The 112,193-nt window shown below is 68.8% G+C and carries 106 protein-coding genes and 1 tRNA gene (2 of these 107 only partly in view); 67 read left to right on the plus strand and 40 right to left on the minus strand.

The genetic code is table 11. From position 1 onward, the window contains the following. The 6 genes from LQ772_RS02250 to LQ772_RS02275 all read right to left on the minus strand — a co-directional run. Positions 1-949, minus strand: partial view of an RNA polymerase factor sigma-54 gene (locus tag LQ772_RS02250; protein ID WP_231323602.1) — the 5' portion only. 491 nt of this gene lie to the left of the window's left edge; the window shows 949 of its 1,440 coding nt (coding positions 1-949); the start codon lies at positions 947-949; its stop codon lies beyond the left edge, outside the window. A 100-nt stretch (positions 950-1,049) separates the two neighbouring features. Beyond that, a complete protein-coding gene (gene lptB, locus LQ772_RS02255) occupies positions 1,050-1,769 on the minus strand; it encodes an LPS export ABC transporter ATP-binding protein (RefSeq protein ID WP_231323604.1) in 720 nt (239 codons plus the stop codon). 3 nt (positions 1,770-1,772) lie between these two features. Next, on the minus strand, positions 1,773-2,372 hold the full coding sequence (gene lptA / locus LQ772_RS02260) for a lipopolysaccharide transport periplasmic protein LptA (protein ID WP_338029236.1): 600 nt from the start codon (positions 2,370-2,372) through the stop codon (positions 1,773-1,775). Continuing rightward, positions 2,338-2,940, minus strand: a complete 603-nt coding sequence (lptC, locus tag LQ772_RS02265; protein WP_231325858.1) for an LPS export ABC transporter periplasmic protein LptC — start codon at positions 2,938-2,940, stop codon at positions 2,338-2,340. Before lptC ends, lptA begins: the two co-directional genes overlap by 35 nt. Continuing rightward, on the minus strand, positions 2,931-3,482 hold the full coding sequence (locus LQ772_RS02270; protein WP_231323608.1) for a KdsC family phosphatase: 552 nt from the start codon (positions 3,480-3,482) through the stop codon (positions 2,931-2,933). Before LQ772_RS02270 ends, lptC begins: the two co-directional genes overlap by 10 nt. Before the next feature lie 67 nt (positions 3,483-3,549). Then, positions 3,550-4,491, minus strand: coding sequence for a KpsF/GutQ family sugar-phosphate isomerase (locus tag LQ772_RS02275; RefSeq protein WP_231325860.1), 942 nt, complete (start codon positions 4,489-4,491; stop codon positions 3,550-3,552). A 222-nt stretch (positions 4,492-4,713) separates the two neighbouring features. Here LQ772_RS02275 and LQ772_RS02280 point away from each other — a divergent pair, with 222 nt between their 5' ends. Both LQ772_RS02280 and murA read left to right on the plus strand, forming a co-directional pair. Continuing rightward, positions 4,714-4,953 carry a BolA family protein gene (locus tag LQ772_RS02280; RefSeq protein ID WP_231323610.1) on the plus strand — a complete coding sequence of 80 codons (240 nt, stop codon included), beginning with the start codon at positions 4,714-4,716 and terminating at the stop codon, positions 4,951-4,953. A gap of 41 nt (positions 4,954-4,994) precedes the next feature. Continuing rightward, positions 4,995-6,254, plus strand: a complete 1,260-nt coding sequence (gene murA / locus LQ772_RS02285) for a UDP-N-acetylglucosamine 1-carboxyvinyltransferase (protein ID WP_231323612.1) — start codon at positions 4,995-4,997, stop codon at positions 6,252-6,254. 356 nt (positions 6,255-6,610) lie between these two features. On the opposite strand, the gene LQ772_RS02290 is transcribed toward murA, so the two are convergent. The 3 genes from LQ772_RS02290 to purM all read right to left on the minus strand — a co-directional run bounded on the left by LQ772_RS02290 (position 6,611) and on the right by purM (position 9,164). Further along, the gene (locus LQ772_RS02290; protein WP_231323614.1) at positions 6,611-7,312 is read right to left on the minus strand and encodes a DUF3108 domain-containing protein; all 702 of its coding nucleotides are present in this window, start codon (positions 7,310-7,312) and stop codon (positions 6,611-6,613) included. A 37-nt stretch (positions 7,313-7,349) separates the two neighbouring features. Then, positions 7,350-8,015 carry a phosphoribosylglycinamide formyltransferase gene (gene purN, locus LQ772_RS02295; RefSeq protein WP_231323616.1) on the minus strand — a complete coding sequence of 222 codons (666 nt, stop codon included), beginning with the start codon at positions 8,013-8,015 and terminating at the stop codon, positions 7,350-7,352. A 105-nt stretch (positions 8,016-8,120) separates the two neighbouring features. After that, positions 8,121-9,164, minus strand: a complete 1,044-nt coding sequence (purM, locus tag LQ772_RS02300; protein WP_231323618.1) for a phosphoribosylformylglycinamidine cyclo-ligase — start codon at positions 9,162-9,164, stop codon at positions 8,121-8,123. Positions 9,165-9,359: 195 nt separating this feature from the next. Between purM and LQ772_RS02305 the strand changes: the two genes are divergently transcribed. The 3 genes from LQ772_RS02305 (at position 9,360) to hda (ending at position 12,355) form a co-directional block, all read left to right on the plus strand. Next, positions 9,360-10,349 carry a DUF2066 domain-containing protein gene (locus tag LQ772_RS02305; protein ID WP_231323620.1) on the plus strand — a complete coding sequence of 330 codons (990 nt, stop codon included), beginning with the start codon at positions 9,360-9,362 and terminating at the stop codon, positions 10,347-10,349. 126 nt (positions 10,350-10,475) lie between these two features. Beyond that, a complete protein-coding gene (locus tag LQ772_RS02310) occupies positions 10,476-11,654 on the plus strand; it encodes an AI-2E family transporter (RefSeq protein WP_231323622.1) in 1,179 nt (392 codons plus the stop codon). Further along, the gene (hda, locus tag LQ772_RS02315; RefSeq protein WP_231323624.1) at positions 11,651-12,355 is read left to right on the plus strand and encodes a DnaA regulatory inactivator Hda; all 705 of its coding nucleotides are present in this window, start codon (positions 11,651-11,653) and stop codon (positions 12,353-12,355) included. The genes LQ772_RS02310 and hda overlap by 4 nt, the downstream gene beginning before the upstream one ends. A gap of 336 nt (positions 12,356-12,691) precedes the next feature. On the opposite strand, the gene LQ772_RS02320 is transcribed toward hda, so the two are convergent. Together LQ772_RS02320 and LQ772_RS02325 are read right to left on the minus strand one after the other, a co-directional pair. Continuing rightward, positions 12,692-12,883, minus strand: a complete 192-nt coding sequence (locus LQ772_RS02320) for a hypothetical protein (protein ID WP_231323626.1) — start codon at positions 12,881-12,883, stop codon at positions 12,692-12,694. Positions 12,884-13,334: 451 nt separating this feature from the next. Further along, on the minus strand, positions 13,335-14,138 hold the full coding sequence (locus LQ772_RS02325) for an inositol monophosphatase family protein (RefSeq protein ID WP_231323628.1): 804 nt from the start codon (positions 14,136-14,138) through the stop codon (positions 13,335-13,337). Positions 14,139-14,250: 112 nt separating this feature from the next. Between LQ772_RS02325 and LQ772_RS02330 the strand changes: the two genes are divergently transcribed. Next, positions 14,251-15,009: an RNA methyltransferase gene (locus LQ772_RS02330; RefSeq protein ID WP_231323630.1), complete on the plus strand. Its 759-nt coding sequence runs from the start codon at positions 14,251-14,253 to the stop codon at positions 15,007-15,009. Positions 15,010-15,038: 29 nt separating this feature from the next. Here the strand turns inward: LQ772_RS02330 and LQ772_RS02335 are convergent, their stop codons facing one another. Both LQ772_RS02335 and oxyR read right to left on the minus strand, forming a co-directional pair. After that, positions 15,039-15,638 carry a hypothetical protein gene (locus tag LQ772_RS02335; RefSeq protein WP_231323632.1) on the minus strand — a complete coding sequence of 200 codons (600 nt, stop codon included), beginning with the start codon at positions 15,636-15,638 and terminating at the stop codon, positions 15,039-15,041. Positions 15,639-15,660: 22 nt separating this feature from the next. Beyond that, positions 15,661-16,608 (minus strand): DNA-binding transcriptional regulator OxyR, encoded by a 948-nt coding sequence (gene oxyR / locus LQ772_RS02340; RefSeq protein WP_231323634.1) that lies wholly within the window; start codon positions 16,606-16,608, stop codon positions 15,661-15,663. A 158-nt stretch (positions 16,609-16,766) separates the two neighbouring features. Here oxyR and LQ772_RS02345 point away from each other — a divergent pair, with 158 nt between their 5' ends. The 5 genes from LQ772_RS02345 to prmC all read left to right on the plus strand — a co-directional run bounded on the left by LQ772_RS02345 (position 16,767) and on the right by prmC (position 25,903). Then, positions 16,767-17,306 (plus strand): peroxiredoxin, encoded by a 540-nt coding sequence (locus LQ772_RS02345; protein WP_231323636.1) that lies wholly within the window; start codon positions 16,767-16,769, stop codon positions 17,304-17,306. A gap of 126 nt (positions 17,307-17,432) precedes the next feature. Then, positions 17,433-17,972 carry a carboxymuconolactone decarboxylase family protein gene (locus LQ772_RS02350; RefSeq protein WP_231323638.1) on the plus strand — a complete coding sequence of 180 codons (540 nt, stop codon included), beginning with the start codon at positions 17,433-17,435 and terminating at the stop codon, positions 17,970-17,972. Between the two features lie 187 nt (positions 17,973-18,159). Continuing rightward, the gene (locus LQ772_RS02355; RefSeq protein ID WP_231323640.1) at positions 18,160-20,841 is read left to right on the plus strand and encodes a M1 family metallopeptidase; all 2,682 of its coding nucleotides are present in this window, start codon (positions 18,160-18,162) and stop codon (positions 20,839-20,841) included. 204 nt (positions 20,842-21,045) lie between these two features. Then, complete coding sequence (locus LQ772_RS02360) at positions 21,046-25,080, plus strand: hypothetical protein (RefSeq protein WP_231323641.1); 4,035 nt, start codon at positions 21,046-21,048, stop codon at positions 25,078-25,080. After that, the gene (gene prmC, locus LQ772_RS02365) at positions 25,073-25,903 is read left to right on the plus strand and encodes a peptide chain release factor N(5)-glutamine methyltransferase (RefSeq protein WP_231323643.1); all 831 of its coding nucleotides are present in this window, start codon (positions 25,073-25,075) and stop codon (positions 25,901-25,903) included. Before LQ772_RS02360 ends, prmC begins: the two co-directional genes overlap by 8 nt. A 79-nt stretch (positions 25,904-25,982) precedes the next feature. Here the strand turns inward: prmC and dxs are convergent, their stop codons facing one another. Continuing rightward, entirely contained in the window at positions 25,983-27,872 is a 1,890-nt protein-coding gene (dxs, locus tag LQ772_RS02370) for a 1-deoxy-D-xylulose-5-phosphate synthase (RefSeq protein WP_231323645.1), read from the minus strand. Positions 27,873-27,998: 126 nt separating this feature from the next. On the opposite strand from dxs, the gene LQ772_RS02375 reads away from it, so the two are divergent. Continuing rightward, positions 27,999-28,526, plus strand: a complete 528-nt coding sequence (locus LQ772_RS02375) for a low affinity iron permease family protein (protein ID WP_231323647.1) — start codon at positions 27,999-28,001, stop codon at positions 28,524-28,526. On the opposite strand, the gene LQ772_RS02380 is transcribed toward LQ772_RS02375, so the two are convergent. After that, positions 28,523-29,119, minus strand: a complete 597-nt coding sequence (locus tag LQ772_RS02380) for an HNH endonuclease (protein WP_231323649.1) — start codon at positions 29,117-29,119, stop codon at positions 28,523-28,525. The two genes, LQ772_RS02375 and LQ772_RS02380, sit on opposite strands and share 4 nt — an antisense overlap. 252 nt (positions 29,120-29,371) lie before the next feature. Between LQ772_RS02380 and LQ772_RS02385 the strand changes: the two genes are divergently transcribed. From LQ772_RS02385 to LQ772_RS02405, 5 genes are all read left to right on the plus strand, one after another. After that, positions 29,372-30,115, plus strand: a complete 744-nt coding sequence (locus LQ772_RS02385; protein WP_231323652.1) for a SapC family protein — start codon at positions 29,372-29,374, stop codon at positions 30,113-30,115. A gap of 75 nt (positions 30,116-30,190) precedes the next feature. After that, positions 30,191-31,603, plus strand: a complete 1,413-nt coding sequence (locus LQ772_RS02390) for a TolC family protein (RefSeq protein WP_231323654.1) — start codon at positions 30,191-30,193, stop codon at positions 31,601-31,603. Continuing rightward, complete coding sequence (locus tag LQ772_RS02395; RefSeq protein WP_231323656.1) at positions 31,600-32,511, plus strand: efflux RND transporter periplasmic adaptor subunit; 912 nt, start codon at positions 31,600-31,602, stop codon at positions 32,509-32,511. Before LQ772_RS02390 ends, LQ772_RS02395 begins: the two co-directional genes overlap by 4 nt. A gap of 4 nt (positions 32,512-32,515) precedes the next feature. Next, the gene (locus LQ772_RS02400) at positions 32,516-35,602 is read left to right on the plus strand and encodes an efflux RND transporter permease subunit (protein ID WP_231323658.1); all 3,087 of its coding nucleotides are present in this window, start codon (positions 32,516-32,518) and stop codon (positions 35,600-35,602) included. A gap of 104 nt (positions 35,603-35,706) precedes the next feature. Further along, a complete protein-coding gene (locus LQ772_RS02405; protein WP_231323660.1) occupies positions 35,707-36,054 on the plus strand; it encodes a GFA family protein in 348 nt (115 codons plus the stop codon). Here the strand turns inward: LQ772_RS02405 and LQ772_RS02410 are convergent. Together LQ772_RS02410 and LQ772_RS02415 are read right to left on the minus strand one after the other, a co-directional pair. Beyond that, entirely contained in the window at positions 36,051-36,290 is a 240-nt protein-coding gene (locus LQ772_RS02410; RefSeq protein WP_231323661.1) for a hypothetical protein, read from the minus strand. The two genes, LQ772_RS02405 and LQ772_RS02410, sit on opposite strands and share 4 nt — an antisense overlap. A gap of 72 nt (positions 36,291-36,362) precedes the next feature. Beyond that, positions 36,363-36,836, minus strand: a complete 474-nt coding sequence (locus tag LQ772_RS02415) for a GNAT family N-acetyltransferase (RefSeq protein WP_231323663.1) — start codon at positions 36,834-36,836, stop codon at positions 36,363-36,365. A gap of 127 nt (positions 36,837-36,963) precedes the next feature. On the opposite strand from LQ772_RS02415, the gene LQ772_RS02420 reads away from it, so the two are divergent. Further along, complete coding sequence (locus LQ772_RS02420; protein WP_231323665.1) at positions 36,964-37,473, plus strand: RidA family protein; 510 nt, start codon at positions 36,964-36,966, stop codon at positions 37,471-37,473. A 65-nt stretch (positions 37,474-37,538) separates the two neighbouring features. Further along, complete coding sequence (locus tag LQ772_RS02425; RefSeq protein ID WP_231323667.1) at positions 37,539-38,144, plus strand: HAD family hydrolase; 606 nt, start codon at positions 37,539-37,541, stop codon at positions 38,142-38,144. A gap of 60 nt (positions 38,145-38,204) precedes the next feature. Here LQ772_RS02425 and LQ772_RS02430 read toward each other — a convergent pair whose 3' ends face one another. The 4 genes from LQ772_RS02430 to LQ772_RS02445 all read right to left on the minus strand — a co-directional run bounded on the left by LQ772_RS02430 (position 38,205) and on the right by LQ772_RS02445 (position 44,205). Continuing rightward, positions 38,205-40,160, minus strand: a complete 1,956-nt coding sequence (locus LQ772_RS02430) for a CocE/NonD family hydrolase (RefSeq protein WP_231323669.1) — start codon at positions 40,158-40,160, stop codon at positions 38,205-38,207. Positions 40,161-40,504: 344 nt separating this feature from the next. Continuing rightward, a complete protein-coding gene (gene otsA / locus LQ772_RS02435; RefSeq protein WP_231323670.1) occupies positions 40,505-41,890 on the minus strand; it encodes an alpha,alpha-trehalose-phosphate synthase (UDP-forming) in 1,386 nt (461 codons plus the stop codon). A 69-nt stretch (positions 41,891-41,959) separates the two neighbouring features. Continuing rightward, complete coding sequence (gene otsB / locus LQ772_RS02440; RefSeq protein WP_231323672.1) at positions 41,960-42,814, minus strand: trehalose-phosphatase; 855 nt, start codon at positions 42,812-42,814, stop codon at positions 41,960-41,962. A 68-nt stretch (positions 42,815-42,882) separates the two neighbouring features. Beyond that, a complete protein-coding gene (locus tag LQ772_RS02445; RefSeq protein ID WP_231323674.1) occupies positions 42,883-44,205 on the minus strand; it encodes a hemolysin family protein in 1,323 nt (440 codons plus the stop codon). A 165-nt stretch (positions 44,206-44,370) separates the two neighbouring features. Here LQ772_RS02445 and LQ772_RS02450 point away from each other — a divergent pair, with 165 nt between their 5' ends. Beyond that, complete coding sequence (locus LQ772_RS02450) at positions 44,371-45,000, plus strand: DUF47 domain-containing protein (protein ID WP_231323676.1); 630 nt, start codon at positions 44,371-44,373, stop codon at positions 44,998-45,000. 10 nt (positions 45,001-45,010) lie between these two features. Continuing rightward, positions 45,011-46,132 (plus strand): inorganic phosphate transporter, encoded by a 1,122-nt coding sequence (locus LQ772_RS02455; protein WP_231323678.1) that lies wholly within the window; start codon positions 45,011-45,013, stop codon positions 46,130-46,132. Positions 46,133-46,228: 96 nt separating this feature from the next. Here LQ772_RS02455 and LQ772_RS02460 read toward each other — a convergent pair whose 3' ends face one another. Continuing rightward, complete coding sequence (locus LQ772_RS02460) at positions 46,229-46,633, minus strand: hypothetical protein (RefSeq protein WP_231323679.1); 405 nt, start codon at positions 46,631-46,633, stop codon at positions 46,229-46,231. A 64-nt stretch (positions 46,634-46,697) separates the two neighbouring features. Between LQ772_RS02460 and LQ772_RS02465 the strand changes: the two genes are divergently transcribed. The 4 genes from LQ772_RS02465 (at position 46,698) to LQ772_RS02480 (ending at position 51,530) form a co-directional block, all read left to right on the plus strand. Continuing rightward, positions 46,698-47,036, plus strand: a complete 339-nt coding sequence (locus LQ772_RS02465) for an MGMT family protein (protein ID WP_231323681.1) — start codon at positions 46,698-46,700, stop codon at positions 47,034-47,036. A gap of 150 nt (positions 47,037-47,186) precedes the next feature. Further along, positions 47,187-49,001, plus strand: a complete 1,815-nt coding sequence (gene recQ, locus LQ772_RS02470) for a DNA helicase RecQ (protein ID WP_231323683.1) — start codon at positions 47,187-47,189, stop codon at positions 48,999-49,001. 289 nt (positions 49,002-49,290) lie between these two features. Beyond that, on the plus strand, positions 49,291-49,815 hold the full coding sequence (locus LQ772_RS02475; RefSeq protein WP_231323685.1) for an FHA domain-containing protein: 525 nt from the start codon (positions 49,291-49,293) through the stop codon (positions 49,813-49,815). Then, a complete protein-coding gene (locus tag LQ772_RS02480) occupies positions 49,800-51,530 on the plus strand; it encodes a protein kinase domain-containing protein (protein ID WP_231323687.1) in 1,731 nt (576 codons plus the stop codon). Before LQ772_RS02475 ends, LQ772_RS02480 begins: the two co-directional genes overlap by 16 nt. Positions 51,531-51,586: 56 nt before the next feature. Here LQ772_RS02480 and LQ772_RS02485 read toward each other — a convergent pair whose 3' ends face one another. The 4 genes from LQ772_RS02485 to LQ772_RS02500 all read right to left on the minus strand — a co-directional run bounded on the left by LQ772_RS02485 (position 51,587) and on the right by LQ772_RS02500 (position 55,551). Beyond that, positions 51,587-52,519 (minus strand): LysM peptidoglycan-binding domain-containing protein, encoded by a 933-nt coding sequence (locus LQ772_RS02485; RefSeq protein WP_231323689.1) that lies wholly within the window; start codon positions 52,517-52,519, stop codon positions 51,587-51,589. 8 nt (positions 52,520-52,527) lie between these two features. Beyond that, entirely contained in the window at positions 52,528-53,376 is an 849-nt protein-coding gene (locus tag LQ772_RS02490; RefSeq protein WP_231323691.1) for a PP2C family protein-serine/threonine phosphatase, read from the minus strand. A 201-nt stretch (positions 53,377-53,577) separates the two neighbouring features. Next, positions 53,578-54,000, minus strand: coding sequence for a DNA polymerase III subunit chi (locus tag LQ772_RS02495; RefSeq protein WP_231323693.1), 423 nt, complete (start codon positions 53,998-54,000; stop codon positions 53,578-53,580). Positions 54,001-54,057: 57 nt separating this feature from the next. After that, entirely contained in the window at positions 54,058-55,551 is a 1,494-nt protein-coding gene (locus tag LQ772_RS02500; protein WP_231323695.1) for a leucyl aminopeptidase, read from the minus strand. 91 nt (positions 55,552-55,642) lie between these two features. On the opposite strand from LQ772_RS02500, the gene lptF reads away from it, so the two are divergent. The 4 genes from lptF to LQ772_RS02520 all read left to right on the plus strand — a co-directional run bounded on the left by lptF (position 55,643) and on the right by LQ772_RS02520 (position 59,084). Continuing rightward, positions 55,643-56,755, plus strand: coding sequence for an LPS export ABC transporter permease LptF (lptF, locus tag LQ772_RS02505; RefSeq protein ID WP_231323697.1), 1,113 nt, complete (start codon positions 55,643-55,645; stop codon positions 56,753-56,755). Next, positions 56,755-57,852 (plus strand): LPS export ABC transporter permease LptG, encoded by a 1,098-nt coding sequence (lptG, locus tag LQ772_RS02510; protein WP_425600820.1) that lies wholly within the window; start codon positions 56,755-56,757, stop codon positions 57,850-57,852. Before lptF ends, lptG begins: the two co-directional genes overlap by 1 nt. A 99-nt stretch (positions 57,853-57,951) precedes the next feature. After that, positions 57,952-58,419, plus strand: coding sequence for an OsmC family protein (locus LQ772_RS02515; protein WP_231323701.1), 468 nt, complete (start codon positions 57,952-57,954; stop codon positions 58,417-58,419). After that, the gene (locus tag LQ772_RS02520) at positions 58,416-59,084 is read left to right on the plus strand and encodes an HAD family hydrolase (protein ID WP_231323703.1); all 669 of its coding nucleotides are present in this window, start codon (positions 58,416-58,418) and stop codon (positions 59,082-59,084) included. The genes LQ772_RS02515 and LQ772_RS02520 overlap by 4 nt, the downstream gene beginning before the upstream one ends. A 43-nt stretch (positions 59,085-59,127) precedes the next feature. Here LQ772_RS02520 and LQ772_RS02525 read toward each other — a convergent pair whose 3' ends face one another. Genes LQ772_RS02525 through LQ772_RS02535 form a run of 3 tightly spaced genes read right to left on the minus strand, consistent with a single transcriptional unit; the run spans position 59,128 to position 62,163 of the window. After that, positions 59,128-59,835 carry a TVP38/TMEM64 family protein gene (locus LQ772_RS02525; protein WP_231323705.1) on the minus strand — a complete coding sequence of 236 codons (708 nt, stop codon included), beginning with the start codon at positions 59,833-59,835 and terminating at the stop codon, positions 59,128-59,130. Then, positions 59,832-60,392, minus strand: coding sequence for a nucleoside deaminase (locus LQ772_RS02530; protein ID WP_231325862.1), 561 nt, complete (start codon positions 60,390-60,392; stop codon positions 59,832-59,834). Before LQ772_RS02530 ends, LQ772_RS02525 begins: the two co-directional genes overlap by 4 nt. A 4-nt stretch (positions 60,393-60,396) precedes the next feature. Continuing rightward, positions 60,397-62,163, minus strand: coding sequence for a glutamine--tRNA ligase/YqeY domain fusion protein (locus tag LQ772_RS02535; protein WP_231323707.1), 1,767 nt, complete (start codon positions 62,161-62,163; stop codon positions 60,397-60,399). Between the two features lie 138 nt (positions 62,164-62,301). Between LQ772_RS02535 and LQ772_RS02540 the strand changes: the two genes are divergently transcribed. The 4 genes from LQ772_RS02540 to LQ772_RS02555 are packed head-to-tail and all read left to right on the plus strand — an operon-like array spanning position 62,302 to position 65,019. Beyond that, a complete protein-coding gene (locus tag LQ772_RS02540; RefSeq protein ID WP_231323709.1) occupies positions 62,302-63,225 on the plus strand; it encodes a 2OG-Fe(II) oxygenase in 924 nt (307 codons plus the stop codon). A 53-nt stretch (positions 63,226-63,278) separates the two neighbouring features. Next, entirely contained in the window at positions 63,279-63,554 is a 276-nt protein-coding gene (locus LQ772_RS02545) for a putative signal transducing protein (protein ID WP_231323711.1), read from the plus strand. Next, entirely contained in the window at positions 63,551-64,462 is a 912-nt protein-coding gene (locus tag LQ772_RS02550) for a DMT family transporter (protein ID WP_231323713.1), read from the plus strand. The genes LQ772_RS02545 and LQ772_RS02550 overlap by 4 nt, the downstream gene beginning before the upstream one ends. 38 nt (positions 64,463-64,500) lie before the next feature. Continuing rightward, positions 64,501-65,019, plus strand: coding sequence for an adenine phosphoribosyltransferase (locus LQ772_RS02555; RefSeq protein WP_231323715.1), 519 nt, complete (start codon positions 64,501-64,503; stop codon positions 65,017-65,019). Here LQ772_RS02555 and LQ772_RS02560 read toward each other — a convergent pair. Then, positions 64,988-65,743 (minus strand): lysophospholipid acyltransferase family protein, encoded by a 756-nt coding sequence (locus tag LQ772_RS02560; RefSeq protein ID WP_231323717.1) that lies wholly within the window; start codon positions 65,741-65,743, stop codon positions 64,988-64,990. The genes LQ772_RS02555 and LQ772_RS02560 overlap by 32 nt on opposite strands. A 173-nt stretch (positions 65,744-65,916) precedes the next feature. Here LQ772_RS02560 and clpB point away from each other — a divergent pair, with 173 nt between their 5' ends. After that, complete coding sequence (clpB, locus tag LQ772_RS02565; RefSeq protein WP_231323719.1) at positions 65,917-68,508, plus strand: ATP-dependent chaperone ClpB; 2,592 nt, start codon at positions 65,917-65,919, stop codon at positions 68,506-68,508. A gap of 50 nt (positions 68,509-68,558) precedes the next feature. Here the strand turns inward: clpB and LQ772_RS02570 are convergent, their stop codons facing one another. Next, the gene (locus tag LQ772_RS02570; protein WP_231323721.1) at positions 68,559-70,979 is read right to left on the minus strand and encodes a TonB-dependent receptor plug domain-containing protein; all 2,421 of its coding nucleotides are present in this window, start codon (positions 70,977-70,979) and stop codon (positions 68,559-68,561) included. A 245-nt stretch (positions 70,980-71,224) separates the two neighbouring features. Between LQ772_RS02570 and LQ772_RS02575 the strand changes: the two genes are divergently transcribed. The 20 genes from LQ772_RS02575 (at position 71,225) to LQ772_RS02670 (ending at position 88,623) form a co-directional block, all read left to right on the plus strand. Continuing rightward, positions 71,225-71,512 carry an FmdB family zinc ribbon protein gene (locus LQ772_RS02575; protein ID WP_231323723.1) on the plus strand — a complete coding sequence of 96 codons (288 nt, stop codon included), beginning with the start codon at positions 71,225-71,227 and terminating at the stop codon, positions 71,510-71,512. A 100-nt stretch (positions 71,513-71,612) separates the two neighbouring features. Beyond that, positions 71,613-73,367, plus strand: coding sequence for an aspartate--tRNA ligase (gene aspS, locus LQ772_RS02580; RefSeq protein ID WP_231323725.1), 1,755 nt, complete (start codon positions 71,613-71,615; stop codon positions 73,365-73,367). Positions 73,368-73,456: 89 nt separating this feature from the next. Beyond that, a complete protein-coding gene (locus tag LQ772_RS02585) occupies positions 73,457-74,083 on the plus strand; it encodes an alpha/beta fold hydrolase (protein WP_231323727.1) in 627 nt (208 codons plus the stop codon). A 103-nt stretch (positions 74,084-74,186) separates the two neighbouring features. Next, a complete protein-coding gene (locus LQ772_RS02590; protein WP_231323729.1) occupies positions 74,187-74,909 on the plus strand; it encodes a YebC/PmpR family DNA-binding transcriptional regulator in 723 nt (240 codons plus the stop codon). A gap of 60 nt (positions 74,910-74,969) precedes the next feature. Continuing rightward, positions 74,970-75,512, plus strand: a complete 543-nt coding sequence (gene ruvC, locus LQ772_RS02595) for a crossover junction endodeoxyribonuclease RuvC (RefSeq protein ID WP_231323731.1) — start codon at positions 74,970-74,972, stop codon at positions 75,510-75,512. After that, entirely contained in the window at positions 75,509-76,108 is a 600-nt protein-coding gene (ruvA, locus tag LQ772_RS02600) for a Holliday junction branch migration protein RuvA (RefSeq protein WP_231323733.1), read from the plus strand. The genes ruvC and ruvA overlap by 4 nt, the downstream gene beginning before the upstream one ends. Positions 76,109-76,132: 24 nt before the next feature. Then, positions 76,133-78,055 (plus strand): potassium transporter Kup, encoded by a 1,923-nt coding sequence (locus LQ772_RS02605; protein ID WP_231323735.1) that lies wholly within the window; start codon positions 76,133-76,135, stop codon positions 78,053-78,055. 103 nt (positions 78,056-78,158) lie between these two features. Next, positions 78,159-79,202 carry a Holliday junction branch migration DNA helicase RuvB gene (ruvB, locus tag LQ772_RS02610; protein WP_231323737.1) on the plus strand — a complete coding sequence of 348 codons (1,044 nt, stop codon included), beginning with the start codon at positions 78,159-78,161 and terminating at the stop codon, positions 79,200-79,202. A 93-nt stretch (positions 79,203-79,295) separates the two neighbouring features. After that, complete coding sequence (gene ybgC, locus LQ772_RS02615; protein WP_231323739.1) at positions 79,296-79,706, plus strand: tol-pal system-associated acyl-CoA thioesterase; 411 nt, start codon at positions 79,296-79,298, stop codon at positions 79,704-79,706. 46 nt (positions 79,707-79,752) lie between these two features. Then, entirely contained in the window at positions 79,753-80,439 is a 687-nt protein-coding gene (gene tolQ, locus LQ772_RS02620; protein WP_231323741.1) for a protein TolQ, read from the plus strand. A gap of 19 nt (positions 80,440-80,458) precedes the next feature. Continuing rightward, the gene (tolR, locus tag LQ772_RS02625; protein WP_231325863.1) at positions 80,459-80,908 is read left to right on the plus strand and encodes a protein TolR; all 450 of its coding nucleotides are present in this window, start codon (positions 80,459-80,461) and stop codon (positions 80,906-80,908) included. Beyond that, complete coding sequence (tolA, locus tag LQ772_RS02630; RefSeq protein ID WP_231323742.1) at positions 80,895-81,836, plus strand: cell envelope integrity protein TolA; 942 nt, start codon at positions 80,895-80,897, stop codon at positions 81,834-81,836. The genes tolR and tolA overlap by 14 nt, the downstream gene beginning before the upstream one ends. A gap of 7 nt (positions 81,837-81,843) precedes the next feature. Then, a complete protein-coding gene (gene tolB, locus LQ772_RS02635; protein WP_231323744.1) occupies positions 81,844-83,160 on the plus strand; it encodes a Tol-Pal system beta propeller repeat protein TolB in 1,317 nt (438 codons plus the stop codon). Between the two features lie 257 nt (positions 83,161-83,417). Continuing rightward, complete coding sequence (pal, locus tag LQ772_RS02640; RefSeq protein ID WP_231323746.1) at positions 83,418-83,924, plus strand: peptidoglycan-associated lipoprotein Pal; 507 nt, start codon at positions 83,418-83,420, stop codon at positions 83,922-83,924. 104 nt (positions 83,925-84,028) lie between these two features. Continuing rightward, positions 84,029-84,784, plus strand: a complete 756-nt coding sequence (gene ybgF, locus LQ772_RS02645) for a tol-pal system protein YbgF (protein ID WP_486606322.1) — start codon at positions 84,029-84,031, stop codon at positions 84,782-84,784. A gap of 10 nt (positions 84,785-84,794) precedes the next feature. Further along, positions 84,795-85,478 carry a 7-carboxy-7-deazaguanine synthase QueE gene (gene queE / locus LQ772_RS02650; protein ID WP_231323750.1) on the plus strand — a complete coding sequence of 228 codons (684 nt, stop codon included), beginning with the start codon at positions 84,795-84,797 and terminating at the stop codon, positions 85,476-85,478. Between the two features lie 106 nt (positions 85,479-85,584). Next, positions 85,585-86,265, plus strand: a complete 681-nt coding sequence (gene queC / locus LQ772_RS02655) for a 7-cyano-7-deazaguanine synthase QueC (protein ID WP_231323752.1) — start codon at positions 85,585-85,587, stop codon at positions 86,263-86,265. Positions 86,266-86,406: 141 nt separating this feature from the next. Further along, positions 86,407-86,482 (plus strand) — tRNA-Lys (locus LQ772_RS02660). A gap of 96 nt (positions 86,483-86,578) precedes the next feature. Next, a complete protein-coding gene (ltaE, locus tag LQ772_RS02665) occupies positions 86,579-87,607 on the plus strand; it encodes a low-specificity L-threonine aldolase (protein ID WP_231323754.1) in 1,029 nt (342 codons plus the stop codon). Between the two features lie 5 nt (positions 87,608-87,612). Then, positions 87,613-88,623, plus strand: a complete 1,011-nt coding sequence (locus LQ772_RS02670) for a glycoside hydrolase family 43 protein (RefSeq protein ID WP_231323757.1) — start codon at positions 87,613-87,615, stop codon at positions 88,621-88,623. On the opposite strand, the gene LQ772_RS02675 is transcribed toward LQ772_RS02670, so the two are convergent. From LQ772_RS02675 to LQ772_RS02685, 3 genes are all read right to left on the minus strand, one after another. Then, entirely contained in the window at positions 88,608-89,885 is a 1,278-nt protein-coding gene (locus tag LQ772_RS02675) for a polyhydroxyalkanoate depolymerase (protein WP_231323758.1), read from the minus strand. The two genes, LQ772_RS02670 and LQ772_RS02675, sit on opposite strands and share 16 nt — an antisense overlap. Before the next feature lie 164 nt (positions 89,886-90,049). Continuing rightward, the gene (locus LQ772_RS02680) at positions 90,050-90,796 is read right to left on the minus strand and encodes a class I SAM-dependent methyltransferase (RefSeq protein WP_231323760.1); all 747 of its coding nucleotides are present in this window, start codon (positions 90,794-90,796) and stop codon (positions 90,050-90,052) included. Positions 90,797-90,866: 70 nt separating this feature from the next. Further along, positions 90,867-91,367: an RDD family protein gene (locus LQ772_RS02685; RefSeq protein WP_231323762.1), complete on the minus strand. Its 501-nt coding sequence runs from the start codon at positions 91,365-91,367 to the stop codon at positions 90,867-90,869. 46 nt (positions 91,368-91,413) lie between these two features. On the opposite strand from LQ772_RS02685, the gene xerD reads away from it, so the two are divergent. The 6 genes from xerD to LQ772_RS02715 all read left to right on the plus strand — a co-directional run bounded on the left by xerD (position 91,414) and on the right by LQ772_RS02715 (position 100,333). Next, positions 91,414-92,325, plus strand: a complete 912-nt coding sequence (xerD, locus tag LQ772_RS02690; protein ID WP_231323764.1) for a site-specific tyrosine recombinase XerD — start codon at positions 91,414-91,416, stop codon at positions 92,323-92,325. A 154-nt stretch (positions 92,326-92,479) separates the two neighbouring features. Further along, the gene (locus tag LQ772_RS02695) at positions 92,480-93,253 is read left to right on the plus strand and encodes a disulfide isomerase DsbC N-terminal domain-containing protein (protein WP_231323766.1); all 774 of its coding nucleotides are present in this window, start codon (positions 92,480-92,482) and stop codon (positions 93,251-93,253) included. A 161-nt stretch (positions 93,254-93,414) separates the two neighbouring features. Continuing rightward, positions 93,415-97,275 carry a phosphoribosylformylglycinamidine synthase gene (purL, locus tag LQ772_RS02700; RefSeq protein WP_231323768.1) on the plus strand — a complete coding sequence of 1,287 codons (3,861 nt, stop codon included), beginning with the start codon at positions 93,415-93,417 and terminating at the stop codon, positions 97,273-97,275. Between the two features lie 25 nt (positions 97,276-97,300). After that, positions 97,301-97,987: a hypothetical protein gene (locus tag LQ772_RS02705; protein ID WP_231323769.1), complete on the plus strand. Its 687-nt coding sequence runs from the start codon at positions 97,301-97,303 to the stop codon at positions 97,985-97,987. A 498-nt stretch (positions 97,988-98,485) separates the two neighbouring features. Next, on the plus strand, positions 98,486-99,349 hold the full coding sequence (locus LQ772_RS02710; RefSeq protein ID WP_231325865.1) for a glycosyltransferase family 2 protein: 864 nt from the start codon (positions 98,486-98,488) through the stop codon (positions 99,347-99,349). A gap of 87 nt (positions 99,350-99,436) precedes the next feature. Next, on the plus strand, positions 99,437-100,333 hold the full coding sequence (locus LQ772_RS02715) for a DMT family transporter (protein WP_231323771.1): 897 nt from the start codon (positions 99,437-99,439) through the stop codon (positions 100,331-100,333). Positions 100,334-100,415: 82 nt separating this feature from the next. On the opposite strand, the gene LQ772_RS02720 is transcribed toward LQ772_RS02715, so the two are convergent. Further along, entirely contained in the window at positions 100,416-100,610 is a 195-nt protein-coding gene (locus LQ772_RS02720; protein ID WP_231323773.1) for a YbdD/YjiX family protein, read from the minus strand. Continuing rightward, positions 100,607-102,691: a carbon starvation CstA family protein gene (locus tag LQ772_RS02725; RefSeq protein ID WP_231323774.1), complete on the minus strand. Its 2,085-nt coding sequence runs from the start codon at positions 102,689-102,691 to the stop codon at positions 100,607-100,609. The genes LQ772_RS02720 and LQ772_RS02725 overlap by 4 nt, the downstream gene beginning before the upstream one ends. Before the next feature lie 279 nt (positions 102,692-102,970). On the opposite strand from LQ772_RS02725, the gene LQ772_RS02730 reads away from it, so the two are divergent. From LQ772_RS02730 to LQ772_RS02760, 7 genes are all read left to right on the plus strand, one after another. Continuing rightward, entirely contained in the window at positions 102,971-103,744 is a 774-nt protein-coding gene (locus tag LQ772_RS02730; RefSeq protein ID WP_231323776.1) for a DUF4197 domain-containing protein, read from the plus strand. A gap of 106 nt (positions 103,745-103,850) precedes the next feature. Beyond that, positions 103,851-104,387, plus strand: coding sequence for a peptide deformylase (gene def / locus LQ772_RS02735; protein ID WP_231323778.1), 537 nt, complete (start codon positions 103,851-103,853; stop codon positions 104,385-104,387). Positions 104,388-104,437: 50 nt separating this feature from the next. Continuing rightward, positions 104,438-105,598, plus strand: a complete 1,161-nt coding sequence (locus tag LQ772_RS02740) for an erythromycin esterase family protein (RefSeq protein ID WP_231323780.1) — start codon at positions 104,438-104,440, stop codon at positions 105,596-105,598. Between the two features lie 69 nt (positions 105,599-105,667). Next, a complete protein-coding gene (locus LQ772_RS02745; protein ID WP_231323782.1) occupies positions 105,668-106,420 on the plus strand; it encodes a queuosine precursor transporter in 753 nt (250 codons plus the stop codon). Next, positions 106,413-107,576, plus strand: a complete 1,164-nt coding sequence (locus tag LQ772_RS02750; protein ID WP_231323784.1) for an acyltransferase family protein — start codon at positions 106,413-106,415, stop codon at positions 107,574-107,576. The genes LQ772_RS02745 and LQ772_RS02750 overlap by 8 nt, the downstream gene beginning before the upstream one ends. Before the next feature lie 67 nt (positions 107,577-107,643). After that, positions 107,644-107,925, plus strand: a complete 282-nt coding sequence (locus tag LQ772_RS02755) for a hypothetical protein (RefSeq protein WP_231323786.1) — start codon at positions 107,644-107,646, stop codon at positions 107,923-107,925. An 80-nt stretch (positions 107,926-108,005) separates the two neighbouring features. Next, positions 108,006-108,611 carry a flavodoxin family protein gene (locus LQ772_RS02760; protein WP_231323788.1) on the plus strand — a complete coding sequence of 202 codons (606 nt, stop codon included), beginning with the start codon at positions 108,006-108,008 and terminating at the stop codon, positions 108,609-108,611. A 240-nt stretch (positions 108,612-108,851) separates the two neighbouring features. Here the strand turns inward: LQ772_RS02760 and LQ772_RS02765 are convergent, their stop codons facing one another. The 4 genes from LQ772_RS02765 to LQ772_RS02780 all read right to left on the minus strand — a co-directional run. After that, entirely contained in the window at positions 108,852-109,217 is a 366-nt protein-coding gene (locus LQ772_RS02765) for a hypothetical protein (RefSeq protein WP_231323790.1), read from the minus strand. A gap of 62 nt (positions 109,218-109,279) precedes the next feature. After that, a complete protein-coding gene (locus LQ772_RS02770; protein WP_231323792.1) occupies positions 109,280-109,513 on the minus strand; it encodes a hypothetical protein in 234 nt (77 codons plus the stop codon). A 249-nt stretch (positions 109,514-109,762) separates the two neighbouring features. Next, positions 109,763-110,089 carry a nucleoside triphosphate pyrophosphohydrolase family protein gene (locus LQ772_RS02775; RefSeq protein WP_231323794.1) on the minus strand — a complete coding sequence of 109 codons (327 nt, stop codon included), beginning with the start codon at positions 110,087-110,089 and terminating at the stop codon, positions 109,763-109,765. 291 nt (positions 110,090-110,380) lie between these two features. After that, a protein-coding gene (locus LQ772_RS02780; protein ID WP_231323796.1) for a xanthine dehydrogenase family protein molybdopterin-binding subunit crosses the window boundary here: on the minus strand, positions 110,381-112,193 show its 3' portion. It continues 440 nt past the right edge of the window; 1,813 of the gene's 2,253 nt are visible here — the last part of the coding sequence; the start codon falls outside the window, past its right edge; the stop codon is at positions 110,381-110,383.

The raw sequence follows: 112,193 nt of genomic DNA on the forward strand, positions 1-112,193 counted from the left end.
CCTCGCCGCGCGCCTGCGCGATCAGGCTGCAGTAGTGCTGGTTGAGGCCCAGCCGCGGCTGGCAGTCGGGATTGAGGCTGACCTTCCAGCGGTTGCCTTCCTTGTAGGCGTAGACGTCCGGCGCCACGTACTCGACCGGCGTCGCGTCCAGCGCGGCGCCGGGACGCGGGTCCAGGCTGCGGATCAGCAGCGCCGCGGCTGCGACGTCTTCCTCGCTCGCGCGCAGCTTGCGCGCGAGCTTGGCGACGTCGTTGCGTGCGAGCAGTTCGAGCTCGCCGGCGACGATCTGCAGAGCGAGCCCGCGATGCGGCGTATCGGCATCGAACTGCTCCAGCTGCACGCGCAGGCAGTCGCGCAGGTCCAGACTGGCGATCCCGGTGGGATCGAAACGCTGCAACTGGCGACGCACCGTCTCGATTTCATCGATCGTCGCGTCGAGGTCCGCCGGCAGCGCGGCGAGCACGCCTTCGATGCCTTCGGCAAGGTAGCCGTCGGCGTTGAGCGCATCGATGATGACCGTCGCGATCAGCCGCTGGCGCGTGTTGAACGGCGAGAGGTTCAACTGCCACAGCAGGTGTTCCTGCAGGGTCTCGGGCGCGGCGTTCTGCGGTTCGAAATCCTCATCGCCGCGGCTGCCGGAGGGCGCGCTGCTGCCGAGCGAGAAATCGATCGGCGCCTCGGCTGGCGTGTCGGCTTCGCCCCAGTCCGCGACGTCGTCCGCGTTGTGGTCGACGGTCGGCGCTTCGGCCGGGGCGGCGGAGAAACTCTCTTCCTCGGTTTCGCCCGGCGCCGATTCCTCCTCGAACTCCAGCAGCGGGTTGCCCTCGGCGATCTGGCGCAGTTCCGCTTCCAGCTCCAGCTGCGACAGCTGCAACAGCCGGATCGCCTGCTGCAACTGCGGCGTCAGGGTGAGCTGTTGGTTGAGTCGGAACTGGAGCCCGGGTTTCATGCCAGCCGTTGCGGAGAGACTTGCGGTCATCCTACCCCGGTGGGTGTGACGCGACCATAGCGATGGCAGGCTCCGACGGGCCGTGCGTCACATCACCGCTTCAGAGCTTGAATTCGCGTCCCAGGTACACCTCGCGCACCTTTTCGTCGGCGAGGATGTGCGCTGGCGTGCCGCGCGAGAGCACCTCGCCGTCGTTCAGGATGTAGGCGCGATCGCAGATGCCCAGCGTCTCGCGCACGTTGTGGTCGGTGATCAGGACGCCGATGCCGCGTTCCTTCAGGTGCCGCACGATGCGCTGGATTTCGCCCACCGAAATCGGGTCGACGCCGGCGAACGGCTCGTCCAGCAACATGTAGCGCGGCTGCGCGGCCAGCGCGCGGGCGATCTCCACGCGGCGGCGCTCGCCACCGGAGAGGCTGATGCCTTTCTGGCCGGCGATATGGGCGATCTTGAGCTCGTCCATCAGCCCTTCGAGCTGTTCGTTGCGCTGGCGGGCGGTGAGGCCCTCGCGCAGCTCCAGCACGGCCATGATGTTGTCAGCCACCGACAGCCGGCGGAATACCGAGGCTTCCTGCGGCAGGTAACCGATGCCCAGTCGTGCGCGCGAGTGCATGGGCAGGCCGGTGATGTCCTGGCGGTCCAGCCGGATGGTGCCGCCGTCGGCTTCGACCAGGCCCACCACCATGTAGAAGCAGGTGGTCTTGCCCGCGCCGTTGGGGCCGAGCAGGCCGACCACTTCACCCTGGCGGATCGAAAAACCGAAATCGCGCACGACCTGGCGCGAGCGGTAGCGTTTCTGCAGGCCTTCGGCAGCGAGCATCGGTCAGGGCTGCCCGCTGCTGGTGGCGGGCGCGGGTGCACTGGTGGCCGGTGCCGGTGCCGGTGCCGCGGCAGGCGCGGCGGTTCCCGACTTGGGCTGGGGCTTGAAGATCATGTGCACGCGACCGTCGCCGCCGCTGTCGCCGGTCATTTCGCTGGTCTGCGTGTTGTACGTGAGTCGATCGCCGTGCGCCTCGCCGCGGCCCTGCTGGGTGATCGAGGCATGGCCCTGCAGCACGGCGTAGTCCTTGGCCACCTTGTAGTCGATGGTGGCCGCGTCGCCCTGCATCAGGTTGCCGTTGTCGTCCAGCTGCTGGAGGTGCGCAGGACTGCCGGTCAGCACCACGCTGTCGATCTCGGCGTTGGCGTCGAAGTGCACCTTGGCCAGGTCGCCGGTGGCTTTCAGCGAACCTTGGGTGATCACCACGTTGCCCTTGAGCGTGGTGGTGCTGTTGGGCTTGCGGAAGCCATCGAAGTGCGAGGCCTGCACGTCCATCGGCTGGTCGCGGTCGGTGCGCTTGGCCTGCACCGGTGCCAGCACCGTCAGGCCCAGCAGGACCAACGCCGCGCTAGCGCGCATGCTGGCGGGGCGGGAACGTGGCATGGACGTCATCGAGCAGCTCCAGGTGTTTGTCGTTGAGGTCGGCACGCATGCCGACGCCGTGGATTCTAGTGCCGCCCTGCACCAGCTGCGCCGGGGCGGCGGTCTCGAGGCGGTTCTGCTTGGGCCAGGCGGTGACTTCGGCGGTGTCGATCGTGGTCCTTGGCGTATCGTCGAACGCCGCACGTTCCAGATGCACCGGGCCCTGCAGTTTGAGCAGGCTCCCTTCGTTGTTGACCCAGCCGTACAGCGAGTGGCCGAGCCAGTCGGGCACGGCCGGCTGATTGGAAGGCAGGCGGAACTCGGGCGCGTTGATATAAAGCGACTGGTCGCCCTCGCGCCGCTCCAGCTGCGGCGCCTGGATCAGGAAACTGGGCAGGCCGTCGGTGCCGTACTGGGTCAGCTTGAAGTCGGTCAGCGTGTAGCCCGAGCGCGGCGGACCGACGAACTCGTTGACCTTCGGTGGCGGTCCGATCCACCACAACAGCAGTTGGGCCGTGCCGGCCAGCAGCGCGACCACGACGATGGCCGCCGCGAGGCGACGGTCGCGCAACCACTCCCTCACCGCCAGCGCTCCTTCTCGTTGCCGGCCTTGCCCTGGGCATGCAGGATCAGGTCGCAGACCTCGCGCGCGCCACCCTGTCCACCGGCGCGGCTGGTGGTCCACTGCGCCTGCTCGATCACCCACGGGTGGGCGTTGGCCACGGCCACGGCGAGTCCGGCGATGCGCATGGCGGGCAGGTCGGGAAGGTCGTCGCCGACGAAAGCGACCTGCTCGGGCGCGAGCTTCAGCGCGTCGAGCAATTCCAGCAGGCAGACGCGCTTGTCGCCCTGGCCCTGGTAGACGTGGGCGATGCCCAGCTCCTCGGCGCGCAGTGCCACCGGATGGCTGATCCGCGCGCTGATGATCGCCACCTGCACGCCGTGCACCTGCAGGCGCTTCAAGCCCAGGCCGTCCTGCACGAAGAACACCTTGGTCTCGCGACCATCCTCGCCGTAGTACAGCCGCCCATCGGTCAGCGTGCCGTCCACGTCGAAGACCGCAAGCCGGATACCGGCGGCGCGGGCGATGAGGTCAGGAGGAAGGTTGGTGAGGTAGGAAGAAGTGGGCACGGTTCGGAACTGTGGTGGGTAACGTCAAAAGGGACCTTGCCTGATTTGTCCGGTTTGTCTGGACGAATCAGACGACCCTTGCGCGAAGCAGGTCGTGGATATTCAGCGCGCCGACCACGTGCTGCTGCTCGTCCACCACCAGCAACGCATGGATCTGATGCTTCTCCATCAGCTGCGCCGCTTCGATGGCGAGCTTGTCGGAGGTGATCGTCTTCGGGCCGCGTGTCATCAGCGCCTGGACGCTCGCGCCGCGAAGGTTCACGTCTTCGTCGTCGAGCGCGCGTCGCAGGTCGCCGTCGGTGAACACGCCGAGCAGGCGGCGCTCGGCGTCGACTACTGCGGTCATGCCCAGGTGCTTGCGGGTCATTTCCATCAGCGCCTCGGTGAGGCTCGCATCCGGTGCGATCATCGGGATGCCTTCGCCGGTGTGCATGATGTCGCTGATGTGCAGCAGCAGTCGGCGGCCGAGACTGCCGGCCGGATGCGAGCGGGCGAAATCCTCGGCGGTGAAACCGCGCGCCTCGAGCAGCGCGATCGCCAGTGCATCGCCCATCACCAGCGCCGCGGTGGTACTGGCGGTGGGGGCCAGGCCAAGCGGGCAGGCTTCGCTGGAAATACTGGCGTCGAGGTGTACGTCCGCCTGGTGTGCAAGCGAAGACTTCGGGTTGCCGGTCATGGCGATCAGCGGGATGCCCTGGCGCTTGATCACCGGCAGGATGAACAGGAGTTCATCGGTCTCGCCGGAATTGGACAGTGCCAGCACGACGTCGTCGGGCTGGATCATCCCCAGGTCGCCGTGGCTGGCCTCGCCCGGATGCACGAAGAACGAGGGCGTACCGGTGGAGGCCAGGGTGGCGGCGATCTTGCGCCCGATGTGGCCGGACTTGCCCATGCCAGTGACCACTAGGCGCCCGCGGCAGGCCAGGATCAGCCGGCAGGCCTCCACGAAGCTGGCGTCCACCCGCGGTTCGAGCGCGCGGATCGCGGCCGCCTCGGTGGCGATGACCATGCGCCCGCTGCGGGCGATGGCGTCCGGGTCCAGCTTGGCGACGGGCGGGGCGATGCGTGCGTTCATGGGGTCTCTGCTGGGGTGGCCGGCGGCCTTCGGCATTTCTGTGCCACGGGATTTCCATTACCATGGCATATCCGCATTTTAGCGTCATATGGCCGCGCACTGGATTCATCAAGCCTGGTGAATCCGCGCCCCGCGCGCCGACGATGGACCCCTCCGATGGACCCTGCCCGCATCCAGGCACTGATCGAAACCGGCCTGCCCGGCGCGAATGCGCAGGTGAGCGGTGACGACGGCGTGCATTTCGAAGCCACCGTGGTGGCCAGCCAGTTCGCCGGCAAGCTGCCGCTGGCGCGCCACCGCATGGTTTACGCCACGCTGGGCGAGCTGATGGGCGGCGCGATCCATGCGCTGGCGCTGAAGACGTTGACTCCCGAGGAAGCCGCGGCGCGCCGCTAAAGGCAGCGCTTCGCTTCGCTCACTCCAAGCTAAGGACCCTCATGGCCAAGATCCTGATCAGCGGCGGCGAGCCGCTCCATGGCGAAGTCGCCATTTCCGGCGCGAAGAACGCCGTGTTGCCGATCCTCGCCGCCTGCCTGCTGGCGGACGGCCCGGTGACGATCTCCAACGTGCCCCACCTGCACGACGTGACCACCTTCATCGAGCTGCTAGGCCGCATGGGCGTCAACCTGGTGCTCGACGACCGCATGAAGATGCACGTCGACCCGCGCACCATCGAAAGCCACATCGCGCCGTACGACCTGGTGCGCACGATGCGCGCCTCGATCCTGGTGCTGGGCCCGCTGGTGGCACGCTTCGGCGAGGCGGAAGTCTCGCTGCCCGGCGGTTGCGCGATCGGCTCGCGTCCGGTCGACCAGCACATCCGCGGGCTGCAGGCGCTGGGCGCCGAAGTGACCGTGGAAAACGGCTACATCCGCGCCCGCGCCAAACGCCTGAAGGGCGCGCGCATCGCGATGGACATGGTGACCGTCACCGGCACCGAGAACATCCTGATGGCCGCCACGCTGGCCGACGGCACCACGATCATCGAGAACGCCGCGCAGGAACCGGAGGTGGTTGACCTCGCCAACTGTCTGGTGGCGATGGGCGCGCGCATCGAGGGCATCGGCACCGCGACCCTGGTGATCCATGGCGTCGAGCGCCTCGAGGGCGCCGAGTACGAAGTGCTGCCCGACCGCATCGAGACTGGCACCTTCCTGGTCGGCGCTGCAATGACCGGCGGCAAGGTGCGCGCCCGCGGCGCCAGGGCCGGCACGATGGACGCGGTGCTGGCCAAGCTGGAGGAGGCCGGCGCGCACATCTGCACCGGTCCGGACTGGATCGAACTGGACATGGGCGGCCGCCGCCCGAAGGCGGTCAACATCGTCACCGCCCCGTACCCGGCATTCCCGACCGACATGCAGGCACAGTTCACTGCGCTCAACTGCGTGGCCGAGGGCGTGGGCGTGATCACCGAGACGGTGTTCGAGAACCGCTTCATGCACGCGCAGGAGCTCAAGCGCCTGGGTGCGGACATCCGGCTGGAAGGCAACACCGCGATCATCCAGGGCGTGGATCACATGAGCGGTGCGCCGATCATGGCGACCGATCTGCGCGCCTCCGCCTGCCTGGTGCTGGCAGGGCTGGTGGCGCATGGCGATACGACGGTCGACCGCGTGTACCACATCGATCGCGGGTACGAGAACATCGAGGAGAAGCTCGGCGTACTCGGCGCGAAGATCCGCCGTTTGCCGAGCTGAGTTTCCGTTTCAGGCCACCAGCCGGGCAAGCGGCACGATTTGGAGGTGGGCTGGCGCCTACCTGCGAAGGGCCATGGCTCCCGAACCCTCCAACCCTGGCACGTAGGGGGCTGTGCGCGGCGCGCACACAAGCCCGCACTCCCCCTGGCCTCGGCGCCCGAGCATCCGCGGCAAAGCGGCGGCAGTTCCTCCACCTCATCGGTTCGGCAAACCATTTCTTTCGAGCGCCGCCAGGCGACTGAAAGCCCGCCGCGGGAGCCAAGCTGCGGGAGAAACCTGCAAGAGCGACCGCGCTGGCGCTCCCGCGCCCAGCTCCGCGAACCCGGTCCCTCTCTCCGGTGCGAGGGAAGCGAGTGCTACCGGAAACTCACCAGCTCCATCGTCAGGTTGCCGCCATCCTTCTGCGACAGCTTCACCGGCAACGGGTACCGCCCCGGCGCATACCAGGCGCTGAAGCCGCGGTCGGCGTCCGTGCGATCCACCCGCACGGCGTCGAAACTGCCGGCCGGCACGGTCACCTTCTCCTTGCCGGTGACCTTGAACCGCTGCGTCTGGACTTCCTGCTTCACCGCCACCGGCAGCGCGATCTGCTTCTGTCCGTCGCGCAGCGCCAGGCCGATCGCCAGCGCGGTGGTGTTGCGCTCGACCATGCCGGGCTGCGTCGGATAGGTGATCGCACCCTTGCCTTCGTCCACCGTGACCTGGCGCTTGCCCCAGTCCACCGTGACGTGGCGTTGCTTGGACTTGATCGCCGCATCGAGGCGGTAGTCGTAGCTCAGTGCCTCGGGCACGTCGCCCTTCCAGCGGAAATGCGAAACCTCGTCCAGGTTCGCGCCGAGCAGGGCGGCCAGGCCGGAGGTGCCGCGCAGGTGCTTGCTGTAGGCCCATTGCCCGTTGCCAAGCGGCTTGAGGCTCACGGTGGCGTCGCCCATCGGCGAGCCGTCGCGCAGCACGCGGTAGGTGGCGGTGAAGGCCTTGGGCGGGGCGGCGAGGGCGAGTCCGCTGGCGCTGGCCAGCAGCAGGGCGCCGGCGAGGCGCAGGAGGTGGCGGAAAGTCATGTGGCCCAGTGTGCCCGCCGCTCGCTGAACATCGGATTCAGGCCGGCGCGAGCCCGCGTTCGGTAAGCCGCAGCGGCACGGTGAGTGGCGCGCCGTCCAGCGAGGGGCCATCGTCGCGCCAGGCCAGGCGGCCTTCGGCGATCAACCTCACTACCGCCGGCAACAGACGGTGTTCCAGCGGCAGCAGGCGTTGCGCGAGGCGGTGTTCGTCTTCGTTCGACTCGATCCGCAACACCGCCTGCGCCACCACCGGGCCGCCATCGAGTTCGGCGGTGACGAAATGCACGCTGGCGCCATGTTCCAGGTCGCCGGCTTCCAGCGCACGCCGGTGCGTGTGCAGGCCGCGGTATCTGGGCAGCAGCGAAGGATGGATGTTGAGCATGCGGCCGGCCCAGGGCGCGATCGCCTCGCCATCGAGGATGCGCATGAAACCCGCCAGCACGACCAGCTCGGCACCGCTGGCAGCGAGCCGGCCGAAGAGGTCCAGGTCGAATGCGCGGCGATCCGGATAAGCCTTCGGGTCGAGCACCAGCGTGGGGATGCCCGCCTCTTCGGCCAGCCGCAAAGCGCCGGCGGTGGACTTGTCGCTCGCCACCAGCACGAACTCGGCGGCCAGCTCACCGCGCTCGCGCGCGGCGAGCAAGGCGGCGAGGTTGCTGCCGCGTCCGGAGGCGAGGACGGCGATGCGGAGAGGATGGGGCATGTTTGTCTCTGCCGTTCGCCCTGGGCGTCGAGCGCGGCGCCAGATCGGACCGCTTTTCGACTTCGACGCTGCGCGCCTGCGCTCGGGGCGAACGGTTTTCCTGTTTCAGCCGATGTGGACGCGCTCGTCGCCCTGCGCCTTCACGACCTCGCCGATCACGCGGCTGGCCAGGCCATGCTTCGCCAGCAGCGAGGCCGCGCCATCGACCGCATCGCGCGGGAGGATCACCGTGAAGCCCACGCCGCAGTTGAACGTGCGCCACATCTCCTCGCGCGCGACCTTGCCTTCGCGCATCAGCCAGTCGAACACTGGCGGCAGCACGATCGCGTTCGCGTCGAGCGCCAGGCCCAGGCCGTCGGGCACCACGCGGATGATGTTCTCCTTCAAGCCGCCGCCTGTGATGTGCGCCATGCCGTGCACCGGCTGGCTTTTCAGCAGTTCCAGCATCGGCTTGACGTAGATCGTGGTCGGCGCCATCAGCGCGTCGGCGAGCTTCACGCCACCGAGATCGAGCTCGAGCCCGCCGTTGTCGGGCGTGGCACCCGCGCGCTCGACGATCTTGCGGACCAGCGAATAGCCGTTCGAATGCGGGCCCGAGGACGCCACGCCGAGGATCACGTCCCCGGCCGCGATCGCCTCGCCCGAGAGCAGTTGCGACTTCTCGACCGCGCCGACCGTAAAGCCGGCCAGGTCGTATTCGCCCGGCGGATACATGTCCGGCATTTCGGCCGTCTCGCCACCGATCAGTGCGCAGCCGGCGAGCTCGCAACCCCTGGCGATGCCGCCCACCACCGCGACGGTGGTCTCGACGTCCAGCTTGCCCGTGGCGAAGTAGTCCAGGAAGAACAGCGGCTCGGCACCCTGCACCAGCACGTCGTTGACGCACATGCCGACCAGGTCGATGCCGATGGTGTCGTGGCGGCCCAGCTGCTGGGCGAGCTTGAGCTTGGTGCCCACGCCGTCGGTGCCGGAGACGAGCACTGGTTCCTTGTAGCGGCCGGCCAGGTCGAACAGGCCGCCGAAACCGCCCAGCCCGCCCATCACCTCGGGGCGGAAGGTGCGCTTGACCAGCGGCTTGATGCGTTCGACCACGGCATTGCCCGCGTCGATATCGACGCCGGCGGCGCGGTAGGTGAGGGCGTCGGACATGGCGGAGGAGGCCTGGAGGAAAGCGCGCAATTCTACCAGCACGCTCCCGCGGGCGCGGTTCGTCCTCGGTGCGAAAGTCGCGGGCGGTGGAAAAGGCTGGCTTCGCGGTCTTGCGCCAGGCCGCGCCGATGGACGCTGCGGGCGGGATTGGGCAGACTCCCGTGTTATCCGAGCTTCCACGGACGAGCCTTGCCGATGCGCCTGCCACGCCTGCTTTCCGCCTTCCTCCTGCTGGGTTTCCTCGCGCCGGCGGCGTGGGCGCAGGTGCCAGCACCCGTGCCGGTCTCGCCGTACGCGGTGGTGGTGCCGGTCACCGACACCAGCGAGGCGCAGCGTGACACGGCCTTCGCCACTGCGCTCGCGCAGGTGCTCGAACGCGTCGCCGGCGGTCAGGACCTGCGCAGCAAGCCCGGCTACGACGACGCGCTGAAGGGCGCGCCGGGGCTGGTGCAGCAGTTCCAGTACCAGCGCGCGGGCAGCGGCATCGTGCTGCAGGTGAACTTCGACCCCGGCGCCGTGCGCCGGCTGATCACGCAGATCGGCGTGCCGGCCGCAGGCGTGAAGCCACCCGTGCTGGTGCTGGTGCATGGCAGCGACGGCAGCCTGCTCGGTCAGGATGCGCTGGGAGCGCTGGCGCAGGCCGCCGCGGCGCGCGGCTACCAGTTGGCCTACCCGGACCCGTCGCACGTGCCCGATGCGTCGGCCGTGGCGAACGCCGACCCGACCGCGCTGGCGATGATCACCCAGCGCTACCACACCGGCCTGATCCTGGTCGGCAACCTGAAGGGTGGCAGCGCGGACTGGACCCTGGTGGCCGGGGGCAAGCCGCTGCCGTGGAGCGGCCAGGGGGTCAGCGCCGACGCGCTGCTCACCGACGGCGGCAACGGCATGGCCGATCGCCTGGGCAAGCAGCTCAACGTGATCGGCGCGGGCATCAGCAGCGGCAAGCTGTGGGTAAGCAAGGTCGACTCGGCGCAGGCCTACGCCAACCTGCTGGCGATGCTGCGCGCCGATCCGTCGGTGCGCGAGGTGAACACGCTCGCCGCCGACAACGACGGCTTCCTGCTGGGCATCAAGGCAAGCATGCCGCCGGCCGTGCTGGCCGCCAGTTTGGCCGCGGGCGGGCGGGTGATCCAGGGCACGCCGCACGCAGGGGCGGACGCCAGCCTGCAATGGCTGCATTGAAACAACGCCCCGTGCAGGAATCCGCTTTCGGGCGATGCCCTTTCCGTACATCGAGAAGAGCATCGCCCGCAAGCGGATTCCCACAGTGGGAGGAAACGCCGTGCATCGCTTGAACGAGGCCCCTCCGTGACCCACGACATTTCCCGTCGCTGGCAACTGCTCGCGATCGTGCTGGTGATCGGCTTCCTGATATGGCTGCTGGCACCGGTGCTGATGCCTTTCGCGGTGGCCGGCATGCTGGCCTACCTCGGTGACCCGCTGGCCGACCGGCTCGAACGGCTGGGCATGAATCGCACCTGGGCGGTCAGCATCGTGTTCTTCGTGTTGATCCTGCTGCTGGTGGGCGCGCTGCTGCTCCTGGTGCCGCTGATTTCCGACCAGATCGAGAATCTCGTCCACAACCTGCCGGGCTACGTGGACTGGGTCCAGAACACCGCGCTGCCGTGGCTGCAACGCAAACTCAGCCTCGATCCGGATGCGTTCGACACCAGCCGGCTGATGGCGGCGATCCGCGCGCACATCGGCTCGATCGGCGCAGTGGCGACCACCGTGCTCGGTACCGTCTCGCGCTCCAGTCTCGGGGCGGTGATGTGGCTGACCAACGTGGTGTTGGTCCCGGTGGTCGCGTTCTACCTGTTGCGCGACTGGGATCGGTTGATCGCCTACATCGACAGCGTGCTGCCGCGTTCGGTGCAGCCGACCGTGGCGCACCTGGCACGCGAATCGGATGCGGTGCTGGGTGCTTTCGTGCGCGGCCAGCTGCTGGTGATGCTGGGGCTGGGCATTTTCTACGGCGGGGCGTTGACCCTGGTCGGCCTGTCGGTCGGCCCGCTGATCGGCATGGTCGCCGGCCTGCTCAGCTTCGTGCCCTACCTCGGCTTCATGGTCGGTTTCGGCGCGGCGATCGTCGCCGCGCTGGTGCAGTACGGCGACTGGGCCCACCCGTTGATGGTCTGCGGCGTGTTCATCGTCGGCCAGCTGCTGGAAGGCTACGTGCTCGTGCCCAAGCTGGTCGGCGACAAGATCGGCCTGCATCCGGTGGCGGTGATCTTTGCCGTTCTTGCCGGCGGCTACCTGTTCGGCTTCCTCGGCGTGCTGCTGGCGCTGCCGGCCGCTTCGGTGATCATGGTGCTGTTGCGCTACCTGCTCGAGCGCTACCGCATGAGCGAGCTGTACAGGCAGGCAGGTCCCGACGATCCGGTGATCGCCGAGGTCGACGTCACGGTGAGCGGCCCCGGCGGTACGGACGAGGGCGCAGCCACGGTGCCGGTGCACCGCGGGCCTGCGGACGACGGCGCGCCATGATCCCGCAACTTCCGCTCGCCTTGCGCTGGCCGCGCCGGCAGCGTTTCGAGCACTTCCACGCTGGCGCCAACGCCGCCGCGGTGGCAGCAGTCCAGAGGGTGGCCGAAACGCCGGGGGCGCCCTGGGTTTATCTGCACGGCCCGGCCGGCAGCGGACGCAGCCATCTGTTGGTGGCCGCCTGCCAGGCCGCCAGTGCGGCGGGCCGGCGCGTGCAATACCTGCCGCTCTCGGCGATGCATGAACACATCGGCGCGCTGCGCGGAGTGGGCAGCAGCGAACTGCTGGCCATCGACGATCTCGGTGTGCTCGCCGGCGAGCGCGCCGCCGAACACGCGTTGTTCGACCTGTACAACCAGGTGCGCGCAGAGGGTGGGGCGATGCTGTTTGCCGCCGATGCACCACCGGCGCAATTGGGCATCGACCTGCCCGACCTTCGCTCGCGCCTGGGCGCGTGCACGCAGTTCGCGCTCAAGGCACTCGACGACGCCGAGCGACGCGCCGTGCTCCGCGAGCAGGCCGCCGCGCGCGGCATCGGCCTGGACGAGGCCGTGCTGGACTGGCTGTTCACCCGCTACGCACGTGACCTGACCGCTCTGCTGGACCTCCTGGACCGGCTCGACCAGGCCTCGCTCGCCGCCAAGCGGCGCATCACCGTGCCGTTCCTGCGCGAATTCCTGCGCGAAGACCGCGGGCACGCGTAGTCGGCGCTGCGGCCGCACGGTGACGTAAGCCCGCCATGCACGGCCAAGGCGGGCGCGCCCGTTTGTGACGGGCGAGGTCTAGATCCGGTGGTGCTCGGCTCGCATGCCTTCCGCGATCAACTCGCGAACGCTTACCACCCTTGCGTCCGAGCTTCGAGTCACCTTCGGGTCCGAGCTGTTGCTTGCGGGTCTCGCCGCCCTTGTGGTCGCCCTTCTGACCAGCTTGGCACCGTCATGCCGCCCCGGCGTGATAACTGTCGACGACCTGATTGCCTTGATTCTGCCGCTTTTGCGAGCCCATTTCGGATACTCCTCACATAACCCGCGGGCATGCCCTCAATGCGGGCGCTGTTCGCTTTGGCGTGCTTCGACCTCGCGGCCGCGGTTGATCAGTTCGCGCACGCGCAGGCCACCCTTGCGGCCCGCCTCGCGCACGCTGAGCTTGCCGCGCGTGGCGTCGGCCGGGTCCTGGGCGGGGTGGTGGGTCTTGCTGCTGGCTTGACTCTCTGGGGACGATTGCCGGCTCATGGTTATCTCCGTTGATATCCGATCGTCGTTGGCAGGACGCTGCTGGTTTTTCCGGCACCCGGAAAGAACGGCAGGTCCGGCGGTCAGAAGCTTCGGCCATCGGCACGCGGCACGATGGCGACGGACGCTTCCCCGCCCGCAGGGGCTCGCGATGCGTCGAGGGCCCTTCGGACGAACAGGGGCGTTGCAATGCGGATGCCAGCGCGCAGTGCGCCGACTACCGGCAACCCTTGCATTCGCGCGGCTGGAAAAAGCGCTCCGGCTGGAAAGATCTACAGCAACGCCCGGCTGCCGCGAAGGCAGGCGAGGACTCGCTTGCGTGCCCTGTAGGAGCGACCCGCGCAGGACTGCCGGCGCCCGGCAGCATGCGGTGCGCGCTTGCAGGGCGATGTTTGCGCGCGCAAAAAAAGAGCGCCACGTGGGCGCCCTTTTGTCCAGCGGCGATGCGTGCTCAGGCCTTGAGCAGTACCGGCGTCGCCTGTGCACCGATGGCGTCGGTCATCGCCTTGGCGATGTTGAGGTTGCCGGCGATCAGGTTGCCGCTGGCGGGCATGCCGTCGCGTCCGGCGAAATCGCCGTAGCGACCGCCCGCCTCGTGCACGAGCAGCACGCCGGCGGCCATGTCCCAGGGCTTGAGGCCGATCTCGAAATAGCCGTCGTAGCGTGCGGCGGCGGTATAGGCCAGGTCCAGCGCGGCGGAGCCGGAACGGCGGATGTCTTCGGCCTGGCCGAGCAGGGCGCGGGTCATGGCCAGTTGCGCATCGAGGTGTTCGCGCTGGCGGTAGGGGAAGCCGGTGGCGATCATCGCGCCGCCCAGGTTCTCGCGCTTGCCTACGCGGATGCGCCGGTCGTTGAGGTAGGCGCCATCGCCCTTGCTGGCCGTGAACAACTCGTCGCGCAGCGGATCGAACACCACCCCGTAGACCGGCACGCCCTTCTCGAGCAGCGCGATCGAGACGGAAAAATGCGGGATGCCGCGCAGGTAGTTGTGCGTGCCGTCGAGCGGATCGATCACCCAGGTGTGCTGGCTCTTGCCGGTGGCGCCGCTTTCCTCGGCGAGGATGGCGTGATCCGGGTAGGCGCGCCGCAGTTCCTTGACGATCTCGGCCTCGGCCAGGCGATCGACTTCCGAAGCGAAGTCCATGCGCTGCTTCTCGACCACGTGCAGGCCGTCGATGCGGTTCATGTAGCGCAGGATCACGTTGCCTGCGGCGCGCGCGGCACGTGCCGCGATGGTGACGGCGGGTCTTGGCATGGCTTCGGCTTTGGGAAAAGAGCGGAAATGCGGCCGGCGATTCTAGCAGAGCCGGCGTGGCGGTGCCCCGGGGCGGCTATCCTTGGCGACCCCGCCTGACTTTTTCGCCGCCATGACCGACCACGCCGATCTCGCCCGCCTGTTCCGTTTCGTGCTGGTACGCACCTCGCACCCGGGCAATATCGGCAGCGCGGCGCGGGCGATCCGCACGATGGGCTTCGCCCGGCTGGACCTGGTGTCGCCGGCCGAGTTTCCCAGTCGCGAGGCAGACGCGCTGGCGGCCAATGCGGTGCAGGTGCTGGCCGAGGCGGGCGTGCACGATGCGCTGGTCGACGGCCTGGCGGGCGTGACTTTCGCGCTGGGCCTGTCGGCACGCCGGCGCGGCGTGAACCTGCCGGAGCTGACCCCGCGCGAGGGCGCCGCGCAGGCACTCGCGGCCGCGGCCCGCGGCGAACAGGTGGCGCTGGTCTTCGGCAACGAGCGCACGGGGCTGGAGAACGAGGAACTGGCGCGCTGCCACGCGATGGTGCGCATCCCCAGCGTGGAGGACTACAGCTCGCTCAACCTGGCTCAGGCAGTGCAGGTGATGGCTTATGAGCAGCGCCTGGCGATGCTGGGCGCCACGCCAGTGGCCGCGCCGCCGGAACACGACGAGCCGCCAGCCGACGCGGCGCGGATGGAGCGCTTCTTCGAACATCTGGGACAGACCCTGGACGACATCGAGTTCCACAAGGGACGCGAACCGACCACGATCATGTTGCGCCTGCGTCGGTTGTTCCAGCGCGCACAACCGGACGAGCGCGAGTTGCGCATCCTGCACGGCGTGCTGGCCGATGCGCAGCGCATGGCCTCGCTCGCCAAGCGCTCGTAGGAGCGCACCGGTCCGCTCCTACAGGGAAATCACGGCGCGACCGGCTCCAGTTCCTCCACGTACACCAGCTCGCAGGCGCCGTCGCCGGTGTCCTCGCGCGTGAGCGAACTGCGCCAGTGCCAGCCGTCCGGCCGGCTGGCGTCGACCAGGAAACCCTCCAGGTGCACCAGCTCGCCCGGGCGGACGTGCTTCATCGCGTAGCGCACGCCATCGTCGGCCGGGATGAGGTGCATGTTGGTCGCGGACGTTTCGATCTCGCGGCGCGGGATCGGGAACTCCCGCACGTGCCAGTAGAAGAACCGGCTGGACTGGCTGATATCGATCCCGGCCAGCACCGCGCTGTCGGACATCCGTCCCCAACCCAGCGCCAGGTCCGTCGGGGCGAGCGAGGCGCCGGCGTCCCAGCGGTAATCCTCACGGGAGAGCACGCGCGCGGTCAGTGCGATGTGGGCGCGCGTGCGCAACGTGGTGTCGCCCTGCCGGAGCAGGGTGCCATCTTCCAAATCGACCTGTTCGGGCGCCTGCGCGGCCAGCACCCCCGGCGGCGGGTGCAGCGGACGCTGCTGCCACCAGCCGAGCGCACCCCAGCCCAGCAGCACGGCCAATCCCAGCCACCCCAGTCGCCGCATCGGTATCCCCCTTTGGAAGCGCTCAGGCGCGCTTGCGCCGCGTGTTTTTGACGGGCTCGGCCAGTTCCGGTTTGAGCAGTTCGGCCGGCAGGTCGCGCACCACTTCGGCAAAACGCTTGAGGAAGGGTCCGAGCGAAGAACTCTTGCGCCAGACCAGCGCGATGCGGCGGCTGGGCGCGTGGCCGGCGAATTCCAGCAACTTCACGTTCTCGGTGCGCGCCACCGGCGGCTTGATCGCCAGCGTCGGCAGCAGGGTGATGCCCACGTTCGCGGCCACCATCTGCCGCAGCGTTTCCAGGCTGGTGGCGCGGAAGCCTACCTTCTCGCCGGCGCCGGCCAGCTGGCACAGCTCCAGTGCCTGGTCGCGCAGGCAGTGGCCGTCCTCCAGCAGCAGCAGGCTCTCGTCCTCCAGGTCCGCCAGCTTCAGGCGCGCCTTGCGATGGGCCAGCGGATGGTCGTCGGGTACCGCCAGCACGAACGGTTCCTCGAACAGGAACTCCGTGTGCAGGCTTTCCTCGTGGATCGGAAGGGCGAGGATGCCAACGTCCAGCGAACCCTCCCGCAACATGCGGATGACTTGTTCGGTCTTCTCCTCGATCAGCAGCAGTTCCAGCCGCGGAAAGCGCTGGCGCACCGCCGGCACCAGGTGCGGCAGCAGGTAGGGTCCCAGCGTGGGGAATACGCCCAGGCGCAGCCTGCCTGCCTCCGGGTCGCGCGTGCGCTGGGCGATCGCGCGGATCTCGTCGACCTCGGCCAGCACGCCGCGGGCGCGGCGGGCGATCTCGCGGCCGGTCTCGGTGAGCAGCACCTTGCGCGGCGTGCGCTCGACCAGTGCGACGCCGAGCTCGTCCTCCAGCTTCTTGATCTGCGTGGAGAGGGTCGGCTGGCTGACGAAGCTCGCCTCCGCGGCGCGCCCGAAATGGCGGTGCTCGGCCAGCGACACCAGGTAGGCGAGGTCGCGCAGGTTCATGGCTTGATCCGATAGGTCATGCCTATGAGTGTGATGGCAACAATCAATTTGAACAATGCCCGGGCGGTGCGTAACCTTGCCCTCATGACGCGCCATCCACGGCGCCCATGATGCTCTCACCGATCGCTCTAACCCTCAGTACTTCAAGGAGAAGCTCCATGCTCACCATCGGCGACAAGTTCCCCCAGTTCAGCGTCCCGGCCACCGTCTCGATCGAGAACCTGGAGAAGGCGTTCAGCACGATCGACAACAACACCTACAAGGGCAAGTGGCTGTGCGTGTTCTTCTACCCGAAGGACTTCACTTTCGTCTGCCCGACCGAGATCAAGGGCTTTTCCGACGTCAACCAGCAGTTCGCCGACCGTGACTGCCAGGTGCTGGCCGCCAGCACCGATTCGGAGTTCGTGCACCTGGCGTGGCGCAAGGACCACAAGGACCTGCGCGACCTCAAGTTCCCGATGCTCGCCGACATCAAGAAGGACCTCAGCAATGCGCTGGGCATCCTGACCGCCGACGGCGTGGCGCAGCGTGCGACTTTCCTGGTCGATCCGGACGGCATCATCCGCTTCGTTTACGTGACCGACGGCTCGGTCGGCCGCAACCCGCAGGAAGTGCTGCGCGTGCTCGACGCGCTGCAGACCGACGAGCTGTGCCCGTGCAACTGGCACCAGGGCGAAGACACCCTCAAGGTCGCCTGATCGCCTCTCGCTTGCAGTAACCGCGCGTCCGGATCCCTCCCCTCCCCCACGGACGCGCGGACTCCCCAGCCGGCGGCGAAGCCCGCTTCGCCGCCGGTCTTTTTTTGACTTCAAGAAGGTGTCCCCATGAGTCTTGCCGACCTCAAGAGCCAGCTCCCCGACTACGCCAAGGACCTGCGCCTGAACCTCGATTCGGTGCTGAGCGAGGGCGGTGCGCCGGGGCTGACCCAGAAACAGATCATGGTGGTCGCGCTCGCCGCGGCGATCGCCTCGCGCTACAAGCCGCTGACCCAGGCGGTGGCCGAGGAAGCCGCGCAGCACGCCAGTGCCGAGGAGCTCAACGGCGCCCGCGTGGCCGCGTCCATCATGGGCATGAACACGATCTACTACCGCTTCGTGCACCTGGTCAGCGAGCCCGAATACGGCACGCTGCGCGCGGGGCTGCGCATGAACGCGATGATGAATCCCGGCGGCACCAAGATCGACTTCGAGCTGGCCTCGCTCGCCGTGGCCGCGGTCAACGGCTGCGGCATGTGCGTGGACTCGCACGAGAAGACCCTGCGCAAGCACGGGCTGTCGGCGCAGCCGATCCAGAGCGCGATCCGCATCGCGGCGGTGGTGCACGCAGTGGCCGTGGCGCTTGAGCAGGCCGACGTCGCCGGCTGAGCGACCACCACGGAGGAACGGCGAAGCCCGGCCAGCGATGGCCGGGCTTTGTTTTTGCGCGCGCTGCCGACCGGGTCGACGCTTTCACGTCGCGTCGAACCCCGGCCATGCCTTTTGGCACTGTGTCACAAGTCATGCCCGGCCTAGCTTCGGGAGCTTGCCTTCACAGTCCCTGGGGAAAACCACCATGCGTCGACTCGTCAAACCGCTCGTGCTCACCGCGATGGCCGCCTGTTGCGGCGCCGCCTTCGCCGCCACCGCCGACCAGGTGCCGCACGGCAAGCTGCCGCGCTGGGCCGTGCCCGAATCCTATGCGCTCTCCTTCAAGGTCGATCCGCGCCAGCAGGATTTCTCCGGCACCACGCGCATCAAGGTCGAGCTCAAGCAGGCCTCCAACCACGTCTGGTTGCATGGCAATGCACTGAAGGTCTCCAAGGTCAGCGTGACCGACGCCGGCGGCAAGGTGCATGCGGCCAAGTACGTCGAGGCGGCGCCGAAGGAAGGCGTCGTCCGCGTCGACTTCGGCGATACGCTCAAGCCGCAGGAGCTGACCCTGAGCTTCGAGTACACCGCGCCGCTCAACCAGCAGCTGCAGGGCCTCTACAAGGTCAGCCACGAGGGCGTGCCCTATGCGATGACGCAGATGGAGCCCATCAGCGCACGCTATGCCTTCCCCGGTTTCGACGAGCCCGACTTCAAGACCCCGTTCGACATCAGCCTGACCATCCCCAACGACGAGAAGGCGGTTGCCAACACCAAGCAGATCAAGGAAGTCCCGGCCGGAAGCGGCTGGAAGACGCTGACCTTCTCCACCACCAAGCCGCTGCCGACCTACCTGGTCGCCTTCGGTGTCGGTCCGTGGGACATCGTCGCCGGCCCGGACATCTCGCCGGACGCCTATCGCGCCACCCCGCTGCAGCTGCGCGGCATCGCCGCCAAGGGCGAGGGCCACCGCATGCAGCACGTGCTCTCGGAGACGCCAAGCATCATCCACACGCTGGAGGACTACTACGGCTTCGGCTACCCGTGGGACAAGCTCGACCTGCTCGCCGCGCCGGACTTCGCCGCCGGCGCGATGGAGAACGCCGGGCTGGTGACTTTCCGCGACTGGCTGCTGCTGCTCGATCCGGACTCCCCGGCGCAGTACGTACGCGGCTCGTTCAACGTCAACGCACACGAACTGGCCCACCAGTGGACCGGCGACACCGTCACCACCGCCTGGTGGAACGACATCTGGCTCAACGAGGCCTTCGCCACCTGGATGCAGCAGAAGGTGACGATGAAGGTGCATCCGCAGTACCGCGCGGACCTCGACCGCGTGCGCGGCGCCCAGTACGCGATGGATAACGACAGCCTGGTCACCGCGCGCAAGATCCGCCAGCCGATCACCGGCAACGGCGACATCGAAACCGCGTTCGACTCGATCACCTACCAGAAGGGCGCCAGCGTGCTCGGCATGTTCGAGGGCTACGTCGGCGAGAAGACCTTCCAGCAAGGCATGCGCCAGTACATCCAGGACCACAAGTTCGGCAACGCCACGGCGGACGACCTGGTCGACTCGATCGCCAAGGCGGCCGACAAGGGCGAGGACTTCAAGCAGGCCTTCAAGAGCTTCCTCAACCAGCCCGGCGTGCCCTACGTGCAGACCCAGCTGATGCAGAAGGACGGCCAGACCGTGCTCAAGCTCAGCCAGAGCCGCTACCTGCCGGTCGGCAGCAAGGGCAACGCCAGCCACGTGTGGGGCGTGCCGGTGTGCGTGCGCTACGGCACCGCCGACGGCAGCAAGGTCAACTGCGAGTTGCTGGAGAAGGCCACCGGCACGATCGCGCTGCCGGGCGCCAGCGCCAACCCGTGGGTGATGCCCAATGCCAACGCCAGCGGCTATTACCGCTTCGGCATGGACAAGGCCGACCTGGCGCGGCTGGGCGACCAGGTCAGCCACCTGACCGACGGCGAGCAGCTCGCCTATGCCGACGCGGCCGACGCCAGCTTCCACCACGGCGACATCAACGCCGGCGACCTGCTGGCCGCGCTCAAGCCGCTCACTGCCTCGCGCGTGCGCGCCGTGGCGACCGCGCCGATCGCCAGCTTCGAATGGATCAACCGCTACCTGGCCGGGACCGATGCGCAGCGCAACGCCCTCCACGCCTGGGCCACGTCCGCCTACCTGCCGCGCATGGAACTGCTGGGCTACCACCGCAAGCCCGGCGAGGCGGACGATGATTCCCTGCTGCGCAGCACGCTGGCCGGTTTCCTGGCGCTGGACGTGAAGCTGCCGAAGGTGCGTGCCGAACTGCTCAAGCAGGGAGAGGCAGCGCTCAAGCGCAAGGCCGACGGCCGCCTCAGCCTCGATGCGGCCGATCCGGACCTGCTCGACGCCGCGCTCGCGGTGGCGGTGCAGGAGCATGGCAAGAGCGCGGTCGATGCGCTGATCGCCGAACTGCCCAAGACCTCCGATCCCGCCCAGCGCAACGCCATGCTGGCCGGCCTGAGCGCGGTCGAGGATCCGGCATTGGCCGAACAGGTACGCAACTTCGCGCTGGACAAGCGGGTCAAGGTCGGCGAGATGGCCGCCCTGCTGCGCGGCAGCCGCGAGACCCGTGCCCAGCGTGATGCCATGTGGAAGTGGGCGGTCGCCAACTACGACCGCATCGTCGAGCGCACCGGCAGCTTCGCCGGCGGCCGCCTGCCGGGCCTGATGGGTGGTGGCGGTTGCTCGCAGGAGGAAGCGAACCGCCTGCAGGCATTCTTCAAGACCCGCGCCAAGGACGTCACCGGCGCCGAGCGTGGCCTGGCGCAGACGACCGAGGACACCTTGTTGTGCACCGCGCTGAAGGCCAAGCAGGATCCGCAGGCGATCCTGCACTGAGGCGGCGATCCAAGCTGAAACAGAACGCCGGGCCGTAACGCCCGGCGTTTTTTTTGAGCCCTTGCGCTCACTCCAGCCCTCTGAGCGGAGGGAGAGGCAGCCATCGGGTGCGTCGTCTCACTCCTGCAGGGGCGCCGACTCGCCTGGGCCTTCCACGTTCCCCCTAAACTGTCCCGCGCCCGCCGGGCGACAGGGAGACCAGGCATGCGTGCTCGATCAGGATGGTTGTTGCTCATGGGCCTGCTGGCGGCCGCACCGGCCGCCGCGCAGCAGGTGCCGCCTCCACTGCGCGACTGGCAGGACTGGGTGCTGCACGAGGTGCCGGCGCATGCCTGCCCGCGGTTGACGCACATGCCCGGCGAGGGCGTGGCCTGGCAATGCGTCTGGCCGGGACGACTGGCGCTGGCGGCCGGCGCGAGCGGGGGGCAGTTCACCCTCGAAGCCCATGCCGATGCACCGGCGTGGATCGCCCTGCCGGGCGATGCGCGCCACTGGCCGGAACAGGTACGGCTGGACGGCCAGCCGGCCGTGGTGCTGGAGCGCGACGACCAGCCGATGGTGCGAGTACCACCCGGGGACCACCGTCTGCAGGGACTGTTGCCCTGGTCGGCACGGCCGGCGCGCCTGCAGGTGCCGGCGTCGATCGGCCTGGTCGATCTCACCCTGGACGGCGAGCCGGTTGCACGCCTGCAGCGCGATGGCGACCAGCTGACCCTGGGCGAGGCGGCCGCGGCCCAGCGCGTGGCCGACGCGTTGTCGCTGCGTGTCGATCGCCGCCTGGCCGACGGGCTGCCGGCGACACTGGAAACCCGCCTGAGCTTCGACGTCACCGGCAGCGCCCGTGAACTGATACTCGGGCCGGCGCTGCCAGAAGGGTTCGTCGCCACCGCGCTGGACGGAGAGCTGCCTGCGCGCTTGGAGAGCGACGGCCGACTCCGCGTGCAACTTAAGCCCGGTCGCTGGACGGTTACCCTCGATGCCCGCGCCAGCGCGCCACTCGCGCGTGTCGCGACCAGCCTGCCGCCCGCGCCATGGCCCCGGCAGGAGATCTGGAGCTACGCCGACGATCCCGACCTGCGCGGCAGCCATGCCGAAGGCCAGGCCACCGACGCGGCGCAGGCCGGTGTGCCGGACGACTGGCGCGAGCTCCCCGCCTTCGTGATGGACGGCCAGTCCACGCTCACCGTGCAGCCGGGCGAGCGCGGAGCAGGGCGGCACGATCGCCTGCGCCTGTCGCGCCGCCTGTGGCTGGACTTCGACGGCAAGGGCCTGGCCGTGGACGATCAGTTGCAAGGCGAACTGCATCGCCAGCGACTGGAAGTCGGCGCGCCCTGGCAACTGCAGCGCGCCGAGCAGGATGGCGAGCCGCTTCTGGTCAGCCGTGGCAAGGACGGCCGCAGCGGCGTGGAGGTTCGCAGCGAACAGCTCAATCTGGGCGCCGGGTTGCGGGTGCCCGCGAGCGGTGCCTTGCCGGTGACCGGCTGGAACGTCCCGCTGGAGCGCATCGACGCGACACTGCAACTGCCGCCGGGCTATCGCCTGCTCGGCGCGCCCGGCGCGGACAGTTCGCCCGATTCATGGGTGGCCCGATGGAGCCTGCTGGACGTGTTCGGCGTGGCGCTGATCGCCCTGCTGGCAGGGCGCCTGCTGGGCTGGCCATGGGCCCTGCTGGCGGCCGGCTTCCTTGCGCTGGCGCAGCACGAACCGGGCGCGCCGCGCTGGACGCTGGCGTTGCTGCTGGCGCTGGCACTGCTGCTGCGCGCGCTGCCAGAGGGCCGCTTGCGCCGCACTGCCAACCTCATCGCGCTGGCCTCGTTCGCACTCGCCGCGCTGTGGACGCTGGCGTTCGCGGTCGCTCAACTGCAGTACGCGTTGCACCCGCAATTGCAGACATCCGGCCGCACCACCGAAATGCGCTACGTCCGCTACGTCCCCGCGCCCAACGAGGAAAACGTGCAGCCACCACCCAAGATGGTGTCGCAGACCGTGCCGCCAGGATTGCCGCTGCCGCCGCCGTCGGCGCCGGCAGTAGACGAAGCGGTGTCCGGCAGCGCCGTCAGCGGGGCACGGCTTGCACCGGACATGACGGGTTACAACCATAACCTGACCCAGGCCGGCAACGGCACGCCCGACTGGCGCATTGGGAGCAGTTATCGTCTCGGCTGGTCCGGCCCGGTCATGCCGCAGCAGACCATGCACTTGGTGATCGCCCCGGCCTGGCTGGTGAGCCTGCTGCGTGTGCTGATGGTGGCGCTGCTGGCCGCGTTGCTTGCGCGCGTGCTCCCCTCTCTGCTCGCGCCCTGGCGCGGGCGCTGGCAAGGCGGGCGGGGCGCAATGTCGGCCGCGTTGCTGGCGCTGGCATTGCTGCCTTGGCACCTCCACGCCCAGGCGCTGCCGAGCCAGCCTTTGCTCGACCAACTGCGCCAGCGTCTGGTCGAGGCGCCGGCCTGCTCGCCCGCCTGCGCGAACCTGCCGCAGGCGCACGCGGTGCTTGCCGGCGACGCGCTGGAACTCACCCTGCAGGCACACGCAGGCGCCGCGGTCGCGTTGCCGCTGCCGGCCACGACGCTGCCGCTGGTCGCGGTGACGGTCGACGGGCGCCCGGCCGTGCTGGCGCGTCGCGACGACGACCAGCTCTGGCTGCGGCTGGATCCAGGCGTGCACGATCTGGCCTTGCGCTACCGGCTCGACGGCATCGACAGCGCGCGTCTGCGTTTCGCCCTGGCGCCCCAGCGTGTCACGCTGCAGATGGACGGCTGGACGGCCGACGGACTGGATACCGATCATCTGCTTGGCGACAGCCTGGCCTTCGACCGCCAGCGGGTCGCCGCCGGGGGCACGGCCGAGGCACCCGCGCAGGACTTTCCGCCCTACGTGCGGCTGACCCGCCATCTCGTGATCGGCAACGAGTGGACGGTGCAGAACGAGGTCGAACGCATCGCGCCGCAGGCCGGCGGCTTCAGCATCGCCCTGCCGCTCCTTCCGGGCGAGCACCCGCTGGATACCGACGCGCCGGTGCGCGGCGGGCGCATCCAGCTCGCCTTCAACGCAGGCACGGACAGCGTCGAATGGACCAGCCGCCTGGACCGCGCGGCCCGACTGCAGCTGACCGCGCCGGCGCTGGCCGAACGCGCCGAAGTGTGGGAGATCGATGCCGCACCGATATGGCATGTCGACGCCAGTGGCGTGCCGGCGAGCGGCGGCGACGTGCCGCGCTTCCAGCCGCTGCCTGGCGAGCGACTCACGCTGGCACTCAGCCAACCGGCCGCCGTCGCGGGAGGCACCCTGGCGTTCGACCGGGTGGAATCGAGCAGCACCATTGGCGAGCGGGCCACCGAGACCACCCTGCAATTGCAGGCGCGCAGCACCCGTGGTGGCGAGCACGCGCTGGGCCTGCCGGTGGGTGCCGAGTTGTTGCAAGCCAGCCGCGACGGCGAGCGCCTGCCGCTCGCCGTGCGCAACGGCGCGCTGTCGCTGCCCTTGCTGCCGGGCACACACCGTTACGAGCTGCGGCTGCGCGAATCGGTCGGCACGGCCATGCGCACCCGCTCGCCGGCCATCGCCTTGCACGCACCGGCGGCCAACCTCGATACCTTCCTGCAACTGCCGCAGGACCGTTGGGTGCTGTGGACCTGGGGCCCGGGCGCCGGCCCCGCGGTGTTGTACTGGGCGCAGCTGATCGTGCTGCTGGCCGCAGCCTGGCTGCTCTCGCGTTACGCGCCCACGCCGCTGCGCTTCCGCCACTGGCTGCTGCTGGGCCTGGGTTTCTCCGCCTTCGCCTGGAGCGCGTACGCGGTGGTGGTGGTCTGGCTGATTCTGCTCGGCCTGCGCGCGCGCGCCGCGGTCGCCTCCTGGCGCGCCGGCCCGTTCGATCTGATGCAGGTGGGCCTGGCGCTGCTCACCGCGCTTGCGCTCGGCGTGCTGGTGGCCGCGGTGCCGGGCGGCCTGCTGGGACAGCCGGACATGCACGTCGCCGGCATGGGTTCCAGCGCGCTGCAACTGCACTGGTTCGTCGATCGGACCACCGACGCGCTGCCGCGGGCGGGCGTCTTCAGCCTGCCGCTGTGGACCTACAAACTGGCCATGCTGGCCTGGGCGCTGTGGCTGGCCAATGCGCTGATCGGCTGGCTGCGTTGGGGCTTCGACGCCTGGTCCCGCGGCGGCTACTGGCGTCGCGACAAGCCAAAACCCGCCATCCCGCCGCAACTGCCCACCGCGGAGGTGCCGCCGGATGCCTGAGGTGCGCCAACTGCTGGCCGAAGCCACCACACGCCTGGGCGACCGCGCCGAGGCAGCCATCCTGCTCGCGCACGCGCTGGGCAAACCGCGCAGCTGGCTGCTTGCGCATGCCGACGATCCGGCCGACAGGGCGGGTGCCGCGGCCTTCGCCGCACTTGTGGAACGTCGCGCCGCCGGTGAACCGGTGGCCTATCTCACCGGCCACCGCGGTTTCTGGACGCTGGACCTGGAAGTGACGCCCGCCACGCTGATCCCGCGACCGGAGACCGAGTTGCTGGTCGAACTGGCGCTGGCGAAGCTCCCGCGGGAGGGAGCGCCGCGCGTCGCCGACCTGGGCACCGGCAGCGGCGCCATCGCCCTGGCGATCGCACGCGAGTGTCCGCACACGCGCGTGCTCGCCACCGACGCCAGCGCCGCCGCATTGGCGGTGGCGCGACGCAACGCCGAAGCCAACCGCATCCGCAATGTCGGCTTTGCCCAAGGCGACTGGTTCGCCGCGCTTGGCGACGAGCGGTTCGATCTGATCGTGTCCAACCCGCCCTACATCGCGGCGGACGATCCCCACCTGGAGCGGGGCGACCTGCGTTTCGAGCCGGGTAGCGCGCTGGCCTCGGGAAGCGACGGCCTAGACGACATCCGGCGCATCGTGGCTGGCGCCCGCTCGCACCTGGCGGGTGACGGATGGCTGTTGTTCGAGCACGGCTGGGACCAGGGCACGGCCGTGCGCGGGCTGCTCGATGCGGCAGGCTATCGTGACGTGTTCACGGCGCAGGATCTGGAGCAGCGTGATCGGGTGAGCGGCGGCAGTTTGGATGGTTCCTGATGGGGAGCCAGCGGGCGCGCACGGGATGCGTTCCTACGGATTGGCGCGCATGCAGGAGCGCACCCTGGGTGCGCCTTCATCAACCCGCGCTGGCCGCGACGCTCGCAAGCTGCGGGAACCGTGCTCGTATCGCGTTGCGAATGCCAGGCAAATCCAGCCCGGCCATCGAGAGCACTTCCTCGCGGCTGCCGTGCTCCAGATAGACGTCCGGAAGGCCAAGATGCAATAGCGGCTTGACGATCCCGTGGGCGGCCAGGCACTCGGCCACGCCCGAGCCCGCGCCACCGGCGATCGCATTGTCCTCGAGCGTGACGAAGGCATCGTGGGTCTTCGCCAGCTCCAGGATCATCGCCTCGTCCAGCGGCTTGACGAAGCGCATGTTGACCAGCGTCGCATCCAGCTCCGCCGCCACTACCGCGGCCGGCGCCAGCATCGCACCGAAGGAGAGGATGGCCAGGTTGCGGCCACGCCGGCGCAGCTCGGCCTTGCCGATCGGCAGCGTGTCCAGCTCCTTGCGCACGGCGGCGCCGGGGCCGGTGCCGCGCGGGTAACGGATCGCCGCCGGGCCGTCGTACTCGAAGCCGGTGCTGAGCATCATGCGGCACTCGTTCTCGTCCGAGGGCGCCATGATCACCATGTTCGGCAGGCAGCGCAGGAACGAAAGATCGAAGCTGCCCGAATGCGTGGCGCCGTCCGGGCCGACGACGCCGGCGCGGTCGATGGCGAAGGTGACGTCCAAGTTCTGCAGTGCCACGTCGTGGATCGCCTGGTCATAGGCGCGCTGCAGGAAGGTCGAGTAGATCGCCACCACCGGCTTGGCGCCTTCGCAGGCCATGCCGGCGGCCAGCGTCACCGCGTGCTGCTCGGCGATCGCCACGTCGAAGTAGCGTTCGGGATATTCCTTGGAGAAGCGCACCAGGCCGGAGCCTTCGCGCATCGCCGGCGTGATTCCGAGCAGCCGCTCGTCATGGGCGGCCATGTCGCACAGCCAGTCGCCGAAGACGTCGGTATAGCTCGGCTTGGCCGGCGCGTTCTTCTTCACCACGCCGGCAACCGGGTCGAAGGGGCCGACCGCGTGGTATTCGATCTGCGCCTGCTCGGCCGGGGCGTAGCCCTTGCCCTTGGTGGTGATCACGTGCAGCAGCTGCGGCCCGGGCAGGTTCTTGACCGTGCGCAGCGCACGCAGCAGGGCCGGGATGTCGTGGCCGTCGATCGGGCCGGTGTAATGGAAGCCCAGTTCCTCGAACAGGGTCGAGGGCAGGAACATGCCCTTGGCATGCTCCTCCCAGTTCTTGAAGAAGCGGCCGAAGAACGACTGCCGCGGGATCGCCTTCTTGGCCCGCTCGCGCACGGCGTTGAGCCGACGGCTGGCCATGGCGCGCGCCATCATCTTGGTCATCGCGCCGACGTTCTCGCTGATCGACATGCCGTTGTCGTTGAGCACGACCAGCATGTTCGGCTCCACGTCACCGCCATGGTTGAGCGCCTCGAACGCCATGCCGGCGGTCATCGCGCCATCGCCGATCACCGCCACCACCTTGCGGTCGTCGCCCTTGCGCTGCGCGGCGATGGCCATGCCCAGCGCGGCCGAGATCGAAGTGGAAGAGTGGCCGACGCCGAAGGTGTCGTACTCGCTTTCCTCGCGGCGAGGGAACGGCGCCAGGCCATCCTTTTTCTTGATCGTGGTGATCCGGTCGCGCCGGCCGGTCAGGATCTTGTGCGGATAGCACTGGTGGCCCACGTCCCACACCAGGCGGTCGCGCGGGGTGTCGAACACGTGGTGCAGCGCGACGGTGAGCTCGACCACGCCCAGACCGGCGCCGAAATGGCCGCCGGAGCTGGCGACCGATTCGATCAGGTACTGGCGCAGCTCGTCGGCGACGTCGGGCAGTTCGGCATCGGGCACGCGGCGCAGGTCGTCCGGCGCCTCGATGTGGGCCAGGTGGGGATAGCGGGATGGGTCGATCATCCGCATATTGTTGGCCCAGCCGCAGGGCGGGGCAAGGGCGGCGACGTGAACGAAACCGGGCGCCGTGCACACGGGGCACACGAAACCGCTCGCAAGCTGGATGCGACCACGGCCAGAGATGCCTCCATGTCCAAGCTATCGCAGGCCTTCCGCAGCTTCGCCGAAGCGACCGCCCGTTATTCGGGCAAGCCCGCCGCCTTCCTGATCGCTGCCGCGGTCATCGTCGTGTGGGCAATTACCGGCCCGATGTTCAGTTTCAACGACACCTGGCAACTGGTGATCAACACGGGTACGACCATCATCACTTTCCTGATGGTGTTCCTGATCCAGAACAGCCAGAACCGCGACAGCGCCGCCCTGCAGATCAAGCTGGACGAGCTGATTCGCGCCACGCGGGCCCGCAACAGCCTGCTCGACGTGGACAACCTGGACGAGGAAGCGCTCGAGCGCATTCGGGAGAGCTACCGCAAGCTCGCCCATAACAAGGAAGAGGAGGCACGCCAGGCGAAACGGGCTGGCCACCGCGTCCGCGCCGAGGACGAGTCGGACGAGGCCTGCGAGGAGATCCGGGAGATCGAGCGCGAGCTGGCCAAGGCCAGTGCGGATCAGGCGGACGCGGACGAAGATTCGGACGGAAAGACGAAACCCGCCTAGCCCATCGCCCGCCGCCGGTCGCGCGGCAGATGGTTGACCAGGAATTCCATCTGGTCGGCCAGGATGTTGCGGTTGGACAGGATCAGGTGCTCCACCCAGCTGGGCCGGTAGGGCACGGCCAGCAGCGGCATGTGGGCCTGCTGTGGGGTGCGGTTGGCTTTCCTCAAATTGCAGTTGAGGCACGCGCTGACCACGTTCTCCCATTCGTCCTTGCCGCCGTGCGAGACCGGCTCGACGTGGTCGCGGGTCAGTTCGCCGCGGGAGAATTGATTGCCGCAATACAGGCAAAGGTGGCGGTCGCGGGCGAACAGCGCGGTATTGGTCAGCGCTGGCGCCGGATCGATCGCGTGGTCGCGGCAATGGCCGGTGCTGGCGATGATCGGATGCAGGTCCAGCCTGCTGCGCTCGCCGCGGGCGCGGTTGTGGCCGCCGTGCACGGTCAGGCAGGGGTCGCCCAGCGTCCAGGCGACCGCTTCGCGCACGTAGAGGCAAACGGCGTCCTGCCAGCTGATCCAGTCCAGGATCCGGCCGGCGGCGTCCAGCGACAGCACCCGGGTCGCGTTGAGGTCCCGGCGTGGCACTTCCATCAGCATGCGGGTTCCTTCAGCCAGTTCATGAGATTCGGCGGAGGTGGTGCAGCGATGCGCTCGTGTTTCGAGCATAGCCCAATTTCGCCGCTTCGCGCGCGGTAAGCATTTGACGCGCTTGGCAGATCGCTGTCACTGGAGGCCATTCGCCCGGGCGCGTGGCCGCTGATATAGTCACGGATTCGCGACCCGACGCCGGGTTTGGGAGGGGGAGCCATCGGTGGCGACCCCGGCACGGCGGGGCAGAGGTAAGAAGACGTGGCTGAAGTACTTTTCTACGAGCGCCCGGTGCCGCTCAACCGCAACCAGCACAAGGACCTGCGCCTGAAGAGCATCCCCGGCGTGAAGTTCGCCGCCGCGGCGCACTCGGTGCCGCTGACGGCCGCGGAGTTCCCGATCGCCGCGCGCGACGTGCCGATCCTGTTCGCTGGCCAGAGCATCGAGGATGCCGGCCCGATGGCGCTGCTGGGCCTGCGCCAGAACGAGAACCTGCTGGTGGACGAGAACGGCAAGTGGGCGCAGGGCGTGTACGTGCCGGCCTTCGTGCGCCGCTACCCGTTCATCCTGGCCGAGAAGCCGGCGGGCGCCGAGGGTGAGGACTTCACCGTCTTCCTCGACGAGTCCTACGAGGGTTTTGGCAGCGACGAGGGCGAGCGCCTGTTCAAGGAAGACGGCACCGACAGCGAAATGCTGGCCAACGCCGTCGGGTTCCTGGGCGAGTTCCAGCAACACGTGACGCGCACCCACGCGTTCATGGAACAGCTGCGCAAGCACGACCTGCTCGAGCCGCGCAACATCCGCCTGGAGAAGGACGGCAACGCGATCAACCTCAACGGCCTGTTCGTGGTCAACGAGGAAAAGCTGCGCCAGCTCGACGAGAAGACCGCGCACGAGTTCCTCAAGGAAGGCGTGATGGGCTGGATCTACGCGCACCTGCTGTCGCTGCCCAACATCGACCGCCTGGTGCAGCGCCTGGACCAGCGCGAGCGGGCGAAGGCCTGACGTCGGACCGGCGCCGTGGCCGCCCTGCCGGGCGGCCTTAGAGAGCGCTAAGCACGTTCTGCAAGGATGGCGCCCATGCGCCATCCTTTTTTTTGCCTGGCCGCCGGCGCCGCGATGGCGACCATGTTGGCCGGCTGTGCCACTTACCGCCCCGCGCCGGTCGACCCGGCCGAGGCGCGTGCGCAGTGGCAGGCGCGCCGGCTGGATGATCCGGCCCTCGCCGCGCAGTTGCGTCCGTGGCTGCCGGCGCGCGATCACGGGCGGTGGCCGCCCGCGCGTTACGGCCGCGCCGAACTGGTACTGGCGGCCTTCGCGCTCAACCCGGACGTCGCCGAGGCGCGCGCTCACCTGGCCGAGGCCAGCGCAGCGGTGACGACGGCGGCGGCGCGCGCCAACCCGACGTTGGGTCTGGCGCTGGAACGCTACACGCAGGCGCAGGCCGGCAGCGCGCCCTGGTTGTGGGGCCTGAGCACGGATTTCCTGCTTGATGGCGGCCTGCGCCGGCGCCTGCGCGTGCAACTGGCCAACCAGGGCGTGCGCGGCGCGCGGCTGGATTACGCAGGCAAGCTGTGGAGCGTGCGCAGCGCCGTGCGCGACGCACTGGAACAGCAATGGATCGCCCGTCGCCAGGAGACCCTGGCCTCCCGCACGGTGGCCGCCGCCACTGCGCTGGAGCTGGCCGCGCGCCAACGCGTGGCATGGGGCGAGGATGCGCCGCAGGTCGACCTGCAGGCCGTGCAGACGCTGGCCCGGGCGCGCAGTGATGAGGCTGCCGCCATCCAGCGCGCCGCCAGCGCACAGGCGCAACTGGCGCGTGCGATCGGCGTGCCGGTCGCGGCGCTGCAGGGGGTCGACCTGCGCTGGGACGATTTCGACCGGCCCGCCGCGCCGTCGCCTGCCCAGTTGGACACACTTGCCGACCACGCCCTGCTGGCGCGCAGCGACCTGGAGCGTGCGCTGGTGGACTACGCCGATCGCGAGAGCGAACTGCACCAGCAGGTTCACGCGCAGTACCCGCAGCTCTCGCTCGGTCCGGGCTATACCTACGACCACGGCATCCGCAAGCTCACCTTCAACGCCAGCCTCAGCCTGCCTGTGTTCAACCAGAACCAGGGGCCGATCGCCGAGGCGCGCGCGCGACGTGAAGCGGCCGCGGCCCACGTACGCGCGGTGCAGGCCGATATCGCCAGCGCCATCGACGCGGCGCGCTCGCGGCTTGCCGCGGCGCTGCCGGCGCTGTCGGCCGCGCGCGCGGGAGAGCAGGCCGCCGTGCGGGCACGCGAACAGGCCGAACACGCATTCAAGCTCGGTGCCATCGACCGCGCCGCCCTGCTGGACGCACGCCTGGCCGCGCTTGCGATGGGCCAGTCGACGCTCACCGCGCTCGACGCCGCCTGGCAGGCCGAGGCGGCGCTGGAAGCTGCGCTGCGCGCTCCCCTCGATCCGACCGAGGCCGCGTTGCGGCCCGCCGCGGGAGATCACTCATGAAATTCCTCGCATCGATTGCCCTTGCGCTGGCCATGCTTGCCACCCGCGCCATGGCCACCGAACTGGACGCCGCGTCCCAGGCGCGGCTCGGCCTTCGGCTGGCCACGCTGGCCGAGGGCCAGATGCCGCCGACCACGCGCGCGGTCGCCGATGTGCTCGATCCGGTGCCGCTGGCCAAGGCCATCGATGAGCTCGAGGCGGCGCAGGCGGCGGCGCAGGCTTCGCATGCGGAGCTGTTGCGCACGCAGGCGTTGCTTGCCGCCGCGGGCAACGCCTCGCGCAAGGCCCTGGAGGCCGCACGGGCGCAGGCGACGGCCGACCAGGCCCGACTGCGCGAGGCGCGCGTGGCACTGCGCAGCGCATGGGGTGACGATCTCGCGGACATGGCGTCCGCACGCCGCGACCGCCTGCTCGACGCCCTCGTGCGTGGCCGCCAGGTGCTGCTCAAGGCCGAGCCGCTGGGCCGTCCCGACGGAACCCTGAAGGTGCAGGCCGCCACGCTGCAGCTGCCGCACGGCGCCGACGTTTCCGCGCAGGTGCTCGGCCGCCTGCCACGCAGCAGCTCGGGGCTGGCCGCCGGATGGCTGCTGCAGGCCGAAGCCGGCCCGCTGGTGCCCGGCATGGTGCTGACCGTGAACCTGCACGGCGAGGGCAAGCCCGTGCGCGGCGTGCTGCTGCCGCGAGCGGCGATCGTGCGCTGGAACGGGCTGGACTGGGCCTACGTCGCCACCGGGACCACGCGCTTCGAACGCCGCGCGGTGCACCCACGGGCGATGACCGCGGCTGGCTGGCTGGTCGGTTCGCCGTTCATGCCGGGCGAGCGCGTGGTGGTGCAGGGTGCCGAGGCGCTGGTCGCGGTCGATGCCGCGCCGGTGCAGGGCAGCGCCGCCGACGCCTCGGACGACTGACGGCGTGCTCGTCGCCATCGTCCGCAGCGCGTTGCGCGCCGCCGGCTGGGTGGTGTTGCTGGCCGCGCTGGTGCTGGCGCTGGGCGTGCAGCGGCTCATCGAGGCCCGCTACGACGTGTTTCCCGATTTCGTGCCGGCACAGGCCACCGTGCAGGTGGAGGCGCCTGGCTTCACCGCGCTGCAGGTCGAGCAGCGCGTCACCCAGCCGATCGAGAACGCGGTCAACGGAACCACGGCCGTCGACGTGGTGCGTTCGCAGTCGATCCAGGGCCTGGCGGTGATCGACGTGGTGTTCAAGGAAGGCAGCGATCCATTCCGCGATCGCCAGCTGCTGGCCGAGCGGGTCGGCGAGGCGGCCGCCAGCCTGCCGGCCGGCGTCGATACGCCTTCGTTGAGCCCGATGACGTCCTCGACCATGGACCTGCTCAAGATCGGCCTGGTCAGCGACCGGCTCGATCCGCTGGCCTTGCGCGATCTTGCCGACTGGACGGTCAAGCCGCGCCTGCTTGCGGTGCCGGGCGTGGCCGACGCGATCGTGTTCGGCGGCGGCGTGCGCGAATGGGAGGTGCGGGTGTATCCGGACCGCCTGGCCGCCTACGGCCTCACCCTTGAAGACGTGCGCGCGGCAGCCTCCTCCGCCAGCGGCGTGCGCGGCGCCGGCTACATGGACACGCCCAACCAGCGTGTGGTGCTCGAAGCCGATGGCGGCCTCAGCGACCCGGCGCAACTGGGCCGCACCGTGGTGACCCGCCATGCCGGGCGCAACATCACGCTGGCGGATGTGGCCAGCGTCGGCGTGGGCGCCGCGCCGGCGTTCGGCGACGCGCGCATCGACGCGCGGCCGGGCATCCTCATCGCGATGACCAGCCAGTACGGCAGCAACACGCTGGAAGTCACCCGCGCGGTCGAGAAGGCGCTGGACGATCTCAAGCCCATGCTCGCCGGCCAGGGCGTCACGCTGGTGCCGGCGCTGCACCGCCCGGCGACCTTCGTCGAGGTTGCGCTGGCCAACATGCGCGATGCGCTGGCCTTAGGCGCCGCGCTGGTGTTGCTGGTGCTGGTGCTGTTCCTGAAGGACTGGCGCACGGCGCTGATTTCCTTCGTCAGCATCCCGTTGTCGCTGGCGCTGGCCGTGCTCGCGCTGCGCTGGTTCGGCTGGACGATCAACACGATGACGCTGGGCGGCCTGGCGGTGGCGCTGGGCGTGGTGGTGGACGACGCGATCATCGACGTGGAGAACATCGACCGGCGCCTGCGCACGGCGGGGGGCACGGCACCACGCATCGATACGGTCATGGCCGCCTCGCTGGAAGTGCGCCGGCCGGTGGTGCTGGCCACTGTGGTGGTCGGGCTGGTGTTCGTGCCGATCCTGTTGCTGCCGGGCCTGCAGGGGAGTTTCTTCGCGCCATTGGCCGGCGCGTTCCTGCTGGCCACCTTCGCTTCGCTGCTGGTGGCGCTGACGGTGACGCCGGCGCTGTGTTTGTGGCTGCTGCGCCCGGGCCGACGCCATCGCGAGCCGCGCTGGCTCAAGCGCATCAAACTCGCCCAGCACCGCCTGCTCGAACGCGCGCTGCCGCACGGCGGCGCGCTGCTGGCGGCCGCGCTGGTCGTCGGTGCGCTGGCGGTGGCGGCGTTGCCGTTCTTCGGCGCCTCGCTGCTGCCCGAGTTCCGCGAAGGGCATTTCGTGTTGCAGCTGACCGGCCCCTCGGGCGCCTCGCTGGCGGAGATGGACCGCATCGGCGAGCGGATCAGCCGCGGCGTGCTGACGATCCCCGGCGTGGCCAGCGTGTCGCTGCAGATGGGCCGCGCCGAAGCGGTGCAGGACACCTGGCCGCCCAACCGCGGCGAGCTGCATGTGGAGTTGAAGCCGGGTCTGGCGGCGGACGCGCAGGTGCGCATCGAGAACGCGCTGCGCAAATTGCTGGACGGCTATCCCGGCCTGAACTCGGAGGTGGTGACCTTCCTCGGTGACCGCATCAGCGAATCGCTCTCGGGCGAAACGGCGCCGGTCACGCTGAGCCTCTACGGCCCGGACCTCGATCGCCTCGACGCGCTGGCGGCGCGGGCGCAGTCCATCGTAAAGGCCGTTCCCGGCGCCGGCAGCGTGCGGCTGGCCGAATCGGCCGACGTGCCGACCCTGCGTATCGCGCCCGACCCGGACCGGCTGTCCGCACGCGGCCTGCGCATGACCGACGTGCTGGACGCCGTGGCCGCCGCGCACCAGGGCGTGGTCGTTGGCGAGGTCTACCGCGGCGTCCAGCCGGTCGCGATCCGGTTGACCCTCGACAACACAGCCGTGCGCGACCCGGAGGCCGTCGGCGCGTTGCTGCTGCCGGCCGCCGACGGCCAGAGCGTGCCGCTGTCCGAGGTCGCCACGGTCGACCTGGTCAAGGGTCGCGCCAGCGTGCAGCACGAGGGCGGCCGGCGTCGGCTCGTGCTGGCGGTGACGCCGGCCACGTCCGACGTGGTCGGCTTCGTGGCTCAGGCGCGCGCAGAGCTGGACCGGCAACTGACGCTGCCGGCCGGCTATTACGTCGAGTTCGGCGGCGCCGCCGAAGGCGCGGTGGCCGCGCGGCACGCGTTGCTGCTGCACAGCGCGCTCGCGGGCGCGGCGATCATCGCGCTGTTGCTGCTCTCCTTCCCCGACCGGCGCAGCGTGGCGCTGATTTTGGCCAACGTGCCGTTCGCGCTGGTCGGCGGCGTGATCGCCGCGGCGCTGGCTGGCGGCGTGCTGTCGATCGGCGCGCTGGTCGGCTTCGTCACGCTGTTCGGCATCGCCGCGCGCAACACGATCCTGCTGATCGCCCACTACGAGCACCTGGTCGCCGTCGAAGGCGCGCACTGGAACCGCTACACGGTGCTGCGGGGAGCGCGCGAGCGGTTGACGCCGATCCTGATGACCGCGCTGGTCACCGCGCTGGGCCTGCTGCCGCTGGCGCTGGGCAGCGGCGAGCCCGGGCGCGAGGTGGAGGGACCGATGGCGATCGTGATCCTGGGTGGCCTGCTCACGTCCACCGTGCTCAACCTGCTCGTCATGCCGGCGCTTGCCGGCCGCTACCTGCGGCCTGCCACCCCGTCCGATCGCGCGTAGGTGGGCTTTTGCCACCGTGGGACATCCATGGTGGGCCGAAGCCCACCTACGGGCGCGCGCGTGGCGTGCTCCAATACGCTTCGGCCACGGATACAGGATCGACCATGCGCTACCACGGCAGCTGCCATTGCGGCCGCGTCGCCTTCGACGTCGAGGGCGAGCTTGACCAGGTGATCGACTGCAACTGCTCGCACTGCAGCCGCAAGGGCTACCTGCTCTGGTTCGTGCCGCGTGGCCAGCTTGAGCTGGCCACGCCGGAAGCCGACATGGCGACCTACACTTTCAACAAACATGCCATCGAGCACCGCTTCTGCCCGCAATGCGGTTGTGCGCCGCTGGCGTTCGGCACCGCGCCGGATGGCCAGTCGATGGCCGCGATCAACGCGCGCTGCCTGGAAGGACTGGACCTGGCTGCACTCAAGCGCGTGCCGGTGGACGGACGCAGCTTCTAGCGCGTCCTGCCGATCGCCCCGCGATCGCGCGCCCTCGTGGCGGGGGGCGACGTGCGCCCGCCGTCGATCACCTGATGGCGCTTTTGCTCCCGCGCCCGACGAAGCTCGTTGGTGTAATGGAAGGCCAGCAGCCGGGCGCGTACCTCCGGCGGTGCATACAGCAACTCGCAGTCGGCCCGCAGCGGGCCGCTGGCGAGCATGCCGGCGAGGGCAAGGAACAGGAACGGTCGTGGCATGGCGTGGCTCCGCGGTGCGGGCGGCCATCCTCCGGCCGCGCCCTGGTGGCGGCCATCCGCGTCTTGCGCTCGTTACTGGACCGGCTTGACCATCCGCAGCAGGTCGACGCCGTAGCCGGCGGCCTCGTAGATCGCGCGTGCCCGCTCGTTGCCCGGGAAAACCGCCAGGGTGATCAGCGCACAGCGGTGTTCGCGGGCCCACGCCTCGGCGTGGGTCATCAGCGCCTTGCCCACGCCGCGGCCTTCATGGGCGGGCGCCACCGCCACGTTGTTGATGTGGCAGTTGGTGCGGCCGGTAAAGAAGTCCTGCGTCTTCTGCAGTTCGATGAAACCGACCACGGTGCCGTCGCCGTCTTCGGCGATGAAGAGGAAGTCGTTGGCGGTGCCGTCCTCGAGGTGGCGCAGCAAGTCCTTGCGGATGCCCTCGATGCACGTGTGCCGTTTGCGCCAGGGCGGGAGGGGAAACTCCACGAAACGCGGGACCAACCCGAGGATGAAGTCGTCGTCGTCCTCGGCCAGGCGGATCAGGAAATTCGAATCGCTCATGCGGCGGTCGTTCGGTTGGCAACGATGGAGCGGTTCTACCACCGAGCAGGCGCGGCGGGGAAGTCCCGCCGCGCATCTTGCCGGGCTTTGCTACGGTGCAAGCATCTTCCTCCCAGAAGGAATACCGATGAACGGACGTCCATCCGCGCCCCGCGCCTCGCGCAGGCCACTTACCCTGCTGGGCTGCATGGGGCTGGTCCTCGCCGCTGCCGTGCAGGCCCAGGACACACCGCAGGCCATCAACCCGCCGGAGCTGCCGCCAGCGCACGGCTATTCGCACGTCGTGGTCGCGCCGCCGGGGCGGATGGTGTCGATTTCCGGCCAGGTCGCGATGGACCGCGAGGGCAGGGTGGTCGGCGAAGGCGATTTCCGTGCCCAGTGCGTGCAGGTGTTCGAAAACCTGCGCATCGCGCTGAGGAGTGCGGGGCTGGACTTCAAGGACGTGGTGCGCACCGACATGTATGTCACCGACCTTGCGCACCTGGACGTGTTGCGCGATGTGCGGGCGCGTTACCTGCCCGCCGACGCGCCGGCCACCAGCACGCTGGTGAAGGTCGACGCATTGTTCCGGCCCGAACTGATGATCGAGGTAGCCGCCGAGGCGGTCCAGCCGTCCGGGCGAAAACCGCGACGCTGATCCGTATCGCCCAGGCTGCCCGTGCAGCAGCGCTAGAATCCGCCGACGCAAAAAAGGACTGATGCGTGGCGAACCTTGCGCTGTTCGACTTCGACGGAACGATCACCACCCGCGAGACCATGGCGGCCTTCATGTATCGCGCCGTACCGGCGCGCCGGCAGGCGTGGGGAAGGCTGCTGCTGGCTCCCTGGGTCGCCGGCTACAAGTGTGGCGTGGTCTCGGGCGTGGCGGTGCGCGCCGCCGTGGTGCGAGTCGGCTTCGCCGGCGTGGCGCTCGCGAGCGTACAGGCCCACGGCGCGGCGTTTGCCGACGAGGCACTTCCGCCGCTGCTGCGGCCGGAAGCGATGGCGCGCGTCCATTGGCACCAGCGGCAGGGCGACACCGTGGTGGTGGTTTCCGGCGGGCTGGACGTCTATCTCGCGCCCTGGTGCCGCCGGCACGGCCTGGCGCTGGTCTGCTCCACGCTGGAACATCGCGATGGGCGCTTCACCGGCCGATACCTGGGCGCACAGTGCGTGAACGAGGAAAAGGCCCGGCGGGTACGCGCCCATTACGACCTGGCGAGGTTCGGGCACATCTATGCCTATGGCGACACGCACGAGGATCTTGCGTTGCTGGATCTCGCGCACCACCGCTTCTATCGCGGCCAGGAACAGTTGGCGCACGCCTGAGCGATCGCCGTACGGCTCCCACCCGAATCCTTCCCCCGCGTGGCGGGGGAAGGACCCGCGTCAGCGGCTCACGACCGGCAGCGCGATGAAACTGGCCCTGCCCGGCGCGTGGTACACGCGCTGGGTTGCCTTCACGTAATCGGCCGCCTTCGCCTTGAAGATGTTCGCCACGTAGGTCTGCGGGTTTCGGTCATACAGCGGAAACCAGCTCGACTGCACCTGCACCATCAGCCGGTGGCCGGGCAGGAAGACGTGGTTGGCGTTGGGCAGGCTGAAGCGGTAGTCCAGCGGCTGGTTGCTGGCCAGCGGCGCCGGCTTGTCGAAGCCGGTGCGGTAGCGGCCGCGGAAGATGTCCATCGCCACCGCCAGCTGGTAGCCGCCCATCTGCGGCTGCTCGGCGACCTGGTCGGGATAGACGTCGATCAGCTTGACCACCCAGTCGCTGTCGGTGCCGCTGGTGGAGGCGACCAGATGGACCTCGGGCGCGCCGGCGATGGTCAGCGGCGCGGTCAGTGGCTCGGAGACGTAGGTCAGCACGTCGGTGCGGCCGGATGCCTCGCGCTGGTCGTCCACCAGCCACTCCTGCCAGGTCTGGCCATTGTCGTACCCGACCGGCTGGATCGGGCGGGCACGGAACGGCACCGGATGCGCCGGGTCGGACATGTACTCGTCATAGGCGGCGCCTTGGCCCGGCGCGTCGAAGCCCAGCGCATGGTCCGGCTCCAGATACAGTGCGCGGCTCGTGGTGGCGCAACCCTTGGCGCACGCCAGCGGCCAGTGGTCCAGGCGCTGCCAGCGGTTGGTGCCGGTCTGGAAGGCGGTGACCGGCGCGATGTCGGCCCCGGGCGCGCCGTCCTTCAGGTATTGCGCCAGGAACGGCCGCAGGATCTGCTCGCGGAAGTATTTCGCGGTGTCGCTGCCGAAGCGGATCGCGCCCAGCGCGCTGCCCTCGTCGATCTGCTGCCCGTGGTACCACGGCCCCATCACCAGCCTGACCATGGCGCCGCCGGTGTCCTTGGGCTTGATCGCGCGGTACACCGCCGTTGCGCCGTAGATGTCCTCCTGGTCCCACAGGCCGTGCACCAGCATCACCGGGACCTTCAACGGCTGCTTCGCCAACAGCTTGTCGACCGCTTGGTCGGACCAGAACGCGTCATAGGCGGGGTGCGCCACGATCTTGTTCCAGAAGCCCAGCTGGCCCATGCCGTACGCCTCGCCCATCGCGCCGGCCGAACCGTAGTGCATGAACAGGTCGTATTCGTCGTGGAAATTGGTCCACCAGCGGATGGCGTTGTCCCGGCTGGCTTCCTGCTCGTAGATGTAGGACATGTTCTGCTGGCGGAAGGCGCCGTTGTGGAACCAGTCGTCGCCCATCCAGCCGTCGACCATCGGATTCATCGGCACCGACACCTTGAGCGCCGGGTGCGGGTCGATCAGCGCCATCAGCGGCTCGAAGCCGTCGTAGGAGATGCCCAGCGTGCCGACCTTGCCGTTGGACTCGGGGACGTTCTTCACCAGCCAGTCGATGGTGTCCCAGGTGTCGGTGGCGTCGTCCACGGGCGTCGGATTGAGCGTCCCGTGGACCGGGCGGTTCATCACGAAGTCGCCCTCGGAGCCGTACTTGCCGCGCACGTCCTGCACCACGCGGATGTAACCGTCCTCGACGATCACGTCGGTGGCGTTGTCGTAGCCCTGGAGCATCGGCGCCAGGTGGCCGCTCATGGTGTGGCTGGTCAGCGCATCGGCATCGTAGGGCGTGCGGGTGAGCAGGATGCCGGCGTGCTTTGCGCCCTTCGGCACCAGGATCACGGTGTGCAGCTTCACGCCGTCGCGCATCGGGATCATCACTTCGCGCCGCTCGTAGTCGAAGCCCGCGGTGGCGGGCGTGAAATGCGCTGGCGTTTCGCTGGGATAGTTCGGGTAAGCCGACTGCGGCGCGTTGGCGGCGGGCAGGGCGGCGCTGGCGGCGAACAGCAGGGCCAGCAGGATCGGTCGGACGACGAGGCGTGACTTCATGGCGGGCTTCCCTGGGGCAACCGGGCTAGCGTAATCGGATCGGGGGCGGGTGTGCGGGCGGGTCGCACAACTCGGGGCGGGGCGCTTGGGAGATGTGGCGCCCAGGGCGAACGGACTTCTTGTTCGGCGCGCGTGCCAAAAGCCGCCCGCGCTGGGCTGGCTGTCCGGGAGCACCTGGCCGCTCCCGGACAGCCGTTCGTGCATGGCGCAGGGCAAGTGCCGACGTGGAAGCGCCTGCGGCAAAGCATCCAGCCCCCCCTCTCCGCCCGGGAGGGGTGCCGGCCGGCCTGCGAGGGCCCGGTTGAGCGGTTGCCAAAGTGCAGCGGGAGCGCAAGCCCGCCCGATCAACTCGTCAACGCATGCAGGAAGGCAATGCGCCACGCGGTCAGGTCATGCCGCTGCAGCACGTCCATCATCGACCGCCACCGCGCGATCCGCTCGCGCAGGGGCATCGCCAGCGCACGCTCCAGCGCATCGGCCACCTCGACCGTATCGGCAGGATTGACCAGCAGCGCCTCGGTCAGCTCCTGGGCTGCACCGGCGAAGCGCGACAGCACCAGCACGCCCGGATTCTTCGGATCCTGGCTGGCCACGTATTCCTTGGCGACCAGATTCATGCCGTCGCGTAACGGCGTGACCAGGCCCACCCGCGCCACGCGGTAGTAGCCGGCCAGCAGGCTGTGCGGAAAGGACTGGTTGACGTAGCGGATCGGTACCCACTCGGGCGTGGCGAACTTGCCGTTGATGTGGCCGGCCATGCGCTCGAGCTCGCGACGGATCAGGCGGTATTCGGGCACCGCGCCGCGCGAGGGTGGGGCGATCTGCAGCAGGGTGACGTGGCTGTGCAGCGCGGGCGAGCGCTCGAGCACGTGGGCCAGGGCTTCGAAGCGCTGCGCCAGGCCCTTGGAGTAGTCCAGCCGGTCGACGCCGATGACCAGGTCGCGCCCGTCCAGGCTCTGCTTGAACTCGCGCACCGCGTCTTCGCCCATCGCCTTGCGCGCCACGTCGGCCACCTCGGCGGTATCGATGCTGATCGGGAACACGCCGGCGCGGAACAGGCGACCATTGGCCGCGCGCAGCCGGCCGCCCGGGCGCATCGCGCCGCCGACCTCGTGTAGGAAGTAATCCTCCAGCGCGCGCAGGTCGCGCGCGGTGTGCAGGCCGACCAGGTCGTAGCTGGCGAGCGTTTCGAGCAGCTCGCGGTGCTTGGGCAGCGCGATCAGCAGCGCGGCTGCCGGCAGCGGCGTGTGCAGGAAGAATCCGATGCGGTTGCGCACGCCGCGCTCGCGCAGCATCGCGGCCAGCGGGATCAGGTGGTAGTCGTGCACCCATATGATGTCGTCCGGCTCGAGCAGCTTGACCAGCTCGTCGGCGAAGATCGCATTGACCCGAAGATAGCCTTCCAGATGGCTGCGCTGGTAATCGACCAGGTCGGGCCGGTAGTGGAACAACGGCCACAGCGTGCGATTGGCGAAGCCGGCGTAGAAGTCGTCGTGGTCGGCGCGCGAGAGGTCGATGGTGACGTACTCGATCGCGCCGTCGCTGAGCCGGTGCAGTTCCTCGGCGGTATGCGTGGCGAGCTTGCCGCTCCAGCCGAACCACAGTCCACCGCGCTCCTGCAGCGCCGCGCGCATGGCCGAGGCGAGGCCGCCGGTGGCCGTCTGCTTTGGCATGGCGACGCGGTTGGAGACCACCACCAGCCGGCCGGGCTTCTTGCCGGTGCGCGTCATCGTGCGCCACCGGTGCGCGCGCGGGCGGTCCGCGGCGCGGTGGTACGACAGGCGCCGGTCAGGTCCAGCTCAAGGCTGGCGGTCGGGTGGTTGTCCTCCGCCGTTGTCGGCATCGATCGGTACTCCCTGTGCAAGGTCTTGTCCGTGGCCGGGTGCGTCCCGCACCCGCTCCAGCCAAGCCTGGACGGCGGCCGGGCTAGGCAGCGTGAACCGGGCATGGCTGGGCTCGCGTTCCCCGACCCGCACGCTCATGCCGCCAGCGCGGTTGACCGCGTCGAAAGCGTGCTCGTCGGTCAGGTCATCGCCCAGGTACACAGGGGTGCGGCCGGCGAACGGCGGCTGCTGCATCAGCTCGTCCACGGCACGGCCCTTGTCCATTCCGGTCGGCTTGAACTCCATCACCAGGTTGCCCGGCTGCAATTCGTAACCGGGCAGGTCGGCGGCGACCGCCTCGGCCGCCGCGCGCAGGGCCGGCAGGCGGTCCGGATCGCGCCGGCAGTGCAGCGCCATCGCGTGCTGCTTGTCTTCCAGTTGCACGCCATCGAGCCGATCGGCCAATGCCTGCACCGCGGCGCGCATGCGCGCCTGGTCGGCCGGATCGGCGGCGAGCTCGCGGTGGCGACCGTCGCCGTAGCGCAGCTCGTAGCCGTGAAGGCCGGCAAGCGCCCAGGCCGGCGTGTCGAACAGCCGGTCCAGATCTTTCACGCCGCGCCCGCTGACAAGCGCCAGCGCGCCATCGAGCCGGTCGTGCAGCGCCTGCAGGAGCGCGCGCAGTCGGGGGGAAACGAATACCGCGGCCGGATCGTCGGCGAATTCCAGCAGGCAACCGTCCACGTCGAGGAACAGGGCCCAGCGCTGGCCCGGCCGGGGCAACGGTGGCGCCGGCAGGGACGGGCTCACGCTGGCGGACTTGGACGAAGACATCGGTCCGAGACTAGCAAAGGGGAACGTGAAAGGCCGAACGGGGCCGACGCCGTTGCAGGTTCGGCCAGCTACTGCTCGTCGTCGGCCGCCTCGATGCGCGGGGCCGGCGTCACCAGCAGCTTGTCGATACGCGCACCATCGAGGTCGACCACCTCGAAGCGGATACCGCGCCAGGCGAAGACCTCGCCCACCTGCGGGATGTGTCCCAGCGCGGTCATCACCATGCCGGCGGCGGTACGGAACTCGTGCTCCTCTTCGCCGGGCAGGCGCTCGACGTGGAGCAGTTCACGCAGGTCCTCGGTGGAGAGCGAGCCGTCGACGAGCCAGCTGCCATCCTCGCGCGGCACGATCGGCGGGTGCTCTTCGTTGCCGCCGTGGCCGAGCTGGCTGGCGCCGACGACCGCCGCGAGCAGGTCGTTGAGCGTGACCAGACCCTCGATGTCGCCATACTCGTCCACCACCAGCGCCATCGGGGTTTCGGCGTCGCGGAACTCCTCCAGCAGGTCCATCGCGCGCGCCGTGGCCGGCACGTACAACGGCTTGGCCAGTTGGCGGAAAAGTTCCGGCGTGTCACCGGTCATGCCGCCGATCAGGCTCTTGACCTCCAGCACGCCGACCACGTCGCTCTCGTCGCCCTGGTACACCGGGTAGCGCGAGTAGGGCGTCTCGCGCATCACCGCGGTGTTCTCTTCGCTCGAGGCCGTCTGGTCCAGCCAAGCGATACGCATGCGCGGGGTCATCACGCTGTCGACGGTGCGGTCGCCCAGGCGCAGCACGCGATTGACCATGTTGTGCTCATCCGCGTCGAGCACGCCCTGCTCGGCGCTCTCGGCGACCAGCAGGCGGATTTCCTCTTCGGTGACCCGTCCCTGGCCCTGCCGGCGCACGCCGAACAGGCGCAGCAGAAAGCCGCTGGAAACGTTGACCAGCCACACGAACGGCGCGGTGATGCGCGCCAGGATCAGCATCGGCACCGCGACCACGCTGGAGATGCGCTCGGGTGCCGACAGCGCCAGCCGCTTGGGCAGCAGTTCGCCGATCACCACCTGGATGTAGGAGATCACCACAAAGCTCAGTACGACGCCCAGGATGTGCGCGTAGGGCGTCAGCCAGTCGGCCGGGGTGCCCCGCAACGAGGTTGACAGGTGCTCGCCCAGCCGGTCACCGGCCAGGGCGCCGGTGACCAGCATCACCAGCGTGATGCCCACCTGCACGGTCGAGAGGAAATGCTCCGGCGCCTCGGCGTGGCGCAGCGCCACGCGGGCACGGCCGCTGCCTTGGGCCATCTGCTTGAGGCGGCTCTTGCGCGAGGCGATCAGCGCCATTTCCGACAAGGCGAAGAAGCCGTTGAAGACCGACAGAAGGATGACGAGCGCGATATCGGTCAGCATCGCGGCGGGTGACTTCGGGGTCGCATGGGTGCGCAGTGTACGGGATGCCCGGCAAGCTCGCAGTGGGGCGTGCATGGCCGGTGAAGGCCCGCGTCAGCCGTTGCCGCGGTGGCTCCTGTAACATGTCGCCTGTTTGACCCCTCACTCCGGCTTCCAGGCACGCGCATGTTTTCATTGCAGACGATTTTCGGTAAGGGCGACAAGTTCTACGGCCTGCTCGAGCAGAGCGCCGAGGCGGCGCATGGCAGCGCCAAGGCACTGCACCAGATGCTCGCCCACAAGGAGCGCGCGCCGGTCATGGCCGATTTCGCCGGTGCCCGCGCCCGCGAAAAGGCGCTCGCCGCGCAGATCAGCGAGGCGTTGGTCAACACCTTCGTCACCGCGCTGGATCGTGAAGACATCGAGGCCCTGAACTCGGCGCTGTACAAGATTCCCAAGACGGTGGAGAAATTCGCCGAGCGCTACTCCATCGTGGCCGAGCGCGTGGCGGACGTGGATTTCGCCCAACGCGCCTGCGTGCTGGAGGAGTCCACTGCGGTGGTCAGCGAGATGATCGGCGAGTTGCGCCGCGGCCTGCACATCGACCCGGTGAGGAAACTGCAGGATCGCCTGCAGGCGCTGGAATCGGAGGGCGATCGCATGCTGCTGGCGCCCTACCGCTCGCTCTACGTCGAGGGCAGCGATGCGATGAAGGCGATGCTCGCCAAGGACCTGTTCGAGCTGATCGAAAAGGCGATCGACAAGTGCCGCGACGTCGGCAACATCGTCTACTCGATCGTGCTCAAGCACTCCTGAGGCCGCGCGCATGAGCCTGGGCCTGGTCTTCGCGGTGGTGCTGATCGCACTCGCCTTCACCTACATCAACGGCTTCCACGACACCGCCAACTCGATCGCCACGGTGGTGGCGACCAAGGTGCTGAGCCCCGGCCAGGCGGTCTTGCTGGCAGCAGTGACGAACCTCATCGGCGCCCTGTGGGGCACCGCGGTGGCCAAGACCATCGCCGCTGGACTGATCGACACGCACGTGGTCGACGCCGGCCCGCAATTGCTGATCTGCGCGCTGCTCGCCGCGACGGTGTGGAACCTGATCACGTGGTGGTGGGGGCTGCCGTCCAGTTCGAGCCATGCCCTGGTCGGCGCGCTGGTGGGCGCGGCGGTCGCCGCGGCGGGCGACAACTTCGGCGCGGTGATCTGGTCCCAGGGCGGCTGGTGGGCCGGCAAGGGCGTGATCCCCAAGGTGATCGTGCCCATGGTGGTCTCTCCTGTAATGGGCTTCGTCATCGGCTTTGCGCTGATGGGCGCGCTCTATGCGCTGTTCGCCTGGCTCGCCAACCGCAAGGGCTGGCTGCAGCGGCTGGGCCGCACGCCGTTCGTCAACGCCTTCTTCGGCAAGGCGCAGATCGTCTCGGCCAGCGCGATGGGGCTGGCCCATGGCATGAACGACGCGCAGAAGAGCATGGGCATCATCGCGCTGGCGCTGGCCGGCGGCACCGCGGCGGGGCAGATGGACCACCTCCCGCACTGGCTGGGGTTCCTGCGCGTCGCCGGCTCGGCCGAGGGTGGCTTCAACGTGCCGGCGTGGGTCGCGGTGGTGTGCGCGCTGACCATGGCGGCGGGTACGGCCGGTGGCGGCTGGCGCATCATCAAGACGCTCGGCCACAAGATGGTCAAGCTGCATCCGATCAACGGCTTCGCGGCCGAGGGAAGCTCCGCCGCCGTGATCCTCACCGCCTCGGCGTTCGGCATCCCGGTGTCGACCACGCACAACGTGTCCGCCTCGATCATGGGCGTGGGCGCGGCCAAGCGCTTCAACGCGATCCGCTGGTCGGTGGTCGAGCGCATGGTGTGGGCCTGGATCCTGACCCTTCCGATCACCGCGTTGCTGGCCTACGGTTTCGTGCGGCTCGCGCAGTTGTTCGCGCACTGATCCGGGATTTTTTCGTAGAAGCTGCGCTTGCGGCCGGTGCTCCCGGCGGAAAAGCACGCCGGCAGCGGCTTCACGAAAAGCCGCGCACCGTTTGCGTCAGAAGCTGTCGCCGCCGCTGGCGATGACCTGCTCCAGCTGGTCGCCGAGCTGGCCGAGTTCGCCGATCAGGCGCTCGAGCTCGCCGCCGTCGAGGAATTCGTAGGGACGGTTCTCGCACAGGTGCAGGTACGGCGAGCCGTCCAGATCGGCCACGGCGAGGAAGCCGGTGCGTTGTTCCCAGTTGAAGCGCAGGCAGCGGCGCGGATCGGTGCCCGCCAATGGGCCGATCGGCGTGGACAGGCGCAGGTAGCGACGGCCGCCCTCGTCCTCCAGTTCGGCCAGGTAGATGCCCTGGTGGCGCCCGAGCGGCAGGGCCAGATCGAAGCTGATCAGGTACGGATCGTTCTGTCGCAGCGCGTGCTGGCTGCCGACGTGGGAACGCACGGCTTCGAAATGGCGCATGGGCGGACTCCTTGATGCGACGCCGATGGTAACCTCCCGCCGCATCGTGCCCAAGTGACGAGCCATGCAGGAAAGCCACGCACGCGTCTACGCCGCCATCGCCGCCATCCCGCGTGGCCGCGTCGCCAGCTATGGTGCGATCGCCGTCCGCGCCGGGTTGCCGGGCCGCGCGCGGCTGGTCGGCAAGCTGCTGGGCGAGACGCCGGAGGGGATGGAGCTGCCCTGGTATCGCGTGCTGCGCGCGAGCGGGCACATTGCGTTGCCGCCGGGCAGTCGCGGCTTCCGCGAGCAGTGCCGGTTGCTGCGCGCGGAGGGCATCGACGTGGTCAATGGCCGCGTGCCCCTGTCGCGCTTTGGACTGGATGCGGACCTGGACCGCGCGCTTTGGGGCATGACGTTGTAGGTGGGCTTCAGTCCACCGTGACGGCTGGGACGCGGTGGGCCGAAGCCCACCCACGCAGCCGGCGACCTACAACCCGCATCCGGCTTTGCCTACCGCTACCGGCGTGTGTCGCGGACGGGCGCGACACGCCGCTTTGGTAGCATTCACCCGATGTCCTCCCGCGCCCTCGATCTTCTCCACAGCGTCTTCGGTTACGCCAGCTTCCGCGGCCAGCAACAGGCCATCGTGCACGCGGTGGCCGAGGGCGGCGACGCGCTGGTACTCATGCCCACCGGTGGCGGCAAGTCGCTGTGTTACCAGATTCCCGCACTGCTGCGACCGGGCACGGCGATCGTCGTCTCGCCGCTGATCGCGCTGATGCAGGACCAGGTCGACGCCTTGCGCGAGGCGGGCGTGGCCGCGGCCTACCTCAATTCCAGCCTGCCGCCCGAGGATCAGCGCGAGGTCGAACGGCGCTTGCTCGCCGGCGGCCTGAAACTGCTTTACGTAGCGCCCGAGCGGCTGCTCACGTCGCGCTTCCTTGGCCTGCTCGAACAGATCGACGTGGCGTTGTTCGCCATCGACGAGGCGCACTGCGTCTCGCAGTGGGGCCACGACTTCCGTCCGGAGTACCGCGAATTGGCGGTGCTGGCCGATCGCTTTGCGCAGATCCCGCGCATCGCGCTCACCGCCACCGCCGACGAGCGCACCCGGGAAGAAATCGTCGAACGGCTCGGGCTTGGCCAAGCGCACCGGTTCGTCTCCAGCTTCGACCGGCCGAACATCCGCTACCGCGTGGCGCTCAAGCACAATCCGCGCACGCAGCTGATGCAGTTCCTCGATGGCCACCGTGGCGAGGCCGGCATCGTCTATGCGCTGAGCCGCAAGAAGGTCGACGAAACCGCAGCATGGCTGGCCGAGGCCGGCATCGAGGCATTGCCGTACCACGCGGGCCTGGAAGCGCGGGTGCGCGCGGCCAACCAGCAGCGCTTCCTGCGCGAGGATGGCGTGGTGATGGTCGCCACGGTTGCCTTCGGCATGGGCATCGACAAGCCGGACGTGCGCTTCGTCGCGCACCTGGACCTGCCGCGCTCGATGGAGGGCTACTACCAGGAGACCGGCCGCGGCGGTCGCGACGGCCTGCCGGCGGAAGCCCTGATGCTCTATGGCCTGTCCGACGTGGTGACGATGAGCCAGATGATCGCCCAGTCCGACTCGGCCGACGAACGCAAGCGCATCGAACGGCAGAAGCTCGAGGGCCTGCTCGCCTTCGCCGAGGCCACCCGCTGCCGGCGCGAGCTACTGCTTGGCGCCTTCGGCGAGGACTACGAGGGACCCTGCGGCAACTGCGACAACTGCATCGAGGCGCCGAAGACCTGGGATGCCACTGTCCCTGCGCAGAAGGCGCTATCGGCGGTCTATCGCAGCGGGCAGCGTTTCGGCGCCGGGCATGTGATCGACATCCTGCGCGGCATCGAGGGCGAACGCATGCGCCAGCTCGGCCATGACAGCCTGACCACGTTCGGCATCGGTGCCGACATGGACGAGAAAGGTTGGCGCTCGGTGTTCCGTCAGCTGCTCGCCGCCGGGCTGCTGGAAGCCGACGCCGAGGGCTACGGCACCCTGCGCCTCACGACCGCCAGCCGGGCCGTGCTGACCGGCGGCCAACCGGTGCTGCTGCGGGAGGACGCACGCCCCGTGCGCAGCACCCGCCGCCGCCGCGACAGCCAGCTGGTGACCGGCGCAAGCCTGGGCATCGAAGCCTACGAACAACCCCTCTGGGATGCCCTGCGCGGCCTGCGCACCCGGCTGGCCAAACAGCAGGGCGTGCCGCCCTACGTGGTGTTCCACGACGCCACGCTGCTGGCGATGTTGCGCGCCATGCCCGCCAACGAGGATGAGCTGGCGGAGGTCAGTGGCGTGGGCGAGGCAAAGCTCAAGCGATACGGCCGCGATTTCCTGGCGGTGATCAACGCGCCGGAGTAGGAGTCCCGCGCTGCGGCCGGAACCCACCGCAGCCGCGTGACCGGCCTATACGCCGAATTCACGCGCTGCCGCACAGGTTCGCCGCGTCTTCAAGCGGGAATACGCTTCATGGACGCCCTGGATTGCGCTGATGGAGTGCGGAGGCAGAGCGTGACGCGTCGCCGTGGCCGGACTGGCTGTATGAACGTCGCCGCTCCCCAAGGGTTGCCAAGGGTGCGGTGCGAGCGTCCCGATGCCTTGATGACAGACGCTTGGTTATAGTGCGCGGATATCCCACCGAGGCATATCGATGGAAAGCCCTGGCCAGACACCCGTTCTTTCCCGCAGCAAGCGATCGTCTGGACCGCAGGGAACCCGGCTGTTCTCCGCCGAGGAACTGCGCCAGGTCGCCCGTGAGGCCGCGCCCGTCCTGCTCGGCCGCGCCAGCGCCGCCGCCCCGGTGCTGGAGGGTGCCACCGGCGCGCTCCAGGGCCAGCGCATCTCCCTGCGCTCGGGCCGGCAGACGATCGGCCGGCGCGGCGACAACGACATCGTGCTGGACGACCTGAGCGTGTCGGCCTCGCATGCCTGGATCATGAACCAGCAAAACCACTACGTGGTCATGAACACACTGTCGACCAACGGCACCTTCGTGAACGGCAAGCGCGTCCACGAGGCGACCCTGCGCCACGGCGACCGCGTCCGCTTCGGGCAGATGGAATTCACCTTCCTCACCCGCGAACGTGGTGCAGGGGCTGCGGCCCGGCACGCCTGGCTGGCGCTCGGCGCCGTGGCGCTGGTGGCGATGGGAGTGGCGGCATGGTGGCTGGCCTGACTCCAGTCGCCGAGGAACGGACCGTCCCGCCGACGGTGGGACGCTACCGTATCGAGGGCGTGCTCGGCGCCGGCGCGATGGCGGTGGTCTACGCCGGTTTCGATCCGGAAATCGAGCGCCAGGTCGCGATCAAATGCCTGCGCAACGCGGTGGCGGCCGATCCGGTCTATCGCGCGCGCTTCGTCACCGAGGCGCGCGCGGTCGGCCACCTGACCCATCCGCACATCGTCACCCTGTTCGACGTGGGCGAGATGGAGGACGGCCGCCCGTACATCGCGATGGAGCGGCTTTCGGGCGACACCCTGGCCAGCCGGGTGGCGCGCGAGGGCTTTCCTGCGTTGCCGGTGATCCTGGGCCTGGTCGAGCAGATCGCGGGCGCGCTTGATTACGCGCACGCGCAAGGGGTGGTCCATCAGGACATCAAGCCGGAGAACATCATGCTCTCCGACGGTTGGCAGCATGCCAAGGTGAGCGACTTCGGCATCGCCGAGCGGCGCGACCCGCGCAGTCCCGGCGGGCCGCGCCGGGAGGTCGGCGGCACGCCCGCCTACATGGCGCCGGAGCATCTGTCCGGCGAACGTACCGACGCGCGCAGCGACCTGTTCTCGCTGGGCGTGGTGCTGTTCTGGCTGCTGAGCGGCAAGCTGCCGTGGGAGGAAACCGGCGACGTCCGGCGCCTGCAGGCCGAGCGCCAGCGCGTGCCGCAGCCCACGCTGCAACTGCGCGACCCGTTCACGCCCTCGATCCTGCTGGACATCGTGCAGACGCTGCTCGCGCCCGCGCCGCAGGACCGCTACCAGCGCGGCGCCGAGCTGGTCGACGACCTGCGCCTGGCCCTGCGCGAGTACGAGCGCCTGCACGCGAAGCCGATCGCCACGCGGCTGATCTCGCTGCGCCTGCGTTGGGCCGGCATCCTGGCCGCGGTATTGAGCCTGACGCTTCTGATCGGCCTGGCCGCGATCTACACCCGGCAGAACGCCGCGGTTACCGGCCTGGCGCAGGACTATGGACGGTCGCTTGGCCGGATGGTCGCCAGCGAGGCGGCGGAGAACCTGCTGCTGGACGACCGCGCCGCCACGCGCGCGCTGGTGCAGGACATCGCGCGCAACAAGCAGATCTATTACCTGGCCGTGGCCAACCGCTACGGCGAAGTGATCGCCAGCACCCGCGCGGACGAACAGGACAAGCCGCTGCCGGAGCGCACCAACGAGGAGTTCCTGCCGGGTGCGGCCGACATCGCCAGCTACCGCGTGCGCCTGCCCGACGGCGACGACTCCGGCGAAATGCTCGTGTTCGACGTGCCGGTCAACTACCAGACCGCCAAGGTCGGCCAATTGCGCCTGGGCATCAGCGACGCGCCGCTGCGCGCCGCGCAGAAGACCACGCTCAAAGCCATCGTGGCCGTGCTGCTGGTGACGCTGGCGGCGGTGACCGGTGCCGCCTACTGGTTGTTCCGCCGCCTGCTCGGTTTGCTGGACGTGCTCGGCGAGGCGATGTTGCGGGTCGGCCGCGGCGATTTCGGCCACCGCATCCGGCTGGTGCGCCACGACGAACTTGGCCGCCTGTTCACCGCCTTCAACCTGATGTGCAATGCCCTGCAGGCACGCGAGCGACGACCGCGCCGGCCCACTTCCAAACCGACGGTCCCGCTTGAACTACCCACCCGGATCATGCCCACCGAGCAGCGGATGGAGGACGAGGCGACGCGGCATTAGCGGCGGGCTTGCCGGGCGCCGGAGCGGGATGGGCGCCCCCGCCATCCGGCATTCCCTCAGTACTGCTTCAACCGCTGCTTGAGCTCCAGCGCCCGCGCGCGGTACACCGTCGCCGGCTCGAAATCCGGCTCGATCGCCAGCACGCGGTTCCAGAGCGAGATCGCCTGGTCCAGTTGCTGGTCGCGGTACAGCACGATCGCGCGCTGGTGATAGACCGACACCAGCTGCTTGCGCAGCGCCTTGGCGTCCGCGCCGGAAGGCGGCAATCGCGGGTCGACGTCCAGCGCCTGGTCCATCCGTTCCAGCGCCTGGCTGTGCTGGCCCTTGTGCAGCAGCGCGAGGCTTTCGTCCTGCAGGTGGCGCGCCCTGGCCGTGCCGGAATCGTCGCCGGAAGATGGCGCTGCAGCCGTGGCATCGGGGGCCTGCACCGGGCCTTCCGGTCGCGTGCCGGCGGCCAGGCGCGAGGCGGGCACGCGCAGCGTCTGGCCCACGCGCAGCATCGACGGATCGGCCGAATCGTTGTAACGCGCCAGGATCAGGAACCGTCCGCCGTCCCCCAGGAAGCGGGCGGCCAGCGTGCTGTAGGAATCACCCGGACGCACCACGTACGGGCGCGAGGCGTGTCCCAGCGCCTCTTCCGGATCGACGGTGAGCTGGCGCAATACCGACTGGGCCGCGCGATCATCCGGGTAGACCTGCAGGTAGCGGCGCAGCTGCCGCTCGCCCTCGGCATAGTGGCCCGATTGCAGCTGGTCATTGATGATGGAAGCGAGCGAGGGCGGCGGCGCCTCGTCCGCCGGCGTGCGAACCGGCGCCGCGGCCGGCGCCGGCGTCACCGTTACCGCCGGCTTGTTGTGGCCGGTCATGCGCGCCTTCAGTTGCTGCAACTGGGCGCAGCCGCCCAGCCCGATCGCCAACAAGCCGACCAGCACCAGCAGCCCCAGTCGCTGGCCCTGCGCGACATTGCGCGCGTAATCCGTGTTCTGCACCGATTGCCTCATACCTGTCCGATACCCAAGTCGCCCGCCATGCGGCGGCGGGCAAGGCGCTTCCACAGTCCGCGACTGCGGGCGCGCAACCATTGCATCCAGCCTATCCGGGCGAAGATCAAGGAGACATTGTCGCCGTCCTCGCCACCGCGCTCCACCGCCTGTCCCAGCGCTTCGTGCAGCGCCTCGCGCTGGTTGCGCCGGCGGGCGAGCCGGGCGAGCTCCTCGGTCGACAGACGCTCCCACACGCCGTCGCTGCACAGCGCGAAGGACTGGCCCAAACGCAAGGCGGCCAGGCCGTGCTCGACCTGGGGCGGATGCGGCCCGCCCAGCCCGCGCAGCAGCATGTGCTGGTCGATGTCCTCGCCCATCGCCTCGGCCTCGAGTTCGCCGCGGGCCACCTTCAGCTGCACCACGCTGTGGTCCTCGGTGCGGCCGAGGAAATGTCCCCGCTGGAAGCGGTAGAGCCGGCTGTCGCCCACGTGTGCCCAGCAGGCGCGGCGTCCGCGGATCAGCAGCATGACGACCGTCGAGTGCGGTTCGGCGCCGATCAGTCCCTCGCCGCGCCGGCGCAGCTCGGCGTGGGCGGACTGGCAAAGCGATTCCAGGAACAGCGGGCCGGGTTGTTCGCGCCAAAGGCCTTGCTGCCACAGCCGGCGGGTGGCCTCGATGACGCCCGCGGACGCCAGCTCGCCGGCGCCATCGCCGCCCATGCCGTCGGCCAGCACCAGCAACCGCGTATCGGTGGCCGGGTCATGCAGGCAGATGCAGGCGTCCTGTTGCGTGGCGCGCCCGCCGCGTGCGCGGCCGGCCACGACCGACGGCACCGCCTGCGCTTCCTCGATCCCGTGATCCATCGTCCGGCCCCTGTCCGAAGATGGCCAAGAGCATACCGCTTGGGCCGGCGCGGTGCGGACCCACCAGGCTTCGCGGTCCCTGCAGGAGCGCACCCGTGCGCGACCGGGGTATGCGCAAACAGCGGGTCCGCCGGTCGCGCGCAGGTGCGCTGCGGGAGGCAAAGGTGCCGACGTGCCTGACGCTCCTGGCGGAGCGCGCGCCTACATGTCGAACTTGGCGAGCTGGAAGCCGCGTTGGTGGTACTCGCGCCAGCGTTCGCGCGAGCCGGTGCGCTCGGCTTCGTCGGCGGCCACGACTTCCAGCACGCGCTCGAAGCGGCCGTTCGGGCAGGCGTCGCGCAGGTTGATCAGCAGCGGGCGGTCGGCGGTGTCGATGCCGGGCGGCACGATCAGCACGGCGGTGTGCGCGTCGTCGTCGTCGCCGGCCAGCTGGTGCGGGATATAGGCGTCGCTGTCGAAGTCCCACAGCAGTTCGTCGACCGCCTCGGCCTGCTCGAAATCGCGGGTGAGGATCAGGGTCGGCTGCTGCGCCGCATAGGCGCGTCGCGCCAGTTCGCACACCAGCAGCAGAGGCTGCTCGCGGAAGCGCGGTTTGTCGATCAGGTAGAAGTCGGCGCGGGGCATGGTCGACTCGGCAGGATGTTTGGAAGGCCGGCGCCGCGAGTGCGGCGCCGGCGGCGGTCAGCCGGCGCGATCGATCAGCCACTGCGCCAGCAGCGGCACCGGGCGACCGGTGGCCAGGCCCTTGCGGCCCTCGTCCCATGCGGTGCCGGCGATGTCCAGGTGCGCCCAGCGCTGGCCTTCGGTGAAGCGCGACAGGAAGCAGGCGGCGGTGATCGCGCCGGCGCTCTTGCCGCCGATGTTGGCCACGTCGGCGAAACCCGATTCCAGTTGCACCTGGTAGTCGTCCCACAGCGGCAGGCGCCAGGCGCGGTCGAGCGTCTGCTCGCCGGCATCCAGCAACTCGGCGGCCAGGTCGTCGTGCTTGCTCATCAGGCCGGTGGCGTGCTTGCCCAGCGCCACGACGCACGCGCCGGTGAGCGTGGCGGCATCGACAATGGCCTTGGGCTGGTAGGTCTGTGCCGTCCAGGTCAGCGCGTCGCACAGGATCAGGCGACCCTCGGCGTCGGTGTTGAGCACCTCGATGGTCAGGCCCGAGAGGCTGGTGAGCACGTCGCTGGGACGGTAGCTGTCGCCGTCGGGCATGTTCTCGGCCGAGGGCACCACGCAGACCAGGTTGAGCTTGAGCCCCATGTTGACCGCGGCGACGAACGCGCCCAGCACGCCGGCCGCGCCGCCCATGTCGAACTTCATCTCTTCCATGCCGGCGCCCGGCTTGAGGCTGAGGCCGCCCGAATCGAAGGTGATGCCCTTGCCGACGAACGCGTAGGGCTTGTCGCCCGCGGTGCCGCCCTTGTACTCCAGCGCGATCAGTCGCGGCTTGTTCGTCGAGCCGCGGCCGACCGCCAGCAGCGACCCGAAGCCGAGCTTTTCCATTTCCTCGTGGTCGAGCACGCGGCAACTGACGCCCTCGCTGGCCTCGGCGAACGCCTGCGCGCGCGCGGCGATGTAGGAGGGCGTGCAGATGTTCGGCGGCAGGTTGGCCAGTTCGCGGGCGAAGCGCACGCCCTCGGCAATGGCCACCGCCTGGTCGAGGCCTGACTGCGCCTCGTCGCCGGCGGCGAAGGCGACCGACTTCAGCTCCGGCTGCGCGCTCTTCTCGCGCGGCTTGAAGGTGGCGGTGTAGCGGTAGGCCGCGTGGTCGGCGGCCAGCGCCGCGATGCGCACGCGCCAGGCGGCGTCGCGGCCGGGCACCTCGACCTCGGTCAGGAACGACACGGCCGAATCGACCGGGAGCTTGCCCAGCGCGCGGACCGCCTCGAGGTTCACTTTCTGGAAGCGCGCCGCGTCGAAGCTCTTCTGCGCGCCCAGGCCCACCACCAGCACGCGACGGGCGGCCACGCCGGCCGGCGCGAACAGCACGCTGACGCTGCCGGCCTTGCCGTTGACGTCGCCGCTCTCGACCTGGCGCTTGATCGCGCCCTCGGCGGCGCCGTCCACGCGGGCGGCGGCGCTGGTCAGCAAACCGTTCTCGTAGACGCCCACCACCAGGCAGGGCGTATCGACGGTTTCGGGCGAGGTGCTGGCGGCGACCAGACTGAACTGAAGCGTCATGAAGTGGGTCCTGCGAGTCGGGAAAGGTGCGGACCGGCTAGACTTGGCGCTTTAGCGCCGGCCTGCGGTGCGAGACCTTCAATCCTATCGCATGCTGAGCATCCTCGACCGATACTTCCTGCGCGAGCTGGCCCAGACCGTGGCGGCCACGGCCATCGTGCTGGTCGCGATCATCACCGGCACCACCTTCGCCAAGGTCCTGCAGCAGGTGGCGGGCGGAAGCTTCCCCGCCAGCGTGATGTTCCCGGTGCTGGGCCTGCGCACGCTCGATGGCCTGACCAACCTGCTGCCACTGGCCGGCTTCCTCGGCGTGATGATGGCGCTGGGACGCATGTACCGCGAAAGCGAGATGCACGTGCTGGCTTCCTCCGGCATGGGGCCGCGCGGCCTGCTCAAGCCGGTGGCGATCCTGGCCGGCATCATCGTGCTGGTCACCGGCGTGGTGTCGCTGTGGCTCGGACCATGGGCCGTGCGCACCGCCGATGCGCTGGTGGCCGAGGCCAATCGTTCGGTGATCGCCGCCGGCCTGGATGCCGGCCGCTTTACCGAACTGCCGGGCAAGGGCGGCATCATCTTCGTCGACCGCCTGAGTCGCGACGGCAGCGTGCTGGGCAAGACCTTCGTCGCCACCGAGAGCGAGGACAGCGACGGGGTCCGCCAACTCAAGGTGGTCACCGCCGCGGGCGGTCAGCTGTACCAGGAGAGCAGTGGCGAGGGCCGCTTCATGGCGCTGCGCAACGGCTGGCAATACAAGATTCCGCTCGGTCGCGACGACTGGTGGCGCATGCAGTACGCGCGCAACGACGTGGCGCTCTCCGACGTGAAGGCCGATGACGAAGAGGATCCCGCCCACTCCCAGGGCACCTGGGCGCTGGCCACCTCGCCGTCGCCCGACGCGCGCGCCGAGTTCGCCTGGCGCATCCATGCGCCCCCGATGGCGTTCGTGCTGCTGATGCTGGCCCTGCCGCTGTCGCGACAGAGCCCGCGCGAACCGCGCTACGGGCGCATCCTGCTGGCGCTGCTGGGCTTCTACTTCTACTACCTGTTGCTGGCGCTCGGACGCGCGCAGATCGGCAAGGGACATTGGGCCAATTCGATGCCGCTGCTGCTGGTGCACCTGCTGGCGCTGGCGCTGGCGGGGTGGCTGTTCTGGAAGCAGCACGCTCCCAGCAAGCCGCGCGGCCCGCGCAAGGCGGTGGCGTGATGGGCTGGACGATCAAGCGGGTCGACCGGCTGGTCGGCCTCACCGTTCTTGGTTCGCTGCTGACCACCTGGCTGGTGTTGACCGGCTTCGACGTGGTGACTCAGCTGCTGCGCCAGCTCGGATTCGTGGGGCGCAACGGGTTCACCACGTTCGACGCGGTCAGCTACGTGCTGGTCACCGTGCCGCGGCGGCTGTACGAGTACTTCATCTTCGCCGCGGTGATTGGCGGCCTGATGGGGCTCGGCAACCTCGCCGGCAACGGCGAGCTGACCGCGCTGCGCGCCGCCGGCATGTCGCGGCTGCGCATCGCCGCCTCGGCGGCAGGCGTGGTGGCCGTGCTGATCGTGGGCGTGACCATCCTGGGCGAGACCGCCGCGCCGTGGGGCGACCAGAAGGCGCAGGCCATCCAGCTGCGCATGAAGGCCAACCACCTGGGCCTGTCCGGCAGCACCGGCCTGTGGGCGCGCGACGGCAAGCGCATCGTCAACGCCAAGGCCACGCTCATCAAGCAGGTGGAGGGCCACAACGTGGTGCAGCTGGCGGACGTGCGCGTGTTCACGCTGACGCCGGATGGCCAGATCAACCGTTTCGACTGGGCGCAATCGGCAGAGAACGACGGTCGGCAGTGGGTCCTCAAGGGCGTGCGCACCACCACCCTCGGCGCCAACGGCACGCACACGACCACCCGCGCCAGCGAGCGCTGGGACTCGCAGCTCAACCCGCGCGTGCTCGAACAGTCGGTGACCCAGCCGCAGTACCTGCCGATGCGCGACCTCTATCGCAACATGAGCTACCTCGAGCGCAACGGGCAGAGCCCGGGCGTCTACGCAGTGACCTTCTGGGGCCGCGTGCTGTATCCGCTCAACGTGCTGGTGCTGGTGTTGTGCGCGATGCCGTTCGCCTTCGGCGCACTGCGCTCCGGCGGGCTGGGCAAGCGCATCTTCGTAGGCATCCTGCTGGCGATCGGCTGGTACTTCCTGCAGAAGGCGCTGGTGAACTTCGCCACCATCTACGGCGTGCCGCCGCTGCCGGCCAACCTGCTGCCCGCGGCAGTGCTGGCGCTCGGGGCGTGGCTGTATTTCCGCAAGCGCAGCTGACGCCCCTGCAGGAGTGCACCCGTGCGCGACCGGGATCATGACGGTCGAGCACAGATGCGCTCCCGCAAGGGCCCGGGCAGTGCAACCAGAGGGCATGACATGATCAAGCACACTGCCGAGCTGACCTGGATCCGCGAGGACCAGCCTTTCCTGGACAACCGCTACAGCCGCCGGCACATGGCGCGCTTCGATGGCGGGGAACAGCTTCCGATGTCCTCCTCGCCGGACGTGGTGCCGTCGCCGATGTCCGACCCGTCCGCGGTGGACCCGGAGGAGGCGTTCGTCGCCTCGCTGGCGAGCTGCCACATGTTGTGGTTCCTCAGCCTGGCGGCGCGCCAGGGCTTCCGTGTGGACAGCTATCGCGATGCGGCGACCGGCACCATGGGCCGTGACGACCAGGGGCGCACCGTCATGCGCGACGTGCTGTTGCGTCCGCGCGTGGATTTTTCCGGCGACGCCCTGCCCAGCCGCGAACAGGTCGAGCAGCTGCACCACCAGGCGCACGACACCTGCTACCTGGCCCATTCCGTGCGCTGCGATGTGCGCTGCGAACCGGTCTTCGAATGAACGCCGCTCCGCCCGGCCTGGTGATCTTCGACTGCGACGGCGTGCTGGTGGACAGCGAAGCGATCGCCAACCGCGTGTTCGGGCGGATGCTCGCCGGGCAGGGGCTGGTTCTGGACGACGCGCAGATGGACGAGCTGTTCCTCGGGCGCACGATGGCGCATTGCCTTGCGCTCGTCGTCGAGCGACTGGGAGGACCGTTGCCGGACGACTTCGAGGCCGAACACGACCGGCAGCTGTTCGATGCGTTGGCGGCAGAACTCGCGCCGGTCCCGGGCGTAGTGCAGGTGCTCGACGGGCTCGCGCTGCCGTACTGCGTCGCCTCCAACGGCGGTCCGGACAAGATGCGTTTCAGCCTGGGCCGGGTCGGCCTGCTGCCTCGCTTCGAAGGCCGCCTGTTCAGCGCGGCTCACGTGGCGCGCGGCAAGCCGGCGCCGGACCTGTTCCTGCATGCCGCTGGCCGGATGGGCGTGGCGCCCGCGGCCTGCGTGGTGGTCGAGGATTCGCCGGCCGGCGTCGCCGCCGGCGTGGCGGCGGGCATGCGCGTGCTGGGGTTCGCCGCCCGGACACCGGCCGTGCGCCTGCGCGAGGTCGGCGCGCATCGCGTGTTCACTTCGATGGACGCCCTGCCTGCCCTGCTGGACGAGCGAGTCACCAACGCCGTGTAGGAGCGCCCTCGGGCGCGACCGCCATCCGTGGTCGCGCTGGCGTCTAGCCTTCCGGCTGGCGCCAGTGGCGCGTGAGGCGGCCGATCAGCAGCGGCACCAGTGCAAGCAGGGCGATCGCGCCCAGCGGCAGCAGCACTTCGCGATGCATGAACAGCCCGAAGCCGATCCGGTCGCTTTGCCTCAGCGCGTGGCCCAGGCCAGCGCCGATCGAGGTTTCGAAGATCAGCGCCACGGTTCCACCCAGCCACGTGGTGCCGAGGAACAGCCACATCGGGCAGCGCAGCCACGCGAGGCAGACGGTGATCAGGCCGAACGGCGCGACCGGCACGAAGCGCAGGAACAGCGTGTAGCTCACGGGGTGCTGCTCGAAGCCATGATGCAGTCGCGCCACCAGCGCCGGCGGATGGCGGCTACCCGCGCCGAACGCGTAGCGGCTGGCCAGGAACAGGATGAGCGAACCGAGGGTCAGGCCGATCGACGACCAGGTGGTGCCCTCGACCACGCCGAAGGCAAACCCGCCGGCGAAAATGATGATGACCGTGCCGGGGATGCCGGTCGCCATGGCCAGCGTCAGCAGGCCGATGTAGGCCAGCCGGCTGAGCCAGGGGTGGCTCGCGATCTGGGCGTGCAGTTCACCCTGGTGCGCGACCAGTTGCTCGGGATTGAGCCGGTCCAGCGCGCCCGAGGCGAACAGGACCACGCCGGCGACCACCAGCAGCAGCAACGGCAAGGCGGCGCGCAGCCGGCTCAATAGTGCGCTCCGCCCTGGCCGTACTCGGCGAGCACCGTGCGGGCCTGCTCGCGCAGGATGTCGCGGCGCACGGCGACGCCGCGGCGTTCGAGCTGGCTGATCCAGTCGGCCGGCAGCGGGCCTTCGTCGAAGGTGGTGAGCGACTCGACGTCCTCGGCGCGTGCCCCGATCAGAAGCTCGTCGATGCCGGCCCAGACGGTGGCGCCATAGCACTGGCAGCACGGCTGCGCGCTGGTGGCCAGGATGAAGCGGCCGTTGTCGCCCGCGTTGAGGCGAAAGCTCGACAGGCGCTGCTGGGCCAGCATGTAGGCCATCATTTCCGCGTGCGCCACCGAACAGGTCTGCGGCACGACGCGGTTGATGCCGGCGGAAACCAGGCGGCCGTCCTCGTGGAACACTGCCGCGCCGAACGGTCCGCCGTGGCTGCGCTTGACGTTCTGGCGCGCCAGTTCGATCGCCAGGCCCACGCGTTCCTCATCGGTGAGGTAGCGCCGGCCCGTATCCGCGACTTCGCCGACCCAGGGCGGCAGGGTGAGATGCAGTTGCAGCGGCAGCAGCACGTCAGGCCTGCTTGGCCCAGGTGTCGCGCAGCGTCACCGTGCGGTTGAACACCGGCGCGTCCGGGCGATGGTCGAGGCGGTCGGCGACGAAGTAGCCCAGCCGCTCGAATTGGAAGCGCTGTTCCGGTTCGGCGTTCGCCGCCGCCGGTTCGAGCCAGCCGCGGCCGATGCGCTTGGCGTCCGGGTTGATGTGCTCGATCCAGCTCTTGCCATCGCTCTCGTCGTCCGGCGCCGCCGCGTCGAACAGGCGGTCGTACATGCGCACCTCGGCGGCGACCGCGTGGCGCGCGCTGACCCAGTGGATGGTGCCCTTGACCTTGCGGTCGGCGCCCGGCAGGCCGGCGCGCGTCTCCGGGTCGAGCGTGCAAAGTAGCTCGATGACGTCGCCGGCGGCGTCCTTGACCACTTCCTCGCACTTGACGATACCCACGCCGCGCAGGCGCACCTCGCCACCAGGGACGAGGCGCTTGAAGCCCTTCGGCGGGACTTCGGCGAAATCCTCGCGCTCGATCCACACGGTGCTGGCGAACGGCACCTCGCGCGTGCCGAAGCCCTCGTCCTTCGGATGGTTGGCGAACCGCAAGGTTTCCTCGTGGTTGCCGGGCAGGTTGGTGATGGTCAGCTTGAGCGGGTCGAGCACGGCCATGCGACGCGGCGCGGTCGCGTCCAGGTCCTCGCGCACGCAGTTCTCGAGGATCGCGTAGTCGATCACGCTGTTCTGCTTGCTGATGCCGAGGCGCTCGATCAGCAGACGCAGGCCGGCCGGCGTGAAGCCGCGGCGGCGCAGGCCGCGCAGGGTGTTCATGCGCGGGTCGTCCCAGCCGTCGACCAGGCCTTCGTTCACCAGCTGCGCGAGCTTGCGCTTGCTGGTGATGCAGTAGGACAGGTTCAGGCGCGAGAACTCGATCTGGCGCGGCTTGGCGGGTTTGGCCTCGAGCCCGGCGTCGACGACCGACTGCCACAGCTGCGGATGCGCGGTCAGGTCGACGTTGTCCACGCACCAGTCGTAGAGCGGGCGGTGGTCCTCGAACTCCAGCGTGCACAGCGAGTGGGTGATGCCTTCCATCGCGTCGGACAGCGCGTGGGCGAAGTCGTACATCGGGTAGATCGGCCAGGCGTCGCCGGTGTTCTGGTGCGCAACCTTGCGGATACGGTAGAGCGCCGGGTCGCGCAGGTTGATGTTGCCCGAGGCCATGTCGATCTTCGCGCGCAGCGTCTTGCTGCCGTCGGCGAACTCGCCCGCGCGCATGCGCCGGAACAGGTCGAGGTTCTCCTCGATCGAACGCTCGCGATACGGCGAGTTGCGGCCCGGCTCGGTCAACGTGCCGCGGTACTCGCGCACCTCATCGGCGGAAAGGTCGTCGACATAGGCCTTGCCGTCCTCGATCAGCTTGAGCGCGGCGCGGTAGAACACGTCGAAGTAATCCGACGCGTGGCGCAGGTCGTGCCACTCATAGCCCAGCCAGCGCACGTCGTCCTTGATGCCGGCGACGAACTCGGGGTCTTCCTTGCCGGGGTTGGTGTCGTCCAGGCGCAGGTTGCACCAGCCGCCGAACTCGCGCGCGATGCCGAAATTCAGGCAGATCGCCTTGGCATGGCCGATGTGCAGGTAGCCGTTGGGCTCGGGCGGGAAGCGTGTGCGGATCGCGGTGTGCTTGCCGCTGGCGAGGTACTCGCGAATGATCTGGCGCACGAAATCCCGCTGCACGTCGGTCCGCGGCGTGTTGTCGTGGCTGGCGGGTTCGGCGGCGGTGTTCTCGCTGGACATCGGTGCGGCTCGGGCAGGTACGGGCGGAAACAGGGGAGTTTACCCTGAGTTGCGCATCTCCCCGCGGATGGTGCGGCAGGGCGTCACGGCCGGGCCCGCCCGCTACAATCGACCGATTCCCTTCCATCGAAACGCCCGATGCCTGCAGCCGGCCTGTCCATCCTCGATCCGCGCGTCCTCGAAACCGCTGCGGACCACCGTGCGGAGTTCATCTCGGCGGCGCCCTTCCCGCACGTGGTGATCGAGAATTTCCTGGACCCGACCTTCGCCAGGGAACTGCTGGCATCGTTCCCCGCCTTCGAACGTGGCAACAGCGTCGGCGACGACGGTACGCCCGGCGGCAAGTCGACGCTCGATCGCATCCGCGGCGTCGGGCCGGCCTACCAGCGCCTGGACGACGCGATCAAGAGCCCGGAATTCCTGAAGGCGGTGGGCGAAATCACGGGTATCGACGGGCTGATGTATGACCCTTGGTACCTCGGCGGCGGCACCCACGAGAACCGCAACGGGATGGCGCTCGATCCGCACGTGGACTTCAACTTCCATCCCAGCGAGCGCTGGCACCGGCGGCTCAACCTGATCGTCTATCTCAACCCGGAATGGGAAGCGGAATGGGGCGGTTGCCTGGAGCTGTTCCGCGACCCCCACGCCGATGCCCGGCCGACACGCTCGGTGGCGCCGCTGTTCAACCGCTGCGTGATTTTCGAGACCTCCGAGCGCTCCTGGCATGCGTTCGATCCGATCCGGCTGCCGCCGCAGCGCGAGGACCTGACGCGCCGGTCGATCGCGCTCTACTTCTACACGAAGGACCGGCCCGCGCAGGAAACCGCGCCGCGGCACACCACCTACTACGTCAACCGCCAGCTTCCTGGCCACATCGACGAGGGGCGCACGCTCTCGCGTGGCGACGTGGCCGAGATCCGGCAGCTGCTGGACTTGCGCGACGCACACATCCGCATGCTCTACGCGGAAAACACCGCGTTGCGCCAGGCGCAGGACCGCGGCTTGACCGGTCACCTGCTCTACCTGGCCAAGCGCGCCTACGTGCGGTTCCGGCGATAGCCTGGCAGGCAGCAGGGCTTGCCGCCCCACGGGGCGCGCAGTAGCGTGGCAGCATGCGCATCGCCTATCGAGCCGAAAGCCTGATCGACGCCCATCTGGTGAAGGATGCGCTGGAACGCGAGGAGATTCCCGCGTTCGTCTCCGGCGAGTACCTGACCGGTGCGGTGGGCCAGTTGCCGGCGCTCGACTATGTCGCGGTGATGGTGCCCGAGTCCTCCGCCGAAGCCGCCGACGCGGTGGTGCGTCGGATCGAAGCGCAACTGGCCGAGGCGCGCGCGTCGATCGACGACTGGGACGGCGACGCGCAGCTGGCGACCGACACGCCGTGACCGCACAGGCTCCCGCGACCGCGGTGCCAGCGGCGCCGCCGGCGGCGGTCGGCCGCATGGCGCTCGGCGCGATGTTGCTGTCCACCACCAGCATCTTCGTGGTGCTGGCGCAGGTGGCCCCGACGGTCTCGGCCTTCTATCGCATGCTGTTCGGCGGCGCGATGCTGCTCGGCTGGGTGGCGCTGACGCGGCGCTGGGTGCGCATCGGCTGGCGCGACCTCGGGCTGGCCTTGCTGCCGGCGCTGGGGTTCTCGCTGGACCTGGTCTTCTGGCACCGCTCCATCCTCTGGGTCGGGCCCGGCGTGGCTACGTTGCTGACCAACTTCCAGGTGTTCCTGATGGCGCTGGTCGGCTGGTGGGTCTATCGCGAGCGGCTGGGACGGTGGTTCGCGCCGGGCCTGGTGGTGGCGCTCGCGGGCCTTTGGTTGCTGGTCGGCGCGCACTGGGCGCTGTTCGACGCGCGGCATCGGCTGGGCGTGTGGTTCGGGCTGGCCAGCGGTGTGGCCTACACGCTGTATCTGCTCAGCTTCCGGCGGGCGCTGTCCGGGCACACCGCGCTGTCGGCGGCGCAGTTCCTGGGCTTGATGAGCCTGCTGAGCGCGTTGTTGCTCCTGGCATGGGGCGCGTTCGAGCGGGACACCTTCGCGCTGGTCACGGCGCGCAGCTGGAGCGCGTTGCTGGCGTTGGGTTTCTTTGGGCAGGTGGTGGCCTGGTTGCTGATGGTGCGCGCGATGCCGCTGTTGCCTGCCTCGATGGTGGGACTGTTGTTGCTGCTGCAACCGGCGCTGGCGTTCGTGCTGGACGTGCTGTTGTTCAGGCGCCCGACCGGCGCGGGCGACTGGGTGGGGTTGGCGCTGGCGTTGGCCGGCATCCTGCTGGGAACCTTGCGCGGCGCCCGGCGGAAATAGGCGACGCTCCTCAGGGGTTTCCTCACACGGACCACGCAATGCACGACTTCGAAAACCTCATCCGCGCTATGCCCGACTTCCCGCAGCCGGGCGTCGTCTTCCGCGACGTCACGCCGCTGCTGGCCGATGCGGGCGCCTTCGCGCGCTGTGTCGATGCGCTGGCCGCGCCCTGGCTGGGCGAGGGCGTGCGCGCCGTGTGCGGGATCGAGTCGCGCGGCTTCATCTTTGGCGCCGCGCTGGCGCAGAAACTCAATGCCGGCTTCGTGCCCTTGCGCAAGCCGGGCAAACTGCCGCCGCCCGTGGTGGGCGTCGATTACGCGCTCGAATACGGGCACGACCGCCTGGAGGTGCGCGCCGACGCACTGGCCCGCGGCGAGCGGGCGCTGCTGGTCGACGACGTGCTTGCCACCGGCGGCACGCTGGCGGCGGCGCAGGCGCTACTGGATCGGCTCGGCGTCGAACTGGTGGGTGCCGGCGTGGTGATCGAACTGGAGGCGCTGGGAGGCAGGGCGCGTTGGAAGGGCGCTACGCCGCTGCACGCATTGCTGAGCTACTGAGCGGTCGGCCTTCCAGCAAGGCGATCACCGCGTCGCGGGCCTGTCCGGCCAACACGTTGCGCTCGTGCGGCACCAGGCCCTGCGTGGCCAGTGGCTCGCCCAGGCGCACCACGATGCGCCCCGGCCGCACGCGAAATCCGGCCGCCGGCAACACCCCGCCGCTGCCTTCGATCGCCACCGGCACCACCCGGACGCCCGCCTCGATCGCCAACTGGAAGGCGCCGCCCTTGAACGGGCCCACACGGCCACGACCGCGCGTGCCTTCGGGGAAGGCGCATACGCTGGCGCCATCGCGCAGCAGGTCCACCGCCGCGTGCAACCGCCGTGCCGAACTGCGCGCGCTGCCGCGCTCGATGAACACCATGCCCATCGCCCTCGCGTACCAGCCCACGAACGGCACCTTCGCCAGCTCCTGCTTGAGCACGAAGCGCACCGGCACCGGCAAGGCCCGAAACAGGGCGCAGATGTCGATCATCGACTGATGGTTGGCCACGAACACGTGCGGCTGCGACCAGTCGATCCGCTCCATCCCGTGTACCTCCAGCCGTGCGCCGGCGCCGCGCAGCAGCCCGGGCGCCCAACAGCGCGAGGCCATCCGCAGCGGCCAGTGACGCCCACCGCTCAGCAGGCGCACCAGCAGCGCCAGGCAGATCCAGCCGGCAGTCCAGAGCAGGGTGAAAAGCAGTTGCAGCGTGTTGAACAGCGCCCAGGCCAGGCGGCTCATACACGCAATCCGGAAGGTTTCATCACAGGGCGTCCCTGCAGGCGGAGTCGAAAATGATACGGGTCAGACCCCTGCGTCGAACAGACGGTGCCGATCGTCTTGAAGGCCGCTGCGACGCCCCTATCTCAAGCGCATCGCGGCGGGGCCGCCTGTGCATTCGAAGGATCCACATCATGCGGATGGACAAACTCACCTCGCGTTTCCAGGAGGCGCTGGCCGACGCGCAGTCGCTGGCGGTGGGACGCGACAACAACATTCTGGAGCCGGCGCACGTGATGGCGGCGCTGCTGGACCAGCAGGGCGGGTCGACCGCACCGCTGCTGACCCAGGCGCACGTCAACGTGCCGGCGCTGCGCGAGCGCGTCGGCGAGATCCTCGGCCGCCTGCCGCAGGTGCGCGGGCAGGAGGGCAACATCAGCGTAGGCAACGACCTGACGCGCCTGCTCAACCTCACCGACAAGCTGGCGCAGCAGCGTGGCGACCAGTTCATCGCCAGCGAGCTGTTCGTGCTGGCGGCGCTGGAGGACAAGGGCGAGGTCGGCGCGGCGCTGAAGGCCGCAGGCGCCACCAAGGCCAACCTGGAAGCGGCGATCGACAAGGTCCGCGGGGGCGAGAAGGTGCAGAGCGAGAACGCCGAGGACCAGCGCCAGGCGCTGGAGAAGTACTGCGTCGACCTGACCTCGCGCGCCGAGAGCGGCAAGCTCGATCCGGTGATCGGTCGCGACGAGGAGATCCGCCGCACCATCCAGGTACTGCAGCGGCGCACCAAGAACAATCCGGTGCTGATCGGCGAGCCGGGCGTGGGCAAGACCGCCATCGTCGAGGGCTTGGCCCAGCGCATCGTCAAGGGCGAGGTGCCCGAGGGCCTGCGCGACCGCCGCGTGCTGGCGCTGGACATGGGTTCGCTGATCGCCGGCGCCAAGTTCCGCGGCGAGTTCGAGGAGCGCCTCAAGGCCGTGCTCAACGACCTCGCCAAGCAGGAAGGCCGGGTGATCCTGTTCATCGACGAGCTGCACACCATGGTCGGCGCCGGCAAGGCCGAGGGTGCGATGGATGCGGGCAACATGCTCAAGCCCGCGCTGGCCCGCGGCGAGCTGCACTGCATTGGCGCCACCACGCTGGACGAGTACCGCAAGTACATCGAGAAGGACGCCGCGCTGGAGCGCCGCTTCCAGAAGGTGTTCGTGGGCGAGCCGAGCGTGGAGGACACCATCGCCATCCTGCGCGGGTTGAAGGAGCGCTACGCCGTGCACCACGGCGTGGAGATCACCGATCCGGCGATCGTCGCGGCCGCCACGCTCTCCAACCGCTACATCACCGACCGCCAGCTGCCGGACAAGGCCATCGACCTGATGGACGAGGCCGCCTCGCGCATCCGCATGGAAATCGATTCCAAGCCGGAGGAGCTCGACCGCCTGGAACGGCGCCTCACGCAGCTGAAGATCCAGCGCGAGATGCTCAAGAAGGAGACCGACGAGGCCTCCAAGAAGCGCCTGGCGGACCTGGAAAGCGACATCGAGAAGCTCGAGCGCGAGTTCTCGGACCTGAACGAGGTGTGGAAGTCCGAAAAGGCCGCGCTGCAGGGCGCGACCAAGATCAAGGAGCAGATCGAGGCCGCGCGCCTGGAGCTTGAAGCGGCCCAGCGTCGGCAGGATTACGCCCGGATGAGCGAGATCCAGTACGGCCAGCTGCCGGAACTGGAAAAGCAGCTCGCCGCCGCGCAGGCCGCGGAGCAGCAGGAATTCAAGCTGGTGCAGGACCGGGTCACCGACGAGGAGATCGCGGAAGTGGTGTCGCGCTGGACCGGCATCCCCGTGTCCAAGATGCTCGAGGGCGAGCGCGAGAAGCTGCTGCACATGGAAGAGGCGCTGCACAAGCGCGTGGTCGGCCAGGACGAGGCCGTGCGTGCCGTGTCCGATGCGATCCGCCGCGCCCGCGCCGGCCTGTCCGATCCCAACCGTCCGTACGGTTCGTTCCTGTTCCTGGGTCCCACCGGCGTGGGCAAGACCGAGCTTTGCAAGGCGCTGGCCGAATTCCTGTTCGACACGTCCGAAGCGATGGTGCGCATCGACATGAGCGAGTTCATGGAGAAGCACTCCGTCGCCCGCCTGATCGGCGCGCCCCCGGGCTATGTCGGCTACGAGGAGGGCGGCTATCTCACCGAGGCGGTGCGTCGCCGCCCCTACGCGGTGATCCTGCTGGACGAAGTGGAGAAGGCCCACCCGGACGTGTTCAACATCCTGCTGCAGGTGCTGGACGATGGCCGCCTCACCGACGGCCAGGGCCGCACGGTGGACTTCCGCAACACCGTCATCGTGATGACCTCGAACCTGGGTTCGCAGATGATCCAGGACGCGGCCGAGACGGGTGGCGATCCGGAAGAGCAGTACACCAAGATGAAGGCGGCGGTGATGGGCGTGGTGCAGGCGCACTTCCGTCCCGAGTTCATCAATCGCCTGGACGAGCTGGTGGTGTTCCGGCCGCTGGAGAAGGACCAGATCCGCGCGATCGCGAAGATCCAGCTGGCGTATCTGGAGAAGCGGCTGGCCGAGCGCGACCTCAAGCTGGAGATCGGCGACGACGCGCTGGCATTGCTGGGCAACGTGGGCTTCGATCCGGTGTACGGCGCCCGTCCGCTCAAGCGGGCGATCCAGCAGCAGCTCGAGAACCCGTTGGCGAGGGAGATCCTGGAGGGACGCTTCTCACCCGGCACCACGATCCACGTGGATGCCGAGGGCGGGCGCCTGGCCTTCAAGGCTGCCTGACGCCGGCTGGCTCCCTCTCCCCGGCGGGGAGGGGGAGCCGTCCCGAGCCGCTACCAGCTGTAGCGCACCTTCCCGTACACGTAGGCCCCGTTGAACCCGAACGGCGAGAACACGCTGTAAGGCATCGCGCCGTTGTTGTCGCTGGCCTCGATGACCCGGTCCGGGTAGCTGTCGAACAGGTTGTCCGCGCCCACCGTGAACATCCAGCGATCCATCGAATAGTTGAGCGCCAGGTCGAACAACCACTTCGAGTCGAAGCGCTGGTCCAGCGTCGGGTCGGTCGAGTTGTACGAGGTGAAGCCACCGTAGCGGGTCAGCGTGCTGTCCAGGCTCCAGCGGCCGTTGGTGTAGAGCCAGTTGAAGATCAGTTTGCTGCGCGGCGTGGTGTCGGCCAGCAGGCCGTACTGGTCGCGCCGGTCGATGCGCCTGAAGCTCACGCCCAGGGCATCGAGCACCGCCGGGTTGGGCCGCACGTCGGTTACTTCGTTCTTGTTGTAGTTGAAGCTGACGGTGGTGTGCAGCGAGGCGCCGTCGCCCACGTCGAACAGGTAGCTGGCCACCAGGTCGATGCCGCGCGTGCGCGTGTCGACGGCGTTGGTGAAGTAGGAGATGCCGCTGAAGTTGGTGTTGGTGATGCCGTTGGCGGCCAGGTAGTCGCGCACCGCGGGCGAGGTCGTCGAGATCGTGCTGGAGAGCGTGACGCGGTCGCGGATCTTGATCTGGTAGATGTCCGCGCTCAGGTCCAGCCCGTCGGCCGGGCTCCACACGGCGCCAAAGGTCAGGTTGCGCGACTTCTCCGGCTTGAGCGGTTCGCCGCCCAGCAGCGTGGCGATGGCGCTGGTGGAGGACACCAGGCCGGTGTTGTAGATGCCCGCCGGGAGGCCCAGCGAATTGCCCTCGCCGAAATAGAGCGAGGAGGTGTACGAGTAGTACTGCTGCGCCAGCGACGGCGCGCGGAAGCCGGTCGAGGCGCTGCCGCGCAGGGCGAAGCTGTCGGTGAAGTCGAAGCGGCCCGCCAGCGCGCCGGAGGTGGTGGTGCCGAAGTCGGAGTAGTCCTCGTGGCGCACCGCCAGCGAGGTGCCCAGGCGATCGGTGAGGTTGGTTTCCAGGCTGACGTACTCGGCCACGTCGTGCCGTTGGTGCGAGCCGGCGTTGGCCGGCTGGTAGCCGCCGAAGCCCTGCGCGCCGCCGGAGAAGCCGGAGGTGCCTGTGTAGTAGGAGGGCAGGTCGCCCGCCCGGATCTGGTAGCTCTGGCGCAGGTACTCCGCACCGAAGGCGAGCGTCACGTCATTGGGCAGCCAGCCCACCGACAGGTCCTTGGCGATGTCCACGTCCAGCGACTGCTGCGCCGCGTCCAGGATGCCGTCGTGGAAACGCGTCGGCGTGCTGCCGAAGTCGTTGAGGTAGGCCCGGTTGAGCGTGTTGAAGGTGGCGTACGAAACACGGTTCCCGCCGTAATTGCCGGAAACGTCCCAGCGCCAGCCGCCGTCGGTCTTGCCGCGGATGCCCACCACCAGCGAGCGATCGGTGGCCTTGGCGTTTTCCAGTGGCAGATAGCCGTTGGGGTAGAGCGCGGGCACCGCGTTGGCGTTGTCCAGGTTGCGGAAGAACGCCGGCGACACGGAGTCGCGCTTGCCGTAGTGGCCGAACGCATACAACTGCGCGCCGCCGAGGTCGTACTGACCGTTGAGCATCAGGTTGCGGTCGGTCACCTCGGGGTCGCCGTAGCGCTGGGTGACGCCTTCCTGCGGGCGGGTGCGGTTGGGGCCGGCGCGGTTGGTGTAGTCCTGGTGGCCGGCCTGGGCGGTGAAGCGGATGAAGCCCGCGTCGGACAGCGGAATGCCGGCGTTGGCCGAACCCTGCCACTTGCGCCCGTCGCCGGCCGAATACTGGCCGCCCGACACCGCCACGTCGCCGCCTTCGGCGCCCTTTTTCAGCACGATGTTGATCACGCCGGCGATGGCGTCGGAGCCGTACTGTGCCGAGGCGCCGTCGCGCAGCACCTCGATATGGTCGATGGCATCGATCGGGATGGTGTTGAGATCCACCGCCTGCGAGCCGCGGCCCAGCACGCCGTTGGTCAGGATGATCGCGCCCGGGTGCCAGCGCTTGCCGTCGACCAGCACGAGCACCTGGTCGGGCGAGAGGCCACGCAGCTGCGCGGGGCGCTGCGAGTCGGCGGTGTCGGCCGCGGACGGGCGCGGGAAGGTGAGCGAGGGAATCACCCGCGCCAGCGCGGTGGAGAGTTCGGTGGTGCCGGTCTGCTTGAGCAACTGGGCCGACACGACGTCGACAGGCGTGAGCGAACTGCTTTCGGTGCGGTTGTCGGCACGCGTGCCGGTGACGATCACGGTACCGAGGTTCTTGGCCTTCTGCGACGCGTCGTTGGCATTCTGGGCGTGCGCGGAACAGGCTAGCAACAGCGCCGCCGGGAGCAGCGCGAGTCGGGGAAAGAGGCAGGGACGGTTCACGGCAACTCCTGTAGCGGTGCGGGCGATGCGCGGTCGATGCCGGCATCGGGATCGGCGGACGGGAAGCAACGTCCAGCGAAGATGCGCGCGCAGGCGTGGGTGTCGCGAGGGGGCCATGCGCGGCTGAGGGGCAGGCTACTCCCGGCGATGGGTCGCGCCAAGGCACGCACCATTGAAATCGCGACCGGCGACTCGATAATGCGCACCAGCGTTTCACGGGGCCGCGTGCCCGGAGTTTGTCATCCATGCCTATCTACGAATTCGAGTGTGCCCAGTGCGGGCACCGTTTCGATCGCCTGCAGAAGCTGTCCGACCCGGACCCCTCGGCGTGCCCCTCGTGCGAGGCGCCGCGGGTGCAGCGCAAGGTGAGCGCGCCTTCGTTCCGGCTGGCCGGTAGCGGCTGGTACGAGACCGATTTCAAGAAAGACGGCGACAAGAAGCGCAACCTGGCCGGTGATGCCGAGGCCAAGCCAGCCGCGGCGCCCGCACCCGCCGCGGCTGCCGAGAGCAAGCCAGCCGCAAGCGGGGACTGACCTGGCGAACATTCCGTGGGAGCGGATGTGCGGCCAGCGCGGATGCTAAAATCGCCCGTTCGCCCGCCTCATCGGCACCAGTCCCGGAGTTTTCCTTCCTATGCGCACGCACTACTGCGGCCTCATCGACGAGTCGCTGGTCGGCCAGACCGTCACCCTGTGCGGCTGGCTCAACACGATCCGCCTGCAGAGCCACGTCGCCTTCATCGACCTGCGCGACCATGAAGGTATCGCGCAGGTGGTGGTCGAGCGCGAGAACGCCGATGCGTTCGCGGTGGCGGGCGAGGTTGGCAACGAGTACTGCCTGAAGGTCACCGGCACGATCCGCAAGCGCTTGTCCATCAACGACAAGCTCAAGACCGGCACCGTGGAACTGGTGGCCGACACGGTCGAGGTGCTCAACGCGGCGAAGGACCTGCCCTTCGCGATGCACGAGAACCCCAACGAGGACCTGCGGATGACCTACCGCTACCTCGACCTGCGCCGCCCGGAGATGCAGACGATGATGCGCCGGCGCATCAAGCTGGTGCAGGCGCTGCGCCGCTATCTCGACGCGCGCGGCTTCCAGGACATCGAGACGCCGATCCTGACCAAGGCCACGCCCGAGGGCGCGCGCGACTACCTGGTGCCCAGCCGCGTGCATCCGGGCCAGTTCTACGCGCTGCCGCAGTCGCCGCAGCTGTTCAAGCAGATCCTGATGATGGCCGGCTTCGACCGCTACTACCAGATCGCCCGCTGCTTCCGCGACGAAGACCTGCGCGCCGACCGCCAGCCGGAGTTCACCCAGCTCGACCTGGAGTTCGCGTTCGTCCAAGAGCAGGACGTGCAGGACTTCGTCGAGGGGCTGATCCGCCATGTGTTCAAGGAAGTGGTGGACGTCGAGCTGGATGCCACGTTCCCGCGCATGACCTATGCCGAAGCCATGCGCCGCTACGGTTCGGACAAGCCGGACCTGCGCATCGCGCTGGAGCTGGTCGACGTGGCCGATGCGCTGAAGGGCGTGGAGTTCAAGGTGTTCGCCGAACCGGCCAACGATCCGGCGGGCCGCGTGGCCGCCCTGCGCGTGCCCGGCGGTACGGCGCTCTCGCGCAAGGACATCGACGGCCTGACCGAGTACGTCGCGCGCTACGGCGCCAAGGGCCTGGCCTGGATCAAGGTCGAGGATCGCGCCAAGGGCCGCGAGGGTGTCAGCTCGCCGGTCGCCAAGTTCCTGGACGACACGGCGCTTGAGGCGGTGCTCGCCGCCACCGGCGCGCAGACCGGCGACATCGTCTTCATCGGCGCCGGCAAGTGGAAGGCCGTCACCGACTTCATGGGCGCGTTGCGCCTGAAGGTCGGCAAGGACCGCGGCCTGGTCGAGGCGGGCTGGAAGCCGCTGTGGGTCACCGACTTCCCGATGTTCGAGTACGACGACGAAGAGCAGCGCTACGTCGCCCTGCATCATCCGTTCACCGCGCCGAAGGTCGACGACATCGCCGACCTCAAGGCCAACGCCGCCACTGCGGTCAGCCGTGGCTACGACATGGTGCTCAACGGCAACGAGATCGGTGGTGGCTCGATCCGTATCCACCGCCCGGAGATGCAGAGCGCGGTGTTCGAACTGCTCGGCATCGGCGCGGAGGAGGCCGAGGCGAAGTTCGGCTTCCTGCTCAAGGCGTTGAAGTTCGGCGCGCCGCCGCACGGCGGCCTGGCCTTCGGCATCGACCGCATCGCCGCGCTGATGGCGGGCACCGAGTCGATCCGCGACGTGATCGCCTTCCCCAAGACCACCAGCGCGCAGGACCTGATGACCGACGCTCCCTCGGCCGTGGCCGAGGCGCAGCTCAAGGAACTGCACGTCAAGGTCGCCGGCTGACCGGTACCCGCAGGTGGACCTCGGCCCACCTTGCCACCCCGCCGCACGCCCCAAGGTGGGCTGAAGCCCACCCTACGACAGGCCGCGCCATGCCCGACCAGATCATCCTGCTGCACGGCCTGTGGATGCGCGGCTTTGCGCTGGGCCTGCTGCACAAGCGGATGGCCGACGCGGGCTTCGCGGTCGACCGCTTCGACTACATGAGCGTGGTGTCCTCGCAGGAGCGCATCGTCGAGCGCCTGCACCTGCGCATGCAGCGTTACGCACCCGGCCCGGTACATCTGGTTGGCCACAGCCTGGGCGGCCTGTTGGCGCTGCAGGCCTGCCGCGAAGCGGTCGACCTGCCGCCGGGGCGGATCGTTTGCCTGGGTTCTCCGCTGCAGGGCAGTGCCGCGGCTCGCGGTTTCGCCGGTTTCGGGCAGGGCGGCGAGGCCCTGCTGGGGCATAACCGTGAACTGCTCGAGCACGGCATGGAGCGCTGGGACGGCGAGCGCGAGGTGGGCGTGATCGCCGGCCGCGTGCCGATCGGCCTGGGCGCCATGCTCGCGCACATGGAAGGCGAGCACGATGGCACGGTCGCCGTCGCCGAAACGCGGCTGCCGGGCCTCACCGACCACTGCGTGGTCGAAACCAGCCACACTGGCCTGGTGCTGTCGGCCGATGCCGCCCAACAAGTGGTGCACTTCCTGCAGGACGGGCGATTCGCTTCCCCGTAGGAGCGCCTTCGGCGCGCGATCACACGGCGGTATAGGGATTTGTCGGCTGCGGCACGGGTTGGAGTAAAATCGCCCGCTTGTCCATTGTTCAGGTTTTCCCGCCATGGGTAGAGGCCCGTCCATCGAAGGCCGCAAGAATGCCGAAGACGCCAAGCGCGCCAAGGTGTTCACCAAGCTGATCCGCGAAATCACCGTCGCCACCCGCGCCGGCGTGGCCGACCCTGCCGCCAACCCGCGCCTGCGCGCGGCGGTGGACAAGGCGCTGTCGGCCAACATGACCAAGGACACCATCGAGCGCGCGATCAAGCGTGGCTCGGGTGCCGAGGGCGCCGGCGAGGAGCTGCGCTACGAGGGCTACGGCCCCGGCGGCGTGGCGATGATCATCGAGTGCTTCACCGACAACCCCACCCGCACCGTCGCCGACGTCCGTCACGCGCTGACCAAGCACGGCGGCAACCTTGGCACCTCCGGTTCGGTGGCCTTCCAGTTCACTCGTTGCGGCGAACTCACCTTCGCCACCGGCGGTAACGAGGCGGCCGAGGAGAAGGTGCTGGAAGCGGCGCTGGAAGCCGGTGCCGACGACGTGATCAACGAGCACGGCGAAAGCATCGTGATCTGCACGCCGGAAAACTTCGAATCGGTGCAGCAGGCGCTGGCCGATGCCGGCCTTGAGTCGCTGCACGCCGGCGTGGGCATGCGCGCGAACAACCGCGTGGCGGTGCCCGAGGACGTGCTCGAACCGCTCACCGACCTGCTCGAGCGCCTCGACGCGCTCGACGACGTGAGCGAGGTCTATCACAACGCCCTGCTGCCGGCCGATGGCTGACCGACCGGCCGGCGCGCGCTTACGCGGCCGGCCCTGCGCGTGAACGCACCCGTGTCCAGCATGAACATCCGGTCCGAACCGTCGGCGTGCCGCATCCTCGGTATCGACCCCGGCAGCCAGCGCACCGGCTTCGGGATCATCGACGTCGATGCGGCAGGCAAGCTCACGCACGTGCACCACGGCGCATTGGCGGTGGCCGACGAGGAAACCTTTCCGCTGCGCCTGAAACGCATCTTTGACGGGCTGGCCGCCATCATCGAGGCTCACCAGCCGGCCGAGTGCGGCATCGAGCGGGTGTTCATGGCGCGCAATCCCGATTCGGCGCTGAAGCTCGGCCAGGCACGCGGCGCGGCGATTTGCGCGGTGGCGGCCAAAGGACTGGCGGTGCACGAATACGCGCCCACCGAGATCAAGCAGGCCGTGGTCGGCAGCGGCCGCGGCGACAAGACCCAGGTGCAGCACATGGTTGGCATCCTGCTCGGCCTGAAGGGCCCGTTGCAGCCGGACGCGGCCGACGCGCTGGCGATCGCGGTGACCCATGCGCACACGCGCGCGAGCCTCGCGCGCGTGGGCATTCCCCGTACGGCATGGAGAAGGCGATGATCGGACGACTGCGCGGCATGCTGGTTTCCAAGCAGCCGCCGTGGCTGCTGGTGGAAGTCGGCGGCGTCGGCTACGAGCTGGAAGCGCCGATGTCGACCATCTACGACCTGCCGCAGACCGGCAAGGAAGTCACTCTGCTCACCCACTACGCGGTGAAGGAGGACAGCGTCGCGCTGTACGGCTTCCTGCGCGAGGACGAGCGCGCCCTGTTCCGCAACCTGCAGAAGGTGTCCGGCATCGGCGCGAAGATCTCGCTGGCCGTGCTGTCAGGCGTTTCCACCGCCGACTTCGCGCGGCTGGTGCAGGCCGGCGACGTGGTGGCACTGACCAAGATCCCGGGTATCGGCAAGAAGACGGCCGAGCGCATCGTGGTCGAGCTGCGCGACCGGGTCGAAGGCCTGGGCGCAGCGTTGCCCGGTCTTGCGGGCAAGGGCGGCGGTGCTCCGCTGGATCCCGCCGGCGAGGCCACCGTGGCCTTGCAGCAGCTGGGCTACAAACCTGCCGAAGTCACACGTCTGGTGCAGAAAGTTGCCGCCGAGGGCGACGACGCCGAGGCGATCATCCGCAAGGCGCTGCGCGCCGCGCTGGGTCAATGAGGCCCGGTGGCATGAGCGAGAGACATGAACGACGCAACCCGTAACACGCCGCCGCCGGTCGAGTCCGGCGGCGACGAAAAACTGCACGGCACCAAGGCCGCGCTGATCCTGGGCGCCGTCGGGGTGGTGTTCGGCGACATCGGCACCAGCCCGCTGTACACAATGGCCGAAGTGTTCCGGCCCGAGTACGGCCTGCATCCTTCAGAGAGCGCGGTGCTTGGCGTCCTCTCGCTGGTCACCTGGTCGTTGATCATCGTGGTCGCGGTCAAGTACGTCACCTTGGTGATGCGCGCCGACAACCGTGGCGAGGGCGGCATCATGGCGTTGATGACACTCGCGCAGCGCGCGATCGGCGGTTCGCCACTGGCGCGACGGGTGGTCATGCTGATGGCGCTGCTGGGCGCGGCGCTGTTCTTCGGCGACGGCGTAATCACGCCCTCGATGTCGGTGCTTTCGGCAGTCGAGGGCCTGGAGGTGATGGCGCCCGGGCTTGATCACTGGGTAGTGCCGCTGGCGGTAGCCGTCCTGCTGGGCCTGTTCTGGTTGCAGAAGCACGGCACGGCCAAGGTGGGGGCACTGTTCGGACCGGTGATGGTGGTCTGGTTCCTGGCGCTGGCGGCAATCGGCGTGTGGAATCTCATCCAGGCCCCGGAAGTACTCAAGGCGCTCTCGCCCTGGTACGCGGTGCGCTTCTTCGCGTCGCATGGCGTGATCTCCTTCGTGGCTCTGGGCGCGGTGGTGCTATGCGTGACCGGCGCCGAGGCGCTGTATACGGACATGGGCCACTTCGGCCGTTTCCCGATCCGCGCGGCCTGGTTCTTCTTCGTGCTGCCGTCGCTGTTGCTCAACTACTACGGCCAGGGCGCGCTGCTGCTGCACGAACCGCAGGCGGCGGTCAATCCCTTCTTCCACGCCGTGCCGGACTGGGCCGGCTACCCGATGATCGTGCTGGCCACCGCGGCGGCGGTGATCGCCTCGCAGGCGGTGATTTCCGGTGCATTCTCGGTCACCCGGCAGGCGATCCAGCTCGGCTTCGTGCCGCGCATGCAGGTGGTGCAGACTTCGCGCGAGGCGATCGGCCATATCTTCCTGCCGTGGGTCAACCGCGCGCTGATGGTGATGGTGATCCTGACCGTGGTCGGCTTCGGCTCGTCCAAGGCCTTGGGCGGCGCCTACGGCATCGCGGTGACCGGCACCATGGCGATCGACACGCTGCTGGTGATGCTGGTGGCCTGGCGCCGCTGGAACTGGAGCCTGGCCGCGGTGATCCCGCTGACCATCGGCCTGCTGTGCGTGGACCTCTCCTTCTTTGGCGCCAACACGCTCAAGATCCCCGACGGCGGCTGGTTCCCGCTGGTATTGGGGCTGTTCCTGTTCGCGGTGATGACTACCTGGCGCCGCGGCCGCGAACTGGTGGTGCGCGAGATCAAGCAAGGCGGGCTGGCGCTTGCGCCGTTCATCGAGAACATGGCCGAGCATCCGCCGCTGCGGGTGCCCGGCACGGCGGTGTTCCTCACCGCCAACCAGTACGCGGTGCCGCACGCGCTCCTGCACAACCTCAAGCACAACAAGGTCCTGCACGAGCGCAACGTGATGCTTACCGTGCAGATCCTGGAGACGCCGGTGGCCGATGCGGACGAGCGCATCGAGATCACGCCGATGGAAGGCGGCTTCTTCGGGCTGGAGCTGCGCTTCGGTTTCGCCGAGGATCCGAACATTCCGCACGCGCTGTCGCTGTGCGGGCGGGAAGGGCTGACCTTCGACCTGATGGATACGACCTTCTTCCTCTCGCGCGAGACGATCGTCGCGGACGCGCGCCGCCCTGGCATGGCGTTGTGGCGCGACAAGCTGTTCGCCTTCCTCGCCCGCAACGCGTTGCCGGCCACGGCGTTCTTCCAGATTCCGGGCAACCGCCTGATCGAACTGGGCGCGCAGGTGGAGATCTAGCGGGAAGGCGTGGGCGGCTCCAGCCCACCGCCGGTTCCCGCGAGATGAAAGGTGGGCTGTAGCCCACCCCACGGGCCTTTTGCGGCCCTGCCATAATGGCTGCATGACCGAAGCCCGCATCATCACCTCCGCCGCCCATCTCGACGACGAGGCGCTGGAAGCCTCCATCCGCCCGAGGCGCCTGGACGAATACCTCGGCCAGCAGGCGGTGCGCGAACAACTGTCGATCTACATCGAGGCGGCCAGGAAGCGCGGCGGGGCGCTGGACCACGTGCTGATCTTCGGCCCGCCGGGCCTGGGCAAGACCACGCTTTCCCACGTCATCGCCAACGAACTGGGCGTCAATGTCCGCTCCACCTCCGGTCCGGTGCTCGAGCGTGCGGGCGACCTGGCGGCATTGCTGACGAACCTCGAAAAGAACGACGTGCTGTTCGTCGACGAGATCCACCGCCTCTCGCCGGTGGTGGAGGAAGTGCTGTATCCGGCGATGGAGGACTTCCAGATCGACATCATGATCGGCGAGGGCCCGGCCGCGCGCTCGATCAAGCTGGACCTGCCGCCGTTCACCCTGATCGGCGCCACCACGCGTGCCGGCCTGCTTACGGCGCCTTTGCGCGACCGCTTCGGCATCGTGCAGCGGCTGGAGTTCTATTCGCCCGACGAGCTCACCGCAATCGTGCGCCGTTCGGCGCGCATCATGGCGATCGATTGCGAGATCGAGGGCGCGCAGGAGATTGCCCGCCGATCCCGCGGCACGCCGCGCATCGCCAACCGTCTGCTGCGCCGTGTGCGCGACTACGCCGAAGTGCGCGCCGGCGGGAAGATCACGCTGGCTGCCGCGCAGGCGGCGATGACCATGCTGAAAGTCGATGCCGAAGGTTTCGACGACCTCGATCGGCGCCTGCTCGCCACCATCATCGAGAATTTCGATGGCGGTCCGGTCGGCGTCGAATCGCTGGCCGCCGCATTGTCCGAAGACCGCGGCACGCTGGAAGACGTGGTGGAGCCCTACCTCATCCAGCAGGGTTTCCTCATCCGTACCGCGCGCGGCCGGATGGCCTCGCCCAGGGCCTGGCGCCACCTGGGCCGCAACCCGCCACCGCGGCAGGCGCTGGTGGGCGACATGTTCGACGGCGGCGAAGTCTGACCTGCTGTTGATGCGCGCTCCTGACAAGCCGGTTTGAACCTGGCGGCGGCAACACGCATGCTCGGGGCTTCCGCAAAACGCGAGCTGTCCTCCATGTCCTCGATCGCCCCCTTTGCCTGGCCCGTCCGCGTCTACTGGGAAGACACCGACGCCGGCGGCGTCGTCTACCACGCCAGCTACCTGCGCTTCATGGAGCGCGCCCGCAGCGAGTGGCTGCGCGCCCGGGGCGTCGACCAATCGGCCCTGCGCGAGGCGACCGGGTTGGCCTTCATGGTGCGTTCCATGCAGCTGGACTTCCTGCGGCCGGCCCTGCTGGATGATGAATTGGCGGTGACGGTCGCCGTCAAAGAATGGCGTTCAGCCAGTATCCTGTTCAGTCAAGCGATCGGCCGGGCGGACGGCGCGGAGCTGGTTCGTGCCCAGGTGCGGGTCGCCTGCGTGGACCTCAACCGCAAGCGTCCGGCGCCGATCCCGGCCGACCTCATCCCCGGCCTCGCCCCTTAAGCCTTCCCGCCTTTAAAAGCAGCACACCCCGGAGACTCCCCAAGCCATGAACGGTGGATTGAACATTTTCAAGCTGGTCGCCGAGGCCAGCCTGCCCGTGCAGCTGGTGATGCTGCTGCTCCTGATGTTCTCCTTCCTGTCGTGGGTCATCATCCTTCGCAAGTATTCGCAGATGAAGGCGGCGATGGAGAACGCCGAGGCGTTCGAGGAGCGCTTCTGGTCCGGCGGCGACCTGGCCGGCCTGTTCCGCGAGGTCAGCGGCCGTAATGCCGACAACGGCGGCATGGAGACGATTTTCGAATCCGGGTTCCGCGAGTTCGCCCGCCAGCGCCAACGCAAGACCCACGACATGCGCGTGGTGATGGAAGGCACCGAACGCGCCATGCGCGTGGCAGGGACCCGCGAGATCGGCGGCCTCGAACGCAATCTGGAATTCCTCGCCAACGTCGGTTCGATCAGTCCGTACATCGGCCTGTTCGGCACCGTGTGGGGCATCATGGGCGCCTTCCAGGGCCTGGGCGAGGTCAAGGACGTCACCATCGCCGTGGTCGCCCCGCACATCTCCGAGGCGCTGATCGCCACTGCGATGGGCCTGTTCGCCGCGATCCCGGCGGTGTGGGCGTACAACCGCTACGCCAACAAGGTCGAACGCGTGGCCTCGCGCTACGAAGTGTTCCAGGAGGAGTTCTCCTCGGTGCTGCAGCGGCAGATCCAGACCGACGAAGTGGCCTGACGAGGGCAAGTCCATGGCCATGCGAAACGCCGCGCGCCACAAGCGCATGAAGCTCAAGTCCGAGATCAACGTCGTCCCCTATATCGACGTGATGCTGGTGCTGCTGATCATCTTCATGGTCACTGCGCCGATGATGAACGCAAACGTCGACGTCAACCTGCCGCAGGCCAACGCGCGGTCGATGGCCGACAAGAAGAACCCGGTGATCGTCTCGGTCGACGCCGACGGCAGCCTTTACCTGACCCTGGAAGGGGCCAAGAAGGAGCCGGTCGACGTGGCCACCATGCAGGCCAAGGTCGGCGCCTTCGTCAAGGCCAACCCGGACATCAGCGTGCTGGTGGCCGGCGACCGCGAAGGCAAGTACGACGGTGTCTACCAGGTGCTGGCCGACCTGCAGCAGGCCGGCGTGAGCAAGGTCGGCCTGATGAGCCAGCCGCAGGGGTCGGGCGCGGGCAATGCGGGAAAATAAGGGCACCTCCACGGCGGTCCTGCTTTCCGCCGTCCTGCACCTTGGCATCGTCGGCTTCCTCGCGCTGGCGATCGTGCCGTGCTCGTTCTACGAGAGCCTGTTCAGCGCGCTGCACCTGCCGGCGGGCTGGAATCCGATCACCTGCGCCAAGCCGCTGGAGCTGCAAGGCCCGGTCATCGAGGCCACGCTGATCGGCCCCACCGGCGCGCCGCCGCCGAAGGCGCAGAAGAAGGCCAAGCCGGTGCCGACCATCCCGCCGCCGCCCACGGTGACGCCGCCGGACGTGAAGACGCCGCCCCCGGAGATCAAGACCCTGCCGCCGCCGCCGGAGCACCCGGACACGGTCGACCAGGAAAAGATCGTGGCGGACGCGCTGGAAAAGGCCGAGGAGGCCAAGAAGGAGCAGGAAGAGAAGCAGCGCCAGCGCCAGGCCGAACTGGACGCCCAGGCGGCCAAGAAGAAGGAAGAGCAGAAGAAGCAGCTGGACGAATTGTTCGCCAAGATGGATGCGGCCGCCGCGGCGCGCCAGAAGGCGGAAAACCGCGCCAAACAGGCCAAGCAGCAGATGGAGGACCTGAAGGACGCGCAGGACGAAGGCCTGCCCGACGTGCCGCACGCGGCCCAGCGCCAGACCGGCAACAACGCTCAGAACAGCTCCCTGGCCGACCAGTATGCAGCGGCCATTCAGAATGCGGTCACGCCCAACTGGTTACGTCCGGATAACATGCCGGATGTTCCGTGCAAGGTGCATATCGTCCAGTTGGTAGGGGGCGACGTGATGAGTGCGAAGGTCGATCCAAGCTGCCCGTACGACGATGCTGGCAAGCGCTCGATCGAAAACGCCGTGCTCAGGACCAAGACCTTGCCGTACAAGGGTTTCGAGAGCGTCTTCAGCCGCGATCTGACCCTAACCTTCAGGCCGCAGTGAGATCTTCATGTCCAGAATGAAAACGCTCTTCGCCCTCGCCGTGCTGTGTCTGGCCGCCCTCGTCGCCGGACCCGCGGGTGCGCAGGCGCTCAACGTGGACATCGTCGGCGGCGTCAAGACGGCCACTCCGATCGTCGTGGTGCCCTTTGCGCAGAACGGCGGCGCGCCGCTGCCGACCGACGTGGCGGACGTCATTCGCAACGATTTCAACCGCTCGGGCAAGTTCCGCGCGCTGGCCAAGAGCGAGATCGTCGAGTCGCCCTCGCGCGGTGCCGACATCAAGTTTCCCACCTGGCGACTGCTCAAGCAGGACTACATCACGGTCGGGCGCATCAGCGACGCCGGCGGCGGCCTGCTGCGGGTCGAGTACGAGCTGTGGGACGTCAACAAGCAGCAGAGCCTCCTGGCGCAGGCGTTCACCGCGCCGGCCGGCGACCTGCGCGGCGTCGCCCACCAGATCGCCGACCAGATCTACGAGAAGATCACCGGCGTGCGTGGTGCTTTCTGGACCCGCGTCGCCTACGTCACCGCCGTGGGCCTGGGCAACAACACCACCTATTCGCTGATCGTGGCCGATTCGGACGGCTACAACCCGCAGGTGGTGGCCCGCTCGCGCGAATCGCTGCTGTCGCCGGCCTGGTCGCCGGACGGAACCAAGATCGCCTACGTCTCCTTCGAGAGCGGCAACTCGCAGGTCTACGTGCAGGACATCACCACCGGCGCGCGCCAGCTGGTCGCGGCGCACAAGAAGGGCATCAACGGCGCGCCGGCCTGGTCGCCCGATGGCAGCAAGCTGGCGGTGTCGCTGTCCTACGTGGGCAACCCCGAGATCTTCGTGATCGACATGGCCTCGCGCCACGAAACGCGCCTGACCAACAGCCTGTCGATCGACACCGAACCGACCTGGTCGGCCGATGGGCAGAGCCTCTATTTCACGTCCGATCGTTCCGGCCGGCCGCAGGTCTACCAGATGTCCGCCAGCGGCGGCTCGCCCACGCGCATCAGCTTCGAGGGGCAGAACAACGCCAATGCCGATGTCAGCTTCGACGGCAAGCTGATCGCGATGGTGCAGGGCAATGGGAACGTGTATCGTATTGCCATTATGGATCGCAATCTGGGTGGGCAGGTGCGTTTCATCTCCCCCGGCCCGATTGACGATTCCCCGAGTTTCGCACCGAACGCCAGCATGCTGTTGTACGCGGCCACGGAAGGTCGCCGTGGCGTGCTGTATGCCGTTTCGGCCGATGGCCAGGTCCGCCAGCGCCTCGTGCTGTCCGACGGGGACGTCCGTGAACCGGCCTGGGGTCCGTATCGGAAGCGTTGAGTTTTTTGTCCGTTGGGGCGCGCGAGCGCTCCGGCGGAATGCCCATGGAATGGGCCGAAACGGCGCCTTGGCGCCATTTCGCTTATGGCGGGGCGCAGCCAAAGGCGTCCAGCCAACGGTTGCCGGGCGCGAGGAGCGACTGGCCCGCGGTAACACCAAGCGTCACACAACAAGCCGGACCACCGGCGATCACTGTCCCAACACCGCAATCGTCATTGACTGTCGGAACTCAAACCCGTTTTGAAGGAACGTCACCCATGAATAAGACCGCACGCGTCGCCCTGGTCGCCCTGCTCTGCATCGGCGCAGCCGCTTGCTCGAAGAAGCAGGAAGTCAAGCCGCAGCCCCAGCCGGAGCAGCCGCCCGCCACCCAGCCGGCGCCGGAGAGCAACAAGTACACCCCGGCCGACCTCGACACCGACGCCTGCCTGCGCCAGCGCGTCGTGTACTTCGATTTCGACAAGACCGAGATCAAGCCGGAGTTCCAGCAGATCATGGCGTGCCACGCCAAGTACATGCAGGACCGCCCGGAGTCGCACATCCGCCTGGAAGGCAATACCGACGAGCGCGGCACCCGCGAGTACAACCTGGGCCTGGGCGAGCGCCGCGGCAATGCCGTGTCCGACGCCCTGCAGGCCAACGGTGGCTCGGCCAGTCAGGTCGAAGTGATCTCCTACGGCAAGGAAAAGCCGGTGTGCCGTGAGCACAACGAGGACTGCTGGAGCAAGAACCGTCGCGTCGAGATCGTCTACACGGCGAAGTAATGAAGAGCGCACTGGCTAAGCGTTTTTCGGCCAGGCTCGGCATGGCGGGCGCGTTTGCGTCCGCCATGCTCATTGCCGTTCCGGCCCTGGCACAGGACTCCCGCTTGAGCCTCGCCGACCGCGTCTCGCGGCTGGAGCAACAGGCGCAGGCCCAGAACCAGGGCGGTACCAGCCTGGTCAACCAGGTGCAGCAGCTGCAGTCGCAAGTGCAGCAGTTGCAGGGCCTGGTCGAGGAACTGCAGCACACCGTGCAGCAGCTCGAAGAGAAGAACAAGGCGCAATACATCGACCTCGATTCGCGGCTGGGCCGCCTCGAGGGCAACGGCGCCGGCACGAATTCCACGGCCGCGGGCAACACCCCGGCATCCACCGCTTCGGCCGCCGCTGCGGCGACCCCGGCCAACCCGGCACAGGCGCCCGCGGTCGCGCCGGCCGACGGCAGCAGCGCGCCTGCCGCCGCACCCGACGCCAACGCGCAGGCTGCCTACGACACCGCCTTCCAGGCGCTGCGTGGCGGCGACTACGCGCAGGCCTCGCGCGGCTTCCGCAGCTTCATCCAGCAGTATCCGGACAACTCGCTGACGCCCAATGCCTGGTATTGGCTGGGCGAGTCCTACTACGTGACCATGAACTATCCGGTGGCGCTGGAAGCCTTCCAGCGGCTGCTGAGCCAGTTCCCGCAGAGCGAGAAGGCGCCCGACGCGCTGCTCAAGGTCGGCTACAGCCAGCTCGAGCTCAAGCAGGCCGACGCCGGCAAGGCCACGCTGCAGCAGGTCACCAGCAAGTACCCCAACTCCCGCGCCGCCAGCTTGGCGCAGGAACGCCTGCGCCGACTGCAGCTGCAATCGGCGATCCGCTGAGGTTCGTGTGATGGGCAGTGACGCGGGCGAGGCGCCCGTCGCGCCGGTGCCGGCCGAACGCCTGCGCATCACCGAGATATTCCATTCGATCCAGGGCGAGGCCGACGCGATCGGCTGGCGCACCGTGTTCGTTCGCCTCACCGGTTGCCCGCTGCGTTGCGTGTGGTGCGACACCGAATATTCCTTCCACGGCGGGCAGTGGCACGCGATCGACGACATCCTCGCCGAGGTTGCCCGTCACGGTGCACGCCACGTCTGCGTCACCGGCGGCGAGCCGCTGGCGCAGAAGCGCTGCCTGATCCTGTTGCGCCGCCTTTGCGATGCCGGCTACGACGTTTCGCTGGAGACTTCCGGCGCGCTCGATGTGTCGTCCGTCGATCCGCGCGTGCGCAAGGTCATGGACCTCAAGGCGCCCGACTCGGGCGAGAGCGCGCGCAACCTGTGGAGCAACCTCGACCACTTGCTGCCGCACGACCAGGTCAAGATCGTCATCGCCAGCCGCCTCGACTACGAATGGGCGCGCACCGTTGTGGCAGAGCATGCGCTCGACCGGCATTGCATGGTGCTGTTCTCGCCCGTGCATGGCGCGGTGCAGCCGCGCGAGCTCGCCGAGTGGATCATCGAGGATCGCCTACCGGTGCGCTTCCAGTTGCAGTTGCACAAGCTGCTCTGGAACGACGCGGCCGGGCATTGAAGCTTCTTCCCCGACTTGCTGCTGGGGAAGAGTAAAGACGCGCCGTGGCCTGTGGCGCCGCGAGCGCCATCCGGCCGGTGACCGGCCGTACGCAAGGATCCATCCCATGTCTGAAACCACTCTCCGCAAGGCCGTCGTGCTCGTCTCCGGCGGCATGGACTCGGCGGTCACCTTGGCCATCGCACGCGAACAGGGCTTCGCGGTCCATGCGCTGAGCGTCGCCTACGGCCAGCGCCACAGCTCCGAGCTGGAGGCGGCCGAACGGGTCGCACGCGCTATGGGCGCGCTCGCGCACAAGACCGTGCAGGTCGACCTGCGCAGCATCGGCGGTTCCGCGCTCACTGCCGATATCGACGTGCCCGAGCAGGGTGGCGAAGGCATTCCGGTCACCTACGTCCCGGCGCGCAACACGATCATGCTGTCGATCGCACTGGGCTGGGCCGAAGTGCTCGGCGCCAACGACATCTTCTGCGGCGTCAACGCGGTCGACTACTCCGGCTATCCGGACTGCCGCCCCGCCTTCATCGATGCTTTCGAGCAGTTGGCCAACGTCGCCACCAAGGCCGGCGTCGAAGGCGCGGGGTTGCGCATCCACGCGCCGCTGATGCGCATGAGCAAGGCGGACATCGCGCGCGAAGGCCAGCGCCTGGATGTCGACTTCGCCCAGACGGTCAGCTGCTACCGGGCCGACACCCAGGGGCGCGCCTGCGGGCATTGCGACGCCTGCCATCTGCGCGCCGAGGGCTTCCGCACCGCCGGCCTCGCCGATCCCACCCGCTATGCCTGATCCCCTAGAGTGGGGTTCAGCCCGCCGGCTCTTCCTCCGGCGCCGGTGGTGGGCCGAAGCGCCTACCTGCGGGAGCCTACGCGACTGGCGCTTTGCTTGTGCGGGCCGCACGCAAACCCTAAAATCGTCCGTTCGCTTGATGGGTCGTTAGCTCAGTTGGTAGAGCAGTAGACTTTTAATCTATTGGTCCCGGGTTCGAGTCCCGGACGACCCACCATCCAACCCGCGCCCGTCGCGGGTTTTTTGTGCCCGCTTGCCTCGCGCAAGGCCGCGCGCGAAGCTGCCCCTCTTTGCCGCAACAATGAGGTGCAACGTGGACTGGGTCGACCTGCGCAGCGATACGGTGACCACGCCCACGCCAGCCATGCGCGCGGCGATGCTGGACGCGCCGGTCGGCGACGACGTCTACGGCGAGGATCCCACCGTCAACCAGCTGCAGCAACGCCTCGCCGACGAGCTCGGCTTCGAGGCCGCGCTGTTCGTGCCCAGCGGCACGCAGTCGAACCTGCTGGCGCTGATGTCGCATTGCGAGCGCGGCGACGAGTACCTGGTCGGCATGGACGCGCACACCTACAAGTTCGAAGGCGGCGGCGCGGCGGTGCTCGGCTCCATCCAGCCGCAACCGATCGTGCAGGACGCGGACGGCACGCTGCCGCTCGATCGCGTGGCCGCGGCGATCAAGCCGGTCGATCCCCATTTCGCGCGCACGCGCCTGCTCGCGCTGGAAAACACCTGGCACGGCCGCGTGCTGCCGATGGATTACCTGCGCGCCGCGCATGACTTCGCCCGCGAGCGCGGCCTGGCCTTCCACCTGGACGGCGCGCGTTTGTACAACGCCGCGGTGGCTACCGGCGTGGCGGCGCGCCAGATCGCCGGGCATTTCGACAGTGTGTCGGTGTGCCTTTCCAAGGGCCTGGGCGCGCCGGTCGGTTCGGTGCTGGTCGGCTCGGCTGCACTGATCGACAAGGCACGGCGCTGGCGCAAGGTCACCGGCGGCGGCTGGCGCCAGGCCGGCATGCTGGCGGCGGCCGGCATGCATGCGCTGGATCACCACGTCGCGCGGCTGGCCGACGACCACGAGCGCGCGGCCCTACTGGCGCGACGGCTTGAAGCCGTGCCCGGCCTGCGCCTGCTGGGCCAGCACACCAACATGGTGTTCGTCGAAGTGCCGGCCGAACGCCTGCGTGCGCTGGATGCACACCTGCGCGAAGCCGGCATCCGCATCAGCATCGGCTACCTGCCGACGCTGCGGCTGGTCACGCACCTTGACGTGGACGATGCCGGCATCGCCCGCACAGTCGAGGCATTCGCCACGTTCTTCGCCCGGGGCCAGGCGGCTTGAGTGCCATGGCGGACGCCCTACGCCCCTGGAGCGCGCCGCTGCTGCGAACAGTCGCGCTGGCACTCGCGCTGGCCGCGCCGGCGGCGTGGTGTGGGGACAGCAGCAACGCAAGGCATGCGGGCAATCCGGTCATACCGGGCTGGTACGCCGACCCGGAGGCGGCGATCTTTGGCGACACCTACTGGATCTACCCGACCTGGTCCGACGCCTACGATCGCCAGCTCTTCTTCGACGCCTTTTCCTCGCCGGACCTGGTCGAGTGGACACGCCACCCCCGCGTGCTGGACGTGCATGCGATCAGCTGGGCCAGGCGCGCCATGTGGGCGCCGGCCGTGGTCGCGAAGGACGGGCGTTATTACCTGTTCTTCGCCGCCAACGACATCCAGAGCGACCGGGAGGCAGGCGGCATCGGGGTGGCCGTGGCCGACCGCCCGGACGGCCCGTTCCACGACCTGCTCGGGAAACCCCTGGTAGGCGCGTTCCACAACGGCGCACAGCCTATCGACCAATCGGTATTTCGCGACGACGACGGGCAGTACTACCTGATCTACGGCGGCTGGAAGCACGCCAACATCGCTCGGCTGAAGAGCGACTTCACCGGGTTCCTGCCCTTCGGCGACGGCAGGATTTTCAAGGAGATCACGCCCGAGCACTACGTCGAAGGGCCGATGATGTTCAAGCGCGATGGTCGCTATTACCTGATGTGGTCCGAGGGCGGATGGACCGGGCCGGACTACTCGGTGGCCTATGCGATCGGCGACACGCCGCTGGGTCCGTTCCGGCGCATCGGCAAGATCCTCGAGCAGGATCCGTCGATCGCCACCGGCGCCGGGCATCATTCGCTCATCCACACGCCCGATGGCCGCTGGTACATCGTCTATCACCGGCGACCCAGGGGCGAGACGGCGGCCAACCACCGCGTGGTCTGCATCGACCGGCTGGAGTTCGACGCCCGTGGCCACATCCTGCCGGTAAGGATGACGCGACAGGGCGTCGCGGCTCACCCCTTGCGCTGAGGCGTGCGCCGCGCCGGTGCCGCGGCGTGCTGGGCGATGAAGTCGCGCACCTGCGGATAGACCGTTTCGCGCCAGCGTCGGCCGCTGAAAATGCCGTAGTGGCCCGCACCCTCGATGACGCGATGCGCATGCCGCTTCGCCGGGATCCCCGTGCATAGCGCGTGGGCCGCCTCGGTCTGGCCCAGGCCCGAGATGTCGTCCAGTTCGCCTTCGACGGTGAGCAGCGCACTGCGCGTGATCGCGGAGGGGTTCACGCGCTCGCCCGCCACATCCCACAGCCCGCGCGGCAGCAGGCATTGCTGGAATACCGTGCTGATGGTGTCCAGGTAATAGCCGGCCGGCATGTCCAGCACGGCGTTGTACTCGTCGTAGAAGCGCCGGTGCGCCTCGGCGTCATCCAGGTCGCCGCGCAGCAGGTCGAGGTAGAAATCCCAGTGCGAGGACAGGTGCCGGCCCGGGTTCATCGCGACGAAGCCGGCATGCTGCAGGAAGCCGGGGTAGACCTTGCGACCGCGTCCGGGATAGTTCGCCGGCACCGTATGGATCAGGTTGGCTTCGAACCAGGACAGCGGCTGCGTCGTGGCCAGATCGTTGACGCTGGTGGGGCTGCGGCGGGGGTCGATCGGGCCGCCCATCATCACCAGGCTGCGCGGGGTTTCCTCGCCGCGCGCGGCCATCAGCGACACCGCCGCCAGCACCGGCACGGTCGGTTGGCATACCGAAACGACATGGAGTTCGCTCGCGCCGATGTGGCGGATGAAGCGCTCGACGTAGGCGACGTAGTCGTCCAGCCGGAACATGCCCGCCTCGGCCGGAACCATGCGCGCATCGACCCAGTCGGTGACGTAGACCTTGTGGTCGCGCAGCAGCGTGCGGACGGTGTCGCGCAGCAGCGTGGCGTGGTGGCCCGAGAGCGGCGCCACCACCAGCACGACCGGCTGGCGGCGCATCGCCTCGATCACCGTCGGATCGTCGCTGTAGCGCTTGAAGCGCTTGAGCTGGCAGAACGGCAGCTCGAGCGCGGCCTGTTCCACCACTGCGACGGTGTGCCCGCCGGCCTGGATCTCGTGGATGCCGAAGGCGGGCTTCTCGTAGTCCTTGCCCAGGCGGTACATCAATTCGCAACCGGCCGCCCAGCGCGCCGCGCCAGGCCACTGCGCGAGCAGGCTGCCCGGCTCGCTGAACATCTTCGCGCTCGCCTGCGCGAAGTAGCTCATCGGGCCCATGAAGGCGCGCTGCCATTCGTGGAGTTGGTAGAGCATGGGCAACCGGCTACGTAGGGCAAAGCGCCATTCTAGTGGCTTTGCGTGGCAGATGTTGCGGTGCGGCAAGGCGGCCCCTCGACGTTGGCGCTGTGCTTGCGCTGCGGGTGAACCAACCTGTGCGCTTTGGGCGTCGCGCAAAGGGCGCACTCGGGACGCGCGCCTCAGCCAGCCACGCGCCGGCAGACCAGCAAGACCTCGTCGACCCCTTCCACCCCGGACAACCCGTCGCGCCATTGCAACGGCTTCTGGAACTTCAGTCCCAGCGGCATGAACACGTGGTTGTACCACCACATCGCGCGCTCGCGACGATGAGTGAGGAACCACTGTCCCAGGTCCAGCAGCCGCGAGGATTTGGGCTGCATGCCGTAGATCGCGCTGCGTTCCAGCGCGAATCCGTGCGCGGCCAGCTTGGCCTCGATCGCCTCCGGCTCATACCTGCGGCAATGGCCCACGAACTCGTCGAACGCCGTCCAGGCATCGGCGTGCAACGGCACCGACAACAGAAGCGTCGCGCCCGGCGCCGCCACGCGCGCGAGTTCGCGCAACGCGCCCTCGTCGTCGGCGACGTGTTCGAGGATGTCGAACGCGCACACCAGGTCGAACTGCGCATCGGCGCAGGGCAGGGCGCCGATCATGCCGTGCATGGCGTTGGCGCCACGTGCCCGCAACTGGCGCAGGGCCGCGTGGCTCAGGTCGACAAAACAGGTGCCGTCCAGCGGGAGGCGCGGACGCAGCCCGGGCGCGACTTCCAGCCGGCGCGCCGCTGCCGGGGCCAACCGGCTCACGAGCGGCCAGGTGTTGAAGCGCTCGGGATCGATCAATCGCGCCCGCGCCCACAGCGCTTCGTAGAAGCCGCGATTGACGCGGAGCAGTTCGGCATCGGTGCGGACGGGTGCGGAGGCGGCCATGCGTCCTTTTACAGCAAGCGCCGCCGCCGCGGGTGTGAAGCGCCGAACCACTTCTCGTACCAGGGCGCGATCAGAACCGACGTACTTCAGTGCCGGCCGCCAGGTCGTGGACAGCACGCCGCCGGCGATCGACCAGCGCCGTTGCAAACCACAACGCCCAGCCGACCAATACTGCCCACACCGCAATACGAAGTCCGAGCCATGGCGCCAGCCCGAGCAACAGCAGCGGCAACGCGGCCACGATGACCCGCCGCAACGCCTGGCCCGGCAGCACCTTGCCGCCATCGGCACCGACCACCCGGATGCGCCAGGGGCGCATGCCGAGCGTCTGGCCGCCGCGCAACCACGAGATCACGAAGTATGCGGCCACCACCAGGCCCTGCAGCGGCTGGTACCACCAGGCGATCGTGGCATGCGCGCCAGCGGCCACCACCTGTCCGCCGGTAGCCAGCTGGCACAGCAGGCCGACCACCATCACGATCGCCACCACCGCGAGCAGGTCGTAGACCAGCGCGGTCAGGCGGCGCCATAGCGGGCAGGCGAGGGAGGCGGTGTCGTGCAGTCGATTCATCGGCGTTTCGCTTGCGCCCGCCGCGACTCGCGGCGAGCATCTGCGCATGCAGGAAAAGAGAGCAAGTATCGCCGAAGCCGACCAGCGCAGCATCGGCGCGTTCCTCGAACGGGTCTGGTCGGAGGACGGCCTGGCCGATCGCACCCTCGAAGCGTACCGGCAGGACCTTGAGGCGCTGGCACGCTGGCTCGCCTCGCGCGGGCGCAGCCTGCAGACGGCGCGGCGCGAGGACCTGTCGGCCTTCCATGGCAGCCAGCGCGCGGCAGTGCGCTCGATGGCGCGACGCCAGTCGGCGTTCCGGCGGTACTACGGCCAGCTCGCGCGCGACACGCCGGGCTTCGAGGACCCGACCCTGCTGATCGAACGCCCGCGCATGCCGCGCAGCCTGCCCAAGGCGCTGGCCGAGCGCGAGATCGAGGCGCTGCTGGCCGCGCCGGACCTGGCATCGACGCTAGGGCTGCGCGACCGCGCCATGCTGGAACTGATGTACGCCTCCGGCTTGCGCGTATCGGAACTGGTGGAGCTGCCGCTGGCCGCGCTCAACACCCGCCAGGGCGTGCTGCGCGTCACCGGCAAGGGCGGCAAGGATCGCCTCGTGCCGGTCGGCGAGGTGGCGCTGGAGCGCATCGAGGCCTACCTCGCCGACGCGCGGCCGCAGCTTGCCAAGGGGCGGCAGCCGGCGGCGCTGTTCCTGAGCCAGCGCGGCGAAGGCATGACGCGGCAGATGTTCTGGACACTGGTCAAGCGCCACGCGCTGGCGGTCGGCATCGAAGGCAAGCGCATTTCCCCGCACGTGCTGCGCCACTCCTTCGCCACCCACCTGTTGAACCACGGCGCCGACCTGCGCGCGCTGCAGCTGCTGTTGGGCCACGCCTCGCTCAGCACTACGCAGATCTACACGCTGGTGGCGAAGGAGGGCCTGAAGCGCCTGCACGCGCAACACCATCCCCGCGGCTGAGGCAAGCCGGCGTAATGCGGGTTCGGCCCACCGGCGGGGATGGTGGCTGGAAGCCCACCCTGCAGCGTTCCCGCACGCGTCAGCCCCCGTTTGTGCCGCTGTGCCAGAATCGACCTGATCGCCGCTTTCCCCCACGCGGCCACGAGGTTTCCCGATGTTCAAGAAGCTTTCCGCCGCGCTGCTCGCCAGCGCCTTCGCGCTCGCCGCCTGCGCCGCCGACCGCCAGGACGCCGCGGTCCCCGCCGGCGCGACCGATCCGGCCGCCGAGCAGGCGGTGCGCGCCGCCCTGACGAAGCTCGCCCCCGGCGTGAAGGTGGACCAGATCACCCTCTCGCCGCTGCCAGGCTTCTACCAGGTGATCGCCTCGGGGCAGCTGGTCTACGTCAGCACCGACGGCAAGTACATGCTCAACGGCGACGTGGTCGACCTCGGCGCCAAGCAAAACCTGAGCGAGCGCGCCTGGGCCGGCTTCCGCAAGGCCGAGCTGGCCAAGGTGCCGGCGTCCCAGCGCATCGTGTTCGCGCCGCCGAACCCGAAGTACACGGTGACCGTGTTCTCCGACGTCAACTGCGGCTATTGCCGCATGTTCCATTCGCACATCAAGCAGTTCAACGACGAGGGGATCGCGGTCGAATACCTGGCCTGGCCGCGCGAGGGCGTGACCGATACCGCCGGCGTTCCCACCGATACCTACAAGGAAATGGTCTCGGTCTGGTGCGCCGCCGACCGCAAGGCGGCGTTCACCGCGGCCAAGCAGGGCAAGGCGCCCAAGTCCGCCGACTGCGCCAACCCCGTCAAGGAAGAGTTCGACCTCGGCGTCAAGCTGGGCGTGACCGGTACGCCGATGGTGCTGGGGCCCGACGGCATGGTCCTGGGCGGCTACGTCACGCCGGACAAGCTTTTGAAGATGCTCGAAAAAGGCGGCTGATCCCCGTAAGGGCGCCTGTGGGCGCGGCCCGGATGGCGGCCGCGCCCAAAAGCGCGCCCCTTGAATTCAAGGATCGGCCCGCTTGGATCGGGGGCGTGGATGGGCCACCTGGCCGCATCGGGTAGAATAGGGAGCTTCCCTTTCAGCGCCGAATCCCCCGCATGATCGCTTTCGACGGGCAGAGCGCCCTTTCGCCGTTTCGCCTGGATCGCCTGAACGCCCGCCTCGATGCGGTGCACCGCGGTGCGCGCGTACAAGCTTGCTGGTTCGTCTACGTGCTCGATGCCGATCACGTTCCCGAGGGCGCCGAGCGCAGGCGCCTGCTCGAAGTGCTGGAAGCGAAGGAGGCCACGCCAGAGTCCGCCACCCTCTGGACGGTGCCGCGGCTGGGCACCATCTCGCCGTGGTCGAGCAAGGCCACCGACATCCTGCACGGGGCCGGCTTCGGCGCACGCCGCGTCGAGCGCGGCGTGGCCTGGCAGGTGGCTGGCCTGCCCGCTGCCGGCACGCCTGATCACGCGGCGGTACTGGCCGTGCTGCACGACCCGATGACCGAATCGGTGCTCACCGACCTGGCCGAGGCGCAGGGTCTGTTCCTGGCCGGCACGCCGGGCGACCTGGTGCACATCGAGCTGGGCGGCAATCCGGGCGAGGCGCTTGCCGCCGCCAACGCGCGCCTGGGACTGGCGCTGGCCGACGACGAGATCGAATACCTGGCGGCGCGTTATGCCGAACTCGGCCGCGACCCGACCGATGCCGAACTCTTCATGTTCGCGCAGGCCAACTCCGAGCACTGCCGCCACAAGGTGTTCAACGCGAGCTGGACGCTCGACGGCGAGGTGCAGGACAAGAGCCTGTTCGCCATGATCAAGCACACCCACCAGTGCTCGCCCGCGCACACGCTCTCGGCGTACAAGGACAACGCGGCAGTGATCGAGGGCCACACGGCCCACCGCTTCTTTACCGACGGCGAAGGCAACTGGCGCAAGCACGACGAGCAGGTCGATTATGCGATCAAGGTCGAGACGCACAACCACCCGACCGCAATCGCGCCCTGGCCTGGCGCGGCCACCGGCGCCGGCGGCGAGATCCGCGACGAGGGCGCCACCGGCCGCGGCGCCAAGCCGAAGGCCGGCCTGACCGGCTTCTCGGTGTCCGACCTGCGCATCCCGGGGGCGCCGCAGCCGTGGGAAGTGAATCGCCCGTTGCCACCACGCATGGCGAGCGCCTTCGAGATCATGCGCGACGGCCCGCTCGGCGCCGCCGCCTTCAACAACGAATTCGGCCGTCCCTGCCTGGGCGGCTATTTCCGCACCTACGAGCACGAAACCGGCGAAGCCGGCGTGCGCCGCGGCTACGACAAGCCGATCATGATCGCCGGCGGCCTGGCCAACATCCGCCACGACCACGTGCAGAAGCGCGACATCCAGCCGGGCCACGCGGTGATCGTGCTGGGCGGCCCGGCGATGCTGATCGGCTTGGGCGGCGGCGCGGCCTCGTCGGTCGCCTCCGGCGCCTCCAGCGCGGAACTGGACTTCGCCTCGGTCCAGCGCGACAACGCCGAAATGGAGCGCCGCTGCCAGCAGGTGATCGACAGCTGCTGGATGCGTGGCGAGAAGAACCCGATCGTCAGCATCCACGACGTCGGCGCCGGCGGCCTGTCCAACGCGATTCCCGAATTGCTCAACGACGCCGGCGTGGGTGGCGAGATCGACCTGTCCAAAGTGCCCTGCGACGACCCGTCGCTCTCGCCCATGCAGGTGTGGAGCAACGAGTCGCAGGAGCGCTACGTGCTTGGCATCGCGCACGAGGACCTCGCCGAGTTCGAGGCCTATTGCAAGCGCGAACGCTGCCCCTACGCGGTGGTCGGCTCCGCCACCGCCGAGCGCACGCTGCGCGTGACCGACCCGCGTCGCAACCTCACCGTGATCGACCTGCCGATGGACGTGCTGTTCGGCAAGGCGCCACGCATGCACCGCGACGCGCAGCGCATCAAGCCGCGCGTGGACCTGCTGCCGGACCTGTCCGGCATCGGCATGGACGAGGCGGTCCAGCGCGTGCTGCATCTGCCGACCGTCGGCAGCAAGAACTTCCTGATCACCATCGGCGACCGCACCGTGGGCGGCCTGAACCATCGCGATCCGATGGTCGGCCCGTGGCAGGTCCCGGTGGCCGATTGCGCCGTCACCCTCACCGACTTCGATGGCTACCAGGGCGAGGCGATGGCGATGGCCGAGCGCGCGCCGGTGGCGCTGCTCAACAGCGCCGATGCCGCGCGGCTGGCAGTGGGCGAGGCGATCACCAACCTGGCCGCCGCGCCGATCGGCTCGCTGGGCGAGATCCGCCTGTCCGCCAACTGGATGGCCGCGGTCAACCATCCGGGTGAGGACGCTGCGCTGTTCGACGCGGTCAAGGCGGTCGGCATGGAGCTGTGCCCCGCGCTCGACATCGCCATCCCGGTCGGCAAGGACTCGCTCTCCATGCAGACCGTGTGGCAGGACGGCGAACAGCCGCAGCGCACGGTCGCGCCGGTTTCGCTGGTCATCACCGGCTTCGCCCGCGTCGACGACGTGCGCCGCACGCTCACGCCGCAGATCAAGCTCGACCGCGGCGATTCGGAGCTGTGGCTGATCGACCTCGGCGCCGGTCGCGACCGCCTCGGCGGTTCCGCGCTGACCCAGGTGTTCAATCGCGCCGGCGGCGTGCCGCCGGACCTGGACGATCCCAAGCGCCTGCGCGCGCTGTTCGAACTGGTGCAGGAAGCCAACCGCGCCGGCCTGGTCCTGGCTTACCACGACCGCTCCGACGGCGGCGTCCTCGTGACCCTGCTGGAGATGGCGTTCGCCGGCCACTGCGGCCTGCAGATCCATCTGGACGGCTGGGCCGAGGCGACCTTGCGCGCGCTCTTCAACGAGGAGCTCGGCGCCGTGCTGCAGGTGGCCAGCGCCAATCGCGAGGCGTTCGAGGCGCTGCTGGTCAAGCATGGCCTGGCCGGCATGAGCCACCGCATCGGCCGGCCGAAGGAAAAACTCGGCATCAAGCTGTACCTGGGCGATGACGCGGTGTTCAAGTGGAACTGGACGCAGTTGCTCGGCGCCTGGAACCACACCAGCCACGCGATGCAGCGGCTGCGCGACAACCCGGCCAGCGCCGATGCCGAGTGCGAATGGCGGCTGGACGACGCCGATCCGGGCGTGAGCCCCAAGCTCGTCTTCAACCCCGCCGACGACATCGCCGGGCCGTACATCGCCAAGGGCGCGCGTCCTCGCGTGGCGATCCTGCGCGAGCAGGGCGTCAACGGGCAGGTCGAGATGGCCGCGGCGTTCACCCGCGCCGGCTTCGACGCGGTGGACGTGCACATGTCCGACCTCGCCGCCGGCCGGCACAAGCTCGCCGACTTCCGCGGCTTCGCCGCGTGCGGCGGTTTCTCCTACGGCGACGTGCTCGGCGCCGGCCGTGGCTGGGCCACCTCGATCCTCTACAACGAGGCGATGCGCGCGCAGTTCGAGGCGTTCTTCAACGATCCCTCGAAGTTCGCGCTGGGCGCCTGCAACGGCTGCCAGATGCTGTCGCAGCTGAAGGACATCATTCCCGGCGCCAAGCACTGGCCGAAGTTCGTGCGCAACGCTTCCGAGCAGTACGAGGCTCGCCTGGCCACGCTGGAAGTGCTCGATTCGCCCAGCCTGTTCTTCAAGGGCATGGCCGGCTCGCGCATCCCGGTCGCGGTGGCGCACGGCGAAGGCCGGGTCAGCTTCCCCTACGCCTGCAGCCCGTCCAAGGCGCAGGCGGCGGTGCGCTTCGTCGACAACCGCGGCAAGCCGACCGAGAACTACCCGCTCAACCCGAACGGCTCGCCCGGTGGCCTGGCTGGCTTCACCGCCGCCGACGGACGCGTGACCATCCTGATGCCGCATCCGGAACGCGTGTTCCGCAGCGTGCAGATGAGCTGGCATCCGGACAGCTGGGGCGAGGACTCCCCGTGGATGCGCATGTTCCGCAACGCGCGGGTGTGGTGCGGCTGATCCGGGATAGCCGGGGAGGGCGCGCATGAGCGTCCGCTGGTTCTACGCGCCGGCCTGGCTGCTGGCGCTGGCGGTGCTGCCCTGGTGGCTGGGGCTGCCGCTGCTGCTGGCGATCGCGGCGATGCTGCTGTTCGCCGCCGAGCGGCTGGAGGGCCACGCACCACTGTTGCGCCTGGCCTTGCGCTGGGGCCTTCCCGGCGTGCTGTTCGCGTTGCAGCGGGCGCTGGGAGGCGATGCCTTTGCGTGGGCGATGGCGTTGCTGGGAGCGCTGGCCGGTTTCACCCTGCTGGCGGGGCTGGAGGCGTGGCTCGATCGGGGGCGCCGCGAGAAGATCGCGCAGCCGGAGCTGCGCGACTGGCCGAGCCTGGCGCTGGCGCCGATCGGGCCGGGGGCGGTGGTGGTCGAGCTGGTGCCGCCCGAATGGACCGAAGGCAGGTGTCCGGATCCGCGCGGGGGCGAGGCGCGCTGGGACGCGGGACGCTTCGTGCTCAAGGATGCGACGGTGGAGCGCGTGCAGGCGCGCGCCTCGTTCAGCCCGGATGGCCGTTGGTTCGTCGCATGCACGCCACGCGGCATCGCGTTGCTGGATCGTGACCATGGGCGCAACTATCGCCTGCGTGGTTGGGAGTTGTGCGGCTGGCACGACGGTCCGTGGCTGTCTCGCGGGGGCGGGACCGCAATGGCTTGGCGGGAAGTTCTGGGCCGCCGCTGACTGCGCTCCCTCTTTCCTCCGAGGGAGAGGGTGGGGTGAGGGTCCGGGGCTCGCCTCGAGGTTTGAGAGCAAGAGCTTTCGGACGCCTGTCGGCGCCCGAGTCACTTTCTCTTGCTTGCCCAACAGAAATTAACCAAAGAGAAGGGCACCCCGATGGCGCGCCCTTCGGGTGCGCGGGCGGGCGGCGGGGTTTTTCGACGGGGCTCCTGCCCCGACGAAAAACTGGCCGGCGTCCTGCCGGCCACCCTGCGGGCTGATCCGCCCACCCGCCCGCCGCGCCATAGGGGATCCCAAGAGCAGCGCGCTTCCTGCGCGCACTTTCCAGAAGAGCCGAGGCCGGAGCGAAAGGCTGGACGTGCGGCGAACTGGCTCCTTCTCCGCTCCGGGGAGAGGCCCGGGGGTGAGAGGCGGGGGCTTGCGGAAAGCCCGCAGGCAGTTCTCCCGCCCCCTCACCTCCCGCATACTTGCCGGGTGCCTACTCCCATTCCCCTCGCACGGATGCTGCCGGTCAGCGTGATCGTGGTATGCGCCGACAGCGGCCCGTCGTTGCGCGACTGCGCACGGCGGGCGCTCGACAGCGCGGTGCCGCTGGAGCTGATCGTGATCGACAACGGATCGACCGACGGCATGCCGCAGTCGGTCGAACACGCGTATGCGGACGATTCGCGCCTGAAGGTGATCTACAACCACGCCAACCTCGGCTTCGGCCCAGCCGTGAACCGCGCGGCCGCCGCGGCGAAGGGCGAACACCTGCTGGTGCTCAACCCAGACTGCCTGCTCGAGCCGGATACCTTGACGCGCATGCTCGACACCCTGGACGAGTACCCGCAGGCCGGCATCGTCGGCGCGGTGGTGTGCGCTGCCGACGGCACGCCGGACCCGGCCTCGTACCGGCGCGATCCGCTATTGCGCCAGGCGTTGGCGACATTGCTTGGCGCGCGTGGCGGGATGAACATCGAAGGCGACATCCCGACGGGCGTGGTTACCGCCGAAGCGGTTTCCGGCGCGCTCATGCTGCTGCCGCGCAAAGTGTTCGAGCAGCTGGGCGGTTTCGACGAAACCTACTTCCTGCATTGCGAGGACCTTGACCTGTGCCGGCGCGCCCGCGATGCCGGCTACACGGTACTGCTTGCCGGCGACGTGCGCGTGCTGCACGGCAAGGGCGGGTCGAGCCGGCACCGGCCGGTGTTCGTCAGCCGGCACAAGCACCGCGGCATGTGGCGCTGGTTCCGCAAGTTCGACCCGGCTGCGCGCAATCCGCTGGTGGCGGGCGCCGTGTGGCTTGGCATCTGGACGCACTTCGCCATGCAGGTGCCTGGCCAACTCTGGCGGCTGGCCAAGGCCTCGCGTCGCGCTGGATAGGTGCCTAATCATGGGCGATGGACTTTCCCTTCAGCGCAACAAAGGCATCGCCCACAAGCGGCCTCTTACGAAAAGCGCTTGCCTGACATGACGACCCGTCCCCGCACCTTCGCCGCTACCCTCGGCCTGCTCGCACTCACCGCCGTGTGGGGTTCGACTTTCGTGCTTATCAAGGACGTGGTCGGGCGCATGCGCGTGGTGGACTTTCTCGCCGTGCGCTTCGCCATCGCCGCGATCGCGATGCTGGTGCTGTTCGCGCGTCCGCTGTGGCGGTTGCCGCACGGCCAGATCGGTCGCGCGTTGCTGCTGGGGATCGTCTACGGCGCCGCCCAGTTGTTGCAGACGTGGGGCCTGAAGCTGATCGCGCCCAGCGTCAGCGGCTTCGCCACCGGCATGTATGTGGTGTTCACGCCGATACTTGCGTGGCTGCTGCTTCGCGAGCGCATCGCGGGCGTGGTATGGCTGGCGGTGGCATTGGCGACGGGCGGGCTGGCCCTGTTGTCGCTGCGTGGGGTGTCGGTGGACCCGGGCGTGTGGCTGACGCTTGCCTCGGCCGCTCTCTATGGGCTGCACATCGTCGGCCTCGGACGCTGGTCGCGCGAGCAGGACGCGTTCGGCATGTCGACGGTGCAGGTGGTGGCGATCGCGGTCATCTGCTTGTTGGCCACCGCGCCGCAGGGCCCGGCATTGCCGCCCGACGGCCGTGCCTGGCTGGCGGTGCTGTACATGGCGCTGGTCGCCGGCGCCGGCGCGATGCTGATGCAGACCTGGGCGCAGGCGCACCTGCCGCCGGCGCGCGCTGCAATCGTGATGACCACCGAGCCGGTGTTCGCCGCCGGCTTTGCCGTGGCGCTGGGCGTGGACGCGCTGAGCTGGCGCATGCTCGCCGGTGGCGCGCTGGTGCTCGGGGCGATGTACCTGGTGGAACTCGCGCCCCGGCGCAGCGTGGCGCTGGAAGCCGAAGCGCGCCATCACGAAGTCTAGCGACTGGTGGTTGGGCGCACCTTGCGGATGGCCGGCGTGCAGGGCGCACGTCCGGAATGCGCTCCTGCGGGAAACGCCATCCTCAGCAGCAGCGTCCACCAGTGCCTTTGTAGCGCGCCTCCTGCCGCTCGCGGAAGAACGTCGCGTAGCTGGGCACCGGGCGCTCCGGATGATGCTCGCGCAGGTGCCGCACGTAGGCGTCGTAGTCGGGCACGCCGCAGCACAGGCGCGCGGTCTGCACGGCGCGCGACCAGGCGGCTCGCCACCACGGCCTCATGGCGCGCTCCCGGCCGCGGCATCGGCCGGCATGTACGGTTCCTCGTGCGCCGTCGGATGATGGGTGCGCCAGGCGCGCAGCATGGTGCGCACGGCGAAGGTGACCATCGCCAGCACCAGCAGCATGAACAGCCCGGTCAGCGCCGCATCGATGTAGTTGTTGGCGACGATGCGCTGCATTTCCGCCACGTCCTTCGCGGGCGCCAGCAGCCTTCCTTCGGTGGCCGCCGCCGCGTACTTCCGCGCCGCGGCGGTAAAACTGATCGGGCCGGCCAGCTTCTCGTAGCCGGCCGTCAGCGTGCACACGATGAGCCACAGCGCCGGAATGCCGGGCACCCACACATACCGCTCGCGTTTCAGCTTGACTACCACGACGGTGGCGAGCATCAACGCGATCGCCGCGAGCATCTGGTTGGCGATGCCGAACAGCGGCCACAGCGTGTTGATGCCGCCCAGTGGATCGACCGCGCCCTGGTAGAGGAAGTAACCCCACAGGCCCACGCAGATCGCTGTCGCCAGCAGGTTGCCCGTCCACGACTCGGTCTGCTGCAACGGCTTGTGGATGAGCCCCGCGATCTCCTGGATCATGAAGCGACCCACTCGCGTGCCGGCGTCCACCGTGGTGAGGATGAACAGCGCCTCGAACAGGATCGCGTAGTGGTACCAGAAGGCCATCATGCCGCCGCCGGGCAGGATCTCGTGGAGCAGCCGCGCCATGCCGACCGCAAGCGTGGGCGCGCCGCCGGCGCGCGAGAGTACGCTCGCCTCGCCGATGTCGCGTGCCGTCTGTGTGAGCTGGTCCGGGGTCACCACGAAGCCCCACTGGCTGATGGTCTGCGCGGCGTGCGCGGCGGTGGTGCCGATCAGCGCCGCCGGCGAGTTCATCGCGAAGTACACGCCCGGATGCAATGAGGATGCGGCGACCAGCGCCATGATCGCCACGAACGCTTCCATCAGCATGCCGCCGTAACCGACCAGCCGCGCCTCGCCTTCGCTGGCGAGCAATTTCGGCGTGGTGCCCGAGGCGATGATCGAATGCCAGCCCGATACGGCGCCGCAGGCGATCGTGATGAAAAGGAACGGGAACAGGTTGCCTTGGAACACCGGCCCGGTGCCGTCGATGAAGCGCGTCACGGCGGCCATCTGCAATACCGGCGCGGCCAGGAAGATCGCCAGCGCCAGCAACGCGATGGTGCCGATCTTCAGGAACGTGGACAGGTAGTCGCGCGGCGCCAGCAGCAGCCATACCGGCAGCACCGAAGCGCAGAACCCGTAGCCGATCAGCAGCCACGCCAGTGCCTTGGCGTCGAAGTCGAACAGCGGCGCCAGCGTGGCCGATTCGGCCACGTACCGGCCCAGCCAGATCGAGGCGAGCAGCAGCACCACTCCGATGATCGATACCTCCAGGATGCGCGCGGGCCGCAGCCAGCGAAGGTACGAACCCATCAGCAGCGCGATCGGGATAGTGGCGGCCACGGTAAAGGTGCCCCACGGGCTGTGCGTGAGCGCCTTGACCACCACCAGCGCGAGCACCGCCAGCACGATCATCATCAGCACCAGCACGCCGAACATCGCGACCACGCCCGGCAGTGGACCGAGTTCCTCGCGCAACATATGGCCGAGCGAGCGCCCGTCCCGGCGCAGCGACAGCGCCAGGATCATGAAGTCCTGCACCGCCCCGGCGAACACCACGCCGAACAGGATCCACAGCGTGCCCGGCAGGTAGCCCATCTGCGCCGCCAGCACCGGGCCCACCAGCGGGCCCGCGCCGGCGATGGCGGCGAAGTGGTGGCCGAACACCACCCACTTGTCGGTCGGCACATAGTCCAGTCCGTCCGGGTGCCGCATCGCCGGCGTGGCGCGACCCGGATCGAGCGCCAGCACGTGGCGCTCGACGAACCGCCCGTAGAACCGGTAGCCGATCACGAAAGCGGCGACCGCGGCGGCGACCAGCCAGATCGCATTGATCGGCTCGCCACGACGCAGTGCGACAACGCCCAGGCAGAACGCACCGACGATGGCGATGGAGGCCCACAGGATCCTTGCCGCGGGGCTGGTCGGAATGGAGGCGCGGGTGTGCATGGGCTTCTCCTCGACGGGTCAGGCAAGGGTCGTCTCGGGAAGGTGGCGGGTCAATGCCGGAGCGCGCATCCCGATCACGTCGGGAGCGACCGTTTGCCGTTGCTTTTGGCGGCACGAACGAGCGGATATCCGGTGAGCCCCGGCCCCTCGTCCCAACGTGCTTCCCGGCGGAGAGAGGAAGCGTGACGGCACGCTCCGGATGTGTCCGGTCACGGGTGCGATCACGGCGCGCGGGCGCTGGGCCGCGTACACTCGCAACGCATCCCACGGAGTTCTCCCATGCGCCTGCGCCCCGCCTGCCTCGGCCTTCTGCTGGCCACCGCCGCGTTGCCCGCCGTCGCCGGCGGCCAGCTGCAGGACCTGCTCAAACAACTGAAGCAGGGCACCCACGCCAGCGATGCCACGCGCGGCGCGAACCTTCCCACCAGCGACATCGCCGCCGGCCTCAAGGAAGCACTCGCCAAGGGCACCACCCATGCGATCAACTCGCTCGGGCAAACCGATGGTTTCTGGGGCAATGCCAAGGTGCGCATTCCTCTGCCGGGCAAGCTCAAGCAGGTGGGCGACCTCGCCCGCCAGTTGGGCCAAGGCGACAAGGTGGACGCCTTCCAGCTGAGCATGAACCGCGCGGCGGAGAAGGCGGTGCCGCAGGTCGCCGACATCTTCGGCGACGCCATCCGCAAGATGACCCTGCAGGACGCGCGCGGCATCCTCACCGGCGGCGACCATGCCGCCACCGACTTCTTCCGCCGGGTCGCCGGCGACGCCCTGACCGCGCGCATCCATCCGATCGTCGCCCAGGCGACCGACCGCGTCGGCGTCACGCAGAAGTACAAGGCACTCACCTCCGCCAGCGGCAGTGGCCTGGGCAACGTGCTCGGCGCGCTGGGCGGCAACGACGACAAGCGCAACCCGCTGGACCTGGACGATTACGTCACCGCGCAGACGCTCAATGGCCTGTTCACCGTGATCGGTGAGCAGGAACAGTCCATCCGCAAGAATCCGGCCGCACGCACCACCGATTTGCTGAAGAAAGTCTTCGGCAGTCGCTGACCGCTTGCGCAGGATGGGCTTCAGCCCACCAGTGGCGCATCGGGCGCTTGGCTGAAACCCGCCCTGCGCATTCCAAACCCGTATCGACATCCACCGCGAGGCCCCGATGATCCGCGACATCCTCAAGATGGGCGACCCGCGCCTGACGCGCATCGCCCCCGCCGTGCCACCCGGGATGGTCGGCAGCGCCGAGCTGGATCAGCTGATCCAGGACATGTTCGACACCATGGAAGCGGCCGGAGGCGTCGGCCTGGCCGCACCGCAGATCGGCGTGGACCTGCAGCTGGTGATCTTCGGCTTCGACCATGCCGAGCGCTATCCCGACGCACCACCCGTGCCGCGCACGATCCTGCTCAATCCGCTGGTGACGCCGGCTTCGCACGACATGGAAGAAGGCTGGGAAGGCTGCCTGTCGGTCCCGGGCCTGCGCGGTGCGGTGAGCCGCTTCACGCTGATCCGCTACCAGGGCATCGACCCCAAGGGCCAGCCGATCGATCGCACCGCCGAGGGCTTCCATGCCCGCGTGGTGCAGCACGAATGCGACCACCTCATCGGGCGCCTGTATCCCTCGCGCATCACCGACTTCGCCAAGTTTGGCTTCACCGACGTGCTGTTCCCCGGTCAAGGCGAACGCGAGGACTGACCCGCCATAATGGCCCGGCGTCGGCGTCGGCGAACTGCAAGGGAATGCGCATGCGACTGAGCTTGGCCCTCCTGTGCTTCATCGTGGCGACGGCGTCGTGGGCGCACACGGCGCCAGCCGCGTCGCCACTGGACCCCGTCATCCACGCGTTGTGCTCGAGAGACGTGGTGCTGCTCGGCGAGGACGCCAACCATGCCGCGGCCACGACGCTCCAGGTGAAGTCCCTACTGGTCGAACGACTGGTCGCCCAGTGCGGTTTCCGGGGCGTGGTGTTCGAAAGCCAGTTCTACGACATGCTCGCGGCACAGCGCAGCCTGGCCGCGGGCTCGGGCACCCGCCAGCAACTCGCCGACGCGATCGGGGCGCTCTGGTCGCGCTATCCGTCCTTTGCGCCGCTGGCGGATTGGCTGTTCAAGGAGACCAGGGAGGGCCGCATCTACGTCGCTGGCTTGGACCCCCAGGTCGGCGGTATCACGGCGTACTACGCGCAGCAGCGGCTGCCCCAGGTGCTGGCGGGGGTGCTGGCCGGCAGCCGCCGGCGCACCTGCGAGCAGCTCATCGGGCGCCATGATCGGTGGACGTATGACGACGCCCATCCGTTCGATGGCCGCGCCCTGGGCCAGTTGCGTGGCTGCCTCCGGGACATCCGCGTGGCGCTCGATGCACGGCCCGCTGGCGCCTTACCGGACGTGCGGGCGATGGTCGATTCGTACGCCGACTACCTGGCGTTCGCCGACGGTGACCCCGGCGGCCTTCGCGACCGCGCGATGTACGCCAACCTGGAGCGCATACGCGCAAGCTGGCCGGCAGGCACCCGCTTCATCGTATGGTGCGCGAGCGTACACGCGGCCAGATCGCTGGAGGGTGCAAGGCCGGGCGTGCGGCCGTTCGGCAGCTATGTGCACGCCAGCTTCGGCGATCACGCGGCTGCCGTGGGTTTTAGCGCCTTGGCGGGCAGCTACGGCCAAGTCGGCGGTCGAGGCCCTGCGCATACCTTAGTTCCTGCAGCGCCCGGTAGTCTGGAGGCGGTGGCGTATGCGCGTGCGGAGCGGGCCCCGCTGCGCTTTCTCGACCGCGGCCAGCTGCGGGCATTGGGCAAGGTTTCCGGGCGTGCCCTGGCCTACGGCACGCCGTATACGCTCGACTGGTCGAAGGTGCTGGACGGGGTGATCGTGCTGCGCGAGGAATCAGCCGCCGTTGCGAGGCCCTGAGTTCCGCACCGCAGCGGCCAAGACTCGCTTGACGCTATCCTGCGCCGTTGCCACACGCCAGGGGGCCCGATGGACGCATCCACACCCGCCGCACCGATGCGCGGCTTCCGCTACTACGACCTGCTGGTCGGCGGCATGGTCGCCGTGCTGCTGTGTTCCAACCTGATCGGGCCGGCCAAGGTCTGCACGATCACGCTGCCGGTACTGGGCGCGCTGTCCTTCGGCGCCGGCAACCTGTTCTTCCCGGCCAGCTACATTTTCGGCGACGTGCTCACCGAGGTGTACGGCTACGCCCGGGCGCGACGCGCGATCTGGGCGGGCTTCGGCGCCATGCTGTTCGCCACGGCGATGTCGCAGGCGATCATCCACATGCCGCCGAGCCCGGGCGAGCCGTTCAATGCGCAACTGCAGCCGGCGCTGGAAATCGTCTTCGGTGGCACCTGGCGCATCGCGTTGGCATCCATCATTGCCTATTGGCTGGGCGACTTCGCCAACTCCTTCGTGCTGGCGCGCATGAAGATATGGACGCGCGGCCGCATGCTGTGGACGCGTACCATCGGCTCGACCCTGGTGGGGCAGGGCGTGGACAGCCTGACGTTTTACCCGATCGCCTTCACCGGCATCTGGGAAGGCCAGACCATCGTCAAGGTGATCGCCTTCAACTGGGCGATGAAGGTCGCGGTGGAAGTGGTGTTCACGCCGCTCACCTATGCGGTAGTCGGCTTCCTCAAGTCGCGCGAAGGCGTGGACACCTACGACGAGCACACCCACTTCACCCCGTTCAGCCTCAAGGACGAGGGTGAGCTCAAGCGCTATGGCTGAGCCTCGCCATGCGGCCGCTCCGCGCAATGCAGGCATCGACCTGCTGCGCGGGCTGGCGATCGTGTTCGTGCTGCTCAACCACCTGGGTCTACCGATGCGCCTCCCGCTGAAGGCCTCCGCGCTGGCGGACGTGCTGCCGGTACGGTTGCTGCAGGCGCTCAACTACAACGGCTACGAAGCGGTCTTCGTGTTCTTCGTGATCTCCGGTTTCCTGATCGCAGGCAACGCGCTGGAGCGTTGGGGCAGCCTGGCGCGGATCGAGCCGGGCGTCTTCTACGCCCGCCGCTTCGCCCGCATCGTGCCTTGCCTGGTTGCGCTGCTGGCGGTGCTGGCCGCGCTGCATGGCCTGGGCGTGGCGGACTACACCATCCATCGCCCCGGGCAGTCGCTGGGCGGCGCGCTGATCGCCGCGCTGGGACTGCACCTGAACTGGTATGAAGGCCAGACCGGCTATCTGCCGGGCAGTTGGGACGTGCTCTGGTCGCTGTCGATCGAGGAGGCCTTCTACCTGGGCTTTCCGCTGGTTTGCCTGCTGGTCAGGCGCACCTGGGCGCTGGTACCGCTGCTGCTCCTGCTGGCGCTGTCGCTGCCGTGGACGCGCGGTGCACTGGACGGCAACGAGATCTGGCAGGAGAAGGCCTATCTGCCGGGCATGGCGGCGATCGCTACCGGCGTGCTCGGTGCGCTGTGGTTCGCCCGCGGCGCGCCGGTGTCGCCGCGCACCGTCCGCCTGCTGCGTTGGAGCGGTGCGCTCGGCCTACTTGGCGCCACGCTGGGCGGCCACTGGCTGTGGCCGTTGCTGCACGAGGGCGTGATGCTGCTGCTCACTGGCTCGACGCTGGCGTTGCTGCTCGCCTTCCGCAGCGCGCCGCCGCCCGTACCTCGCGGCCTGCGCTGGGTGTGCAGCTGGGGCCGGCTCAGTTATGAGATCTACCTCAGCCATATGTTCGTGGTGTTCGCGCTGATGCGGCTGTATCGCTGGAGCGGCGCCGACGCGCGTACCGGTTTCCTGTGGTATCTGCCGGCGTTCGCCGCATGCTGGATGCTGGGCGTGCTGATCGCGCGGTGCTGGTCGATGCCGTGCGAGCGCTGGCTTCGCGGCCGCTGGTTGCGTCCAGTGACTGAGCCGGTCGAGACCGTTTCGCCGGCGGGGTGACTCGGTTTCCACGCAGCCGGGTGCAGGCTTGCGTCTGGCCACCCGATTGATATGCCCGAAACACCCCATGCCCAGCCTCCTCATCGACCAGGCCATTCGCGAACGACGGCCCGTGCGCTTCGTCTACCACGGCAGCCTGCGCGTCGTGGAGCCGCAGTGCCACGGCAGGGGACACCGCGGCACCGAACTGCTGCGCGGACGGCAGATCAACGGCGGCGAGCCATCCGAGCGACTGTTCGACGTGGCCGGGATCGCCGATCTGGCCTTGCTGGAAGGACACTTCGACGGTCCCGGTCCGCACTACAGGCGCGACGACTCGGCGATGGCCGAGGTCTTCTGCCAATTGTGAAAGGACCAGGCCCGCCGCGCCGACTCCGACTCGACACCCTCACGCGCAGACTGGAGGACCCGCTTGCCCAAGGAGCCGCCATGCTCTCCGCCTTCGGCCTCAACTGCACGCTCAAGCGCGACAACCAGCCGTCCTCGACCCAGAAGCTGCTCGATCAGGTGCTGCGCGCACTCGACGGCTACGGCGTAAGCACCGCCTACGAGCGCGCGGTCGACCACGACATCAAGCCAGGCGTGAAAACCGACGAAGGCCCGGGCGATGCATGGCCATCGATCCGCAAGCGCATCGACGAGGCGAACATCTTCGTCCTCGCCACTCCGATCTGGATGGGCCAGCCCTCCAGTATCGCCAAGCGCGTGCTGGAACGGCTCGATGCCGTATTCGGCGAAATCGACGAGCACGGCATCTACCCCACTTTCGGCAAGGTCGCCATCGTCAGCGTCGTCGGCAACGAGGACGGCGCCCACCACGTCACCGCCGAGCTCTACCAGGCATTGGCCGACGTCGGCTTCACCATCCCGGGCGGCAGCTCGACCTATTGGGTAGGCGAGGCCATGCACAAGAAGAACTACATCGACCTCGACCAGACACCCAAGGCGCTGGCCGGGGCGATCCAGACGCAGGCGTGCAACGCGGCGCACCTGGCGGCGTTGTTGCGGGACAAACCGTATCCGCCCACGCGGTAGGGCAGCGGGTGGATGACTGCAATCCGGCTATCCAGCTTTCGGCATACCGGGACCCAAGAGCTCGCAGCGGCGTAAGGCAGCACTTCCCGCGACACAGCCCGCGGCGTGCGTGCCGTCGGGACGCTTAAGCGGTGTCAGGCACCGGCATGGGCTTGGGCGAATCGTCAGGCGGCAAGCGGGGCGTCTGGCGCAAGAACGACAGCGCCATCAGGAGAGCAACGACGTTGATGCCTACAACCTTCAGGGCTTATCGAACGACAGCTCGAACGATGTGTAGAAAGGCGTAGGCCAGCGACCCGCAAGCCCGGCACCGGCCAGTTCCGATTGCACGCACTTTGCCAGCGCTGTCGTCCCCTGGAGCCAGCTTGCTTCGGTCGAGCCGTCAGCGTTCAACGACAAGACCACCGTGAACTTCGAAACGTCCGCATCCGGGCGGGCGCAAGCGGTCATCGCCGCCTCCAGTGCCTTGCCCTGCGCCCCAAGCAGCCGGGAACTCATCGCGCGATCCAGGGACGCTTCGTTTTTATCCGCAAGCGCCTTGGCCTGATCAAAGCCAAGCTGCGGCGTCGCTGCCGACATGGCAAAAAAAACGAACATTGCAATCATTCGACCTTCTCCCCAATCAGATCCAGGCGTCGTCGCGAAGCGGCGTCGGCCCAGACGAATCCTCAGCGACGGGCAGCATGGACCTCGCGCGCGCGGCGTGCGTGGCGCAGGAATTTCAAGCCACCAATCGCGACGGCGATGCCCAGGGCCAGCGACAGCATAGTGGCGATCCAGTACGACGACTCCGGAACGCAGTGCAAGACGCCCGGGCCGTGCCGCCCCCGCATGAGGCGAATGCAACCGGTGTCGAGCGCGTTTGCGCCAATCATCAAGCCAGCTGCCGCGATCAACAGCAAGACCCCGCCAACAACCCGCGCGGTGAGTGGATCGGTAAACGGCTTCGGTGGGCGGGGTGCAGGATTCAAAGGAAATGCCTCAGAGGCATGGCGAAGTCGTGCAATGGGTCGAGCGATCTGTCGGGTGTCCAGCTCCTTACCTTGCAGGTTGCGCTTAAGGCTCTTGTCGAAGAAAAGGAGACCTTTCCTGCGTACTCACAATTGAGCGCCTAGCACTTGAGCGTGGACGAACTGTTGCGCGGTTACCGTTTATTTCGCGAGCTCGCCCGATACGTATTCCGATATTTCACGGGTGTTCCTGACGAATTCTGCCTCGAGATCGATACCGCATTTGTTAGCCAAGACGATAATTGACCAAAGGCAGTCCGACAATTCATGGCCGAGTTTCGCCCGATGATCTTCGATCGTGCGGACCCCCACATGGGCCTGAATTAACTTTGCAAGATCGCCGACATCTCCCATGAAGCCGAGCGCGACCTCTTGGGTGGTCCAGACGCGCCCCCAGCGCTTGACCTCGAGCTGTTCATAGAGTTCGTTGAGACGCAGCGCTGCTTGTTCGAGATTGCTGAAGTGCATTTCATGCTGCCTAACTGTGGAGTTGAACGGTGGCGTAGTCGTCCGCCTCGAATGAGATGTTAGGCGTGGGCGCCAAGAGCGTTGTTGTAGATGGCAACAGCCGACCACGCCAAGACGAGTACGAGAATGCCAACGAGCGAAATTTGATTGGCGTGACGTTGCGCGTCTAGGCCTCGCGGATACTGCGCCAGCGTAAGAAGAAGCAGTGACGCGCGACCAAGACGGAACAGCGCGACCGACCAAATGATGTGGTACGCGATGAACTTGATGGCCGCAACAACGCGCCGGGGCTCAGAGCAACCGCAGGAGTTCCTTCATCAACGGCAGGCGGCGTACGCGGACGGCGGTGGCGCGGAAGACGGCGTTGGCGAGGGCGGGGGCGGCGGTGGGCATGGCCAGGAAGCTGGCGCCGGTGGGGGCGCGGTCGTTGGGGACGAGGATGACTTCCACGTCGTTCGGCAGCTGCGCCATGCTGGCCAGTGGGTAATCCTTGAAGTTCTGCTGCTGGACCTGGCCGTTCTTGAAGGTGATGGCCGGATTGAGCGCGTTGGACAAGGCGTCGAGAGTCGCGCCGGCGATCTGGCCTTGCAGGCCCAGCGGATTGATCACGCGGCCGACGTCAGCGGCGCACACCGCGCGCACGATCTCGAGCTTCTCGCCTTGCATCGCCACTTCGATGGCATGGGCGACGTAGGCCCCATCGACGTGCCAGCAGGCCAGACCCATGCCGTTGACGTTGTGCAGCCAGTTCTTCCAGTCGATGCGGTCGGTGACCAGCTTGAGCACGTTGAGCAGGCGGCCGACGTCGAGCATGCCGCCGCCGGCCAGCGGCATCTGGCGCGCATCGCCGAGGAGGCGCAGGCGGGTATCCAGCGGGTCTTCGCGCAGGGTGTGGGCGATCTCGTCGATGAAGCTCTCGACCGCGAAGGCATTGGTGACGTGCGGCTCGCCGCGGAACGGGCCGCGCGGCATCGCCGAGGCGAGGCTGTACCAGTCGTTGCGGTAGGCGGGCACCAGGCCGGCGGGCAGCTGGTCGGCGGCGACCTCGGACGTCCACAGCCGGTCGGCGGCGACGCCGCGGCCGGCGAGCGCGGACGCGCTGGCCATGCGCTGGTCCCAGGCGATGAGCTTGCGCTTGCGGCCGATGATCGCCTTGATCTTGTGCACGGTGCCGGAGCGGTAGTAGTCGTGCGTCAGGCCCTGCTCGCGGGTCCACATCAGGCGGACGGGCTTGTCGACGGCCTTGGCGAGCATCACCGCCTCGGCGACGTAGTCGTGGTCGAGCCGGCGGCCGTAGCCGCCGCCCACGCGCGGAACCTCGATGGCGATCCTGTCCGGCGCCAGGCCGGTGAGGCGCTGCACTACGGACCAAGCCTGTTTCGGCGACTGGGTGGGCACGACCAGCGTGGCCTGGTCCTTGTCCAGGCGCACCAGGCAGTTCATCGGTTCGGGCGTGGCGTGGGCCAGCCAGGGTTGCATGTAGGTGGCCTCGACGCGACGCGCGGCCTTGCGGCTGGCGGCCTTGAGGTCGCCCTCGTCGCGCAGGCGGGTAGTGGGTGCGCTGTCGGTGTCGAGCAGGGCGAGGGCCTGTGTTTCGAGCTTGCCGCTATCCTGCTCGGCGCTGTGGGCGCCGGGCTTCCATTCGATCTTGAGTTCGGCCAGGCCACGCAGCGCCGCCCAGGTGTTCTCGGCCAGCACGGCGACGGCCGGGGCGATCGCGGTTTCGCCGGGCAGCACGCCGGCCTCGGGGTTGATCGGCATCACCTTGACCACGCCCTTGATCGCCAGCGCCGGGGCGGTCTCGATGCTGGCCAGGCTGCCGTCGGGCCAGGGGCACTGCGCGAGCACGGCGACCAGTGCGTCGGCGTAATGCGTGTCGAGCGCGTAGCGGGTTTGGCCCGTGACGATGCGCCGTGCGTCGACGTCGCCGGCGGGCTGGCCGACCAGCGTGTAACGTTGCGGCGGTTTCAGCGGAAGCGGTGCGTTGGGCGGATCGATCTTGCTGGCCGCCTCGACCAGGGCGCCGTAGGGGAAGCGCCGACCGTCCGGCGTGACCACCATCCCGGCTTCGCAGCGCAGCCGGTCGGCGGCGATGCCCAGGCGT

Source organism: Frateuria edaphi, from assembly GCF_021117405.1.
In the GTDB taxonomy this organism is placed as follows: Bacteria; Pseudomonadota; Gammaproteobacteria; order Xanthomonadales; family Rhodanobacteraceae; genus Frateuria_A; species Frateuria_A edaphi.

Excerpts from the sequence above, each read along its gene's own strand:
- ybgC (WP_231323739.1), top strand. The coding sequence starts at position 79,296 with ATGTCCTCGATCGCCCCCTTTGCCTGGCCCGTCCGCGTCTACTGGGAA.
- pal (WP_231323746.1), top strand. The coding sequence starts at position 83,418 with ATGAATAAGACCGCACGCGTCGCCCTGGTCGCCCTGCTCTGCATCGGC.
- LQ772_RS02405 (WP_231323660.1), top strand. The coding sequence starts at position 35,707 with ATGCGCTACCACGGCAGCTGCCATTGCGGCCGCGTCGCCTTCGACGTC.
- hda (WP_231323624.1), top strand. The coding sequence starts at position 11,651 with ATGATCCCGCAACTTCCGCTCGCCTTGCGCTGGCCGCGCCGGCAGCGT.
- LQ772_RS02500 (WP_231323695.1), bottom strand. The coding sequence starts at position 55,551 with ATGACGCTTCAGTTCAGTCTGGTCGCCGCCAGCACCTCGCCCGAAACC.
- purL (WP_231323768.1), top strand. The coding sequence starts at position 93,415 with ATGATCGCTTTCGACGGGCAGAGCGCCCTTTCGCCGTTTCGCCTGGAT.
- LQ772_RS02605 (WP_231323735.1), top strand. The coding sequence starts at position 76,133 with ATGAACGACGCAACCCGTAACACGCCGCCGCCGGTCGAGTCCGGCGGC.
- LQ772_RS02555 (WP_231323715.1), top strand. The coding sequence starts at position 64,501 with ATGCACGACTTCGAAAACCTCATCCGCGCTATGCCCGACTTCCCGCAG.
- LQ772_RS02375 (WP_231323647.1), top strand. The coding sequence starts at position 27,999 with ATGTCCAAGCTATCGCAGGCCTTCCGCAGCTTCGCCGAAGCGACCGCC.
- LQ772_RS02670 (WP_231323757.1), top strand. The coding sequence starts at position 87,613 with ATGGCGGACGCCCTACGCCCCTGGAGCGCGCCGCTGCTGCGAACAGTC.
- LQ772_RS02390 (WP_231323654.1), top strand. The coding sequence starts at position 30,191 with ATGCGCCATCCTTTTTTTTGCCTGGCCGCCGGCGCCGCGATGGCGACC.
- LQ772_RS02705 (WP_231323769.1), top strand. The coding sequence starts at position 97,301 with ATGAGCGTCCGCTGGTTCTACGCGCCGGCCTGGCTGCTGGCGCTGGCG.
- LQ772_RS02475 (WP_231323685.1), top strand. The coding sequence starts at position 49,291 with ATGGAAAGCCCTGGCCAGACACCCGTTCTTTCCCGCAGCAAGCGATCG.
- LQ772_RS02495 (WP_231323693.1), bottom strand. The coding sequence starts at position 54,000 with ATGCCCCGCGCCGACTTCTACCTGATCGACAAACCGCGCTTCCGCGAG.
- LQ772_RS02450 (WP_231323676.1), top strand. The coding sequence starts at position 44,371 with ATGTTTTCATTGCAGACGATTTTCGGTAAGGGCGACAAGTTCTACGGC.
- LQ772_RS02280 (WP_231323610.1), top strand. The coding sequence starts at position 4,714 with ATGGACCCTGCCCGCATCCAGGCACTGATCGAAACCGGCCTGCCCGGC.
- LQ772_RS02275 (WP_231325860.1), bottom strand. The coding sequence starts at position 4,491 with ATGGTCATCGCCACCGAGGCGGCCGCGATCCGCGCGCTCGAACCGCGG.
- LQ772_RS02680 (WP_231323760.1), bottom strand. The coding sequence starts at position 90,796 with ATGGCCGCCTCCGCACCCGTCCGCACCGATGCCGAACTGCTCCGCGTC.
- LQ772_RS02725 (WP_231323774.1), bottom strand. The coding sequence starts at position 102,691 with ATGCACACCCGCGCCTCCATTCCGACCAGCCCCGCGGCAAGGATCCTG.
- LQ772_RS02515 (WP_231323701.1), top strand. The coding sequence starts at position 57,952 with ATGATCAAGCACACTGCCGAGCTGACCTGGATCCGCGAGGACCAGCCT.
- LQ772_RS02685 (WP_231323762.1), bottom strand. The coding sequence starts at position 91,367 with ATGAATCGACTGCACGACACCGCCTCCCTCGCCTGCCCGCTATGGCGC.
- LQ772_RS02345 (WP_231323636.1), top strand. The coding sequence starts at position 16,767 with ATGCTCACCATCGGCGACAAGTTCCCCCAGTTCAGCGTCCCGGCCACC.
- LQ772_RS02775 (WP_231323794.1), bottom strand. The coding sequence starts at position 110,089 with ATGCACTTCAGCAATCTCGAACAAGCAGCGCTGCGTCTCAACGAACTC.
- LQ772_RS02330 (WP_231323630.1), top strand. The coding sequence starts at position 14,251 with ATGACCGACCACGCCGATCTCGCCCGCCTGTTCCGTTTCGTGCTGGTA.
- tolA (WP_231323742.1), top strand. The coding sequence starts at position 80,895 with ATGCGGGAAAATAAGGGCACCTCCACGGCGGTCCTGCTTTCCGCCGTC.
- LQ772_RS02740 (WP_231323780.1), top strand. The coding sequence starts at position 104,438 with ATGCGACTGAGCTTGGCCCTCCTGTGCTTCATCGTGGCGACGGCGTCG.
- ruvC (WP_231323731.1), top strand. The coding sequence starts at position 74,970 with ATGAACATCCGGTCCGAACCGTCGGCGTGCCGCATCCTCGGTATCGAC.
- LQ772_RS02585 (WP_231323727.1), top strand. The coding sequence starts at position 73,457 with ATGCCCGACCAGATCATCCTGCTGCACGGCCTGTGGATGCGCGGCTTT.
- LQ772_RS02535 (WP_231323707.1), bottom strand. The coding sequence starts at position 62,163 with ATGTCCAGCGAGAACACCGCCGCCGAACCCGCCAGCCACGACAACACG.
- LQ772_RS02750 (WP_231323784.1), top strand. The coding sequence starts at position 106,413 with ATGGCTGAGCCTCGCCATGCGGCCGCTCCGCGCAATGCAGGCATCGAC.
- queE (WP_231323750.1), top strand. The coding sequence starts at position 84,795 with ATGGGCAGTGACGCGGGCGAGGCGCCCGTCGCGCCGGTGCCGGCCGAA.
- lptF (WP_231323697.1), top strand. The coding sequence starts at position 55,643 with ATGCTGAGCATCCTCGACCGATACTTCCTGCGCGAGCTGGCCCAGACC.
- murA (WP_231323612.1), top strand. The coding sequence starts at position 4,995 with ATGGCCAAGATCCTGATCAGCGGCGGCGAGCCGCTCCATGGCGAAGTC.
- LQ772_RS02545 (WP_231323711.1), top strand. The coding sequence starts at position 63,279 with ATGCGCATCGCCTATCGAGCCGAAAGCCTGATCGACGCCCATCTGGTG.
- ruvB (WP_231323737.1), top strand. The coding sequence starts at position 78,159 with ATGACCGAAGCCCGCATCATCACCTCCGCCGCCCATCTCGACGACGAG.
- LQ772_RS02715 (WP_231323771.1), top strand. The coding sequence starts at position 99,437 with ATGACGACCCGTCCCCGCACCTTCGCCGCTACCCTCGGCCTGCTCGCA.
- LQ772_RS02720 (WP_231323773.1), bottom strand. The coding sequence starts at position 100,610 with ATGAGGCCGTGGTGGCGAGCCGCCTGGTCGCGCGCCGTGCAGACCGCG.
- lptB (WP_231323604.1), bottom strand. The coding sequence starts at position 1,769 with ATGCTCGCTGCCGAAGGCCTGCAGAAACGCTACCGCTCGCGCCAGGTC.
- purN (WP_231323616.1), bottom strand. The coding sequence starts at position 8,015 with ATGCCCCATCCTCTCCGCATCGCCGTCCTCGCCTCCGGACGCGGCAGC.
- LQ772_RS02350 (WP_231323638.1), top strand. The coding sequence starts at position 17,433 with ATGAGTCTTGCCGACCTCAAGAGCCAGCTCCCCGACTACGCCAAGGAC.
- LQ772_RS02320 (WP_231323626.1), bottom strand. The coding sequence starts at position 12,883 with ATGAGCCGGCAATCGTCCCCAGAGAGTCAAGCCAGCAGCAAGACCCAC.
- LQ772_RS02325 (WP_231323628.1), bottom strand. The coding sequence starts at position 14,138 with ATGCCAAGACCCGCCGTCACCATCGCGGCACGTGCCGCGCGCGCCGCA.
- purM (WP_231323618.1), bottom strand. The coding sequence starts at position 9,164 with ATGTCCGACGCCCTCACCTACCGCGCCGCCGGCGTCGATATCGACGCG.
- LQ772_RS02465 (WP_231323681.1), top strand. The coding sequence starts at position 46,698 with ATGCAGGAAAGCCACGCACGCGTCTACGCCGCCATCGCCGCCATCCCG.
- LQ772_RS02420 (WP_231323665.1), top strand. The coding sequence starts at position 36,964 with ATGAACGGACGTCCATCCGCGCCCCGCGCCTCGCGCAGGCCACTTACC.
- LQ772_RS02765 (WP_231323790.1), bottom strand. The coding sequence starts at position 109,217 with ATGATTGCAATGTTCGTTTTTTTTGCCATGTCGGCAGCGACGCCGCAG.
- LQ772_RS02745 (WP_231323782.1), top strand. The coding sequence starts at position 105,668 with ATGGACGCATCCACACCCGCCGCACCGATGCGCGGCTTCCGCTACTAC.
- dxs (WP_231323645.1), bottom strand. The coding sequence starts at position 27,872 with ATGATCGACCCATCCCGCTATCCCCACCTGGCCCACATCGAGGCGCCG.
- queC (WP_231323752.1), top strand. The coding sequence starts at position 85,585 with ATGTCTGAAACCACTCTCCGCAAGGCCGTCGTGCTCGTCTCCGGCGGC.
- LQ772_RS02305 (WP_231323620.1), top strand. The coding sequence starts at position 9,360 with ATGCGCCTGCCACGCCTGCTTTCCGCCTTCCTCCTGCTGGGTTTCCTC.
- recQ (WP_231323683.1), top strand. The coding sequence starts at position 47,187 with ATGTCCTCCCGCGCCCTCGATCTTCTCCACAGCGTCTTCGGTTACGCC.
- LQ772_RS02490 (WP_231323691.1), bottom strand. The coding sequence starts at position 53,376 with ATGGATCACGGGATCGAGGAAGCGCAGGCGGTGCCGTCGGTCGTGGCC.
- clpB (WP_231323719.1), top strand. The coding sequence starts at position 65,917 with ATGCGGATGGACAAACTCACCTCGCGTTTCCAGGAGGCGCTGGCCGAC.
- LQ772_RS02335 (WP_231323632.1), bottom strand. The coding sequence starts at position 15,638 with ATGCGGCGACTGGGGTGGCTGGGATTGGCCGTGCTGCTGGGCTGGGGT.
- LQ772_RS02540 (WP_231323709.1), top strand. The coding sequence starts at position 62,302 with ATGCCTGCAGCCGGCCTGTCCATCCTCGATCCGCGCGTCCTCGAAACC.
- LQ772_RS02730 (WP_231323776.1), top strand. The coding sequence starts at position 102,971 with ATGCGCCTGCGCCCCGCCTGCCTCGGCCTTCTGCTGGCCACCGCCGCG.
- lptG (WP_425600820.1), top strand. The coding sequence starts at position 56,755 with ATGGGCTGGACGATCAAGCGGGTCGACCGGCTGGTCGGCCTCACCGTT.
- LQ772_RS02590 (WP_231323729.1), top strand. The coding sequence starts at position 74,187 with ATGGGTAGAGGCCCGTCCATCGAAGGCCGCAAGAATGCCGAAGACGCC.
- LQ772_RS02460 (WP_231323679.1), bottom strand. The coding sequence starts at position 46,633 with ATGCGCCATTTCGAAGCCGTGCGTTCCCACGTCGGCAGCCAGCACGCG.
- LQ772_RS02520 (WP_231323703.1), top strand. The coding sequence starts at position 58,416 with ATGAACGCCGCTCCGCCCGGCCTGGTGATCTTCGACTGCGACGGCGTG.
- tolB (WP_231323744.1), top strand. The coding sequence starts at position 81,844 with ATGTCCAGAATGAAAACGCTCTTCGCCCTCGCCGTGCTGTGTCTGGCC.
- LQ772_RS02395 (WP_231323656.1), top strand. The coding sequence starts at position 31,600 with ATGAAATTCCTCGCATCGATTGCCCTTGCGCTGGCCATGCTTGCCACC.
- LQ772_RS02575 (WP_231323723.1), top strand. The coding sequence starts at position 71,225 with ATGCCTATCTACGAATTCGAGTGTGCCCAGTGCGGGCACCGTTTCGAT.
- LQ772_RS02695 (WP_231323766.1), top strand. The coding sequence starts at position 92,480 with ATGTTCAAGAAGCTTTCCGCCGCGCTGCTCGCCAGCGCCTTCGCGCTC.
- LQ772_RS02290 (WP_231323614.1), bottom strand. The coding sequence starts at position 7,312 with ATGACTTTCCGCCACCTCCTGCGCCTCGCCGGCGCCCTGCTGCTGGCC.
- ruvA (WP_231323733.1), top strand. The coding sequence starts at position 75,509 with ATGATCGGACGACTGCGCGGCATGCTGGTTTCCAAGCAGCCGCCGTGG.
- prmC (WP_231323643.1), top strand. The coding sequence starts at position 25,073 with ATGCCTGAGGTGCGCCAACTGCTGGCCGAAGCCACCACACGCCTGGGC.
- otsB (WP_231323672.1), bottom strand. The coding sequence starts at position 42,814 with ATGTCTTCGTCCAAGTCCGCCAGCGTGAGCCCGTCCCTGCCGGCGCCA.
- LQ772_RS02355 (WP_231323640.1), top strand. The coding sequence starts at position 18,160 with ATGCGTCGACTCGTCAAACCGCTCGTGCTCACCGCGATGGCCGCCTGT.
- tolR (WP_231325863.1), top strand. The coding sequence starts at position 80,459 with ATGCGAAACGCCGCGCGCCACAAGCGCATGAAGCTCAAGTCCGAGATC.
- LQ772_RS02755 (WP_231323786.1), top strand. The coding sequence starts at position 107,644 with ATGCCCAGCCTCCTCATCGACCAGGCCATTCGCGAACGACGGCCCGTG.
- LQ772_RS02455 (WP_231323678.1), top strand. The coding sequence starts at position 45,011 with ATGAGCCTGGGCCTGGTCTTCGCGGTGGTGCTGATCGCACTCGCCTTC.
- def (WP_231323778.1), top strand. The coding sequence starts at position 103,851 with ATGATCCGCGACATCCTCAAGATGGGCGACCCGCGCCTGACGCGCATC.
- oxyR (WP_231323634.1), bottom strand. The coding sequence starts at position 16,608 with ATGAACCTGCGCGACCTCGCCTACCTGGTGTCGCTGGCCGAGCACCGC.
- tolQ (WP_231323741.1), top strand. The coding sequence starts at position 79,753 with ATGAACGGTGGATTGAACATTTTCAAGCTGGTCGCCGAGGCCAGCCTG.
- LQ772_RS02415 (WP_231323663.1), bottom strand. The coding sequence starts at position 36,836 with ATGAGCGATTCGAATTTCCTGATCCGCCTGGCCGAGGACGACGACGAC.
- LQ772_RS02760 (WP_231323788.1), top strand. The coding sequence starts at position 108,006 with ATGCTCTCCGCCTTCGGCCTCAACTGCACGCTCAAGCGCGACAACCAG.
- LQ772_RS02410 (WP_231323661.1), bottom strand. The coding sequence starts at position 36,290 with ATGCCACGACCGTTCCTGTTCCTTGCCCTCGCCGGCATGCTCGCCAGC.
- LQ772_RS02480 (WP_231323687.1), top strand. The coding sequence starts at position 49,800 with ATGGTGGCTGGCCTGACTCCAGTCGCCGAGGAACGGACCGTCCCGCCG.
- LQ772_RS02445 (WP_231323674.1), bottom strand. The coding sequence starts at position 44,205 with ATGCTGACCGATATCGCGCTCGTCATCCTTCTGTCGGTCTTCAACGGC.
- LQ772_RS02360 (WP_231323641.1), top strand. The coding sequence starts at position 21,046 with ATGCGTGCTCGATCAGGATGGTTGTTGCTCATGGGCCTGCTGGCGGCC.
- lptA (WP_338029236.1), bottom strand. The coding sequence starts at position 2,372 with ATGCCACGTTCCCGCCCCGCCAGCATGCGCGCTAGCGCGGCGTTGGTC.
- LQ772_RS02430 (WP_231323669.1), bottom strand. The coding sequence starts at position 40,160 with ATGAAGTCACGCCTCGTCGTCCGACCGATCCTGCTGGCCCTGCTGTTC.
- LQ772_RS02560 (WP_231323717.1), bottom strand. The coding sequence starts at position 65,743 with ATGAGCCGCCTGGCCTGGGCGCTGTTCAACACGCTGCAACTGCTTTTC.
- LQ772_RS02710 (WP_231325865.1), top strand. The coding sequence starts at position 98,486 with ATGCTGCCGGTCAGCGTGATCGTGGTATGCGCCGACAGCGGCCCGTCG.
- otsA (WP_231323670.1), bottom strand. The coding sequence starts at position 41,890 with ATGACGCGCACCGGCAAGAAGCCCGGCCGGCTGGTGGTGGTCTCCAAC.
- LQ772_RS02380 (WP_231323649.1), bottom strand. The coding sequence starts at position 29,119 with ATGCTGATGGAAGTGCCACGCCGGGACCTCAACGCGACCCGGGTGCTG.
- xerD (WP_231323764.1), top strand. The coding sequence starts at position 91,414 with ATGCAGGAAAAGAGAGCAAGTATCGCCGAAGCCGACCAGCGCAGCATC.
- aspS (WP_231323725.1), top strand. The coding sequence starts at position 71,613 with ATGCGCACGCACTACTGCGGCCTCATCGACGAGTCGCTGGTCGGCCAG.
- LQ772_RS02675 (WP_231323758.1), bottom strand. The coding sequence starts at position 89,885 with ATGCTCTACCAACTCCACGAATGGCAGCGCGCCTTCATGGGCCCGATG.